At 59.5% G+C, this 114237-nt stretch carries 99 protein-coding genes and 5 pseudogenes (1 of these 104 running past the window's edge); 44 read left to right on the forward strand and 60 right to left on the reverse strand.

Features of this window, described 5'->3' with window-relative positions; all coding sequences use genetic code 11:
- The 4 genes from ATY77_RS18795 to ATY77_RS18810 form a co-directional block, all read right to left on the reverse strand.
- On the reverse strand, positions 1-121 hold the 5' end (the start) of the coding sequence (locus ATY77_RS18795; RefSeq protein WP_088688529.1) for a sugar ABC transporter permease. Its footprint begins 842 nt before the window's first position; only the first 121 of its 963 coding nucleotides appear in the window; the start codon lies at positions 119-121; the stop codon falls past the left edge of the window.
- Positions 122-159: 38 nt separating this feature from the next.
- Positions 160-1692, reverse strand: a complete 1533-nt coding sequence (locus tag ATY77_RS18800) for a sugar ABC transporter ATP-binding protein (protein WP_088688530.1) — start codon at positions 1690-1692, stop codon at positions 160-162.
- Positions 1693-1762: 70 nt separating this feature from the next.
- Complete coding sequence (locus tag ATY77_RS18805; protein WP_028753509.1) at positions 1763-2650, reverse strand: 3-keto-5-aminohexanoate cleavage protein; 888 nt, start codon at positions 2648-2650, stop codon at positions 1763-1765.
- Positions 2651-2660: 10 nt separating this feature from the next.
- Complete coding sequence (locus ATY77_RS18810; RefSeq protein WP_088688531.1) at positions 2661-4013, reverse strand: four-carbon acid sugar kinase family protein; 1353 nt, start codon at positions 4011-4013, stop codon at positions 2661-2663.
- A 151-nt stretch (positions 4014-4164) separates the two neighbouring features.
- Here ATY77_RS18810 and ATY77_RS18815 point away from each other — a divergent pair, with 151 nt between their 5' ends.
- Together ATY77_RS18815 and ATY77_RS18820 are read left to right on the forward strand one after the other, a co-directional pair.
- Positions 4165-4959 carry a 3-oxoacyl-ACP reductase family protein gene (locus ATY77_RS18815; RefSeq protein ID WP_004129782.1) on the forward strand — a complete coding sequence of 265 codons (795 nt, stop codon included), beginning with the start codon at positions 4165-4167 and terminating at the stop codon, positions 4957-4959.
- Positions 4960-5059: 100 nt separating this feature from the next.
- Positions 5060-5761 carry a GntR family transcriptional regulator gene (locus ATY77_RS18820; protein ID WP_004129783.1) on the forward strand — a complete coding sequence of 234 codons (702 nt, stop codon included), beginning with the start codon at positions 5060-5062 and terminating at the stop codon, positions 5759-5761.
- A 216-nt stretch (positions 5762-5977) separates the two neighbouring features.
- Here the strand turns inward: ATY77_RS18820 and ATY77_RS18825 are convergent, their stop codons facing one another.
- From ATY77_RS18825 to tkt, 5 genes are read right to left on the reverse strand one after another with little or no spacing between them, the layout of a single operon-like run.
- Positions 5978-6433, reverse strand: coding sequence for an RpiB/LacA/LacB family sugar-phosphate isomerase (locus tag ATY77_RS18825; protein ID WP_040140203.1), 456 nt, complete (start codon positions 6431-6433; stop codon positions 5978-5980).
- A 12-nt stretch (positions 6434-6445) separates the two neighbouring features.
- Entirely contained in the window at positions 6446-7216 is a 771-nt protein-coding gene (locus ATY77_RS18830; protein ID WP_088688532.1) for a triose-phosphate isomerase, read from the reverse strand.
- 42 nt (positions 7217-7258) lie between these two features.
- A complete protein-coding gene (gene fba / locus ATY77_RS18835; protein WP_088688533.1) occupies positions 7259-8308 on the reverse strand; it encodes a class II fructose-bisphosphate aldolase in 1050 nt (349 codons plus the stop codon).
- 6 nt (positions 8309-8314) lie between these two features.
- Positions 8315-9337, reverse strand: coding sequence for a class 1 fructose-bisphosphatase (locus tag ATY77_RS18840; protein ID WP_088688534.1), 1023 nt, complete (start codon positions 9335-9337; stop codon positions 8315-8317).
- Positions 9334-11343 carry a transketolase gene (gene tkt, locus ATY77_RS18845; protein WP_088688535.1) on the reverse strand — a complete coding sequence of 670 codons (2010 nt, stop codon included), beginning with the start codon at positions 11341-11343 and terminating at the stop codon, positions 9334-9336. The genes ATY77_RS18840 and tkt overlap by 4 nt, the downstream gene beginning before the upstream one ends.
- 456 nt (positions 11344-11799) lie before the next feature.
- Between tkt and ATY77_RS18850 the strand changes: the two genes are divergently transcribed.
- From ATY77_RS18850 to ATY77_RS18910, 13 genes and pseudogenes are all read left to right on the forward strand, one after another.
- Positions 11800-12900: a substrate-binding domain-containing protein gene (locus ATY77_RS18850; protein ID WP_245314369.1), complete on the forward strand. Its 1101-nt coding sequence runs from the start codon at positions 11800-11802 to the stop codon at positions 12898-12900.
- Positions 12901-12954: 54 nt separating this feature from the next.
- Entirely contained in the window at positions 12955-14538 is a 1584-nt protein-coding gene (locus ATY77_RS18855) for a sugar ABC transporter ATP-binding protein (RefSeq protein ID WP_013984663.1), read from the forward strand.
- The gene (locus ATY77_RS18860; RefSeq protein ID WP_088688536.1) at positions 14528-15505 is read left to right on the forward strand and encodes an ABC transporter permease; all 978 of its coding nucleotides are present in this window, start codon (positions 14528-14530) and stop codon (positions 15503-15505) included. Before ATY77_RS18855 ends, ATY77_RS18860 begins: the two co-directional genes overlap by 11 nt.
- A gap of 29 nt (positions 15506-15534) precedes the next feature.
- On the forward strand, positions 15535-16395 hold the full coding sequence (locus ATY77_RS18865) for an NAD(P)-dependent oxidoreductase (protein ID WP_088688537.1): 861 nt from the start codon (positions 15535-15537) through the stop codon (positions 16393-16395).
- A gap of 13 nt (positions 16396-16408) precedes the next feature.
- On the forward strand, positions 16409-17134 hold the full coding sequence (locus ATY77_RS18870) for a GntR family transcriptional regulator (RefSeq protein WP_245314370.1): 726 nt from the start codon (positions 16409-16411) through the stop codon (positions 17132-17134).
- A 12-nt stretch (positions 17135-17146) separates the two neighbouring features.
- Positions 17147-18262 carry an isocitrate/isopropylmalate dehydrogenase family protein gene (locus ATY77_RS18875; protein WP_088688538.1) on the forward strand — a complete coding sequence of 372 codons (1116 nt, stop codon included), beginning with the start codon at positions 17147-17149 and terminating at the stop codon, positions 18260-18262.
- Complete coding sequence (locus ATY77_RS18880; RefSeq protein WP_088688539.1) at positions 18259-18588, forward strand: antibiotic biosynthesis monooxygenase; 330 nt, start codon at positions 18259-18261, stop codon at positions 18586-18588. The genes ATY77_RS18875 and ATY77_RS18880 overlap by 4 nt, the downstream gene beginning before the upstream one ends.
- Complete coding sequence (locus ATY77_RS18885; protein WP_004129810.1) at positions 18585-19295, forward strand: haloacid dehalogenase type II; 711 nt, start codon at positions 18585-18587, stop codon at positions 19293-19295. Before ATY77_RS18880 ends, ATY77_RS18885 begins: the two co-directional genes overlap by 4 nt.
- 14 nt (positions 19296-19309) lie before the next feature.
- Entirely contained in the window at positions 19310-20788 is a 1479-nt protein-coding gene (locus tag ATY77_RS18890) for an aldehyde dehydrogenase (RefSeq protein ID WP_088688540.1), read from the forward strand.
- Between the two features lie 3 nt (positions 20789-20791).
- Positions 20792-22066, forward strand: coding sequence for a 3-oxo-tetronate kinase (gene otnK, locus ATY77_RS18895; protein ID WP_088688541.1), 1275 nt, complete (start codon positions 20792-20794; stop codon positions 22064-22066).
- Positions 22063-22710 (forward strand): 3-oxo-tetronate 4-phosphate decarboxylase, encoded by a 648-nt coding sequence (otnC, locus tag ATY77_RS18900; RefSeq protein ID WP_088688542.1) that lies wholly within the window; start codon positions 22063-22065, stop codon positions 22708-22710. Before otnK ends, otnC begins: the two co-directional genes overlap by 4 nt.
- 99 nt (positions 22711-22809) lie before the next feature.
- The gene (locus tag ATY77_RS18905; RefSeq protein ID WP_088688543.1) at positions 22810-23481 is read left to right on the forward strand and encodes an NAD(P)-dependent oxidoreductase; all 672 of its coding nucleotides are present in this window, start codon (positions 22810-22812) and stop codon (positions 23479-23481) included.
- A gap of 324 nt (positions 23482-23805) precedes the next feature.
- Positions 23806-25082 (forward strand): annotated as a pseudogene (locus ATY77_RS18910) (DUF3422 domain-containing protein).
- A gap of 31 nt (positions 25083-25113) precedes the next feature.
- Here ATY77_RS18910 and ATY77_RS18915 read toward each other — a convergent pair.
- From ATY77_RS18915 to ATY77_RS18955, 9 genes are all read right to left on the reverse strand, one after another.
- Positions 25114-26145 (reverse strand): XdhC family protein, encoded by a 1032-nt coding sequence (locus ATY77_RS18915; RefSeq protein ID WP_245314371.1) that lies wholly within the window; start codon positions 26143-26145, stop codon positions 25114-25116.
- A gap of 44 nt (positions 26146-26189) precedes the next feature.
- Positions 26190-26774 carry an adenylate kinase gene (locus ATY77_RS18920; RefSeq protein ID WP_088688544.1) on the reverse strand — a complete coding sequence of 195 codons (585 nt, stop codon included), beginning with the start codon at positions 26772-26774 and terminating at the stop codon, positions 26190-26192.
- Between the two features lie 3 nt (positions 26775-26777).
- Positions 26778-28235, reverse strand: a complete 1458-nt coding sequence (locus ATY77_RS18925) for an NAD-dependent succinate-semialdehyde dehydrogenase (RefSeq protein ID WP_088688545.1) — start codon at positions 28233-28235, stop codon at positions 26778-26780.
- A gap of 24 nt (positions 28236-28259) precedes the next feature.
- Positions 28260-28703 (reverse strand): thioesterase family protein, encoded by a 444-nt coding sequence (locus tag ATY77_RS18930; RefSeq protein ID WP_088688546.1) that lies wholly within the window; start codon positions 28701-28703, stop codon positions 28260-28262.
- Positions 28703-29863, reverse strand: a complete 1161-nt coding sequence (locus ATY77_RS18935; RefSeq protein WP_088688547.1) for an iron-containing alcohol dehydrogenase — start codon at positions 29861-29863, stop codon at positions 28703-28705. Before ATY77_RS18935 ends, ATY77_RS18930 begins: the two co-directional genes overlap by 1 nt.
- A 23-nt stretch (positions 29864-29886) precedes the next feature.
- Positions 29887-31416 (reverse strand): class I adenylate-forming enzyme family protein, encoded by a 1530-nt coding sequence (locus ATY77_RS18940; protein WP_088688548.1) that lies wholly within the window; start codon positions 31414-31416, stop codon positions 29887-29889.
- Between the two features lie 23 nt (positions 31417-31439).
- Positions 31440-32195: an SDR family oxidoreductase gene (locus ATY77_RS18945; protein WP_088688549.1), complete on the reverse strand. Its 756-nt coding sequence runs from the start codon at positions 32193-32195 to the stop codon at positions 31440-31442.
- 66 nt (positions 32196-32261) lie between these two features.
- On the reverse strand, positions 32262-33029 hold the full coding sequence (locus ATY77_RS18950; protein WP_088688550.1) for an enoyl-CoA hydratase-related protein: 768 nt from the start codon (positions 33027-33029) through the stop codon (positions 32262-32264).
- Between the two features lie 94 nt (positions 33030-33123).
- Positions 33124-34332: an ABC transporter substrate-binding protein gene (locus tag ATY77_RS18955; protein ID WP_088688607.1), complete on the reverse strand. Its 1209-nt coding sequence runs from the start codon at positions 34330-34332 to the stop codon at positions 33124-33126.
- 265 nt (positions 34333-34597) lie between these two features.
- On the opposite strand from ATY77_RS18955, the gene ATY77_RS18960 reads away from it, so the two are divergent.
- Genes ATY77_RS18960 through ATY77_RS18975 form a run of 4 tightly spaced genes read left to right on the forward strand, consistent with a single transcriptional unit; the run spans position 34598 to position 37951 of the window.
- Positions 34598-35356: an ABC transporter ATP-binding protein gene (locus tag ATY77_RS18960; protein ID WP_088688551.1), complete on the forward strand. Its 759-nt coding sequence runs from the start codon at positions 34598-34600 to the stop codon at positions 35354-35356.
- Positions 35349-36056 carry an ABC transporter ATP-binding protein gene (locus ATY77_RS18965; protein WP_190237662.1) on the forward strand — a complete coding sequence of 236 codons (708 nt, stop codon included), beginning with the start codon at positions 35349-35351 and terminating at the stop codon, positions 36054-36056. Before ATY77_RS18960 ends, ATY77_RS18965 begins: the two co-directional genes overlap by 8 nt.
- 33 nt (positions 36057-36089) lie before the next feature.
- Positions 36090-36977 carry a branched-chain amino acid ABC transporter permease gene (locus ATY77_RS18970; RefSeq protein WP_088688552.1) on the forward strand — a complete coding sequence of 296 codons (888 nt, stop codon included), beginning with the start codon at positions 36090-36092 and terminating at the stop codon, positions 36975-36977.
- A 17-nt stretch (positions 36978-36994) separates the two neighbouring features.
- Positions 36995-37951: a branched-chain amino acid ABC transporter permease gene (locus ATY77_RS18975; protein WP_088688609.1), complete on the forward strand. Its 957-nt coding sequence runs from the start codon at positions 36995-36997 to the stop codon at positions 37949-37951.
- A gap of 81 nt (positions 37952-38032) precedes the next feature.
- Here the strand turns inward: ATY77_RS18975 and ATY77_RS18980 are convergent, their stop codons facing one another.
- Positions 38033-38821, reverse strand: a complete 789-nt coding sequence (locus tag ATY77_RS18980; RefSeq protein ID WP_088688553.1) for a carbon monoxide dehydrogenase subunit G — start codon at positions 38819-38821, stop codon at positions 38033-38035.
- Positions 38822-39001: 180 nt separating this feature from the next.
- Between ATY77_RS18980 and ATY77_RS18985 the strand changes: the two genes are divergently transcribed.
- Genes ATY77_RS18985 through ATY77_RS19000 form a run of 4 tightly spaced genes read left to right on the forward strand, consistent with a single transcriptional unit; the run spans position 39002 to position 43507 of the window.
- Positions 39002-39886, forward strand: a complete 885-nt coding sequence (locus ATY77_RS18985) for an FAD binding domain-containing protein (protein WP_088688554.1) — start codon at positions 39002-39004, stop codon at positions 39884-39886.
- Positions 39883-40362 (forward strand): (2Fe-2S)-binding protein, encoded by a 480-nt coding sequence (locus tag ATY77_RS18990; protein ID WP_088688555.1) that lies wholly within the window; start codon positions 39883-39885, stop codon positions 40360-40362. Before ATY77_RS18985 ends, ATY77_RS18990 begins: the two co-directional genes overlap by 4 nt.
- Positions 40359-41120 carry an N-acyl homoserine lactonase family protein gene (locus ATY77_RS18995; RefSeq protein ID WP_088688556.1) on the forward strand — a complete coding sequence of 254 codons (762 nt, stop codon included), beginning with the start codon at positions 40359-40361 and terminating at the stop codon, positions 41118-41120. Before ATY77_RS18990 ends, ATY77_RS18995 begins: the two co-directional genes overlap by 4 nt.
- Positions 41117-43507, forward strand: coding sequence for a xanthine dehydrogenase family protein molybdopterin-binding subunit (locus ATY77_RS19000; protein WP_088688557.1), 2391 nt, complete (start codon positions 41117-41119; stop codon positions 43505-43507). Before ATY77_RS18995 ends, ATY77_RS19000 begins: the two co-directional genes overlap by 4 nt.
- Positions 43508-43544: 37 nt before the next feature.
- On the opposite strand, the gene ATY77_RS19005 is transcribed toward ATY77_RS19000, so the two are convergent.
- Positions 43545-44507 (reverse strand): helix-turn-helix domain-containing protein, encoded by a 963-nt coding sequence (locus tag ATY77_RS19005; RefSeq protein ID WP_245314372.1) that lies wholly within the window; start codon positions 44505-44507, stop codon positions 43545-43547.
- Positions 44508-44719: 212 nt separating this feature from the next.
- On the opposite strand from ATY77_RS19005, the gene ATY77_RS19010 reads away from it, so the two are divergent.
- The 4 genes from ATY77_RS19010 to ATY77_RS19025 all read left to right on the forward strand — a co-directional run bounded on the left by ATY77_RS19010 (position 44720) and on the right by ATY77_RS19025 (position 51016).
- Positions 44720-45343 (forward strand): nucleotidyltransferase family protein, encoded by a 624-nt coding sequence (locus ATY77_RS19010; RefSeq protein WP_088688558.1) that lies wholly within the window; start codon positions 44720-44722, stop codon positions 45341-45343.
- 271 nt (positions 45344-45614) lie between these two features.
- A complete protein-coding gene (locus tag ATY77_RS19015; RefSeq protein ID WP_245314373.1) occupies positions 45615-47501 on the forward strand; it encodes a methyl-accepting chemotaxis protein in 1887 nt (628 codons plus the stop codon).
- Positions 47502-48125: 624 nt separating this feature from the next.
- The gene (locus tag ATY77_RS19020) at positions 48126-49943 is read left to right on the forward strand and encodes a TRAP transporter large permease subunit (protein WP_210199546.1); all 1818 of its coding nucleotides are present in this window, start codon (positions 48126-48128) and stop codon (positions 49941-49943) included.
- An 80-nt stretch (positions 49944-50023) separates the two neighbouring features.
- Positions 50024-51016, forward strand: a complete 993-nt coding sequence (locus ATY77_RS19025) for a TRAP transporter substrate-binding protein (protein ID WP_190237670.1) — start codon at positions 50024-50026, stop codon at positions 51014-51016.
- Between the two features lie 271 nt (positions 51017-51287).
- Here the strand turns inward: ATY77_RS19025 and ATY77_RS19030 are convergent, their stop codons facing one another.
- Genes ATY77_RS19030 through ATY77_RS19040 form a run of 3 tightly spaced genes read right to left on the reverse strand, consistent with a single transcriptional unit; the run spans position 51288 to position 56741 of the window.
- Positions 51288-54551, reverse strand: coding sequence for an error-prone DNA polymerase (locus ATY77_RS19030; RefSeq protein ID WP_088688562.1), 3264 nt, complete (start codon positions 54549-54551; stop codon positions 51288-51290).
- The gene (locus tag ATY77_RS19035) at positions 54551-56065 is read right to left on the reverse strand and encodes a DNA polymerase Y family protein (protein WP_190237663.1); all 1515 of its coding nucleotides are present in this window, start codon (positions 56063-56065) and stop codon (positions 54551-54553) included. Before ATY77_RS19035 ends, ATY77_RS19030 begins: the two co-directional genes overlap by 1 nt.
- Complete coding sequence (locus ATY77_RS19040) at positions 55986-56741, reverse strand: ImuA family protein (protein WP_088688612.1); 756 nt, start codon at positions 56739-56741, stop codon at positions 55986-55988. The genes ATY77_RS19035 and ATY77_RS19040 overlap by 80 nt, the downstream gene beginning before the upstream one ends.
- A gap of 475 nt (positions 56742-57216) precedes the next feature.
- Here ATY77_RS19040 and ATY77_RS19050 point away from each other — a divergent pair, with 475 nt between their 5' ends.
- Together ATY77_RS19050 and ATY77_RS19055 are read left to right on the forward strand one after the other, a co-directional pair.
- Positions 57217-57552: a hypothetical protein gene (locus ATY77_RS19050; RefSeq protein WP_088688564.1), complete on the forward strand. Its 336-nt coding sequence runs from the start codon at positions 57217-57219 to the stop codon at positions 57550-57552.
- A gap of 153 nt (positions 57553-57705) precedes the next feature.
- Positions 57706-58890, forward strand: a complete 1185-nt coding sequence (locus tag ATY77_RS19055) for an MFS transporter (RefSeq protein ID WP_245314374.1) — start codon at positions 57706-57708, stop codon at positions 58888-58890.
- A 425-nt stretch (positions 58891-59315) separates the two neighbouring features.
- On the opposite strand, the gene ATY77_RS19060 is transcribed toward ATY77_RS19055, so the two are convergent.
- The 4 genes from ATY77_RS19060 to groES all read right to left on the reverse strand — a co-directional run bounded on the left by ATY77_RS19060 (position 59316) and on the right by groES (position 62079).
- Positions 59316-59615, reverse strand: coding sequence for a DUF982 domain-containing protein (locus ATY77_RS19060; protein WP_088688566.1), 300 nt, complete (start codon positions 59613-59615; stop codon positions 59316-59318).
- Entirely contained in the window at positions 59615-59992 is a 378-nt protein-coding gene (locus ATY77_RS19065) for a hypothetical protein (RefSeq protein ID WP_088688567.1), read from the reverse strand. Before ATY77_RS19065 ends, ATY77_RS19060 begins: the two co-directional genes overlap by 1 nt.
- Positions 59993-60084: 92 nt before the next feature.
- On the reverse strand, positions 60085-61713 hold the full coding sequence (gene groL, locus ATY77_RS19070) for a chaperonin GroEL (RefSeq protein ID WP_088688568.1): 1629 nt from the start codon (positions 61711-61713) through the stop codon (positions 60085-60087).
- 51 nt (positions 61714-61764) lie between these two features.
- Positions 61765-62079 (reverse strand): co-chaperone GroES, encoded by a 315-nt coding sequence (gene groES / locus ATY77_RS19075; RefSeq protein WP_088688569.1) that lies wholly within the window; start codon positions 62077-62079, stop codon positions 61765-61767.
- A gap of 279 nt (positions 62080-62358) precedes the next feature.
- On the opposite strand from groES, the gene ATY77_RS19080 reads away from it, so the two are divergent.
- Positions 62359-62631, forward strand: a complete 273-nt coding sequence (locus ATY77_RS19080; protein ID WP_088688570.1) for an usg protein — start codon at positions 62359-62361, stop codon at positions 62629-62631.
- 330 nt (positions 62632-62961) lie between these two features.
- Here ATY77_RS19080 and ATY77_RS19085 read toward each other — a convergent pair whose 3' ends face one another.
- From ATY77_RS19085 to ATY77_RS19095, 3 genes are all read right to left on the reverse strand, one after another.
- A complete protein-coding gene (locus ATY77_RS19085; protein WP_245314375.1) occupies positions 62962-65577 on the reverse strand; it encodes a GAF domain-containing protein in 2616 nt (871 codons plus the stop codon).
- Positions 65578-66123: 546 nt separating this feature from the next.
- Positions 66124-68760: a DNA ligase D gene (ligD, locus tag ATY77_RS19090; RefSeq protein WP_088688571.1), complete on the reverse strand. Its 2637-nt coding sequence runs from the start codon at positions 68758-68760 to the stop codon at positions 66124-66126.
- Positions 68761-68809: 49 nt separating this feature from the next.
- Positions 68810-69118, reverse strand: coding sequence for a hypothetical protein (locus tag ATY77_RS19095; protein WP_088688572.1), 309 nt, complete (start codon positions 69116-69118; stop codon positions 68810-68812).
- A gap of 172 nt (positions 69119-69290) precedes the next feature.
- Here ATY77_RS19095 and dinB point away from each other — a divergent pair, with 172 nt between their 5' ends.
- Positions 69291-70379 carry a DNA polymerase IV gene (gene dinB / locus ATY77_RS19100; RefSeq protein ID WP_088688614.1) on the forward strand — a complete coding sequence of 363 codons (1089 nt, stop codon included), beginning with the start codon at positions 69291-69293 and terminating at the stop codon, positions 70377-70379.
- 12 nt (positions 70380-70391) lie between these two features.
- Here the strand turns inward: dinB and ATY77_RS33245 are convergent.
- Positions 70392-70660, reverse strand: a pseudogene (locus ATY77_RS33245) (hypothetical protein); the annotation flags it as partial.
- 264 nt (positions 70661-70924) lie between these two features.
- Here ATY77_RS33245 and ATY77_RS19115 point away from each other — a divergent pair.
- Complete coding sequence (locus tag ATY77_RS19115; RefSeq protein WP_088688574.1) at positions 70925-71515, forward strand: SOS response-associated peptidase; 591 nt, start codon at positions 70925-70927, stop codon at positions 71513-71515.
- 352 nt (positions 71516-71867) lie between these two features.
- On the opposite strand, the gene ATY77_RS19120 is transcribed toward ATY77_RS19115, so the two are convergent.
- From ATY77_RS19120 to ATY77_RS19135, 3 genes are all read right to left on the reverse strand, one after another.
- Positions 71868-73757, reverse strand: a complete 1890-nt coding sequence (locus ATY77_RS19120; protein ID WP_245314376.1) for an APC family permease — start codon at positions 73755-73757, stop codon at positions 71868-71870.
- 241 nt (positions 73758-73998) lie between these two features.
- Positions 73999-74250, reverse strand: a complete 252-nt coding sequence (locus tag ATY77_RS19130; protein ID WP_141103954.1) for a hypothetical protein — start codon at positions 74248-74250, stop codon at positions 73999-74001.
- Positions 74251-74439: 189 nt separating this feature from the next.
- Positions 74440-75168: a Crp/Fnr family transcriptional regulator gene (locus ATY77_RS19135; protein ID WP_088688576.1), complete on the reverse strand. Its 729-nt coding sequence runs from the start codon at positions 75166-75168 to the stop codon at positions 74440-74442.
- A 1245-nt stretch (positions 75169-76413) separates the two neighbouring features.
- Between ATY77_RS19135 and ATY77_RS33250 the strand changes: the two are divergent.
- The 3 genes and pseudogenes from ATY77_RS33250 to ATY77_RS19150 all read left to right on the forward strand — a co-directional run.
- Positions 76414-76918 (forward strand): annotated as a pseudogene (locus ATY77_RS33250) (LysR substrate-binding domain-containing protein); the annotation flags it as partial.
- 213 nt (positions 76919-77131) lie between these two features.
- Complete coding sequence (locus tag ATY77_RS19145; RefSeq protein ID WP_088678318.1) at positions 77132-77326, forward strand: hypothetical protein; 195 nt, start codon at positions 77132-77134, stop codon at positions 77324-77326.
- Positions 77327-77570: 244 nt separating this feature from the next.
- Complete coding sequence (locus tag ATY77_RS19150; RefSeq protein WP_088688577.1) at positions 77571-77813, forward strand: hypothetical protein; 243 nt, start codon at positions 77571-77573, stop codon at positions 77811-77813.
- A 199-nt stretch (positions 77814-78012) separates the two neighbouring features.
- Here ATY77_RS19150 and ATY77_RS19155 read toward each other — a convergent pair whose 3' ends face one another.
- Genes ATY77_RS19155 through ATY77_RS19160 form a run of 3 tightly spaced genes read right to left on the reverse strand, consistent with a single transcriptional unit; the run spans position 78013 to position 79877 of the window.
- Positions 78013-78354 (reverse strand): hypothetical protein, encoded by a 342-nt coding sequence (locus ATY77_RS19155; protein ID WP_088688578.1) that lies wholly within the window; start codon positions 78352-78354, stop codon positions 78013-78015.
- Positions 78351-78506, reverse strand: a complete 156-nt coding sequence (locus ATY77_RS32930; protein WP_190237664.1) for a hypothetical protein — start codon at positions 78504-78506, stop codon at positions 78351-78353. The genes ATY77_RS19155 and ATY77_RS32930 overlap by 4 nt, the downstream gene beginning before the upstream one ends.
- Positions 78507-78533: 27 nt before the next feature.
- Positions 78534-79877 (reverse strand): NAD(P)/FAD-dependent oxidoreductase, encoded by a 1344-nt coding sequence (locus tag ATY77_RS19160; protein WP_088688579.1) that lies wholly within the window; start codon positions 79875-79877, stop codon positions 78534-78536.
- 850 nt (positions 79878-80727) lie between these two features.
- Between ATY77_RS19160 and ATY77_RS19165 the strand changes: the two genes are divergently transcribed.
- The gene (locus ATY77_RS19165; protein WP_088688580.1) at positions 80728-81996 is read left to right on the forward strand and encodes a DUF892 family protein; all 1269 of its coding nucleotides are present in this window, start codon (positions 80728-80730) and stop codon (positions 81994-81996) included.
- 342 nt (positions 81997-82338) lie between these two features.
- Here the strand turns inward: ATY77_RS19165 and ATY77_RS19170 are convergent, their stop codons facing one another.
- The 9 genes and pseudogenes from ATY77_RS19170 to ATY77_RS19215 all read right to left on the reverse strand — a co-directional run bounded on the left by ATY77_RS19170 (position 82339) and on the right by ATY77_RS19215 (position 91418).
- A complete protein-coding gene (locus tag ATY77_RS19170) occupies positions 82339-83247 on the reverse strand; it encodes an NAD(P)/FAD-dependent oxidoreductase (protein ID WP_348627672.1) in 909 nt (302 codons plus the stop codon).
- Positions 83248-83754: 507 nt separating this feature from the next.
- On the reverse strand, positions 83755-84015 hold the full coding sequence (locus ATY77_RS19180; RefSeq protein WP_088688616.1) for a DUF982 domain-containing protein: 261 nt from the start codon (positions 84013-84015) through the stop codon (positions 83755-83757).
- Between the two features lie 206 nt (positions 84016-84221).
- Positions 84222-84441, reverse strand: a pseudogene (locus tag ATY77_RS19185) (ATP-binding protein); the annotation flags it as partial.
- 156 nt (positions 84442-84597) lie between these two features.
- Positions 84598-85527: an electron transfer flavoprotein subunit alpha/FixB family protein gene (locus ATY77_RS19190; RefSeq protein WP_088688583.1), complete on the reverse strand. Its 930-nt coding sequence runs from the start codon at positions 85525-85527 to the stop codon at positions 84598-84600.
- Between the two features lie 25 nt (positions 85528-85552).
- A complete protein-coding gene (locus ATY77_RS19195; protein ID WP_088688584.1) occupies positions 85553-86302 on the reverse strand; it encodes an electron transfer flavoprotein subunit beta/FixA family protein in 750 nt (249 codons plus the stop codon).
- 98 nt (positions 86303-86400) lie between these two features.
- The gene (locus tag ATY77_RS19200) at positions 86401-87546 is read right to left on the reverse strand and encodes a CaiB/BaiF CoA-transferase family protein (RefSeq protein ID WP_088688585.1); all 1146 of its coding nucleotides are present in this window, start codon (positions 87544-87546) and stop codon (positions 86401-86403) included.
- Positions 87547-87581: 35 nt separating this feature from the next.
- Entirely contained in the window at positions 87582-89246 is a 1665-nt protein-coding gene (locus ATY77_RS19205; protein ID WP_088688586.1) for an electron transfer flavoprotein-ubiquinone oxidoreductase, read from the reverse strand.
- Positions 89247-89286: 40 nt separating this feature from the next.
- Positions 89287-90174 (reverse strand): 3-hydroxybutyryl-CoA dehydrogenase, encoded by an 888-nt coding sequence (locus tag ATY77_RS19210; protein ID WP_088688587.1) that lies wholly within the window; start codon positions 90172-90174, stop codon positions 89287-89289.
- 59 nt (positions 90175-90233) lie between these two features.
- The gene (locus ATY77_RS19215; RefSeq protein WP_190237671.1) at positions 90234-91418 is read right to left on the reverse strand and encodes an acyl-CoA dehydrogenase; all 1185 of its coding nucleotides are present in this window, start codon (positions 91416-91418) and stop codon (positions 90234-90236) included.
- Between the two features lie 107 nt (positions 91419-91525).
- On the opposite strand from ATY77_RS19215, the gene ATY77_RS19220 reads away from it, so the two are divergent.
- The 4 genes from ATY77_RS19220 (at position 91526) to ATY77_RS19235 (ending at position 97391) form a co-directional block, all read left to right on the forward strand.
- Positions 91526-92440, forward strand: coding sequence for a LysR family transcriptional regulator (locus tag ATY77_RS19220; RefSeq protein ID WP_088688589.1), 915 nt, complete (start codon positions 91526-91528; stop codon positions 92438-92440).
- A 131-nt stretch (positions 92441-92571) separates the two neighbouring features.
- Positions 92572-95325, forward strand: a complete 2754-nt coding sequence (gene ppc, locus ATY77_RS19225) for a phosphoenolpyruvate carboxylase (protein WP_088688590.1) — start codon at positions 92572-92574, stop codon at positions 95323-95325.
- 86 nt (positions 95326-95411) lie between these two features.
- Positions 95412-96374: a C-terminal binding protein gene (locus tag ATY77_RS19230; protein ID WP_064841902.1), complete on the forward strand. Its 963-nt coding sequence runs from the start codon at positions 95412-95414 to the stop codon at positions 96372-96374.
- A gap of 21 nt (positions 96375-96395) precedes the next feature.
- Positions 96396-97391 (forward strand): aminoglycoside phosphotransferase family protein, encoded by a 996-nt coding sequence (locus tag ATY77_RS19235; RefSeq protein ID WP_088688591.1) that lies wholly within the window; start codon positions 96396-96398, stop codon positions 97389-97391.
- Between the two features lie 105 nt (positions 97392-97496).
- Here ATY77_RS19235 and ATY77_RS19240 read toward each other — a convergent pair whose 3' ends face one another.
- From ATY77_RS19240 to ATY77_RS19280, 9 genes are all read right to left on the reverse strand, one after another.
- Positions 97497-98048 (reverse strand): NAD(P)H-dependent oxidoreductase, encoded by a 552-nt coding sequence (locus ATY77_RS19240; RefSeq protein ID WP_065092666.1) that lies wholly within the window; start codon positions 98046-98048, stop codon positions 97497-97499.
- Positions 98049-98101: 53 nt separating this feature from the next.
- Complete coding sequence (locus ATY77_RS19245) at positions 98102-99220, reverse strand: alcohol dehydrogenase catalytic domain-containing protein (RefSeq protein WP_171899859.1); 1119 nt, start codon at positions 99218-99220, stop codon at positions 98102-98104.
- Positions 99221-99324: 104 nt separating this feature from the next.
- Positions 99325-100542 carry an amino acid ABC transporter substrate-binding protein gene (locus ATY77_RS19250; protein WP_190237665.1) on the reverse strand — a complete coding sequence of 406 codons (1218 nt, stop codon included), beginning with the start codon at positions 100540-100542 and terminating at the stop codon, positions 99325-99327.
- 81 nt (positions 100543-100623) lie between these two features.
- Positions 100624-101625 carry a VOC family protein gene (locus tag ATY77_RS19255; RefSeq protein ID WP_088688592.1) on the reverse strand — a complete coding sequence of 334 codons (1002 nt, stop codon included), beginning with the start codon at positions 101623-101625 and terminating at the stop codon, positions 100624-100626.
- A 98-nt stretch (positions 101626-101723) separates the two neighbouring features.
- Positions 101724-103040, reverse strand: coding sequence for a phosphopyruvate hydratase (gene eno / locus ATY77_RS19260; protein ID WP_088688618.1), 1317 nt, complete (start codon positions 103038-103040; stop codon positions 101724-101726).
- Positions 103041-103101: 61 nt separating this feature from the next.
- On the reverse strand, positions 103102-103395 hold the full coding sequence (locus ATY77_RS33255; RefSeq protein ID WP_245314377.1) for a cupin domain-containing protein: 294 nt from the start codon (positions 103393-103395) through the stop codon (positions 103102-103104).
- A gap of 274 nt (positions 103396-103669) precedes the next feature.
- A complete protein-coding gene (locus ATY77_RS19270) occupies positions 103670-104377 on the reverse strand; it encodes an ABC transporter ATP-binding protein (protein WP_088688594.1) in 708 nt (235 codons plus the stop codon).
- Positions 104367-106175 carry a branched-chain amino acid ABC transporter ATP-binding protein/permease gene (locus ATY77_RS19275; protein WP_245314378.1) on the reverse strand — a complete coding sequence of 603 codons (1809 nt, stop codon included), beginning with the start codon at positions 106173-106175 and terminating at the stop codon, positions 104367-104369. Before ATY77_RS19275 ends, ATY77_RS19270 begins: the two co-directional genes overlap by 11 nt.
- Entirely contained in the window at positions 106112-106957 is an 846-nt protein-coding gene (locus ATY77_RS19280; protein ID WP_190237666.1) for a branched-chain amino acid ABC transporter permease, read from the reverse strand. Before ATY77_RS19280 ends, ATY77_RS19275 begins: the two co-directional genes overlap by 64 nt.
- Before the next feature lie 282 nt (positions 106958-107239).
- Between ATY77_RS19280 and ATY77_RS19285 the strand changes: the two genes are divergently transcribed.
- Positions 107240-108328, forward strand: a complete 1089-nt coding sequence (locus ATY77_RS19285; protein ID WP_245314379.1) for a LacI family DNA-binding transcriptional regulator — start codon at positions 107240-107242, stop codon at positions 108326-108328.
- 199 nt (positions 108329-108527) lie between these two features.
- On the opposite strand, the gene ATY77_RS19290 is transcribed toward ATY77_RS19285, so the two are convergent.
- From ATY77_RS19290 to ATY77_RS19300, 3 genes and pseudogenes are all read right to left on the reverse strand, one after another.
- Positions 108528-109061, reverse strand: a complete 534-nt coding sequence (locus ATY77_RS19290; protein WP_088688597.1) for a carboxymuconolactone decarboxylase family protein — start codon at positions 109059-109061, stop codon at positions 108528-108530.
- Between the two features lie 159 nt (positions 109062-109220).
- The gene (locus tag ATY77_RS19295) at positions 109221-110201 is read right to left on the reverse strand and encodes a fumarylacetoacetate hydrolase family protein (RefSeq protein ID WP_245314380.1); all 981 of its coding nucleotides are present in this window, start codon (positions 110199-110201) and stop codon (positions 109221-109223) included.
- Positions 110198-110692 (reverse strand): annotated as a pseudogene (locus ATY77_RS19300) (Fic family protein); the annotation flags it as partial. The gene ATY77_RS19295 and the pseudogene ATY77_RS19300, both read right to left, overlap by 4 nt.
- 17 nt (positions 110693-110709) lie before the next feature.
- Here ATY77_RS19300 and ATY77_RS19305 point away from each other — a divergent pair.
- Entirely contained in the window at positions 110710-111219 is a 510-nt protein-coding gene (locus ATY77_RS19305; protein WP_190237672.1) for a hypothetical protein, read from the forward strand.
- A gap of 39 nt (positions 111220-111258) precedes the next feature.
- Here ATY77_RS19305 and ATY77_RS19310 read toward each other — a convergent pair whose 3' ends face one another.
- Positions 111259-111927: a hypothetical protein gene (locus ATY77_RS19310; protein ID WP_088688422.1), complete on the reverse strand. Its 669-nt coding sequence runs from the start codon at positions 111925-111927 to the stop codon at positions 111259-111261.
- Between the two features lie 280 nt (positions 111928-112207).
- On the opposite strand from ATY77_RS19310, the gene ATY77_RS19315 reads away from it, so the two are divergent.
- A complete protein-coding gene (locus ATY77_RS19315; RefSeq protein ID WP_088688423.1) occupies positions 112208-112765 on the forward strand; it encodes a hypothetical protein in 558 nt (185 codons plus the stop codon).
- Between the two features lie 259 nt (positions 112766-113024).
- Here ATY77_RS19315 and ATY77_RS19320 read toward each other — a convergent pair whose 3' ends face one another.
- Positions 113025-113477, reverse strand: a complete 453-nt coding sequence (locus ATY77_RS19320) for a hypothetical protein (protein WP_141103947.1) — start codon at positions 113475-113477, stop codon at positions 113025-113027.
- A gap of 178 nt (positions 113478-113655) precedes the next feature.
- Between ATY77_RS19320 and ATY77_RS19325 the strand changes: the two genes are divergently transcribed.
- Positions 113656-114117, forward strand: a complete 462-nt coding sequence (locus ATY77_RS19325) for a hypothetical protein (protein WP_088688425.1) — start codon at positions 113656-113658, stop codon at positions 114115-114117.
- Positions 114118-114237 lie beyond the last annotated feature (120 nt).

The following is a 114237-nucleotide window of genomic DNA, read 5'->3' on the forward strand; positions in this document are numbered from 1 at the left end:
AGTACTGGTTCGCGAACGCGAAGAACGCGACGATCAGGAAAAACACGAGAACGATGCTGAACTGCCTGATCATTTCCCCGGCGCGGAAGTTTCCGGGCTTCGCCGCAGCGATGGTATTCATTACTCAAGTCCTCCCGTGAATGGGGCTATGACCGCTCATCAGCTCGCCATGTCCAGAAGCGTCTGTTGCGTTGCTTCGGCACCGTCGATGATGCTGAGGAGCTGCCCCTGTTTGAAAATCGCGATCCTGTCGCTGAGCTGCATGATCTCCGGTCCCTCCGAGGAGACCACGAGGACGCCGTTGCCCTTTGCCGCGAAGTCTCGCAGGAACGCGTAGATCTCCTGCTTGGAACCTTCGTCGATGCCACGCGTCGGTTCGTCGCAAATGAGAAGCTTTGGATTTGTCAGAAGGCACCGGGCCAGCACGACTTTTTGTTGGTTGCCCCCTGACAGAGTTTCGACGGCAACATCTGGCGACGCCGACTTGATCCTCTGTGAGACGATCATGTCTTGAACTGCGCTGCGCTCTTTGTCCCCGCGGATGAAACCGCTGATGGCCATCAAGGCCAGCGATGAAAGCGTGATGTTGTGGGCGATCGATGCCGAGAGCACGAGACCACTGTCCTTGCGATCCTCGGTCACCATCGCCATTCCACGTTGAATTGCGTCCTTAGGACTGCCTGGCTTGACCTTACCGCCGTTGAAGACAACTTCGCCTCCCGTTGGTGAGTGCAGCCCGAATATTGTCTCGAGGAACTCGGTTCGTCCGGACCCAAGCAGCCCGTAGATTCCGACCACTTCGCCGGACGCCACGTCTAGCGAGATGTCTCGGAAATGAGGCCCGCGCGCCAAGTTCGAGACCGAAAGCAGGATTGGCGCGTCTTCGAGAGGCTTGCCCTTCTCGACCAGCTTGACTTCACGGCCGACGATCTGTGTCACAAGATGACGGCGGTCGATGTCTTTGATGTTTCCAGTCTCGATGAAACGGCCGTCGCGGAAGACTGTGTACTCATCCGCGATCTCGAAGATTTCGGTGAGTTTGTGAGACACGTAGATAATTGCGGAACCGCGCGCGGTGATCTTGCGGAGCGCGTTGAACAAGACATGGACTTCGTGTTCGCCGATAGCAGATGTCGGCTCGTCCATGATGACGATATGTGCCCGATAGCTGAGAGCCTTCGCAATTTCAACGAGCTGAATCTGGGCGAGGCTCAGCTCCCCCATCTTCTTGGCAGCGTCGACTTCAAAGCCGAGTTCATCGAGGAATGCCTCGGCGTCCCTGCGCATCTGGCTAAAATCGACGAGCACGCCAAGTCGCTTCGGCTCGCGGCCAAGGTAAAGGTTCTCGGCGACGGTCATCTCGGGGACGGGGGAAAGCTCCTGCGTGATGATCGCGATGCCGTGACGCAAGGCGTCAGCGGCGCTTTTGAAGTCGACCTGCTCGCCATCGATCTCCACTATCCCTCCATCGCGGCGGAGCAGTCCCATCGTGATGTTTAGGAATGTCGACTTGCCGGCGCCATTACCGCCGCACAAGGCATGGACGGTCCCGGCCTTTAGAGTTAGTCGGCCATCAACGAGCGCTGGGACGCCGTTGAACGACTTTTCCACGCCCTCGGCCCGCAGAAGCACGCGTGCCGAAGACGACTGCGCAGTTCCCTGAACTGTTATCTTCTCAGTTGCGTTGACCATGATATGACGTCATACCTCATAAAAATCCAAATCTATGCCTCGTGTGTTCGGATCGCCTGCCTTATTGGATCTACGCGGCGTCCAGTTCGAGGATCGCGCGTGCCTCCTGGGGTGTAGCGGGCTCACGTCCGACCTTTTGGGCAATCTCAACAGCGCGCGATATGACTTCCGCGTTCGTGGGTGTGCCGAATTCGCGATAGGGATAGTCGCCTATTCCAATAGCCATGTGGCCGCCCAGACGGCAGATCGCAGGAGCAATGTTCAACAGATTGCCCCCAAGGCAATTGACCGTCCATTCGATCGGCCGGTCGTCGGGCAGAAATGCAAGATGCGCCATGAGACCCGCCTCGGTCGGCGGATGCCCGGTAATGTATCGCCCTCCCGTTAGGTGCAGGAGAAAGTAGGCGGGCCCCCTCACAAGGCCCGCGTCCATCAGAGCGATCGCGCGGCGCGTGAACCCGACAGACCAGGAAACCAGCTTCGGCTTTACGCCCTTTTCGGCCAAGGTACGCGCGTAGTGCGCGAGACTTTCGGTCGTGTTGAGATACAAACGTTCTGGATTTTCGAACCTGCGCGTCTCGGCATCCCAAAGCTCGAGATTGGCCGAACCGGTATCGATGGGCGCAATATCGGGCTTCGTAGCAGGGTCCAATGCCAGGGTTGCGACCGTGTCGATGCGCTTCATGGCGTCGGCATCATTCGAGATAAAGCCGAGCGTGGGAAGGATGAGTAGATCGGTCGCCTGCCTGACTTCGCGGATGATTTCGGCGTTTGCCTCAACGGTGTTTGTCGCACCGCCGTCGGCTGTCCTGGCATGATAGTGCAGAATCGCCGCTCCCGCCTTGCGGGCTGCAACGGCGGCCTCAACGATCTCGTCGGCGGTGTATGGGATATTAGGGTTGGATGTGCGCGGCGCGTACTCGTTGACCCTGGCTTCGAGGATGATTTTCTTTTGCATCTTTCGCTCCTTACGCCGCCAGATAACCAGAGGTGCCCGCCTTTGCCCGCAGGAAGAAGTCATCGGCACCAATCTGCCCGCCCTTCAGCATGACTTCGAGGCCATCGACTTCGGCGTCGCCCGGCGCATCCAGGCGGCAGACATGGCAATTTTGAACTTCGTCAAAAACGGCGATCTCGAGCGCTTCGGCGCCGATTGTCCGCATCGCATAGCTCGAACTGTCACCGCCCGAAAACACGATCCGCGGCAAGGAAACCGCGCGGCGCACGGCACGCGCAACGTCACAGTAGATGGCGCCCAAGCGTTCCGCGGGAACATCGCCGCCGGGCAGACGGCCGGTTTCCCCGCGAGCCGTGTAGATGATTGTAGGTCGACCGCGCACAAGGCTCTCGATCGCCTTCAAAGCAGCCTCCCGCGCAACTGCCTCAGCATCATCATCGGACCGGATTGTCGAGACATCCAAGTGGACAAGGTTCCACCCGGAAGCTTCGGCCACCGCAATCTGGCGCCCGGTTTGCAGGGCGCAACTGCCTGATAAGACGAGTAGATTTTCGACGCCGGCAATCTCCGTCTTGACGGGCTCCGCCGACGATAGCAGGCCCAAGCGGGCCCAAAGAGCGCCGAGTTGTTGTGCCAAGCCTTGAGCTGCTAGCGCGAACATCGGACGTGTCGGATACCGCGCCCAGAGCAGATCGGCGACAGCCACAAGATCCGCATTTTCGAGCCCATCGAAAATGACCCCTGCCCCCTCTTGGAAGGCCTTGAAGACACGCTCCTCCATTGCCGAGCGGTTCCGGATTGCGGGAAGCGTGACGTTGACGAATTCCTTATCTGTCTGCCCAGCCAGATGCATGCGCAGATCCGCCTCATGCATTGGCGTCCTGGGGTGGCGCGACATGCTCGGGTGCCGGTCGAGCCGCTCAATCCTGTCGGCAAAGCGCGCGAAATGATTTCCGAAACAGGTGTAGCGCCCGAAGTCCGGGGTCGCGGCGAGGACTGGAACGTCCCTCTTGCCGAAGTGAGCCGCAGCGCGCGCCAGAACAGCACCATAGCTTCCAACGGTGGGCGATGAGTCGAACGTAGAGCAGATCTTGTATTGGATAAGCGGACTGTTGAGGGTGCGCATGATCGAAAACGCACTGTCAAGCTCCTCGTCGAGCTCGACGCCGGACAACGCCCTTGCGGTACCGGCGAAGCCAAGCACATCATAAGACAGAGAATCTGTTGACGCCGTCTGTGCTGAAGGGCGTGCGAGATAGAGTTTTCCCTTCACACCACTGCGATGGAACTGCGCCAGGTTTTCGGAAGAACCCGTGAAGTCGTCGCCGTAAAACACGGCCTTGAGCTTGCCAGCTGATGTCATCGGATCCTCCCAATATCCCGGCCGAGGATATCTTCCTCCATACATCAGCCGGGCTTCACTCTTGACAATACTCATAGAAGCAGCTCATAACTCTGTCAAGGTCATACCTTATACCTTATACCTCATATCGAGAAAATTGGAGGACGACGAGATGAGACTTTCTGGACGCACTGCCGTGGTGACGGGCGCTGGCCGGGGCATCGGACTGGCAATCGCTGAAGCCTATGTTCGCGAAGGCGCGAATGTCGTTATCGTCGACCGCGATCTGGAAGTGGCGAACGAAGCCGCCGAGCGGCTTGGGGAGCGGGCTTTGGCCGTCCGCGCCGATATTTCCGTCAACGAAGACGTTGAGACGATCGTTAAGGAAACGATTGGCCGATTCGGCACGGTCGACATACTCGTGAACAACGCGGGCGTGGGCGCAACCACTCTGTTTCTCGAAAGCTCACGGGAGGAATTCGAACGCGTCGTCCGGATCAATCTGACCGGAACATTCCTCGTGGCGCAAGCCTTTGCTCGGATCATGGCCGCCAAAGGCTATGGGCGGATCATCAATATCGCTTCGCTGTCCGGTCAGAAGGGAGGTGTCGGGCGTTCGGCCTATGGAGCCTCAAAGGCCGGCGTCGAACTCCTCACGAAGGTTATGGCGGTCGAACTCGCGGAATCGGGAATCAATGTGAATAACATCGCACCGGGCCCGATATTGACCGAGGTCTCGAAAGTCATGCACACGGTCGAAACGCGTGACGCCTATCATCGGCTCGTTCCGCAACGCCGTTATGGCGAACCATCGGAAATCGCTGATGCCGCGGTGTTCCTGGCGAGCGACGATGCTGCCTATATTACGGGGCACACCCTGAACGTCGACGGCGGCTTCCTGGCCGCTGGCCTCATGTTCCCATTCGATCCAAAAGCCTCGAAGCGGCTGGGACAAATCAGCGAATAACCTGGAGAAGTGGCCAGTTCGACGTTCGGCATTTGTCGCAAGCGGGAAAACGCGGTATGACCTCGTACCTTTTCGATTTCTGATTGGAGCGTGACCAGGAATGCTGTCTGTTGACCCAAAGAAAATCCCAAGCCGGCTGGACATAGCGCTCGACTACATTACGGGCGAAATTGCCAAAGGCAACCTCGGGCCTGGTGACAAACTTCCCAATGAAAAAGAGCTGGCCCAGCTTCTCGGGATCAGTCGCACTCCAATCAGAGAGGCGATCAAAACGCTCGCGGTCTCGGGTCTTGTCGAGACGCGTCATGGCTTTGGAAATTACATCCGTAAGGACGAAGGCCTTCCGGCGATGCCGCTCGCGATGTTTCAGCTCTATCTTCAGAGTTCGACGCCTGAGATGCTGATGGAACTGCGATACATTTTCGACCGCAACTGTTCAGAACTCGCGTCGCTGCGGCGTACGGACGAAGACCTCGCCACGATGAGAGAGTGCATCGACCGACTAAAAAGGCTGTCGGAGGATGCGAACTCCGCGATCGAAGATCTCCTCAAGGCCGATCTCGATTTCCACCGAGCAATATACAAAGCCGCCGGAAACCCGTTGATCGTCGTGATCGCCGACTTCGTGCTGACGATGGTCGCGCCTTGGGTGCAAAAGTCGCTAGAGGTCAGTGGCAAATGGCGCGCAGTCGATCTCCACGAACACATGTTTCAGATGATCCGGGACAGAAAGACAGGTGACCTCAGCCGCGAGAGCGTCGAGGAAAACATGGAACACTTCCGCACATCCCTGCTGAAATGACAGCCAGGGCATCACGTCAAGGCGTGGTGCATCTTGCATTTCCCGCAGGTCGCACTGCGATCATCACCGGCGGCATCTGAAGGCAGACGCGAAGCCCGGATACCGTATGCCGCCCGGCCTATTCGCCGGGTTCTGAAAATTGCCAGAAAACGATAATGCGCCAGGCTGATTGCGCCTCGCGCGTCCACCGCGAGCAATGCTTGCCCAGCCTTCCAACTAGCGGGCGTGGTATTTCGTATCGACCTCGTCGATGGCGGCAACATTGCTGGCCGAGCGACCGTTCTCGTCGAACCTCTGGGCGAGGAATGAGTCGACGATCGTCTTCGCAAGTTCCGATCCAATGACGCGGGCGCCCATGGTAATGATCTGGGCGTTGTTCGACAACGCCGCCCGCTCGGCGGAATAAGTATCGTGTGTGAGGGCTGCCCTAATACCCGGCACCTTGTTTGCCGAAATGCAGACGCCGATCCCGGTGCCGCACACCAGGATGGCCTTGTCATAGGTGCCGTCGAGCACGCCGTTGGCGACCCTGTCGGAGAGGTTCGCATAGAAATCGTCGAGACCGGCGTCCGTCCGGGAGACCTCGAACACCTCGAAACGGTCCTTGAGATAATCGGCGAGGACCTTGGCGAGGCCCTCGCCCGCGCTGTCGCCTGCTACTGCAATTTTCATCTTCATCACTCCTCAGATTTTGGCCGCGCACTTTTCGAGGATGTCGAGGTAGCCCTCGATCTTCCAGGCCGAGCGGCCGATGAACAGCCCATCGACATGAGGGCAGGATATGAGCTCTTCGCAGTTGTCTGCGTTGACCGAACCGCCGTAGAGGCAGGGAATGCGCCGGCCGAGCACGGCTTCCGCGAACGCGACGATCTCGGCCTGGCGGGCGTCGGCGTAGTCCGCTGTCGCGGGGATCCCATCGACGCCAATGGCCCAAACAGGCTCGTAGGCAAGCAGTATCGGTTTGTGCTTCTGGTCGGTAGAAAGGCTTCCCAACGCGCCGCGAACCTGGCGCTCGAGGACGTCGCGGGCTCGCCCGGCCTCGCGTTCGGAAAGTGTCTCCCCTATGCAGATGAGCGGGATCAAGCCGTGGCGAACCGCCGCCTCTACTTTCAGTCCTACCGTCACGTCCGTCTCACCGAAATGTTCACGCCTCTCGGAGTGACCAAGCTCGACGATGTCGAGGTTGCAGTCCTTAAGCATCAAGGGCGAAATCTCGCCCGTCCAGGCGCCGTCCTCGTCCCAGTGCATGTTCTGCGCGCCGACCTTTACCGACGTGCCCGCCAATGTGGTCTTCACTTCCCGGACAACAGTGAAAGGAGGGATGACAAAGCGCTGGATGCGCGGATGGGACGTGATGTCTGCGGCCCTGAGACCGTGCGCAAACTGCGCGGCATCGGCAAGCGTCTTGTTCATCTTCCAGCTGGTGCCAATCCAGAGGGTTTTCTTCTCGGTCATGTCCCGCTTCACCACGTTTGCGTTCGAACTGCTGTGACCGACCTAGAGCGAGCCGGCTCGATACCGCTTCGCCATTTCCGCGAGTGGCACGACGTTGATAGAGCTTGCGCGCCCTGCCGTTCCGAAAGCTTCGAATCTTTCGCGACAAAGCTTCGAAAGCGCCGTCATTGCGGGCTTCAAATATTTGCGAGGGTCGAATTCTGTCGGATCTTCGGACAGCACTCGGCGCACCTGCCCGGTCATTGCCATGCGGCAATCAGTGTCGATGTTGACCTTTCGCACACCATGCCGAATGCCGCGCAGGATTTCCTCGAGCGGCACGCCCCAGGTGGGCTTCATCCGCCCGCCGAAGCAATTGAAGATTTCCTGCAACTCCTCCGGCACGCTCGACGAACCGTGCATGACGAGATGCGTGTTCGGAAGTTTCCGGTGGATCGCCTCGATAACATCCATTGCCAGCACGACTCCGTCCGGCCGGCGTGAGAACTTGTAGGCGCCATGGCTGGTGCCCATTGCGACGGCAAGCGCATCCACCTTGGTCTCCGCGACAAATTTCGCCGCCTCCTCCGGATCGGTCAAAAGCTGATGCGGATCGAGCTTGCCTTCGACGCCGTGACCGTCTTCCGCCTCGCCCGTACCGGTCTCAAGCGAGCCCAGAACGCCAAGCTCCCCTTCCACCGAAACCCCTGCCCAATGGGCCGTGTCGCTGACGCTTCTCGTGACCTTGACGTTGTAGTCCCAATCCGCCGCGGTTTTCCCGTCAGCAAGTATCGATCCGTCCATCATGACGGACGTAAAACCATGCTGGATCGCGGTGACGCAGGTGCTCGGTTCGTTTCCGTGGTCAAGATGGACGCAAACGGGGATATGCGGAAAGATTTCCGTCACAGCCTCCATCATGTGCTTGAGCATGATGTCGTTGACGTAGGCTCGGGCCCCACGGCTCGCCTGGAGAATCACAGGCGAATCCGTTCCGTCGGCCGCTTCCATGATGGCAAGCGCCTGTTCCATGTTGTTAATGTTGAACGCCGGGACGCCGTAGCCGTGTTCGGCGGCATCATCCAGCAGCTGGCGGAGAGTAATCCTGGCCATGACGTGTTACTCGCTGGTTGGATTGGAATTGAGATAGCTTGCGATCACGTCGACCTCCGTCGCCGAACCGAAAACCAGCGGCGTGCGGCAATGGTGAGAGGTCGGGATCTTGTCCAGGATGGCGGTCGTGCCGTCGGTGGCCCGCCCCCCGGCCTGCTCCATCAGGAACGCGATCGGATTCGCTTCATACACCAGGCGAAGGCGCCCATTTTCAAAGCCGGGCCGCTTGTCGCCGGCGTAGAAGAACACACCGCCCCTGATCAGGATCCGGTGGAGCTCTCCGACTGCCGATCCGAGCCAACGCATGTTGAAATCGCGGCCGCGCGTTCCCTCCTTGCCGGTCAGACAATCCTGAAGATACAGGCTCATGGCAGGGTGAAGGTGACGGTGGTTGGAAGCGTTATATGCAAGCTCGGACGTGTCGCGAGGTATCTGAACCTGCCTTTTGACGATCAGGAACTCGCCGGTTTGGGGATGCATCGTCGCCAGCAGCACACCCTCACCGACCGAAAATCCCAAATCGACCGTGTTGCCGAATGAGACATAACCGGCCGCGGCCTGGCGCTTTCCAGGGGTTAAAAAGGGATCTTCAGCTTCGCAGAAAGGCATGATCGAGAAGATCGTGCCGACGGGAGTGCCCAGCCCGACATTGCCTGAACCGTCGATCGGATCGATTGCGACCGCAAAATGCTGGCCATTGAGCATAAGTGGCGCGTCGGCCTCCTCGGACAGGACCCTGGCAGCGCCTGCGCGTGCGAGTATTTCGATGAACAACTCGTGCGACGCGATGTCGATTGCCTTTTGCGCATCACCGTCGGTATTTGATCCGACAAGGTGGGCCAGATCGCCCTCCAGGGAACCGGCTGCGATGCGTGCGGATAAAAGACAGGCGGCATCCAACACACCGTTTATTAGAGCCGCCACCCCCTGACGGGACAAATCTTCACCAGCCCAGGTCGAGAGGTACTCATCGACAGAACCATACTGGACGCCCGCTTCGTCATTTCCGGGTGTCGCCGGCGCGCTCATTGCTTGCCCCTTATCCTTGCTAGGGCGCGCGTGACGATTGCGTCACGCGTGATCCCAAATTGCTCGTACAGCGTCTCGGCCGGCGCAGACGCTCCGAAGCCGGACATCCCGATCACGTCGTCTTCGCTGTCGACATACCTAGTCCAGCCGAACTTCGAGAGCGCTTCCACGGCAATGCGCGGCGCGTTGCCGAGGACCGAGCTGCGGTAATCCTTGGGCTGCTGTTCGAAGAGATCCCAGCCCGGCATCGAGACGACAGCGGCGGGAACGTTTCTCGCCTCAAGCTCGTCGGCAGCCTGGATCGCAAGCGCGACTTCCGTTCCAGTGGCGATGATTGTGACGGCACGTTCGCTGCTCGCTTCCCGCAGCACATAGGCTCCCCGTGCGCAGCGATTGATGCCGTCACGCTGGGCGCGCAGTTGCGGGACATTCTGCCGCGAGAGCGCCAAAACCGACGGCGTGTTCTTGCTGGTTATTGCAAGATCCCAGCATTCCAGCGTCTCGATGGTGTCGGCGGGCCGGAATACATGCAAGTTCGGCATTGCCCTGAGGCTGGCAAGATGCTCGACCGGCTGGTGCGTCGGACCGTCTTCGCCAAGACCGATCGAGTCATGCGTCATCACGAAGATAGAGCGGACGCCCATCAGAGCCGCCACACGAATGGCATTGCGGCAATAATCCGAGAAGACGAGGAACGTGCCACCATAGGGTATGACGCCGCCGTGAGCCGCCATACCATTCATCGCGGCGGCCATGGCAAACTCTCTAACGCCATAGCTGACATACCGCCCGCTTGCAGCGGCGGTGAAATCGCTGTCGACGGCCGGAACCCGGGTCAAGTTTGAGTGGGTGAGGTCAGCGGACCCGCCGATCATTTCCGGAAGCAGTTCCGTCAGCGCTTCCAGTGCGATCTGGCTTGCCTTACGCGTTGCCACTGATTGCGGCTTGTCGAGCAGCTTTGCCTTGGCGGCGTTGACCGCTTCCTCATATCGCGCTGGCAATGAGCCGGCGGTGCGGCGTTCAAACTCACTTCTGACATCTGCGCCCGCTGCTTCGAGCCGCGCTTGCCAGTCCTTGCGCGCCTTGGCGCCCTTCGCGCCGACTTCGCGCCAAGTTTTGAGGATTGGAGCAGGAATCTCAAAAGTGTCCGCCGTCCAGCCATAGACTGCCTTCGTCGCGGCGGCTTCGCTGGCGCCGAGCGGTGCACCATGTACGGAGCTTGTTCCTGCCCTCGACGGAGAGCCGTATCCAATGATGGTTTTCAGGGCTATGAGGGATGGTCTGGATGCTTCCGCCTTTGCCTGCGAGATCGCCGCGTCGATCGTATCCGGATCATGACCGTCAACGCGCTGCGTGTGCCATCCGTACGCGTCGAACCTCGCGAGCACATCTTCCGAAAACGCGATTGCGGTCGAGCCGTCGATGGTGATGGAGTTGTCGTCGTAAAGGACGATCAACTTGCCGAGCTGCAGGTGGCCGGCCAGCGAAGCAGCTTCCTGACCAACACCTTCCATGAGACACCCATCTCCACAGAAAACGTAGGTCCGGTGATCGACAAGCGCTGCGCCAAATTCGGTTGATAGGCGCCGCTCCGCGATAGCCATTCCGACAGCCGACGCAATCCCCTGTCCGAGCGGCCCGGTGGTCGTCTCGACGCCAGCGGTGTGCCCGTATTCGGGATGACCTGGCGTTTTGGAGCCCCATTGGCGGAAGTTGCGAACCTGCTCAATCGTCATGTCTTCGTACCCGGTGAGGTGCAGAAGGCTGTAGAGCAGCATCGAGCCATGGCCGTTCGACAGGACGAAACGATCGCGGTCCGGCCATCCAGGTTCGCTTGAATCGAACTTGAGGTGCCGGCCGAACAGCACCGCCGCCGCATCAGCCATGCCCATGGGCATTCCGGGGTGCCCGGACTTTGCGGCCTCAACCGCGTCGATTGACAGGACACGGATAGCGTTCGCTAGATCGCGGATCGAAACTGCTGCTGTCAATTCTTCCTCCCTCATAAACCGCGACCAATGTGGCGCACTTTTCTAGATATCACAGTATCAAAACACAAAATAACGCATTATATACGACAAACATAACAATATCACATTCCGCTGCAAAAAGTCTGCCCATCGACATCATACCTCATACCTTATACCTCCCTATTTGCGCAATAGCTTTTATTTGGCTACCCCGTCGATCGGGAGCCGTAAGGATCGTCCCGGTCGCTTTCACGGGGCGGTCTGCCTCGATCCGTTTGGTGGCAAACGGACAAGACGACCACCGTGATGCCTACCGCGTTGGGCACTCACCCATATGCGGGATGCTCAATTCGGCTCGCCGATTTTTCCCGACATTTCTTCAATTGACAGCTTCTACAAATGCATTAACGTATACGTTATTGGATTCGAGGAACTCAATAGGCCTTAAAGGGAGGAACCGAAATGCCTATGACGATGCGCAAGTCCCTACAGATGATCGCCCTTGCCACTGCCCTCGGCGGCAGCGCTGCCTATGCGCCTAGCGCCTTCGCGGTGGATGTCGATAAACAGATCAAGGATATTGAAAGTCACCCGGCAAGCGGGCCCAACGGCGAAAAAGCGACCCTCGCGAGCGACCTGAAGCTATCCGCCGAAGAGATCGAAAAGATCAAGGCGAAGCATGCCAAAGCGGCCATTGTGATGCACTACACGGCGTCTGACTGGGCCAAGGCCCAGATGGCCGGGCAAAAGAAGGCCCTGGAAGAGCTCGGCGTCGAAATTGTTGCGACGACTGACGCTGGATATCGCGCGGAGCAGCAAGTTTCAGACATCGAAAGCGTCATGGCGCTCAAACCTGACGTCATGATCACCGTTCCCGCCGAGCAGTCGGCCACGGCCGCAGCATACAAGAAAGCTGCTGCCGCTGGCATTAAGATCATCTTCCTTGACCAGACCGGCGCCGGGATGAAGGCTGGCAAAGACTATGTGAGCCTCGTCTCTTCCGACAACCGCGGGATGGGAAAGGTCGCCGCACTGCTCATGGCCAAGGCGCTCGACGGCAAGGGCGAAATCGGTCTCATCCCGCATGCGTCCGACCTTTTTGCCACCAAAGAACGCGTGGTCGGCTTCAAGGAAGCGATCAAGGATTATCCGGATATCAAGGTCGTCCAGGAGACCGGTGTCGGAGGCCCTGATTTCTCAAGCGAATCCGAGCGCGTCGCCTCCGCAATGCTGACGGCCCACCCCAACCTCAATGGCATCTGGGCCGTGTGGGACGTTCCAACAGAAGGCGTCCTGTCAGCGGCGCGCGCAGCGGGCGCGTCCAAGAGCCTCGTCATCACCACTTGCGACCTTGGCGTCAACATCTCGATCGACATGGCTAAGAAGGGTTACGTCAAGGGAACCGGATCCCAGCGTCCGTACGGCGCCGGTTATGCCGAGGGCATCCTTGCCGGATACGCCCTACTCGGAAAGGACGCACCTCCCTACGTCGTGCTCCCGGCCCTTGCGGTGACCCGCGATAACCTGATCGAGGCGTGGCCGCAGTCGAACGGCGACCAGGCACCGAAGATTCTCACCGACGCAATGAACTAACGGTGCGCGGGAGCGGCTCCGGCCGCTCCCCGTCCCCAGCGGCGGACAACGACCATGAACACTCAAGCAGTCACCGAAACCCTCGCCGCCGTCAGGATGCGCGACGTGAGGAAATCGTTTGGCGGCGTGCACGCATTGCGCGGTGTCAGCCTGACGATCCAGCCCGGGACAATCCATGCGCTGGTCGGCGAAAATGGCGCCGGCAAGTCTACGCTGTTGAAGATCCTGCAGGGCGTGGTCACACCCACGGAGGGATCCATCGAGGTTTTTGGCGAACACATGTCGTCAAGCTCTCCGGAGAATTCCCGCAGGCTCGGCATTGAGATGATCTTCCAGGACCTCAGCCTGATCCCCACCCTCACGGTCGCCCAGAACATTTTCCTCAACCGGGAGCCCCGCCGCCTGTCGATCTTGGTCGACGAGCGCAGGGAAATCGCCCAGGCAGCCGAGATCATCGGCCAACTCAACCTCAGGGTTGATCCGAGGACGCCTGTTTTTGAACTCAGCCCCGGCCAGGCCCAGCTGACCGAGATCGCCAAGGCCATCCACCAGGACGCCAGGATCCTTATCCTTGATGAACCAACCTCGTCGCTGAGCGCACAGGAAGCCGACACTCTGTTCGGCATGTTGAAGAAGCTCACTGCGGCGGGAACAGCCGTGATCTACGTTTCCCATCGCATGACCGAGATCATGACGATCGCTGACGAGATTACAATTCTGCGTGACGGTCAGAACGTGACCTCCGGGAAGACATCCGAATTCACGCTCGACTCGATCGTGCAGCACATGGTCGGCAAGCGTGTCACCGGTTTCCAATACCAGGCGCGCGCCATTGATCGCAGCGGCAAACCCGCGCTGAGCGTACGTGGCCTTTCGGGCCCTTCGGGAAAACCCAGCGATGTCAGCTTCGACGTCCACAGGGGCGAGATTGTGGGAATAGCAGGCCTCATGGGCGCTGGCCGGAGCGAGCTTGCCCGCCTTCTTTTCGGCGTCGATAAGAAAACTGCGGGAACCGTAGAACTCGGCGACACTGCCGTTGAGTTCAAGTCACCTTCGGATGCGATCAAGGCTGGCATTGTGCTTGTTCCGGAGAGCCGCCACGAGGAAGGTCTGGTTGTCGAGCACAGCGTCGGCGACAATCTTGGACTGCCGCAGATCGGTCAGCTCGTCCGCGGTCCCTTCATCGACCGTCGACGCGAGGGAACACTGACCTCCGATCTCATCAAGCAACTGAGGATCAAGACGCCGTCCGCTGACAACAAGGTCAGGAACCTTTCTGGCGGCAACCAGCAGAAGATCGTTATTGCCAAATGGCTAGCGATTGATCCTTCGGTTGTCATTCTCGACGAACCGACGGCAGGCGTAGACATCGGTTCAAAGGCCGAGATCGTAGAGCTCATTCGGAGCGTCGCCTCCTCCGGAAAGTCCGTCATCGTCATCTCGTCGGAACCAGCCGAGCTTCTGGCAACGAGCGACCGCATCCTGGTCATGAACAACGGACGTCTCGCGCGCGAAATCGAGCGCGACGAAATCGAAAGCTGGGCCACGATTGCCGGCGACGAAACTCAATCTCCGCTGATCCGCACCGAACTCGGTCTGCAGGTCGCGATTCAGAAGGCAACCCAAAATGTCCACTGAAGCCAAGACATTGAACACAGAGACGGATGCAACCCACATGCGGCCGTGGCACAGCAACTGGCGCGACTACGTCGTCTACATCGGCTTCGTCGTCATCTTCATCGTCTTCGCGATCTTGCTGCAGGATCGCGGATTCCTATCTTCAAACAACCTGCTCAACATCCTGCGACAGACTGCGATCGTCGCCATCGTTTCCATGGCAATGTCGTTCGTACTCTCGGCGGGCGAGATCGACCTCTCGGTCGGAGCCATTGCCGGACTGTCGTCGGTGGTCGCTGGCCTGGTGCTGAGCAAGTACGGTCTATTCCCCGGCATTCTCGCGGGCTTGATCCTCGGGCTGCTGGTAGGCGCCATAAACGGCGGCCTGACTGCCTATCTCAACATCCCGTCGTTCTTGGTGACGCTCGGCATGATGGGGATCGCGCGAGGGGTCGGAATGTGGGTAAGCGGCACTTCGCCTGTTCCAATTATCAACGATACGTTCATTTTCGTCTTTGGTTCCGGTAACATCGGCCCTGTTCCTGTCCTCGTTGTCTGGGTCGCCGTTCTGGGCACGATCGCCCATATCGCGCTTCGAAAGACACCGTTCGGCCGCAAGGTCATGTCGTCAGGCGGAAACTCGGTCGCAGCTCGCTACAGCGGCGTCGATGTCCGGAAAATCAAGTTCCAGGTGCTGCTACTGACGGGGATGGCCGCTGCGATCGCTGGCATGCTCTATGCTGGACGCCTGCAGTCTGGACGCTTCCAGCTTGGCGAAGGCGATGAGCTGTCTGTCATTGCAGCCGTGGTTCTCGGCGGTACCAGCCTATTCGGCGGACGCGGCACCGTGATCGGTTCCATCGTCGGTGCCCTGCTCATCGGTGTCATCAACAACGGTCTTATTCTTGGCGGCCTCGACTACAGCCAGCAGCTCATCGCGCGCGGAATGCTCATCATCCTAGCTGTGGCGGTCGGCCGAAGCCGCTAACCTGGAAGGTTCTACGGAGGTATTACGATATGAGAGTTTTAGTAACAGGCGGCAGCGGCAAACTGGGTAGAGCCACGATCAAGCATCTGGTTGAGAGCGGCCACGACGTCATCAACGCGGATGCGATCGCTCCGCCAGAAAACCTCTGCCCCTTCGTCAAGGTCGATTTCGAGGATATGCGCGCCACGATCGAGGCGATCAGTGGCTTTGATTGGGACCACAATCGCAACACTGAAGCCGTCGTCCATCTGGCCGCTGTGCCTATGCCGGGGCGCGTTGCTCCTGCGGATGTTTTCCGGGTCAACACCATCTCGACGTTCAATGTTTTCGAGTCATGCCGCTTGCTTGGCATCAAGAACATCGTGTGGGCGTCCAGCGAGACCCTGCTCGGCATTCCTTACGAGATCAAGCCTGACTACCTGCCGGCGGACGAGAATTATCAGTCGCGCCCGGAAACCTCCTATTCCCTCTCGAAGCATCTCGGCGAGGAGATGGCAAAGCAGTATTGCCGCTGGGACAGCGAGCTCAAGATCGTTTGCCTACGCTTCTCCAACGTTATGGACGAGAGCGAGTATGCGGACTTCCCGGCCTTCGAGCAGAACCCGGGCAGCAGACGCTTCAACCTTTGGACCTATATCGACGCCCGCGACGGGGCACAGGCGATCCGTCGCTCGCTCGAGTGGAGCGGCAAAGGTGCCGAGGTGTTCATCATCGCAAACGACGATGGGGTCATGACCACCTCCAACGAGGAACTCGTCAGGAGGTGGTATCCGGGGGTCCCGTTCAAAAAGCAGATCGGGAAGAACGAAACCTTGCTGTCCATCGACAAAGCAAAGAGCGTTCTCGGATACCAGCCTGAACATAGCTGGCGAAAATATGTAGGCTCCTGAGAAGTCAGCCAGCTTGAAGGGAAAGAAAATGCCGACCAGGAAACAGACAGCACCGGTCTCAGAGATCAAAGAGGACGCCTTCGCGAAAACAATGACCGCGACAGCGCACCTTCGGTTGCGCCAGCTCATCCTGGATAACAAGTGGGCGCCCGGTTACCAGGCGACCGAACAGGAAGTCGCGTCCCAGTTGGGGATGAGCCGGACGCCCGTAAGGGAGGCGCTCATGCGCCTCCAGCAGGACGGACTTGTCTCGGTGATCCCGAGGCACGGAATGCGGGTGCTGCCGATTTCTATTTCTGACATGAAGGAAATTTACGAAATCCTGACGTCGCTGGAGAGTACGGCTGCAGAGCTTGCCGCCAGCCGCCAGCTTTCCGAGGATCAACTCCGGGGTCTCGAGAAGGCGACAGCCGATATGGACCATGCGCTTTCGCAAGATAATTTGGAGCGCTGGGCGCAGGCGGACGCGAGATTTCATGAGCAACTGCTCGAACTTGGCGGCAACCAGATGCTCAAGTCGGTCGTCCTCAATTTCATCGACCGCGCACATCGCGTCAGGATGGTGACGCTGAAGATGCGTCCCAAGCCGGTTAACTCAACCCGCGAACATGCGGAACTCGTGCAAGCAATCCGCGAAGGCGACCGCGAAAAAGCAAGAAACATTCACAAGGCGCACCGCGAGCGGGCAGGCAAGGAACTGCTCGACCTTCTCGAGCGCCTCGGCCTCAACCACCTCTAGGACAGGTTTCAAATGTTATCGTTGAACAACACTCTCAAGATCGCAGTCCTTCCCGGCGACGGGATCGGCAGGGAAGTCATGCCTGCCTGCCTGGAATTGATCGACGCCGCCGTCAGCCAGGCGGGCGCGCCACCGCTCGTGTTCGAGACGCATCAGGCCGGTGCCCAGCACTACGCGGAGACCGGCGAGGCCCTGCCCGCCGCCGCGCTCGAGGCCTGCCAGACATCCGACGCAATCCTCTTCGGCGCGATGGGCTGGCCCGACATCCGCTTCCCGGACGGGACGGAAATCATTCCGCAGCTCGACCTGCGCATGGAGTTCGGCCTGTTTGCAGGTGTCCGTCCGATCCGGTGGTTTCCCGGCCTTCCGAAAGTGCTGTCCGATCCTCGCGCCGAAGGAATCGACTTCGTGTTGGTCCGCGAGCAGACAGAAGGACTGTTTTATGCGCGTGGCCGTGGCGAAGTGCTAAACGACCAAGAGGCCTACGACACGATGCAGATCACGCGGGCCGGCACCGAGCGCGTTACCGAATTCGCTTTCCAGCTGGCCGCCCAGCGCAAACGTCGCGGCAAGGCCGGCACGGTGACCTGCGTCGACAAGGCGAATGTCTTCAGTTCGATGGCTTTCTTCCGGAAGGTTTTCGATGAGATCGCCGCCAAGCACCCCGAGTTGCAGAAGGACTATGCCTATGTCGACGCGCTGGCGCTCAACATGGTGAAGAAGCCTTGGACGCTTGACGTGCTGGTGACCGAGAACATGTTTGGCGACATCCTTTCCGACCTTGCGGCCGGTCTGATCGGCGGCATGGGTATGGCCCCTTCGGCGGACATCGGCGATACGCACGGCCTCTTCCAGCCGGCACACGGGACCGCTCCCGATATCGCGGGCAAGGGCGTCGCCAATCCGGGCGCAATGTTCCTGTCGGGAGCGATGATGCTCGACTGGCTGGCGGTGAAGCACGGGGATCAGCGGCTTGCTGACGCCGCCGGGCTGATCGAGGCCGCGGTCGAGCACACCTTGTCGACCAAGATCGCGGTTCCAATGGAGTATGGCGGAAGCGCCAATTGCGCGGAGATGACGCGCAGCGTGATCGGCGCTCTGGGTGCCGTCCGCAAGGAGGTCGCATGAGTTCGGCATCCACAGGCTTTGTCGTGGTCGTAGAGTTCGTCGTGCGAAACCAGTTCGCCGATAATTTCGATGCGGCGATAATTGAGAATGCGGCGACGTCGCTGCGCGACGAACCGAACTGCGAAGTGTTCGATGTCTGCCGCGATCCTGAGCGGCCCGAGCGAATCTACCTCTATGAAGTCTATGGCTCAAGAGCCGATTTCGACTTCCACCTGAAGACGCCGCACTTCACGAGCTTTGATGCGATGGTTCGAGATTGGGTGGCCGAAAAGCGAGTGGAAACGTTCGAGCGTATTTCGTCCCACAAGCAGGAGGGCGCGAGATGACCAGCAGCGTCAAGGCGATTGTCTTCGACACGTTCGGCACTGTCGTCGACTGGCGGGGTTCGATCATCCGCGATCTCACCGCCTGGGGCGCGGCGGAGGGCCTGCAGATCGACTGGACCGGTCTCGTCGACCGCTGGCGAGACCATTACAATCCCCAGAAAGCGCGGGTGCGCAGCGGCGAGTTGCCGTGGACGAACCTGGACGAACTTCACTTCGATGCCTTGAAGGCAGTGTTCGCAGAGATGGGGCTGGCCGAACTAGACCACGACCGGATGATGCACGTCAACAAGGTCTGGCATCGCCTGGACGGCTGGCCCGACACATCGCGCGGGCTACACCGGCTGAAGTCGAAGTTTATCATCGGCCCTCTGTCCAACGCCAATGTCGCGATTCTCGTCAATATGGCAAAGCATGCCGACTTGCCGTGGGACAACGTGTTCTCCTGCGAGCTTTTCCAGCACTACAAGCCCGATCCTGAGACCTACCTCGGGGTCTGCAAACTCCTTTATCTGGAGCCCGGGGCCGTCATGATGTGCGCTGCCCACAACTACGATCTTGCCGCCGCGCGCAGCCTTGGCCTTAAAACCGCATTCATCGCACGACCCACCGAATACGGCGAGGGCCAGACGACCGACCTCACAGCCGAGCAGCGCTGGGATTACGTCGCCGACGATCTCGAAGACCTCGCCCGACAACTCGGATGCTAGAAGAGAGAAAGACAATGCAGACATACATGATGTTCATCGACGGCAAGTGGGAAGACGCTGCCAACGGAGATACGTTCGAGACGAAGAACCCTTTCAACGGGCAGACCTGGGCTGCTATTCCGAAGGGCGGCAGGGAAGATGCGGAACGAGCAGTCGAGGCTGCGCACCGCGCCTTCACGAGCGGTCCGTGGCCGAAGCTCACCGCGAGCGCCCGCGGACACCTTCTTCGGCGTCTTGGTGACCTGATCGCCGAGAATGCGGAGCATCTCGCGACGATCGAGGTTACGGACAACGGCAAGCTCATCAACGAGATGCTGTTTCAGCTCAAATACATCCCGCAGTGGTACTACTACTTCGGCGGGCTGGCGGACAAGATCGAAGGAGCGGTCATCCCGATCGATAAGGCGGACACCTTCAACTTCACTCGTAATGAGCCGCTCGGCGTCTGCGTCGGGATTACGCCGTGGAACTCCCCTCTCCTGCTGCTCGCCTACAAGCTGGCACCGGCACTCGCCGCAGGGAACACATTCGTGGCAAAGCCCTCGGAGTTCACGTCTGCTTCGACCCTTGAGTTCGCAAAGCTCGTCGAGCAGGCTGGCTTTCCCGCGGGCGTCTTCAACGTCGTCACGGGGTTCGGCGCAGATGTCGGCGAGACGCTGACGACCCACAGGTACGTCGCCAAGATCGCTTTCACGGGAAGTGAAGGCACCGGGCGCAAGATCGGCGAGCTTGCAGCGCGCAACTTCAAGAAGGTTACGCTTGAACTCGGCGGCAAGAGCCCGCACATCGTCTTCGACGATGCGGAGATCGACAATGCCGTCAACGGGGTGATCTCCGGCATCTTCGCTGCCACCGGACAGACATGTATTGCGGGCTCACGATTGCTCGTGCAGCGAAAGATCCACGACCAGTTTCTCGAGAAGATCGTCAACCTCGCAAAAACGGCGAGAATGGGCGATCCGCTCTTGACGTCGACGCAGGTTGGCCCCGTGACGACGCCGCCGCAACTCGAGAAGATCCTCGGCTATATCAACATCGCAAAAGGCGAAGGCGCCGAATGCGTTCTCGGTGGGGGGCGGCCGGACAATGCCGAGCTCTCCAGGGGCTGGTTCGTCGAACCTACGATTTTCTCCGGGGTCCGAAACGACATGCGCATCGCGCAGGAGGAGGTCTTCGGCCCGGTTCTGGCGGTCATCCCCTTCGACAGCGATGAGGAAGCCGTGCATATTGCCAATGACACCAATTACGGGCTGGCCGCGGGCTTCTGGACCCAGGACATGCGTCGTATCCTGAAGGTTTCGGCCGCCATCCAGGCTGGCACCATCTGGGTCAATACCTACCGCGTCATCAGCTATATGTCGCCGCTTGGAGGCTACAAGCACTCCGGCATCGGTCGCGAGAATGGCATCGCCTCGATCCAGAACTACATGCAGACGAAGAGCGTGATGATCTCGACCGCTGAAGACGTCGCCAACCCCTTCATCATGAGGTGATCCATGGTGGCCGCCGGAAAGTTGCTGGTCGGCTGCGCGGCCGACGATTTCACGGGAGCGACTGACGTCGCGAACATCTTCGCGCGCGCCGGCCTCAAAACGACGGTGCTGATCGGCGTTCCTGAAGACGACAGAGACATTGACGCCGACGTAATCGTTGTCGCCCTCAAGACTCGAACGGCACCTCCGCAAATGGCGGTCGAGGAGTCCTTGGCCGCACTGCGATGGCTGCGTGGCCGTGGCGCGCAGAAGTACTACTTCAAGTACTGCTCGACGTTCGATTCCACGGCGAAGGGCAACATCGGCCCGGTCGCCGACGCGATGCTTGCGGAGCTCGGCCAATCCATAACGATCGCCTGCCCCGCCTTCCCTGCCAACGGCCGGACGGTTTACAAGGGCAACCTGTTCGTCGGCGACGTGCCGCTGGACGAGTCCGGCATGCGCAATCATCCGTTGACGCCGATGACAGACGCGAACCTGCTGCGGGTGCTCGGGGCGCAGTCGCGGGCCGAAATCACCGGATGCTATTACGAGACGGTGAAGCAAGGGGCGTCCGCCATCGCCGAATGGGCCGCCCCCATCCACGGCGACGGCACGCGTATTGTCGTCATCGACGCCCTGGCTGACGAGGACCTTGTCGAGATTGCCCAGGCATTCAAGGATTTCGTGCTGTTCACCGGTGCGTCGGGCCTGGCATATGGGCTGGCTCGTGTTCTTCTTGCCGGCGGGAACAGCCGCGACGCTGCCGTTACGACTGACTTGGACGAAGGCTACAGAGCCGTCGTCTCCGGTAGCTGCTCGGTCGCAACCAACGGACAGGTAGAGGCGATGCTCGCAGACCACGAGGGTTTCCGCGTCGACCTCTCGAAGCTGGCGGACGGCGGCGATGTCGTCGGCGAGGCCGTCGAGTGGGCCTCGTCCCGTCTGAGCCGCAAGCCTGTTCTCATCTATGCGACGGCTCTGCCCGACGAGGTGAAGGAAAACCAACGCAAGCTGGGCGCCGCGCAGTCCGGCGAGATGGTCGAGGCCGCCCTCTCCTCAATCGCGCGAAGGCTCGTCGAGAAGGGTGTGAGCGATCTCATCGTCGCTGGCGGCGAGACGTCGGGAGCGGTGGTGAAGTCGCTAGGCGTCGACCAGCTCTCGATTGGCAACGAAATCGCCCCCGGAGTGCCGTGGGTACACGCAACGAGCCAGGGGCGATCTCTGTCGCTCGCGTTGAAGTCCGGCAACTTCGGCGAACGAGACTTCTTCATGAACGCTTGGGACCGGCTCCGATGATATGCTCCATATCCGAAGAGACGAAGGTCCGCGACGAGATGGTCGAGGTCGGCCGCTCGCTCTTCGACCGCGGGCTGACCGCAGGATCGACCGGCAACATCAGCGTCCGTCTGTCGGACGGTCGCATTCTGATGACGCCCACCAACGCTTCGCTGGGCGTGCTCGATCCAGCACGGCTGTCCTGCTTTTCGGCGGAAGGCGTGCATGTCGGAGGTGACAAGCCCACCAAGGAGGCGTTCCTCCACAAGTGCATGTATTGCGGTAAGGACAATCGCCGAGCCGTCGTCCACCTGCATTCAACCTATTCGGTTGCCGTCAGCTTGCTGAAGCAGGTCAACGAGCGCGACGTTCTGCCGCCCCTGACCGCCTACTATGTCATGCGTATCGGTTTCCTGCCGCTCGTGCCGTATTTTCCTCCCGGAGACGAAGCGCTGGCGGCGGCGGTGGGAGCCGCCGCCGCGAACCATCATGCGGTGTTGATGGCAAACCATGGACCTGTCGTCGCGGGCAAGTCCCTAAAGGACGCCCAGTACGCGACAGAGGAGTTGGAGGAAACGGCGAAGCTCTTCTTGCTCTTGCAGAACCACGAGGTCCGGCCGCTCACCGCCGAGGAAAGGGCCACCTTGATCAATCTCTCGAGGTGACAAGAGCGCGTTACGAACCAGGAGGAACCCAGCGGGTCTGGGTGCCGTAACCTGCACTCTCGTTCGTGCCATTGAGCGGCCCGTCAAAGGAGAAATGCCATGAAACTTCTGGTCACTGGAAGCAGCGGACGAATCGAGCGCGCGGCGATTGAACGCCTTCTCGAAGAGGGGCACGAGGTCATCGGAATCGACGAGGTGCCGTCATCCGACATGAGGTGCCCGTTCGCGCGCGTCGATATGCGGGACTATGGCCAGGTCCTTGATGCGGTCGCCGATATCGAATCCGGGATTGATGGCATCGTCCATCTTGCTGCGATAGTAGGCGCGAAAGTCGCTGCGAGCACGCACATATTTCACACCAATACCGCCATCAGCTACAATGTTTTCCAAGCGGCAAAGATCGCGGGCATAAAGAACATTGTTTTTGCGAGCAGTGAGACCTTGCTGGGCGTCCCGTTTGACGATCCACCTGCCTATTTTCCGGCCGATGACAAGCTGACCTCGAAGCCTGAGAGTAGCTACGCGCTTTCCAAACTTGTAGACGAATCCGTCGCAGCCGAGTTCTGCCGCTGGGATCCTGCGCTCAAAATGATCGGCCTGCGGTTTTCTTGGGTAAAAGAGCCCCACCAATATGATGCAATGAAAGCTTGCGAAGATAATCCCGGCTTTCAAAAATGGAACCTGTGGTCCTATGTTGACAGCCGGACTGTGCCCAGGCCATTTCGCTTGCGCTCAACGCAAGCCTCAATGGTTTTCATCACCTCGCGATAGCAGCAGATGATACCGTGTTGGCGCGGCCCACACGTGCCCTTATGGCTGCTTATTATCCCAATGTACCGCTACAAGGACAACTTGCTGAACATGGCAGTCTTGTCTCAAGCCAAATGGCCCGAGACGTTCTAGGTTATCGCCCGAAGTACAGCTGGCGTGACATACCAGCGGGGGTCTCCTAGCTTCTTAAGCTGCTGTGACCTTTCAAAAGAAGGTCGAACGCGGATCAGCAAATTTATCATATCCGGGCGGGCTTCCAAGTTGCTTGCATTCGCTTCATAAGGTTCGCCGCGGTTTGCACTTCTGAAAATGGGGAACATAGACGTGATTTCGAAGGGTGCGGAAGAAGCAGCGTCGGCAACGGCGTCTCCTTGTGTACAGATCTCTCGTCCAACTGCTTTCAAACAGCAGACGGCAGACTTCAACTCCGAGCTTCACGCTCGACCGTCGATCTATTTCAACGGTCCGGCAATTGTTGAGCACGTTGCTTTCATGCCCAGAGACGGTGTGATCAAGGAGTTCCACGACAGTCTCAAAGCTGATGGCACGATTTCGGTTAGAGTCGAAAGGCACACTGAATTCGTGACGGTTACGCGCGTCCGGAAACTTGACAGCGAGCCAGGGGGCTGGCCGGAATCTGACCTCCTTGAAAGTGACTTTGCCGAGCTCGCAGATTGAACTCACCGCTGCTCGTTTGTCACGTCAGTATCCTTGTCCTCGGGAACCCTCCTGACAAGCTGGGACCGGTGCTGGAAACCTTCGACTTCGGTGATACCGCCGCCTCATTGATCGGTGGGGGCGCGGCGCAGGTTTGCTCCGATTTTCGTGTTCGAGGGGACAATTCAAGTAGAATTATCCTGTTCAACAAGGATCTAAACGCACACCGCCTGGGGCGCATGGTACGCCGCATCTTCGAGATCGAAACCTACAGATCCATGGCGCTTCTCGGATTGCCGGAAGCGCGTCGTCTCGCCCCGCTTCTCGGCGGATATGACACGGAGCTGGTTCAGCTGACCAATCGCAATCTTCGTACGCCCGCACATCAGCACAAGCAATTGCTCGAGGAGATTACCGCTCTCTCATCCCATGTCATCTCGGCCACCGCCGAGACCAGAAACAGGTTCGGCGCAACCGCAGCCTACGCCAAGATCGTTGAGGAGAGGATCGCGCTTTTACGGGAAACGCACGTCGTCGGCTTTCAACGCTTCGGTACCTTCGTGGAGCGGCGGTTCAAGCCAGCGGTGCGTACCTGCGAAGCGACCGCCTTGAGGCTTGAGCAACTATCGAGGGCTGCGATGCACTTGCTCGACTTGTTGCAAACCCGAATTCAGGTCGAGATCGAATTCCAGAACGCGACACAGATCCAGGCCATGGCTGATCGCGCCGCGACGCAGGTCAAGATCCAGCGCGCGGTCGAAGGCTTTTCGATCATTGCAATCAGCTACTATTTGTTGAGCTTGCTGAAGTTCGTGTATGAAACGGCAGACCACGCTGGGTTCCATTTCGATCCAATGATCATGCTCGTCGCTGTTCCGGTCGTTGTGGGATCTGTTGTGATCACCATTCTGCGCGTCAAGCATGCGCTGAAAGCAGAGAGCTAGCGGCGGCGCAACCTCGCCTCAACAAGCTCGATCAATCAAGCAGCTCTTGAGTATCTCCACGAGGCGGTTCAGCGGAGGCGGTCATCTCTTCTTCAGGTAATGGCTCGCTGGGGGACTGCGTTTTGAATCTAAGATTGGCAGACATTCTCGCCGCCACGACGTCTGCGACAATCGACAATGCCAGAGAAGACGCACTTTTAGCTTTGCCGAAAATTCCGATCGGAGCTTTGATCCGGTCGACATCGGCCTCGCTATAGCCGTCGTCGGCCAGAGCCTTGATCCGCCTACCGTGTGTGCGCAAACTTCCCAAAGCTCCGATATAAAAGGCCCGGCTGTCGAGCACGAGCCGCAAGTGCGGTATCTCCCGGTCAAGGTCGTGATAGAGCAATGCGACCGCGGTAAATGGATCGATCAACGACTCTAAAGAACTGGCCGTCATCTGTCCGTCGACGAGATGAATGTCGATGTGGGCGGCGCGCGCGACGTCTGCCGTTGCCGTCGCTTCGATCGAACGGCCAAAAACGAGCAATCTGGTGGTCGGTTGGTAGGCGATGACGAAATCTTCCCCATTCCACTGCGACACACCACGGAACCGACGGTCGACGGATAGTCTCTCGGAGGCGGGACTATATCTGAGAGCTATTCCACGCCTTAGCTCGAGTTCGCCGATCACCTCCTCCAATTCTTTGCCGCTCTGCAGCCGGTGGATAGCGAGATTGATCCCTCCTCCGCACGAAAGAACAATATCAAAAAACCGCGACCCTTCGCCGAGCCGCAGGAAGCGATCATGCCCGTTTTGCAAGGCCTCCAATGCTTCTGCTGCAACGGCGTTCTCTGTACAACCGCCAGAAACGAAGCCGCAATAGAGTCCATCTGCCCTGACGACCATTTGAGAGCCGAGCGGGCGTGCCGAGCCGCCGTGGATCTCGACCAAGGTTACCAGGGCGGTCGCTATGCCCGCGTCGACCGAGGCGCGAGCATAACGCAAAATTTCAAGAGGCTCGTCTGTCGAGAGGCCTATCGCGGGGACGACAGGGTCCGTCATCTGGTCCCGCGCCGCCATGGCTTCCTCCAGCGATAGGTCACATTTCTCTCCTAACGAGACGCTCACCCGCCTATGGTCGAAGCGATGGCGGCAGCGACCGTCTCGACGTCCTGCCTTGCGTCGATCCGGCGCAGAAGTCCGCGTTGCTCGTAAAATGGTGACAACTGCGCCGTTGCGCTGATAAACTCCTCTACCCTTCGCTTTAACACTTCCGGATTGTCATCCGAGCGGCTGCTTCCTCCAGCCTCCCGTGACTGCTCCGCCCGCGTCCTGATGCGAGCTTCAAGCAGCTCGAGAGGAATATCAAAGAGCATCACGTGATCCAGTGGCAGATTTTTCTCGGCAAGATGTGCCTCTAGTGCGCCTGCTTGTGCGACCGTGCGCGGAAAACCATCGAGGATGTAGCCAGCCCGGCCGGCGGCATTTTCAAGGCCTTCTTCCACGAGACTTATGACGACCTCGTCCGGCACCAGCCTGCCCGAATCGACGGCGGCTTTCGCCTGAACGCCGAGTGCGCTTTGTGCCTTGATCGCGTCGCGAAGCAGATCACCGGTCGAGATATGCAACAAGCCTCGCTCCCGTATAAGCCGTTCCGCCTGCGTCCCTTTCCCAGCGCCGGGCGGGCCAATGAAAACAAGTCTCGTCATTCCTCAGACTCCCATGCACAGATATTTGATCTCAAGATAGTCATCCATTCCGTACTTGGACCCCTCGCGACCATTTCCGCTTTCCTTCACGCCACCGAACGGCGCGACCTCGGTCGAGATCAGTCCTTCGTTGATGCCGATGATGCCGGCCTCAAGCGCCTCGGCGACTCGCCAAATCCTGGAAATGTCACGGCCGTAAAAATAGGCGGCAAGTCCGAATTGCGTTTTGTTGGCAAGCTCAATTGCTTCGCTTTCTGTTTCAAACCGGAAAATCGGCGCGACCGGCCCGAAAATCTCCTCGCCGAAGATCTGGGATTTCGACGAGACGTCGGCGATCACTGTCGGCTGATAGAAGCTGTGGCCGAGCGCATGCCGGCCGCCGCCCGCCACCACTCTGCCGCCGTGGCTGATGGCGTCCGAAACAAGCTCCTCGACCTTTGCGACCGCCTTCTCGTCGATCAGCGGGCCGATCTGTACACCGGACGCAAATCCATCCCCGACGCTCAATTGGGATACGGCGTCCGATAATCGGGCTACGAAAGTGTCGTATATGCCGCTCTGGACGAGAAAACGGTTGGCGCAGACACAAGTCTGGCCGGCATTGCGGTATTTCGAGGCGATCGCGCCTTTGACGGCGGCCCCCACGTCGGCGTCGTCGAAGACGATGAAGGGCGCGTTTCCACCAAGCTCCATCGAGGTCCTCTTCACGGTTGCCGCGCACTGGACCATCAGGACCTTGCCGATTTCCGTCGAACCGGTGAAGCTGAGCTTGCGAACGGCTGGATTGGACGTCAGTTCGGCGCCGATGTCACCGGCCGACCCCGTCACGCAGGAAAGCACGCCCTTCGGCACGCCTGCACGCTCCGCCAGAACGCAGAGAGCAAGCGCCGAAAGCGGCGTCTGGCTGGCCGGCTTGATGATCATGGTGCAGCCTGCAGCCAGACCTGGCCCGACTTTCCGGGTGATCATCGCTGCCGGGAAATTCCAGGGTGTGATCGCTGCGCAAACTCCGATCGGCTGCTTGATGACGACAATGCGCTTGTCGGGCGTCGGAGCCGGAATGGTGTCGCCGTAGACACGCTTGGCCTCTTCGCCGAACCATTCAATGTAGGACGCCGCATAGGCGATCTCGCCCCTGGCCTCAAAAAGCGGCTTGCCCTGCTCGGCCGTCATGATGGCGGCAAGGTCGTCCTGGTTCTCGATCAGAAGATCGAACCATTTCCGCAGGATGGCAGCACGTTGCTTTCCGGAAAGCTCCCTCCAACCGGACTGTGCTTGTTCGGCGCTCTCGATGGCCCGCCGCGTTTCACCGGCCCCCATTCGGGGAACGCTTGCAACGACGGAACCGTCAGCAGGATTGGTGACATCAATCACCCGGCCGTCGTCGGCGTCGCGCCATTCTCCGCCGATGAAGCACTGCCTGCGCAGCAGCAATGGATCCTTGAGGGTGGGAACTGCCATGGGGTTATCCTTGTTTGAACTTAATCATGCTTCGACCAGAAGCGGCTCAAGCAGCGCTCTGGCCTTGTCGCCGAACGGCACCGGTCGGCGCGACAGGCGATCAACGTTGACATGGATGAAAAAACCTTCGGCTGCGGCCCCGCCTTCATCGTTACGGAACAGGCCGATCTCGTAGCGAACCGACGAACTGCCTAGCCTCGCCACCCGAATGCCTGCCGTCACCTGATCGGGAAAGGTCATTTCGGCATGGTAGCGGCAGCCCGTCTCCACGACGAGAAACACCTCGGTGCCAGCCTTGATGTCGAGCACGCCGTTTTCGATGAGAAAGGCATTCACCGCGGTATCGAAGAGCGTGTAATGCACCACGTTGTTCATGTGCCCGTAGGTGTCGTTGTCCGACCAGCGTAGGCCGGTCGTGCGGAACACCTTGTAGGCAGAGCGTCGTGAGGGAGTTTCGCGCTTCGCCATTACCAGGCCGCCCTGTATATCGAGAGCGCATCCCTTTCGCTCACCTCGCGGGGGTTGTTGACGAGGAGGCGCGTCTGCTTCATGGCGTCGCGCGCCATGACCGCAAGATGCTCCTCGCCGATGCCGACGTCGCGAAGCCGTGACTGAAGCCCGAGCTTTTCCGACAGTCCGGCAAGCCGCTCGATGAAGGCGGCGCAGCGCCCCTCATCCTCCCGTTCTGACACAAGATCCGGAAATGCATCGGCGGCGATTTCCGCGTAAACCGATGCGGCATCAGGTGCGTTGAACCGCAGAACATGCGGAAGAACCAGCGCGTTGGATAGGCCATGGGGGATATGGAAGGTCCCACCGATCGGATAAGCCAGCGCATGTACGGCGGCGACGGGGGAGTTCGCGAAGGCCTGCCCGGCAAGCATCGAGCCAAGCAGCATCGCACCGCGCGCGGCGCGGTCTTGACCGTCGGACACGGCCTTCTCGATATTCGCGCCCAGCAGCTGAAGCGCCTGGCGCGCCAGCATCTTGGACAGCGGATTGTTGTTGGCGCTTTTCGAGGCATAGGATTCGATCGCATGCACCATGGCGTCGATGCCGGTAGCCGCCGTGATATCGGCGGGAAGGCCGATCGTCAGATCAGCATCGAGGATCGCGATATCGGGCAGGATGATCGGCGACGATACGCCGCGCTTCTCGTCCCCGCCGACGGTGATGATCGAAACCGACGTGACCTCGGATCCGGTCCCGGCAGTGGTCGGCACAAGCACCAGCGGCAGGCGAGGCCCCTTGGCGTTGCCGACACCCCAGGCCTCGTCGATATCCTCGCCCGATCCGCAGAGAAGAGCCACGATCTTGGCAACGTCGAGCGAAGACCCGCCGCCGAAACCGATGATGCCGGTAACACCCGCTGGCCTCGCCATGTCCGATGCCGCCATCACGGTCGCAAGAGACGGATCGGCTTCGACGCTGTCGAACACGGTCACCTCGATACCCGACCCTGAAAGCGAGGCCAGAGCCGGATCGCAAAGCCCTAGCCTGCGCAGACCAGCGTCGGTCACGAACAGGATGCGCTCGCCCAGCTTCTTCTTGACGATGTCGCCGATCCCGGCGGCCGCACCCGGCCGGAAAACGATCTGCGGGGTCGTGGTGAATATGAAAGGGTTCATGCAATTCTCCTCTGTCACTTCCCTCACGCGGCAGGCAGGCTGTCGCGCAGCTTCACGCGCAGGATCTTGCCGGATCCTGTTCGCGGTATTTCGTCGACGATGTAGATGCGATCAGGAACCTTGTAGGCAGACAGGCGCTTCTTGCAGTGGGTAAGGAGGGCTGCCTGATCGAAAGCCTCGGCATCCTTAAGAACGACACAGGCCACCGGAACCTCGCCCAGCATCGTATGCGGCATGCCGATGACGGCGCAGTCTATGACGGCTTGATCAAGCAGGATCGTCTCCTCGACCTCGGTTGGCGCGATGTTCTGCCCGCCGCGAATGATTAACTCCTTCAGGCGGCCGGTGATCGTCAGGAAACCGTTCGCATCGGCCTTGGCGAGATCGCCTGTGCGATACCAGCCATCGACGACGGCTTTCTGGGTCTCCTGTGGTTTGTTGTGATAGCCCTGCATCAGGTTCGGCCCCTTGCAGATCAGCTCGCCTTCGCTGCCGACCGGAACGTCGAGGCCGGTTTTAGGATCTACCAGCCGGACTGTGACGCCGGGAAGCGGCAGGCCGCAGGAACCTGACACGCGCCAGCGGCCGGGCCAGTTCATTGTCACCATCGTGGAAGTCTCGGTAATGCCGTAACCGTCGAGCAGCGCGACCCCGAAGAATTCCTCGAAGTCGTTGTTCAGCGTGCCGGGAAGGATGGCACCCGCCGACACGCAAAGCCTCACCGACGACAGCAGTTTCTCGCCGTTTGTTTGGCATGCGGAGAGGAAATAGTGAAAGACGGTCGGCACGCCGGGCATGAACGTGAAGCGTCCCGACCGTAGCAGTTCGGTTGCCTGCGTAGTCGAGAATTTCTCCATGATGTATTCGCTGGCGCCAAGCGCGATGATGGAGAGGACCGCGATGTTGAGCGCATAGGAATGATAGAGCGGGAGCGTGTTGAGGACGACGTCGTTCTCGTCCATCCCCGCGATCGGCGCCCAGCAGGCGGCCGTCACCCACAACATGGATCGTGTCGAGAGAAGCACGCCCTTGGGCTGCCCGGTCGTTCCCGACGTGTAGACGATATAGGCCGGCCGATCGACATCGCGGTCGTCCTCGAAACCGGACGACTGCGGCCGCTCCACCCCTAAAAATCCGGAGGCCGGGTCCGCATCGATCACGAGGACAGGCCTGTCTAGCCGCGACAAGACCGCGTCTGCCATCGTCCGTTTCTCCGGCAGGGCAACCAGCACCGCGCATCCGGCGTCGGTGATACGGTATGCGAGCTCGGCTTCGGTGGAATCAATGCTTATCGGGACGCAGATGCCGCCTGCGCGCACGACGGCGAGGCAGGCGACCACCCAGTTGACGGAATTCGGCAGGAATATTGCGACGGCCTGCCCCTGCCGAAGTCCACGAGCGACGAGGTGGGAAGCCAGGGCTTCAGTCTCCGCATCGAGCTGCGGATAGGAAACCGAACGCATCCTGTCCTCGAACGCCATTTTTTCAGGATAAAGGCGCGCATTTCGCCGAAGGATTTCGCCGACGGGCGCGATCAAATCGTAACGTATCATCTTGGCTCCTCCCAATCCTCCCGTTAGACCATGCAAAAGCCGCCGTTGACACTGATCACCTGGCCCGTCACCCAGGACGATGTCTCCGAAGCGAGGAAGGTGACCATTGGGGCGATATCGTCGGGCCTGCCGATACGGCGCAACGGGTAGGCCTTGACGATCTTCTCCCGGTTCTTCTCGAGGAATTCCGGGTCCGAATGGGAGGTCTCGATCAGGCCGAGCGAGACCGTGTTGACGGTGACGTTGTTGCGGCCAAATTCCCGGGCAAGCGACTTGCCGAGCGCGATTGTACCGCCGCGCGCCGCGGCGGCAAGTGCAAGGTTGGCTTCGCCGATGCGTGAGCTGTCGCCTACGAGATTGATGATGCGGCCGGAGTTCTGCGCGATCATCAGCGGCGCCACCTCATGGCAACAATTGATCGCGCCGTAGAGACACACGTCGATCTGCTGCTTCCAGTCTTGCGGGGTCGAGTCAACGAACCGCTGGTACTTCACGTAACCGGCATTGTTGACGAGAATGTCGACCGTGCCAAAGTCCGCCGTGACGGCGGCGATCATCGCCTTGACCTGGGCATTGTCGCTGACGTCAGCCTGGTAGGCTTTCGCCTTTCCGCCGCCCGCCTCGATGGATGTGACAACGGCCTCAGCTTCATCCCTGGAACGGCTGTAGTTCACCGCGACGACGGCGCCTTCGGCAGCGAGAGCGCGTGCGATATCGCCTCCGACATCCCGGCCACCGCCCGTGACCAACGCCACCTTGCCCTTGAGATTGGTCTCCATTGCATTGTCTCCTTGATACTTGAATTGCTGCCTTCGCAGCGAATTGGTGAATGAGGCCGAAAACCGTTATCGGCCCAGAAACCGCGGCGAGCGCTTCTCGCCGAACGCCTTGCGTCCTTCGGCGTAGTCGTGACTTGAACTCGCCTTGTCGATCAGTGTTTCCGCCTCGACAAGGTCGAGATCCCCCCGGGCACAGCCGTTGAGGATGAACTTGGCACCCCTGATCGTCAGGGGAGCGTTGGATGCCATGGCATTGGCGCGTTCCAGAGCAGCCGCGTGCGCATCCGATGCAAGCTCGTCGATGAAACCGGTGGCAAGCGCGTCGCGCGCAGTGAATCGACTTGCCGAGTAAAGAATTCGTTTTGCCTCGCTGACGCCGACGAGCGAAAACAGTTTGCGGGTCGCGGAGACGCCATAGACGATCGACAGGCGGGCGGCGGGAATGCCGAAGGTGGCACTCTCTTCCGCGATCCGAAAATCGCAGGACATGGCAAGATGAGCAGCACCACCCAGGCAATAACCGCGCACAACCGCAACCGTGGGCTTGGAGACCTCGTAGATGGCGTCACCCGCCGCATCGACGGCGACCTCGTAGCGTGTGCTTTCCTCCACTCCCCCCCGGACCGTCTCGAATTCGCTGATATCAGCGCCGGCAGAAAAATCGCTTCCCGCACCCATCAACAGAATAGCGCGAATATCCGTATCACCGTCGAACTGACGAAATAGCTCCGCAAGCTCGCACCACATCGAATAGGTCACAGCGTTGCGCTGCATGGGCCGATTCAGTGTGACGGTGGCTATACCGTCGGATTTCTCCACCAGAATATCACTCATTTCTGCTCTTCTCTTCCCTGCTGACCCCGGACTAGTGGCCCATGCGATCGCGGTGGGAGTGCCCGGCGCAAGAAAGCCGGGTACTCCATTTCGTTCACTTCTTGACCAGAGGGCATTGGCTCTCGGAAAGCGGGCGGAACGCCTTGTCGCCGGGAATGGTCGTGACAAGCTTCAACAGGTCCCATTCGCTCTTGGATTCGGCCGGCGTCTTTACCTGGTAAACGTACATGTCATGCACCATCCGGCCGTCCTCGCGGATCTTGCCGCCCTTTGCGAAGAAGTCGTTGATCGGCGTCTCCTTCATACTAGCCATAACCTTCTTGGTGTCCGTCGTGCCGGCGGCCTTGACGGCCTGCAGGTAGTGCATGGTCGAGGAGTAGTCTCCTGCGTCGCCCATATGCGGCGGACGACCGACGCGCGCCTCGAACTTCTTGGCGAAAGCCCGGGTCTCGTCGTCGCGATCCCAGTAGAAGGCATTCGTCAGGATCATGCCCTGCGCCGTTTCGAGCCCGAGGGAATGGACGTCCGTATCCCAGACAAGCAGGCCGGCAACCGTCTTGCCCGACGAGGCAAGCCCGAATTCGGCGGCGGATTTGACCGCATTCACGAAGGTCGTACCGGAACCGGCCATAGCGACGACATCGGCAGGCGATGCCTGCGCCTGCAGCATGAAGGCACTGTGGTCGGCAGTCTCGATCGGATAGCGGACGGCGCCGGAAACGGTTCCCCCGTTTGCCTTGACGATCTGGGTTGCATCCGCCTCGAGCGCATGGCCGAAGGCGTAGTCGGCAGTCAGGAAGTACCAGTTCTTCTTGCCTTCCCGGATCAGTTCGTTGGCGGTGCCGTTGGCGAGCGCATAAGTATCATATGAGTAGTGGATGCTGTTCGGCGTGCAGCCGTCGTTCGTCAGGCGTGACGAACCGGAGCCGTTGACGATGGCGATCTTGTCCTCGTCCTTGGCAACCTGCGTGACAGCCAGAGCTATGCCCGAATTGATCAGGTTGTTGATCATCGTCACGCCCTGCGAGCCATACCATTCGCGGGCCGTGGCCACCGCCACCTCCGGCTTATTCTGATGGTCCGCGACGACGACTTCCAGCGGACGGTCGAGGACCTTGCCACCAAAATCCTCGACCGCCATCTTGACGGCGGCAATCGCCCCCTCGCCGGCCTCGTGCGAGAACTGGCCGCTAACGTCGGTCAGGACGCCGATCCGGATCGGCCCTGAATCCTGGGCCTGGACCTGTACGCACATAGCGCCGATAGCCCCGGCGCAAGACAGCAAAATTCGTAGACGTTTCAACATTCCATCCTCCCAGATCCGGCGCTGCAGCTCCTCCGCGAGCGCCAACAATAAACTTGCTCTATCATACTTACTGTAAGCCAGACGCCGATATATGATGCGCCATTGTGGGCTTCGAGGAGTAAGATAGACAGAATTTTCACAGTTGTGCAAGCTTGCATTATTAGACTTTGTGTGTTTTTCTAAAACTGCCTTTCGCGAGGAGAGGTGCGTGGCAGTCATCGTCTGACGCCACTGGAGGAAATCGAGCAGATAGGGAGGATCCGTGCCGGAGAACGCACCCATAATCGAGGCGCGCAATTTGACGCGCTCGTTCGGCGGCTTCGTCGCCGTGAACAACGTCGATATCCGGATCTGGCCGGGACAGATCCACGCGCTGATCGGCCCCAACGGCGCCGGGAAGAGCACGCTGTTCAACTTGTTGACCAAGTTTCTTTCCCCGAGTTCGGGGCAAATTTTCTTCAAGGGCCGCGACATTACTGACATGGCGCCTGCCGACATCGCGCGGCTTGGCCTCGTTCGCTCGTTCCAGATCTCGTCGGTGTTTCCGCACCTGAGCGCGCACGAAAATGTGCGGGTGGCGCTTCAGGCCCGCGAGCGTGAGACTTTCTCATTCTGGAAGTCCAACCGGTGTCTGAAGCGCTTCGACGAGGAGGCGCTCTCCCTTCTCGAAAGCGTCGGTCTTGCCGAGAAGGCGCGAACGAAGGCGAGCGAATTGTCCTACGGACGCAAGCGCGCCCTTGAACTGGCAACCACACTCGCGCTGGAACCGGAAGTTTTGCTGCTCGACGAACCGATGGCCGGCATGGGCACGGAAGACATTGGCAAAACGGCATCGCTGATCCGACGCGTCGGCAAAAGCCGTACCGTACTGATGGTCGAGCACAACCTCGGCGTCGTCGCGGATCTATCCGACACGATCACGGTGCTCCGCCGTGGTGAGGTGATTGCGGAGGGAACCTATTCAGAGGTTTCGACCAACGCCGAAGTTCGCAAAGCCTATATGGGAGGCGCCCATGGCTGATCCTGCACTCTTGAACGTCAGCAATCTCGAAGCCTGGTATGGCGAGAGTCATGTTCTGCACGGCGTTAACTTCAATGTCAGAAGAGGCGAAGTCGTCACTCTGATCGGCCGCAATGGTGCCGGCAAGACGACTACGCTGCGAAGCCTGATCGGCGTTGTCGGCAAACGGACCGGCGCGAGCACCTATAAGGGCACCGACCTCCTGAAGGTAGCGGCCCACAAAGTCGCTCGTCTTGGCATCGGCTACGTGCCGGAGGAACGCGGAATCTTCTCGAGATTAAACGTCATCGAAAACCTCATGTTTCCGCCCGCCTGGCAATCGGGCGGTATGAGCGTGGAGGAGATCTACACCCTCTTTCCGAATCTGAAGGGGCGCGACAACACGCCCGGAACGCGTCTTTCAGGCGGCGAGCAGCAGATGCTGGCGATCGGCCGAATTTTGCGCACCGGAGCCGATTTCATCCTTCTCGACGAACCGACGGAAGGCATTGCCCCCGTGATCATCGAGGAGATCGGCGCCGCGTTGCGCATTCTCAAGGACCGCGGCATGACGATCATTCTGGTCGAACAGAATCTGCGCTTCGCAGCATCGGTTGCCGATCGCCACTTCGTGCTCGATCAGGGCAAGGTCGTCGACGAAATCTCCAATAGCGCGCTTGACGCCAACATGGACCGGCTCAACCGGTATCTCGGGGTTTGACGGTGACACGCTTCATTCAACAGGTAAAATCCGATGACTGATTTTCTCGGGGTGCCGCTGCCCGTCCTTCTCGGCCAATTGCTGCTTGGCTTGATCAACGGCTCGTTCTACGCGCTATTGAGCCTCGGTCTCGCGATCATTTTCGGCATGCTCAACGTGATCAACTTTGCACACGGTGCGTTCTATATGCTTGGCGGCTTCGCTGCCTGGTATCTTTTTTCCCGCCTGGGGCTTGGATATTGGGGGACTCTGATTGCCGCTCCGATCGTGGTCGGGATTTTCGGCGTCGGCGTCGAACGACTGTTGCTGAAGCGGCTCTATCGGATGGATCACCTCTACAGCCTTCTCCTCACCTTCGGCATCGCGCTGATGCTGGAAGGGCTGTTCCGCCATGTTTTCGGCGCGGCGGGCAAGCCCTATCCCGTCCCTGCGGCGTTGACCGGCGGCATCAATCTCGGCTTCATGTTTCTCCCGATGTATCGCGCATGGGTCATCGTGGTTTCGCTTGTCATCTGCATCCTGACATGGCTTGCCATCGAGCGCACGAAGCTCGGCGCCTACCTGCGGGCTGCCACCGAGAACCCGGCCCTGGTTCAAGCTTTCGGGATCAACGTGCCCCTGATGCTCACCCTGACCTACGCCTTCTGCGTCGGCCTTGCCGGCTTTGCGGGCGCCCTTGCAGCGCCGCTTTATCAGGTAAGCCCCGGTATGGGTTCAAGCATCATCATCGTTGTCTTCGCCGTGGTCGTCATAGGTGGCATGGGATCGATCGGTGGCGCTATCGTGACGGCCCTCGGCCTCGGCATCATCGAGGGCCTCACCAAGACCTTCTATCCCGCAGCATCCTCGATCGCGGTCTTCGTGGTCATGGTGCTGGTAATTCTCATCCGGCCGGCAGGCCTGTTTAGTCGCGAGGCGTGACGATGAACGGCACCACTATGTCCAGTCCCGCTGCCGCACGCGGATTTGCTAGACCAACATGTTTTCTCGTCTTGGTCGCGGTCGCTGCGATCCTGCTTATCGCCCCGCTGGTGACGTATCCGCTATTCCTGATCAAGATTCTGTGCTTCGTGCTTTTCGCAGCGGCATTCAATCTGGCGCTCGGCTACGCAGGTTTACTCTCCTTTGGCCACGCGGCATTTTTCGGCGGCGGCGCCTATATCGCGGCTCACGCCGCAAAAGTCTGGCACTTGCCCTTCGAACTGGCCGTGCTTTCCGGAACCGCATTTGCGGCCGTGCTTGGCCTCGTGTTCGGCGCGCTGTCCATCCGGCGGCACGGGATCTATTTTGCAATGATTACGCTGGCCCTTGCACAACTCGTCTATTTCATGGCCGTGCAGATGCCGTTTACCGGCGGAGAGGACGGCATTCAGGCTGTGCCACGCGGCAACCTGCTCGGCATGATCGACTTGCGAAACATCACGGCCATGTACTACACCGTGCTCGGCGGTACGGTCATCGGCCTCGTGATCATCTGGCGGGCGGTCAATTCGCCCTTCGGCCACACCCTTTCAGCAATCCGCGAAAACGAAACCCGCGTGACTTCGCTCGGCCTCAAGCCAGATCGTTACAAGCTCATCGCGTTTACCTTGTCTGCTGCGCTGTCGGGCCTTGCCGGGTCGATGAAGGCGATCGCTTTCCAGCTTGCCTCTTTGGTTGATGTCACCTGGCACATGTCTGGCGAAGTCATTCTGATGACGCTGCTTGGGGGCATGGGAACGCTGATCGGTCCGATCGTGGGTTCGACCCTGGTCGTGGGCCTGGAGCACTTCTTGTCGACCAGCGGCCTGCCTATCACCTTCATCATCGGCCTGTTTTTCGTGATCTGCGTAATGATGTTCAGGCGTGGCGTTTTTGGCGAGCTCAAGCTCTTCCTCGAGCGCCGGAGCCAGTGATACATGAAGTCTTCTTGTGCAAGTTAAATGAAAAAGCCGGAACGATAGTTCCGGCTTTTTGTGCCAGACGTCCGGTTCTTGTTATCGAGCTCGGACGCCAAAGAGGTAGCCAATCGCCGCAGCCATTATCAACTGCACGGCGCTTGCCAGATCGGGAGACATTCGACCGCGGTCATCACCTGCCGGCAGAAGGCTGGGAAGCAGGCCGCCATAGACCGCCCACAACGCAGCCAACACGGACACGAACACCACAAACGCTAGGATTGGCATCGAAGGACCCGCGCGCGCGACTGCAACCGCAGGCGACGGCCCGGGACTAAATGCTGCCTCTATCCGCGCGCGATCTCTGGTAATGGACCTTTCGTCCTTCTGGGAGACACCTTCGGATTTCGGCGGGGTCAACCTGCCTGGGTCAACAGCCGCGTCCTGCCGCGCCTGGATCTCTTCCGCGAACCGTTTGAAGAATTGGCCCGCCATTTGTTTTGCAGTAACATCAATCAGCCTGCCACCAAGCTGCGACAGCTTGCCACCGATCTGTGCATCAACGGTGTAGATGAGCACGGTTCCGCTGTCAGCCGGTTCCAGTTTCACGGTCGCGACGCCCTTCGCAAAACCCGCAACGCCGCCCTGCCCCTCACCCGTAATCTTATACCCGTTAGGCGGATCAAGGTCCGAGAGCGTTACCGCCCCTTGGAAGCGCGCTTTTACCGGACCGACTTTCATAACCGCAATGGCGGTCATTTCCGTGTCCGAAGACTTTGTCAGTTCCTGACATCCTGGAATGCAACCTCTGAGCACCTCCGCATCGTTGAGCGCGGCCCATACGTCTTCCCTCGTCGCCGGAATTAACTGCTGGCCTGACATTTCCATGCGTACATCTCCTCACCTGATAATTGGATGTAGCCGCCTTGGACGGCGAAATCACATTGCTTGACATTCCTACCTTAAGTCTAATAATGCAAGTGATAATTCGAGCTTCGCATTGAACCGCCATGCGGGAGGACAATACGTGTCGAGGAAGTTAGTTTCGCAGGTGAGGTCGCAGCCGAGATGAAGCCCGCGCCGTTTGACTACATCGCGCCCACCACGATCGATGAGGTCGCCGCGGCACTTGCGGCGGCCGAGGGAGACGGTAAGATCATCGCGGGGGGCCAGAGCCTCATGCCGATGATTAATTTTCGGCTGGTAAAACCGACCATCCTCATCGACATCAACCGGGTGGCGGGCCTCGATCGGATCGAACTGCACGGAGATCGGGTGAGGATCGGCGCGACAGTACGCCATCACACGACCGCGACAGACGCGATCATCCGCCAACACTTGCCAATCGTGCATGAGGCGATGCATCACGTCGCGCATATGACAGTGCGCAACCGCGGTACCTTCTGCGGCAGCGTCGCGCATGCGGATCCAGCGACCGAGATGCCGATGATGACACGGTTTCTCGATGGGACGGTTATCGCCTACTCTCAGCGCGGTAGACGCGAAATACCTGCAGCCGAATTTTTTGTCGGATCGCTGGTCAACTCGCTGGAACCGGACGAGTTTGTAATTCGCGTCGAGCTCGACGCGATGAGACCGGATGCCGGATGGGGATTTGAGGAGTTTGCAAAACGCCACGGGGACTTCGCACTCGCCTGCTTTGCGACGACGCTGCATCGTGTAGATGGCATGGCGTCTGACGTTCGCGTTGGCATGATGGGCGTTGGTGAAACCCCGCTGCGGCTTGAAGAGATCGAGGGCATCATCGAGGGGACGGATGTTTCCGAGCCGGTTCTCGATATGGTGGCGGATCGCCTGGCTGGGATCCTCACGCCCAACACGGATATCCATGCCTCTGCGGATTTCCGTAGACATCTCTCCGGTGTCCTCGCCAAACGAGCCCTTCGCGCCGCCTGGAGCCGCGCGAACCACGAAAGGCTTCAAGCAAGATGAGTGAGAAGACGATCACCGTCGGCGTCAACGGCGTGTGTATGACGCGCACGATCGAAGCACGAATGCTGCTGAGCGACTTCCTGCGCCAGGACCTTTGCCTGACCGGAACCCATGTCGGGTGCGAACATGGCGTTTGCGGTGCCTGCACCGTCATTCTCGATGGAAGGAGCGCACGCTCCTGTCTGACGCTTGCAGTGCAGGCGGACGGGAGCGAAATCGAAACCATCGAAGGCCAGGGAAGCGTCGATAAACTCGGGCGAATCCAAGAAGCGTTCCGCCAGCATCATGGCCTGCAATGCGGATTCTGTACGCCCGGCTTCATCATGGCGATCACCGACCTTCTTCGCCACCATCCGCTGGAAACCGATGAGGAGATCAGGGAAGCGCTGTCGGGGAACATCTGTCGCTGTACGGGCTATGAAAACATCGTCAACGCCGTCCGCGAACTGGCTAAGGAGAGAGGACCTCTGAGATGAAGATGCATTTTCTTGACGGCGGCCGGCTTCGTATGCGCCGGTCCATCTACGTCCCCGGGGCGCTGAAGGAAGAAGCGATCGAGTTGCCGGTTCACGCCACCCTGTTGCGCCATCCTCAAGGCAACGTGCTGTTCGATAGCGGATGCAATCCGGAGGCCGCCATCGATCCGGGCGCGCGATGGGGCGGTTTGAGCAAGGTTATGACCCCGATCTTTTCACCTGAGCAGACGGTCGTTCATCAGTTGAAGACTCTTGCTCTCGATCCGGAGGACATAGATGTTGTGATCTGTTCACATCTGCATCCCGATCATTGCGGCTGCAACGCGTACTTTCGGCGCGCAACGATCCTCTGCCACGAGGCGGAGACGCAGGCTGCAACGGCAAGCGGTGCAGAGAATCTAGGCTATCTTCGAGGAGAATGGGACCAGCCCCAGGGTTTCCAGACTTTCAATGCGGAGCATGACGTCTTTGGCGACGGGCGCATCATCTTACTGCCCATGCCGGGTCATACCCCAGGAATGACCGTCGCCCGTGTCGAGCTAGAAAAAGACGGTTCATTTATACTCGCTTCAGATGCTGCGCCGCTCCAGTCGAATATCGATACCGGTATCGCTCCGAAAAATACGTGGAACATTGAGCTGGCCGCAGAGGCACTCGCTCGCCTGAAAGCTCTTCGGGAGCGGGGAGCTAAAATCATTTCCGGCCACGACGACGCGCAATGGCAAGAGTTGCGAAAGGGTGTGGAGTTCTACGAATGAGCCATCGGGACCATTCCGTCGAGCTGAGGCCCAAACTTGTCGGCAAGCGGGTCAAGCGCACCGAAGATCCACGTCTGCTGACGGGTGTTGGTCAGTATGTCGATGACCTGGCGCCAGCTGGTATGTTGCATGTCGCATTGCGACGCTCCGACCAGCCATATGCCCGAATCCTGAACATCGATGTCGGCGATGCGTTCTCGGTTCCCGGCGTCGTCGCGATCTATGACGCGAGCGACCTGGAAGGAGAGATCAAACCGGCCATCCCGACCTCGCGCATGCCTGGTTATTACGCCACCCCCATATGGCCGCTCGCACGCGGAAAAGTTCGATATGTAGGCGAGCCGGTCGTCGCGATTGTGGCCGAAAGCCGGTACGCGGCGGAAGACGCGCTTGAACACATCACTATCGAGTACGAGCCACTGCCCTTCGCTATCAGACAGGTCGATGCGGTGAAGGACGATGCCCCCCTCCTGCATGAGGAGGCCGGCACCAACACGATCATTCGCCGCGAGTTCAAACGTGGCGACGTCGACGCGGCATTCCAGGATGCAGCGGTCACCGTGAAAGGCAAGTTTCGGATGACGCGGAAGACAGCCGCTGCCATGGAGAACCGGTCCTATCTCGCCGAATGGGACAGCCGGAAACAATCGCTCACGCTTTACACATCCTCCAATATTCCAGGCGTGATCCGCGATGTGCTTTCGGGCTGCCTCGACCTCCCAGGAACACGCATGCGCGTAGTTGCCCCCGATGTGGGAGGCAGCTTCGGCGGCAAGGGGTCGCTCTACGGCGAAGAAATTCTTGTTTGCGCGCTGGCAAGGAAGCTGAAGCGGCCAATCAAGTTCATCAGCGATCGGCTGGAAGATCTTTCCGCGACCAGTCAGGCCTTCGACGAACTGATCGAGGCCGAGCTGGCGGTAACCAAAGACGGCATGCTGATCGGCCTGCGCGCAGACGTGATCGGCGATGTCGGAGCCTACTCGATCTACCCGTGGACCGCCGCACTTGAGACGGTGCAGGTCGTCAGCTTCCTGCCCGGGCCTTATCGGATGGAGCATTACCGGGGCCGGATCCAGGGTGTCCTCACACCAAAACCCCCAACCGGTCCTTATCGTGGTGTTGGCCGCCCTTCCTCGACCTTCGCGATGGAAAGGCTTATCGAGATGGCGAGCCGCAAGCTCGGCATGGACCCGGTCGAGTTCCGCCGCAAGAACCTCGTTCGGCCCGAAGAATTCCCCTATCGCACTGCTTCCGGCATTATCTGGGACAAGTCAGCCTTCCATGAATGCCTCCAAGGAGCGTGCGATCATGTGGATTACCCCGCTCTCAAGCGCGAAAGAGACAAAGCCAGAAAGGAGGGCCGATGGATCGGAATCGGTCTGGCGAGCTATGCCGAGTTGACCGGCATTGGCTCGCGTATCTCGGTGGCGCCGGGGATGCCGATCAACACCGGAACGGAAACCTCGAAGATCGAAATCGACGCCACCGGCGCGATTACCGCGGCATTCGGGATCTCCTCGCACGGTCAGGGGCTCGAGACGACACTGGCGCAAGTCATTGTTGACGAGCTCGGCTGCAAGCTCGAGGATATCGAGATCAAGCATGGAGATAGTTCGCTGGTTCCCATGTCCAGTGGGACCTATGCCAGCCGTTCGGCGGTTCTGGGCGGCGGCGCAGCCACGCTTGCAGCTCGCAATGTGAAAGCTAAGGTCTTGCGCGCTGCCGCCTACCTGATGGAGCAAAGTGCCGAGGATCTCGACATACATGATGGCATTGTTACCAGCAGAAACTCGAACCTGACCACGACACTTAAGGAAATCGCTTCTGCGGTCTATACGCAGATGGGGCGCATTCCAAGAGACCAGCGTGAGGATCTTACGGCTTCTGAAACCTACGATCCCTATCTCGGAACCGCCTGCTCCTCGACGCATCTTGCGATGGTCGAGGTCGATCCTGAAACCTACAGCGTGAAAATCCTGCGTTATGTCGTGGCGGAGGATTGCGGCAGGATCATCAATCCGATGATCGTGGACGGGCAGATCCACGGCGCAGTGGCCCAAGGTATCGGTGCTGCGTTGCTTGAGGAAATCGTCCATGACGACCAGGGACAGGCAGTTGCCGCAAGCTTTGCCGACTATCTCGTCCCGGTCGCCAGTAGCGTTCCCGATATCGGTATCGTCCATATCGAAGCAGATCTGCCGAATAATATCGGCGGCTTTCGCGGCATGGGCGAAGGTGGCACGATCGGCGCGCCGGCGGCGATCGCAAACGCCGTCTCGGACGCGCTTTCTCACCTCGGCGTGTCCGTGGACACGCTGCCAGTTACTCCAGAGCGCATTTTCCAGATGCTTCGCCACACCAGACTGTCCCCCGATGCGCCGGATTGACACTTTCGCGTTTTTGCCTTGTGGGATAAAAGACCCTTCAAAGGTCGAAAGGGTACCTCAGGACATAGTCGGTGTCCTTGGAGGAGATGGGTTTCTTGCACTCGGAGCAGACCACGATGGCGGAAAAATCCTGTCCGCAGGCCTTATGCCGAAGCCGCATTGGTGGCTTGCCGTCTGCGAGCCACCTGTCTCCCCAAGCCATCATGACGAGCATGGGCCTGTACAGATCGAGACCCATTTCCGTAAAGCGATACTCGAAGCGTTCGCCCGCATTATAGGGAACTTTACGCAATACCCCTGCCTGTACGAGCCGGGCGAGACGGTCCGCAAGAATGTTGGTGGCAATTCCGAGATTCTCCCGCATTTCCTCGAAGCGGCGAACACCGAACCAGCCTTCTCTCAGAATGAGGAAGCTCCAACGATCGCCGATGATCGCCAGCGTCCGCGCGACGGAGCACGGCCGCACTCTTTCCAAAAGTGTCGAATCTGAGCTTCTGCGAGATGTTGGGCGCGTCTCGACCGGAGCATATCCCGCGCCCGGTCCGTCGCGCGGCGCAACTTCTTTAGCCGTAAAAGGTTCGAGACACTCGCAGCAGACAGTAATCGGATGGCATTCACACCCACAACTTTTATGAATCAGCTGTAGCGGGGCTTCGTTGCCCCCCGTCAACCACTTGTCGCCGAACTCCATGAGCGAAAGCATCGTCGGAAAAAGATCTTTACCTCGGAGCGTCAGAAAATACTGTTGCCCCGGCTCGTTGGGCCGCTTTCCGGTGCTGAGGATCTCATTTGCCACAAGGCTCGAGAGTCGGGATGAAAGCGTTTGCCGTGGAATTCCCAGACGCTGCTGAAATTTGTCAAACCGGCGCACGCCGAAATAAGCTTCTCGAAGTATCAGGAAGTTCCAGGTCTCGAATACAATCTCCATCGTTCGCCGAACTGATGACTGTCGCTGCATCAGCAAGGGTTTTTCAACATCGGGCGGGGAGGCAATATTCATGGGCATCTTTATAATCTTGTTCATCGGATAGCGACTGACCACGAGCGCGAATGAGTTGACTGTTCACACCATACATATAGGGTATCAGGTCTAATAATGAAAGCTTTCTGCGTCATAAGGAGGTTGCATGTTCAATCGGAAACGGACCCATTGCTAGTCTCAAGTGATATAGTTGGGGGCGAGGTAAATGCGCCGTGACCCTAGGAGGCAATATGGAAAGGATTGCTGACCCTTCAGAGGTGGCTGTTGTACTGCTCGCCGCAGGACAGGCACGTCGCTATGGGGCCGCCACAGACAGCAAGCTCCTGGCATTGTTCGATGGTATTCCACTTGTCAGGCGAAGTGCCGTGCGCGCCTGTGAAAGCAGGGCTCGTTCCGTTACCGCGGTCGTCGGTTTTCGAGCTCCGGAGTTGATTTCAGCTCTCTCCGGCCTTCCAATCAGCATTGCGCACAACCCCGATTTCGCCAGCGGGATGTCGAGTTCTTTGATAACCGGGATCATGACGCCCCAAGTTCGATCGGCGCAGGGAACACTGGTCATGCTGGCCGACATGCCGTCGGTTTCAACGGCTGATTTAAACTCGCTTATTGAGGCTTTCGTTGCTCATGGTGGTCGATCAATTATCGGAGCGACCTGCGGGAACATTCGCGGTAATCCCGTGATCTTTCCCAGATCCCTCCTGGGCGAGGTCGCGAGGCTTAAGGGCGATCTGGGCGCAAGAAATATTATCCGAGCTTCCGATGTGCCCGTCGTCGATTTCGATATCGGCACTTCAGCGTTGCACGATGTCGACACGGTGGAAGCATTGATCGCAGCTGGCGGTATAATATCTTGATCTTCAGAGTAAGCGAACTATTGCTCGTCGTCGCCCCTGAGTGGCAGCCTGAGGCCATTCAGCCGCCCGAGCTTACGGAAGGCGCCAGATCCGCCAGCCTTTTGTGAGGTTTCTTTCGATCATATCCTGCATTCTAGAGCGGATCGTTCTCCGCGGCCTTTGCGCCCTTCAATTTCGATTAAGGTATTACGTATAAGGTTATACCTCAATTGCAGTGCAAAAGGTTTGCTCAGGCGGAGGGGAAATAATGTGGAGGATACGGAAATTTGGCGTGGCGATACGTTTGTCTATCGCATTCGGGTTGCTGTTGTGCGCAACGGGAGTTCTCTCTCTTTCGTCAATCAGCCAGGTCGACGAGATCAATGGTAAGCTCAGCCTCATAAATGGCAGTAACAGCCAAAAATACCGGAATGGCATCGAAATGCTGGGATCGGTCCGCGATCGAGCAGTGGCATTGCGCGACATCGTTTTGACCGACTCGAATACGGATCAAGCGACGACAATCGTGATGATGAAAAAGCTGCAGGCCTCCTATGCTTCCAACTTCGCGGAGTTGCAAAAGGCCGTTAGTTCTGATGTCGCCAGCACTGCCGCTGAGCGTCGGCTCGCCGAGGGTCTGACGGCTTTTCAGAATGAAGCGGAGCCGCTCATTGCCGAACTCACCAAGCTTACGCTCGAGGGAAAAAAAGACGAGGCAAAGCCCCTGCTCTTAAATGAACTTCGACCCAAGTTGACGGCATGGATTGGTGCTCTGAATAAGTTGATCGATTATGAGCAAGCGTTAAACCAAGGCGTGGGGGGCAAAGTCAAAGCGGCTTCTGATGAATTTAAATCTCTGACCCTCACTGCGCTCGGCATAGCTGCCTTGTTCGGAGTAACCGCCGCATCGCTGACTACCCGCTCAATCATCGCACCCCTGGCGAAGCTACAGCAGTCAGTCCGTCAAATGATAGCCGGCGACATGGAGATTGACCGAAGGCTCGAGCGACGGAAGGATGAAATCGGTCAGCTCGCGAGACAGATATCCGACCTTAAGACCCATCTGTCAGAAACGGCTGAGCGCGACGCGATTGCCGAACATAATCGACAGGATGCCGAGCGGCAGCGTTTGGAGCACGAAGCGGAAGAGCGCCAGCGGACTGCCGAACAGACCAGTTCTGCCGTCGAACAAGTTGCCGATGCTTTGAAACAATTGTCGAAGGGTAACCTGCACGTTGAGCTCAATCGGCCTTTCACGGGGGCTCTTGAGCCGCTCAGATTGGACTTCAATTCAGCGATCAGCCAGCTTCGCGATGCGATGTCCGAAGTGAACGATAATGCGCAGGCGATTGCTGCGGGGGCCGAAGAAATCCGTACGTCCTCGAACGAACTCGCGATGAGAACGGAGCAGCAAGCTATAGTCGTCGAGGAAACGGCGTCTGTCCTCGCAGACATGACAAGGCAGGTGGTGGACGCAAGCCATAAAGCACACGAAGCAGGGATCCTCGTCGGCGCGACGAAGGAGAATGCCGAGAGGTCCGGCACCATAATGCGCGAGGCTGTTGAGGCTATGACGAACATTCGGTCCTCTTCGGTTGAAATAGGCAATATCATCGGCGTCATCGATGAAATCGCGTCTCAGACAAACCTCTTGGCCTTGAACGCGGGCATTGAGGCGGCTCGCGCTGGGGAGACCGGCCGTGGGTTCGCGGTAGTAGCGCAGGAGGTCAGAGACCTGGCGCAAAGGGCTGCGGCAGCTGCGAAGGAAATCAAGTCCTTGGTCGAAATATCCAACGTGCACATAAATGATGGGGTCCAGCGCGTACACCAGGCCGGCAACGCTTTGGGCGAAATCGTCGTCCAGGTGCAGAGTGTTAATCAAAACGTCGATGCCATTGCGCAAGTTTCCCGCGTTCAGGCGGACGGGCTCAAGGACATCAATTCCTCAGTAGGAAAAATTGAATCAGCGACACAACAAAACGCAGCGATGGTGGAAGAATCGACCGCTGCCGTTAACAGTCTCGCCAAGGAGGCAGCCTCGCTTTTCGAGATGTTATCCAGGTTCCAGATGGACGCCGGGCCGGCAGATACCAAAGGCGTGGAGGAGCCAGTCTTCTCTGTGGCCACTGCATCACCGGCGTGGGTCCCGCAACGAGAGATTTCCAAGCTTTCGGCGTGAGCCGCTGCCGAGCATCCCTCAGATCGACTGGATCCGGCCCTGGGGCGGATACATGGAGAAGCGGCGGCGGTATCCATCGGCAAGCGGATTTAATGACGGCGCGAGGTCGGGAAACAGGTTCGGCCTCGCGATAGGGTCATTAAACGGGACCTTGTCGGCACCAGGCATTCCCCCTGACGTAAAGGCGGGTTGTACCACCTACCGGGAAAATATTAGGCGATCGGTCGAAGTCTACTCTCTACCCACAGACATTCAATCCCGAGCAGTGCCGACGTGCTCGAGATGGCCGGTTGAGGCTGCGCCGTGGGGCCGTCAGTCAGGTCTGAACCTCAGCCGGTAAAAAAGAACTTGCTATGTTGGGTATGACATCATACCTTATACCTACGCGCAGAGGAGCACAGTGCGCGGAATTCGTGGGAACGCACTTTAGAGAACACTCCGGAACCTTGACCGGCTTTCCCGGCAGGAGCAGTGCGCCCGCGCGAGCGTGGGAGGACAGGTTTTGAGAAATACCCGACAGCGTTGCACCCGCACGCAAACGATCAGGCCTTACCGAGTGGGGAGGCCACTATGACTATTCACGGAGTCATCGAAGATGTTGCAAGGACCTCGAGCCTGGCAGCAATGGCACGCAAGATTGAACATGCCTTGGTAAGGTGCCTGGAGATACCGGTAGCACTTCTGGTGCTTTGCGAAATTCTTCTGCTGTTTTCGGCCGTCGTCGCTCGGTACGTATTCCACATCCCGCTGGTTTGGTCGGACGAACTGGCGTCAATCTTGTTCCTCTGGCTTGCTATGCTTGGCTCGGCCGTCGCTTTTCAGCGGCAGGAACACATGCGCATGACGGCGGTGGTCACCGCATTGAAGGGCGATACACGCCGCTTCGTTGAACTGGTTTCAGTCGCCGCGGCACTTGCCTTTCTCGTACTGATCCTGCCCGCATCTCTGGAATATGCCACCGAAGAGTCCTACGTCTGGACGCCCGCGATGAATATTCAGAACTCATGGCGCGCCTCGGCGTTGCCGACGAGCTTCGCTTTGATGCTTGTTTTCGCGGTGTTGCGGCTTCTGCAGAGCTCGAATCTCCGTCTCGCGCTCGGTGCGATTGCTGCCGTGGCAGCGGTCTTCTGCTTGTTTTGGGCGCTGAAGCCGGTCTTCGTTGGTCTCGGAAACCTCAATCTTCTCGTCTTCTTCGTCGGCGGCGTTGCGGCGTGTGTTTTTGGCGGCGTGCCGATCGCCTTTTCATTCGCGATCGCTACATTCGGCTACCTTATATTGACCACCAGAACGCCGCCTCTGATCATTGTCGGCAGGATCGACGAAGGTGTCAGCCATCTGATCCTTCTTGCGATCCCTCTGTTTGTGTTTCTCGGCCAACTTATCCAGATGACGGGTATGGCGCGGGCGATGGTTGCGTTCCTCGCTAGCCTTCTTGGCCATGTGCGCGGCGGGCTTCACTACGTGCTGGTGGCTGCGATGTATCTTGTATCTGGGATATCCGGATCGAAGGCCGCCGACATGGCCGCCGTCGCGCCCGTGTTGTTTCCGGAGATGAAGGAGCGCGGCGCAGACGAAGGCGATCTTGTTGCACTTCTCTCGGCGACGGGCGCCCAGACTGAGACAATCCCGCCTAGCATCGTCTTGATTACAGTGGGATCCGCAACCGGGGTATCGATCGCCGCGCTGTTCACCGGCGGCCTTCTCCCCGGCCTTATTCTTGCGGTAACCCTTTGCTTCTTGGTCCGCTGGCGCTGCCGCAACGATGACCCGAGCCACGTCAAGAGGGCAAGTCGAAGGCAGATCGGCAAGCTGCTTCTCGCTGCACTGCCTGCCCTTGCACTTCCGTTCGTTATCCGCTCAGCCGTAATCGAAGGTGTCGCCACGGCGACAGAAGTTTCGACGATCGGCATTGCTTACTCGGTTGTCGCGGGTCTGGTGTTCTATCGCCAGTTTGACTGGCGCCGGCTCAAGCCGATGCTTGTCGAGACGGCGAGCCTGTCCGGGTCTATCCTTCTGATTATCGGCGCGGCCACAGCGATGGCTTGGGGCCTGACGCAATCGGGCTTCTCGACGGCCCTGGCTCAAAATCTCTCAACGCTTCCGGGCGGTGCGGTCACCTTCATGATCGTCTCGATCATCATATTCATCATCCTCGGCAGTGTGCTCGAGGGGATACCCGCAATCGTGCTGTTCGCACCGCTGCTGTTCCCGGTTGCTCAGCAGTTGGGCATCCATCAGGTGCACTACGCCATGGTTGTCGTGTTGGCGATGGGTATCGGCCTCTTCGCCCCACCCTTCGGTGTCGGCTACTACGCTGCCTGTGCAATCAGCCGGGTCAGCCCCGACGCCGGCATGAAACCGATCGTCGGCTACATCGTCGCCATGGCCATAGGCCTTGCTGTGGTAGCCGCGGTTCCGTGGCTCTCGATTGGCTTCCTGTAGTCCGACCTCGACCAACCAAAATCCACAGAGCTTATTTGGAGGAGAACGAAATGGTAAATCTGACAAGACGCGCATTCACGATGACGACGACGCTCGGTCTCAGTGCCACGGCGCTCGGATTTTCGATGAAGCGAGCGGCCGCAGCCGAGTATTCCCTGAAGTTCGCGTTCAATCTGGCCGAAACTCATCCGATCACCACGCGCGCAAGGGAGGCGGCAGCCCGCATCCAACACGAGACAAACGGGCGGGTGGAACTGCAGGTCTACCCGAACAACCAGCTTGGTAGCGACACTGATATGCTGTCGCAGGTGAGAGCAGGCGGCATCGATCTGTTCCTGAACTCTGGTATCAATGTACTGTCCACGATGGTTCCGGCGGCCTCGATATATGGTCTCGGTTTCATTTTCCCGGACTATGACACGATTTGGAAAACGATGGACGGCGAGCTCGGTGTCGCTCTGCACAAGCTCATCGAAAAGGTGAATCTTCTGCCTATGGAAAAGATGTGGGACAACGGGTTCCGACACATCACCACCAGCACGCATCCAGTCAACTCGCCCGCCGATCTTGCCGGCATGAAGATCCGCGTCCCAGTCGGAGCGTTATGGACCTCCATGTTCCAGACGTTCGGGGCAGCTCCGGCGTCGATTAATTTCAACGAACTCTATTCGGCGCTTCAGACTAAGGTCGTCGATGGACAGGAAAATTCGCTGGCCAACATCAAGACTGCAAATATCGTCGAGGTTCAAAAATACTGCGCATTGACCCGGCACATGTGGGACGCCTTCTTCTGCGTTGCCAACAAGCGCAACTGGGAAAGCCTGCCAGCGGATGTCCAGGAGGTCGTGAGCCGCAACATCAACCAAGCCGCGCTCGATGAGCGTCAAGATATGGCCAAGTTGTCGGAGTCCCTGAAAGATGTCCTGGCCAAACAGGGTCTGGTATTCAATCAACCCGATACCGAGCCGTTCAGGCAGAAGCTTCGCGACGGTGGCTTCTACACAAGCTGGCGCGAAAAATATGGTGAGGAATTGTGGGCGATCCTCGAAAAGACGGTCGGCAAGCTCACCTAACGCCTAAAGCATACCTCCCAGCGGCCGGTTGTCCGGCTGACTCCCGGGTCTCGTGAGGAACATCACGGGGCCCGGCCTTTTTGTGACTGGGTGCCAGCGAGTCCGCCGCGTTCATGGTGCAGCGCCGCTACACTGGGAGCGCTCGGCCCGTCTTTCGTCATCAAGCGAACCCACCAGCACCCGTCGATCGGCGCGCGCGAGGTCTCGACAAATGAAAGACACTCCGCCTTGAACCAATACGGACCTACGACCCGTTGTTCCCTCCCATGTATCAATGAAAATTCCGGCTCTTAATCTTCAGCGTATCGATATGAAGATCCGGCGTGAACATGTCCCTCGCCCGAACCGCCGGAGGCGCCTTTTCGCGTGAATCGGGACTGCCGGGAGAGCCATGGGCGAATTCGTCACCGCGCCCGGTTGGTGGATGAAACGTGCCGTCGCGCCCCGCAAGCCCTGATAGATCACCCGACAGGTCGAAGAGCTGCTGGGCGACTAGGTGAACCACCTCGCCTTCGCGCTGGATCCTGCCGTTGATCGCCATCATGCTGGCGCCGAGCACCACCCGGCGCGCCCGTTCGAACAGCTTCGGCCAGACGACGACATTGGCAATGCCGGTCTCGTCCTCGATGGTGATGAACATCACGCCCTTTGCCGAACCCGGCCGCTGCCGCACCAGCACCAGGCCGGCCGCCATCAGCCACTGGCCGTCGCGCGCCCTCATCGCCTCTGCACAGGTGACGACCCGTCGCCGGGTGAGATCGGCGCGCAGGAATCGCAAGGGGTGGTCCCGCAGTGTCAACCCGACGTGGCTGTAGTCTTCGACGACGTTGTGGCCGTCGGTCATCTGCCTGAGCTCGACGTCCGGCTCCTGCTGCTCGGCGATCGCCCGCGCCTCGCGTTCGGCTGCAGCCGTGAACAGAGGAAGGGGCTCGTCGCGAAGCGCCTTGATCGCCCAGAGCGCATCGCGCCGTTCGAGCCGCAATGATGGCAGGAACGCGTCGGCTTGCGCCAGCTCGACAAGCGACGCAACCGGCACGCCCGACCGTCGCCACATGTCATCCACCGATGCGAAAGGCTCGTCGGCCCGCGCGGCGACAATGCGCGCGGCGTCCGCCGTCGCCAAGCCGCGCACCAGCCGCATGCCGAGCCGCACCGCATGCCGGTCAGTGCCCTCCATCTCCTCGAGCGTGCAGTCCCAACGCGACCGGTTGATGCAGACCGGTCGCACCTCGACGCCGTGTTTCCTCGCATCGCTTACGATCTGGGCGGGAGCATAAAACCCCATCGGCTGCGAGTTCAGGAGAGCCGCGCAGAAGACATCGGGGAAATGGCATTTGATGTAGCTGCTGGCATAGGCGATCAGCGCGAAACTGGCAGCATGACTTTCGGGGAAACCATAGGAACCGAAGCCTTCCAATTGGCCGAAGGTGCGTTTGGCAAACTCCGGTGAATAGCCGTTGCGGATCATGCCGGAAACGAGCTTGTCCTCGAACCTGCTGACGCCGCCGGTGAACTTAAACGTCGCCATGGATTTCCGGAGTTGGTCGGCTTCGCCGCCCGTGAAACCGGCACAGACCATCGCGATCTTCATCGCCGACTCCTGAAACAGAGGAACGCCCAGTGTCCTGTGCAAGACCGCCTCCAGTTCGGGCGTCGGATACTCGACCTTTTCCTTGCCCTCGCGGCGGCGCAGATACGGATGGACCATGTCACCCTGGATCGGTCCGGGCCGGACGATCGCCACCTGGATGACGAGGTCATAGAAGGTCTCCGGCTTCATCCGTGGGAGCATAGACATCTGTGCCCGGCTCTCGATCTGGAAAGTGCCGAGCGTGTCGGCCTTGCAGATCATCGCATAGGTCGCCGCGTCTTCCTGCGGGATGGTGGCGAGGTCGAGATCCTGATGCTTGTGCGCGCCAATGAGGGCAAAGGCTTTGGCCATGCAGGTCAGCATGCCCAATGCTAAGACATCGACCTTCATCATTTTCAGCGCCTCGACGTCATCCTTGTCCCATTCAATCACCTGGCGATCGGCCATCGCCGCCGGTTCGATCGGCACAAGATGATCCAGCCTGTCATGGGTGAGGACAAAGCCACCCGGGTGCTGGCCGAGATGCCGCGGTGCTCCCATCAACTGCGAGGCAAGCCGCAGCGTCAAGGCGAGACGCCGATCCTCCGGATTTAGGCCAAGAGCACGCACTTGGCTCTCGCCGACAGTTTCCGACCAGGACCAGATGCCGGAGGAAAGCGCCTTGATGAGATCCTCGGGCAGGCCGAGCGCTTTGCCGACATCGCGAATGGCGCCCTTGGCACGATAGCGGGTCACTGTCGAGCAGAGTGCGGCCTTGTCATGGCCGTAGGTCCTGTAGATCCATTGGATCACCTCCTCTCGCCTCTCATGTTCGAAGTCGACATCGATGTCGGGCGGCTCGTCGCGCTCCTGGCTGACGAAGCGCTCAAAGAGGAGATCATTGGTATCAGGATCGATCGAGGTGATGCCGAGCACATAGCAGACGGCGGAATTCGCGGCCGATCCCCTGCCCTGGCAGAGAATGCCCTGCGATCGGGCATAGCGGACGATCGAGAAGACCGTCAAAAAATAGGGGGCATATTTCATCGTCTCGATCAGAGCGAGTTCATGGCGGATCGTCTTCTCGACATGCGCTGGCAGCCCTTCCGGATAACGCGTCTTCACGCCTTCCCAGGTATAGTGCTCCAGCGACTGCTGCGCCGTCGTGCCCGGGATCAAAGCCTCCTCGGGATATTGGTAGACGAGCTCTTCCAGACTGAACCTGCAGCGCTCGACGATCTCCACCGTGCGTGCCAGCGCTTCCGGGTAGCGTGGAAACAGACGCGCCATCTCTTCCGGCGGCTTCAGGTAGCGATCGGCATGTCGCTCTCGCTCGAAGCCGACATCGTCGATAGTCGTGCCGGTGCGAATGCAGGTGACGACGTCCTGCAGCTGCCGCCGGCCGGGTTCATGAAACAGCACGTCATTGGTGACGACCGTCTTCACCCGGTGCTGCGCCGCCAGGTTCGATATTTCGTGCAGCCGCAGCTGATCGTTCGGCCGCCGGCGCAGACAGAGCGAGACGTAGGCGCGGTCGCCGAAAATCTCGGCCATCTTCCTCAGCTGCACGGCGCAGCCATCGTCCGGCATATCCGGGACAAGGACGCCAATCAGGCCTTCGCAGTAGTGCGCCACATCCTCGAGATGCAGGATGCAGTTGGCTTTGCCGCCGCGGCCCTTGCCCAGCGTCAAGAGCCGCGTCAGCCGCGAATAGGCAGTGCGGTCGGTGGGATAGACGAGGATCGACATGCCGTCAGCCAGATCGAGCCGGCAACCGACGACGAGCCGCAGGCCGGTGGCGCGCGAGGCTTCGAGCGCCCGGACGATGCCGGCCAGGCTGTTGCGGTCGACGATGCCGAGCGCCTCGATGCCCATGAGCTTGGCGGTCGCAAAGAGTTCTTCGGCCGAACTTGCGCCGCGAAGGAACGAGAAATGCGTGGTGACCTGCAGTTCGGCATAGCGCATCAGGCAAACACCCCATGCACGAACCATTGGTGCGATCCGGTGTCGGCGTCGACGCCATCGCCGGAGCGGAAAATCCAAAAACGCTCGCCGGCATCATCCTCGAGGACGAAATAGTCTCGAACCGCGACCCATTCGGAGCTGCGCTGCCACCATTCCCCGAAAATCCGCTCCGGGCCGTCGGCGCGCTGCACCCGGCGCCGCTTGCCACGCCAGGTAAAGGAAACCGGCGGATGATCGGGCAACAGCGCAATCACCTCGATCGCTTCCGGGTGTGGCAAGAGCCGCGACGGCCGCGGCCAATGGAGTGGCCAGGTGGCGCCGACCTCGTCCGCCGTCGGTGCGATCCGCCGGACACTGCGCTCCGGCACGTCGCTTGCCACCGGCGCGACACGGAAAATCCGCTGACCGCCGCGGTTTCCCAGCACGTCGATCAGCGGCGTTACATCGGTGATCTGCTCTTCGATCAGCGAGGAGGCCGACTGCGCCTCAACGAGCGGTTCGGCGGCGATTGCGGCGAGGCTCAGCTTCTCGATCCCGAAGCCCGGCTCGATCTTCTCGATCCGGTCGCGGAAGAGTTTCGTCAGCCAGGCGATATCTCGGACAGGCTTGGCCGTGCCGGCCCGGAGCGACTGAATTGTGTTGTCGACGCGGTGGACGATCAGATCGGCGCGCCGCACGCCAAGTCCTTTCTTCTCGAGCTCCAGACAGAGCTGCCGCACCAGGCGGCTCACATATTTCTCGATGGTCTCCGGGGCGCCGATCGGTTCGGCAAAGGATTTTTGCACCTCGACGAGATCAGCTGGCCGGATCGGGTCGATGGGCTCGGCGAGCCGGCCGAACATCTGATCGAGGCGGCGTCCGACTTCCGGGCCGAAACGCAGCGTCAGCGGCGCCCGCGGCGTCACTGCCAGATCACCGACGGTAGCGAAGCCGAGGGTTCGGAGGCTCCCGACGATCTCGGCCGGCAGCCGCAGTGAGGATAGTGGCAGACGGTTGACCGCCTTGGAGGTGTCGCCGCGCGGGATGATGACTGTCTCGCGATCCGTAAACCGGGCGAGCGCATGCGCCGCACCCCAGGTGTCTGCGATCGCTGCGCGCGCCGCGAGACCCCGGACACGGAAGCGGTTGACGAGACCGGAGAGCATCAGGTCCTCGCCGCCCTGCAGGTGATCGGCACCTTCGGTATCCATGACAATGCCATCAGGGGGATCCATGCCGACAACGGGAGAATATTGCGACAAGGCCCACAGCGTCAGCCGTTCCAGTGTCGTCAGATCCGCCGCCGGATCGGCATCCACCATCGTCAATCCCTGAACCAGCGCCTGTGCCTTAGCGGCCGGCATGCCGACGCGAAGCCCGAGTTTCGCAGCTGCCCGGTCGGCCGCCGCCACCCATCGCTTCGACCCGCTCCTGGCAATCACCACCAGCGGCGTGTCAGGATTGAGCGAAGGATCGGCGCGCCTGATCCGGTCGGTCGGCAGTGTCGGAAGAAAGACAGATACGACCCTGGCCATCACATGCTCCGATAATGAATTGTCCTCCCTCGCCTGCCCTGACCCGCATCAGCTCCGCCAGCCACCGCGCGCGGCCGACGCCCGGCACGGGCAGCGGCTCGGACGGCAGCACCGAGATCCGCCAGCGGGTCACAGCTGCCGTCGGCATGCCGAAATCGGAGGCTTCCGTCTGGCGCCGCCATCGGCGGATCACCAGCCCCAATGTGCCGGACTTTTCCGCCGCCAGCTGCAGCCGGCGCGATGCCGTCATCGGCAGGCGCACCAGCTCGGCGACGACGGCGCCGAGGCCGCCATAGCGCAACGCCTCTTCGAAGCTTGCGAGCACCGTCTCTTCCTTGTCGCATTCGACGAAAATGACACGATCGGGGTGAAGGCCGACCTGGGCGAGTGCGGGAAAGAACAGATCGAAGCGGGTGAGGCACCAGACCACCTTGCCGGTGGCCCGCGCCGCGATACCGCCGATGAAGAGCGCCGCGGCCGCGCCGTCGATCGCACCGTTGCCGCCGCCGGCGACTTCATGCAGCGCGCCGTAGGCCAGGCCACCTCCCGGCAGCTGCGCATCGATCTCGGCCAGCCCGAACGGAAGGACGGATGTTCGTCGCGCTGCAGCCCCTTCGAGATGCTGAATGCGATCTCGAAGTTCGGAGATGATCGGGTTCGCGCTGATCTGCGCCATTCGGAAGCCTTCGTCAAAATAGGTTTTCATCTCGCTCGAAAGCGAGTATGTTCCCTATTTGTTCCGACGCGGCATGTGAGTCAATGTGCATATACAGGCGAGTGGTCGCCAGGCTACAACCCGCCCATTTCCTGCGCCACCGGAAGAACCAGTGAATTCAATCGCCTACCGGAGGTCGGGCGACAGGCTCTGAAATGTCATCGATAAGAAAAAATACCTATGAAGATCCGACAACGCTCCGCGACTTCCGTGGATCGGTCGTCTCAGTCGAGTGCATTGCCTGTGATCGGAACACGGAGCTCGACCGAAAGACTCTGGTCAAGCAGTACGGCGCGAGTTTCACGTTCCAGCAGCTTCGCCGGCGGCTGAGCCTCGGCTGCCCTCGCCTGATTTCGGAAGATGGCGTCGACCGCTGCCAGACCCGCTTCCCCTGTCTCACCGAAAATGGCCTTTCATTCAGCAAGGAGGATACCCCATGACGGAAAACGTCGTATCGTTCGAGGAAAAGCGCCTTGAGGCGCTGTCTGGGACGATCTTCGGAACGACGGCCGAAGAACGGAATCTGGCAGCAATCCGCTCGAACATCGAGTTTGCCAGAAATGAACTGGCGCTTGTTCAAAGCTATATCGATCTCGCCTATGGCGGAGAAATCGTCTACACGCCGAATGACGGCACGAAACCGCAGGCGGAGGCCCTTGCGCATCTTGGCAGCGTTCTTTCCAATTACGAACAGGCGCTGTTCGATAAGATCGGCAGCCTCGAATACGAGCTGGAAATGCTGGAATTTCCGCCCGATCAGGATGAAGAATGAGACCAACGACCCACCGCCTCGAAAAAGTGGATACCGATCCGCACAAGCCAGTCGCGATGCCTGCGATCAAACAGCCAGAATCGCCTTTGCCCTGAGATCGGTAGTTGATAATCGCGGCAAATGCGCGGATGTTTATCGAGGGGACCGATCATCGTGACAAGCCTACGCCTGAGAGGTGAGATTCTTGTCGCCCTCATGATCGCCTGCGTTGCCACGTGCTATGGTTTTGGCCTTAGCCTCTTCCCGCAGATCATCCCCGACATGCGTCGTGACCTTGGCTTCGACTATGGATTCGTGGGCGTCGTCACCGGCATGGTCCAACTTTCGACTGTCGCTTTCGCGTTGCTCGGCACCTGGCTCGTCCATCGGATCGGGGCCGCGCGGACAGTCGTGGCCTCCGTGTCTCTTTGCGGGCTTTGCCTCGTGTGCATTGCCGCCACCGGCAATATCTATATCACCGCCTGCCTTCTCATGATCGCCGGCGGGACCGGCGCATCGACGTTCGTTCCGATGATCGATCTTGCCTCGCGCGTCGTGACCACCGAGCAACGCGGTCTTGCCATGAGTCTGATCTCCAGTGCACCAGCCTATGGAGTTCTGATCAACAGCGGGCTTGCATCAGCGTTCGCCGGCAGCGGTCACTGGCGGATAGCCTGGTACGTCACGGCCGGACTCACCATCACGCTGGCTATCGCCATTGCCATCCTCTTTGGTCGAGCGGGCCTCCTTCAGGAGACAACAGGACAAACAACAACCGCAGTTGGAGATGGGTCGCCAAGCCTGCGTCCGATCATGCCGTGGGGGGCGCTGATTTTCGTGCTCGGCTTTATCAACGGCATGATGCCCTATCCCTATCTCACCTATCTCTCTCCGTTCTTGCGGGAGGAGCTGGGCTATTCGGTCGGTTTCGCCTCCTGGCTCTGGGCAACCGTCGGAGCAGTGGGGATCGGCGCGGGTTTCATCGTGGGGGCGATCTCGTCACGCCTCGGATCACGCCATGCCATGCTGGCCTGCTACTCGAGCTTCCTCATTGCCGGCGCTCTTATCGCCATCGACCCCTCGATGGAACTGGCTTTGGCGTCGGCGATCTTCTTTTCGCTTGGCTTCTACCCGATTTATGGCCTGCTGCCGGTCTATGTCTCGCATCGCGCCGGGCCCGGCCTTGCAGTGACCGTCCTGGGTATCTGCACGGTGCTGCAGGGCATCGGCGGTACCACGGGCAACTTCTTCGGCGGGATGATCAAGACATCGACCCAAAGCTTCGACGGCATCTATCTCGCCGTGGCGGTCATGGCTTTGATTGCGGCGTGCATAACGATGGCGTTGCCGAAGGATTGACAAGTTCAGCCATAAGCCTTTGAGGGCGTTGGGCTGCGTTATCGGTCTATAGCCGGACCGATCGTCAGGTGAGCGACGTCAATGGAGAGCCGCAAGAGCTTTCAGTGCTTGAGGTCGCCCTTTTCGCCTCGGCCGAGCTTAGCCCGTGCTTCGCGTCGCGGCGGCTATCGGGTGAAAGCGACCGGCTGAAACGACAGGCGGAGCCGCCCGGTTTGCGCGCAATCATCAGCCAGACAATTCGCAGGACCGCAGCAAACGCTGGCAAGCCGAGATAAAGTCAGGTTCAAAACAGCCGATGGTATCGCATCGGCAGCGGCTCATTTCTCGCCGCTGCCTGCGTCGCAAGCTTGCGCATTTGCGAGCGACCAGCAGCAAAATGCGCTCGTGACCAGGCGGCTCGAGGTGCTGTCATAACCGGCTGTATCTCAGTATGGCCGAGGATCCCTGTCCCGCGACATCTGAGAGACAGCAATGACTTGGTCTTCGGGTGCCAGCAGATCGTGTTTTTCGGCGAAGGCAACATACAGACCGCGCGCCGTCTCCGGCTCGATCTCGCCGCGGAGCGCGGCACCGCACGCCTTGAGCGCGATGGAATGCGCGCTATCCCGCAACGACGTCGGCCACTCGGTGAGATGCCGATAGGCGTCCATCACGCTGCGGACCTCAAATGGAAACCCAAGACCAACAAGAACGGAGACAGGCTGTCTGAACATATCGGGCTTCATCATATTCTCCTTCCCAACCCCAAGTCTTGACCGGCGGAGCCGCGACGGGGCCTCCTGCCATGTGAGAGGGCCGATGGGCCTGGCCCGCCGGATTGCCGATCCCCTTTGTCCAACACCTTGAGGGCCTCAAGGATCTCATCATAGGAAACGGCTCTTTCCGCCCCGGGATAGAGTCGCAGTGCAGGTACCGATTCGATCGCAAAGCAATCGGATGCCCAGGCGGCGAGAATGGCCCGCTTTTCCTCAACGCTGATGTCGGTGGCGGTCAGCACATCACGGGGATGACTGAAATGTTTTGCCGGATGCAGCAGGTGCGCCGCGCTGATCGCCGCGGCGGCTTGCGGCTGGGAGAAGTTGCTTGTGTTTTCCTTTCTCATGGCTTGGCTCCATTGTGTCGACTGATGGAACTGGTTCATATGAGGGTATGTGGGGTGGCCCGCCCCGAAGGCGGGGCGGGCCGAGCAATCGTTTAGAAGTCCATGCCGGCGCCGGCCGGCATTGCCGGAGCGGCTTCCTTCTTCGGCTTCTCGGCGATCATCGCTTCCGTCGTCACCAGCAGGCCCGCAACGGAGGCGGCATCCTGCAGCGCGGTGCGGACGACCTTGGCCGGATCGATCACGCCCTGCGTATAGAGGTCGCCATATTCACCCGTTTGGGCGTTCCAGCCGTAGGAGAACTCGCTCTTTTCGCGCAGCTTGCCGACGATGATGGAGCCTTCGGCTCCGGCATTTTCGGCGATCTGGCGAACCGGTGCCTCGATGGCGCGGCGAACGATGTCGACGCCGACGCGCTGGTCGTCATTGGCGGTCTTGATCGCGTCGAGCGCCTTGACCGCGCGCAGCAGCGCCACGCCGCCGCCCGGCAGAATGCCTTCCTCGACCGCCGCCCGCGTCGCATGCAGCGCGTCGTCGACGCGATCCTTCTTCTCCTTCACTTCGACCTCGGTCGAGCCGCCGACGCGAATGACGGCAACGCCGCCGGCGAGCTTGGCAAGGCGTTCCTGCAGCTTCTCCCGGTCGTAGTCGGAGGTGGTTTCCTCGATCTGGGCGCGGATCTGAGCGGTGCGACCGTCGAGTTCCGCCTTCGAACCGGCGCCGTCGATGATGGTGGTGTTTTCCTTTTCGATCGCCACCTTCTTGGCGCGACCGAGCATGTTGAGCGTCACGTTCTCGAGCTTGATGCCGAGATCTTCCGAGATGACGGTGCCGCCCGTCAGGATGGCGATGTCTTCGAGCATGGCTTTGCGGCGGTCGCCGAAGCCAGGAGCCTTGACGGCAGCGATCTTCAGGCCGCCGCGCAGCTTGTTGACGACGAGCGTTGCAAGGGCTTCGCCTTCGACGTCTTCAGCAATGATCAGGAGCGGCTTGCCGGACTGGACGACGGCTTCGAGCACCGGCAGTATCGACTGCAGGTTCGAGAGCTTCTTCTCGTGAATGAGGATATAAGGATCCTCGAGCTCGACCCGCATCTTGTCCTGGTTGGTGACGAAGTAGGGGCTCAAATAACCGCGGTCGAACTGCATGCCTTCGACGACTTCGAGCTCGGTTTCGGCGGTCTTGGCTTCTTCAACCGTGATGACGCCTTCGTTGCCGACTTTCTCCATCGCTTCGGCCAGGTAGCGGCCGATTTCGGAATCGCCATTGGCCGAGATCGTGCCGACCTGGGCGATTTCCGAATTGTTGGAGATCTTGCGGGCATTGGTCTTCAGCTCGGCGACGATGGCTTCAACGGCCAGATCGATGCCCCGCTTCAGGTCCATCGGGTTCATGCCGGATGCAACCGCCTTGGCGCCTTCCTTGACGATCGCCTGGGCGAGCACCGTCGCAGTGGTGGTACCGTCACCAGCGAGGTCGTTGGTCTTGGATGCCACTTCGCGCAGCATCTGGGCGCCCATGTTCTCGAACTTGTCTTCGAGCTCGATTTCTTTGGCGACCGAGACACCGTCCTTGGTGATGCGCGGGGCGCCGAAGGACTTGTCGATCACCACGTTGCGGCCCTTCGGACCCAGCGTCACCTTCACCGCATTGGCCAGCACATCGACCCCACGCAGCATGCGTTCACGGGCATCGCTATGAAACTTGACTTCTTTCGCAGCCATTCTGTCACTCCTTCAATAGGCAGCTTTTTTGACTAATGCGCGGAAATCGCCTCAGGCGGCGATCTTTTCGGCGGCCCGGGCCTCGATGATGCCCATGACATCGCTTTCCTTCATGATCAGCAGATCTTCGCCATTGACCTTGATCTCGGTGCCCGACCACTTGCCGAACAGGATGCGATCGCCGACCTTGACGTCGAGCGCCTGGATCTGGCCGGCTTCGCTGCGCGCGCCGGGGCCGACGGCGATGACCTCGCCTTCCTGCGGCTTCTCCTTGGCAGTATCGGGAATGATGATGCCGCCCTTGGTCTTTTCCTCCGAATCGACCCGGCGGACGAGAATGCGATCATGAAGCGGTCGGAACGACATGTTTTCCTCCAATGGACAAACAATAACGATGTTGTTCCCCTGGCCGGACCGGATGACCAGTCCGGGCGGGTGCAAAACCTCTCGTCGAGCGTTCTGCGCGCAAAGATCTGGTTCTGCGCTTTTTCGATTTCAAGAGGGCCACGTAAAAAAATCAGCACTCGGCCGATATGGCTGCTAACACCCTGTAAAGGAACATTAAAATGGTGGACGCGTTCGGGATTATGTTGATCGTCGCAGAATTTTGCGCGACCTTCGATCGACATGAAACGGAGATGAAACATGCAATTTTTATCAGATCTCGACCGGCAGCTGAACGGCTACGGGCTGACGACAGCGCATATCCTCTATCGCATTCCTGATTTTGAATCCGTCCTGCAAAGCTATGTCTGGCAGGATTACGATCTGGCTCCGGACTTTCCGGAGATGCATAAGTTTCTGGATTTCTGGCAGTCCACGCTTGACGGGCCGCTTCATTCCGTCCGCTACACGCACCAACGGCTGATCGGGCCAAACGAATGGCGCCGCGTCGCGGGCGAGTTCAAGTTGCAGTGAGACTTGACACCGAAATTCCCTAATGGCCGCTTCGAGCTAAAGTCGGCCTCAGGACGAGGCCCGTATCGCCTTTGGCGGATGCAAACCTATACCGCCTCCTTGGGGAGTGTCAGAGGTCGCGTGAGCATACCGGTCCAACGTATTTGAATGTGAACAATGGGGCCGAGGCGCAAGCTGCCACTGCGCTGGCCAAACCCTCCATCCAGCCTCAGATTGGCACCCGTGACGTGACCGCCTGAGAACGGACAAGATAAGCAATGGCGCCGCCTTTAGTTTTCGCTTTGATACGGCCAGGAATCTTTTTGAGTGAAAAGCGCGCCTGGAGATCATCTATTGACCCTCAATGGAAGCCTTCACCCTTCTTGCCAGCGCCTCCATATCGAACGGCTTGGTCAATACCTGCATGCCCGGAGATAAATGTCCGTGATTTAAAAGCGCATTCTCCGCGTAGCCTGTGACAAACAGGACTGGCAGATTTGCGTGCCATTCGCGGGCACGATCGGCGAGCTGCCGACCATTCATGCCATTGGGCAGCCCCACATCGGTCAACAGCAGATCGATCCGCCGGCCTGTTTCCAGCACCTCGGTTGCTTCACGAGCGTCGCCGGCCTGAATCACCAGATAACCCAATTCCTCGAGTTGTTCAGCGGAGACCATGCGGATCAGGGGCTCGTCGTCGACGAGCAGGATTGTTTTACCTCGCTCTGCTGCAGTCAGCCTGCCAGCGGGAAGCGTCTCTTCCGAGCCGACGTCCCCCGTAAACCTTGGCAGATAGATGGACACGGTAGTACCTTCACCCAACTCAGAATAGATCTTTGCGCTGCCGCCAGATTGGCCCGCGAAACCCCATACCATCGAAAGACCGAGGCCGGTCCCCTCGCCGATCGGCTTGGTTGTAAAGAACGGATCGAAAGCGCGAGCAACTGTTTCTGCCGACATGCCCGTACCAGTATCCGAGACAGACACCGATAAATACTGCCCGGCCTTGAGCCCCAGAAGAGACGCCATGCGATCGTCAATCCAATGATTTGCTGTCTCGATCGTCAACCTGCCGCCAGATGGCATCGCATCGCGTCCGTTGATACACAGGTTCAGCAGCGCACTCTCCAACTGACCCGGATCGACAAGCGTTGGCCAGGCCCCGGATGTCTGAACGACCTCGACGGCCACGGCAGGACCGACGCTGCGGCGAAGCAGCTCTTCCATCGAGGTGATGAGCTTGGTGACATTGGTCGGCTTCGGAGCAAGTGTTTGTCTCCGGGAGAAAGCGAGCATACGCTGCGTCAGCGACGCGCCGCGCGTGGCCGCACCGGCTGCCGCAGTCAGAAAGCGATCGATATCGTTCAATCGGCCCTGTGCCAAGCGGGTCCTCATCACCTCCAGACTGCCAAGGATCCCGGCGAGAAGATTGTTGAAGTCGTGGGCAAGCCCGCCCGCAAGCTGCCCCACGGCTTCCATCTTCTGCGCGTGGCGCAGAGATTCTTCCGCTGCCATGAGTTCGCCCGTACGTTCCGCGACCGTTGCCTCCAAGACCTCGTTGGCCCGACGCAGGTCGGCCTGACTCGCCAGCAACTCCGCCTCCGATCTGACCCGTTCGATATGAGCCCACGAGCGGTCAGTGACCTCCTGGACAAGGGCGATTTCATGAGCGGTCCAATGATGCGGCAGCTTATGATGGACGGCCATGAGCGCTGTGAGTTTGCCGCCTTTAACCAGAGGCAGGCAGATGGTCGCCGCAATGCCTATTTTCTGGAACGTGGCTGCCTCTTCCGGCGCGATCTCCTTCAAATTGTCATTGATGACAAGGGGGCGGCCGGCGGAAAGCTCATCAACAGCGAGCCGGCCAAAATCTCTGAGATGGTATCGGCCAGTAATGTGGCCCGAACCGGGGGCTGCCCAGTCTCCTCGAATGGTGAAGCCGTCCTCGTCTGCGTCCATATCGGCGTAGGCGCAAACGGACACACCTAATTGTTGGCCGAGCATGCGCGTGCTGGTTTCCAATATGGAATCCGCGTTGTGAAGCGCGGATGTCGCCTTGCCAAGCGCGTCCAGAAAATCCAGCCGCGCCGTATAACGTGTCTTCTCCGCCTCTGATTTTGCGCGCTCGACAGCTGACCACGTCCGTTCGGCAACCTCCGTCGCGAGAGCAATATCGTTATCCGTCCACTTGTGTGGAATCGGGTGGTGAAGAAACAACATAGCTCTGAACCGGCCATGTTTGATCAGGGGCACTGCCAAGACTGTTCTCGATCCGATTGCATGGAACGCCGCAGCCATGCTTCCGACCCGATGGTCCCGGTCCACGTCGTCCACGCACATGACCCGCCCGGCCTTGAGCTCGTCGATGATCGGCGGACCGAAGTCATTCATGCGGTATTTGCCCGCTACACTTGCGATGCGCCCATCCGTCCAGTCGCGCTCCACGGTGACATGCTCTTCTTTTTCATCGATTTCACCGTAACCAACCCGTGCTATGCCGAGAGCTCTGCCCAACGCTTCGGAAGCCGCGGCCATCACTGCAACCGGATCGGCGATATCCCTGAGGGTCTCCTCCAACGCGAGATGGAAGGACTGTCTTTTTTCCAGCATGACGCGCCGGGTGGTTTCGGTGACGGCACAGAACATCCCCCGCACTACACCCTGATGATCGCGAACCGGCGAATACGAGAAGGTAAACCAACTTTGCTCGTCATAGCCCGCCCGGTTCATAACAAGCGGAAGGTCCTCGCTGAAAGTTGCGATGCCTTTCATCGCCCTGTCGATAAGCGGAAAGATGTCCTCCCAGATCTCCTGCCAGATATCCTTGAACCGCGCCCCAAAGGCGGCCGGATGCTTGCTTCCGAGTATCTGCGCATAGGCATCGTTGTAAAGGAAGGTCAGTTCGTCGCCCCATGCCACGAACATCGGGAACTGGCTATCGACCATGAGCGCCGTCACCGACTTCAAAGACTGATCCCAATGTTCCGGCGAACCAAGGGGCGTAAGTGCAAAGTCAACCGTTCTCAGGAGCCCCACGACTGGGTTTGACGTGAGCTCGGTCTCCAAACCCTCGGACCGGGCAGCCATCAGTCCCTCATCAGTGCAGATCCCAGTATCCGTCATTGCGCCCCCGCGTGTTAAGGCGACAGTCAACGTTTTCGACCTCGACAGAGTTCCGCACCCGCTAAGCTAACGCCTCGCGGTGCTGGAGAGGGTCGTATTCGCGGGGGGACTTGCGGCCGACGAGGGATGCGACAAGCGGACATCGTTTTTCACATACGACCTTGCCCCGTCCCGGTGGACGAGGCTTTTCCGTACGATTGAACGGTAACCTAGACGCAGCTGGGTTGGTTCACGATCGTAGGAATGGCTATGCGCTTCACGTAGATGCCCTCGCAGCGTTTGATCTGATCCCGAAGTGGTTCGTGCGGAGCTTTGGTGCGCTGCCATCGAGTAATGCTCCGCGCGGTCCGGAGATTTTATATTTATCGGACACGACGTGATCCTATCAGTCTACGCTGCCCGTCGCGATCTTCCGAAGCGCTTGATTGCTTGCTCAAGCGGCCGCTCGCCGTCGCAATAGTCCTGCCAGGCGGAGCTTTTGGCAAGCAGCGCCGGCACAGTTCGAAGCGTAAACCGCTTCGGGTCGAGATCGGACTTCACCTGCGCCCAGGTGAGTGGCATCGACACGGTAGCGCCGGCACGGGCGCGCGGTGAAAGCGGTGCGACGGCCGTCGCCATCCGATCGTTGCGGAGATAGTCGAGGAAAATCCTGCCGCCGCGAAGGCTCTTGGTCATCTTGATCAGATAGAGGTCGGGATTGTCACGCGCCATCTGCTGGCAAACATTATGCGCGAAACCCTTGGCCTCCGCCCATGAGAGAGGCTTGCGTTTGTTCACGGCAAGCGGGGTGACGACATGCAGGCCCTTGCCGCCCGTCGTCTTGCAGAAGCTGACAAGGCCGAGCTCGTCGAGCCGGTCGCGCATCTCGCGGGCGGCCGCCACCACGGTCGCAAACGGCACGTCCGGACCAGGATCAAGGTCGAACACCAAACGGCCGGGCACCTCCGGTTTGCCCGGCTCACAATTCCACGGATGCAGCTCGACACCGCCGATCTGGGCGATCGCCGCCAGCCCCTCAATCCGATCGATCTGCAGGTAAGGCTTCTTGTCGCCGAAGACCTTCACAAGCTCGAGGAGGTTAGAGGTGCCGGGCATCGCATGGCGCTGAAAGAACTGCTCGCCGCCAATGCCGTCGGGCGCTCGGATGATCGAGCAGGGCCGGCCCTTGATGTGATCGATCAACCAGGCGCCGACGGCTTCATGGTAGCGCGCAAGGTCCTCCTTTGTGACTGGCTCGCCGTCGCCGGCGTCCGGCCAAAGCGGCTTGTCGGGATTGGAAATCAGCACCCCCATGACCTCGGCCTTCGCCCCTTTGCGGCGGACAGGCCTATGTTTGGCGCCTGCGGCAGGTTCAGCGGTTTCAGTCTTGGCAGGCGGCGCCGGCTTTTCGGCCTCGACCTCTTTGGCCGGCTTGTCCTCGCGCAGCCCCTTGAAGGCAGCCTGGCGGACGAGGCCGTCCGCGGTCCAACCTTCAAATTCGATCTCGGCGACAAGCTCGGGCTTCACCCAGACAACTTCGGCTTCCTTCTTCGGAGCACCGATACCGGTAAATGGCGACCTCGCCGTTTCGAGAGCCTTCAGTTTCGGCAGCAGCATCTCGACTTTTTTCACGCCATAGCCGGTTCCGACACGCCCGACATAGACAAAGTGATCGCCGCGGTGCACCCCGGCCAGCAGGGATCGGAATCTGCCGTTGGTCTTGGCATAACCTCCGATCACCACCTCGTGCCCGGCCCGACATTTCGACTTCGCCCAGCTGTCGGTGCGCCCGGACTGATAGGGTGCATCCATCTGCTTGGAGATGACGCCCTCGAGGTGCAGCTTGCAGGCGGAGCGGAGCACGGCGTCGCCACCGGATTCGAAATGTTCGACATAGCGGATGCGGGGATCGTCGCCGGCAGCGGTCAGAAGGTTTTGTAGCCGCTGCTTCCGCTCGACCAGGCGCATCGACCGCAGGTCCTCGCCGCCGTCGAACAGCAGGTCGAACGCGAAATAGACGAGCTCACCGGTCTTGCCTTCCGAAAGAGCCGCCTGAAGTGCGGCAAAATCGGGAGCGCCATTCTGGTCGAGCGCGCATATCTCGCCATCGATGATACAATCGGTCAGTTCGGATGCCACATCGGCGATCGCAGGATACTTCCCAGTCCAGTCGAGACCCTTGCGTGTCTTCAGCGTCGCCGTCCCATCGGCGACCCGCATCTGGATGCGATAACCGTCGAACTTGATTTCGTGAAGCCAGTCGTCGCCGGCCGGCGGGCGATCGAGCCTGTCGCAAAGCTGCGGCTCGATGAAATCCGGCAGGTCGACCAAGGTGGATGTCGCGAGATCCTTGCTGGACCTCTTCTTGCGTTCGGCGGCGGCCAGGCCATGCTTGCTGTCCCAGACGGCATCCGCCTCCACGTCCGCGTTCGCCATCATGAACGGTCGCGGCTTGCGCCCCTTGCCTTCGGCGATTTCATCCATGCTGCGGCCGGAAGCGACCGAGGTCGCGTTCTCCTCCAGGACGGCCGCACCGTTTTCGTCGACCGAATGATCGTCATGATGTTTGATCAGCAGCCAGTTCGTCCGCTTGCCGCCATCGCGGTCATTGCGCATTCGCACCAGCACGAAGCTGCCGTGCAGCCGCTTGCCCTCGAGCGTGAACTTGAAATCGCCCTTCCTCAAGGCTTCTTCCGGAGACTTGCTGCCCTCCGGCTCCCAATAGCCGCGGTCCCACAACATCACCGTGCCGCCGCCATACTGGCCTTTCGGGATCGTGCCTTCAAAGTCACCGTAGTCGAGCGGATGATCCTCGACCTCGACAGCCAGCCGCTTGTCATGCGGATCGAGCGATGGCCCCTTGGTCACCGCCCAGGATTTGAACACACCGTCGAGCTCGAGCCTGAGATCATAGTGCAGCCGTGTGGCATCGTGCTTCTGGATCACGAATCGGCGCCGGTTCGACGGTTTGACGCGCGTCTCACCGCTGGGTTCGCTGGTTTTCTTGAAATCGCGCTTGGCCCGGTATTTCGAGAGATTGTCGGCCATGAAACTCGAACTCCTATCAACGCGCACCGGCGCAAGCGTCCTTCACCGCTTATCGCTGTGAGACCCTCAGCGCGCCGGCGTCCCCGAGACTGCGCTGGACGGCGGCGACTTGGCTGGAAGCGATATCCGCCGAAACGACGATCTCGCCTTCCAGCGGTGCGTCCTGACGCGCGCCTCCGCCATGCGAGGCATCGCCGCCCGAGGGCGCCGCGCCGGCGCTATTCCGGTTGCTCGCCGACTGGATGAAAATGTCTGGTCTGGATATGCCGTGCTGCTGAACAAGATGTTCGACGGCGAGATCAGCTGCTTCTCGGGTTTCGAACGTGGCTGTGATCGTCGTGGTGCTGTCATCGGCCATTAAGATCTCCTGATGTTGCTTTCCTCAAATGAGAACGCGGCCGGCGGCTGGTAGTTTCGACAGCAGGCCCGGACGCCCCCTCAAATGTTGATATCGCGCCAAAGCCTGCTATGTTCTGTTTTTGTTTCCGCGCACATCATCTGCCGACGCCATCGCGATCGCTGAATCCGCCATGAACGACATGAGTTCGACCCCCGTCCGAAAAATCATCCACGTCGACATGGACGCGTTTTATGCGTCGGTCGAGCAGCGCGATAATCCGGAACTGCGCGGTAGGCCGGTTGCGGTGGGCGGATCGGCCGCCCGCGGCGTCGTGGCCGCAGCGAGCTACGAGGCCCGCAAATTCGGCGTCCACTCGGCGATGCCGTCGGTGACGGCGAAGCGAAAGTGCCCAGACCTGATCTTCGTGCCGCCGCGCTTCGATGTTTATAAGGCGGTGTCGCAGCAGATCCGCGAGATCTTTGCCGAATATACGCCGATGATCGAGCCGCTGTCGCTCGACGAGGCCTATCTCGATGTCACCGACAATCTCAGAGGCATCGCGATTGCCACGGAGATCGCGTCGGAGATCCGCGCGAGGATCAAGCAAGTCACCGGCCTCAATGCGTCGGCCGGGATTTCCTACAACAAGTTCCTAGCCAAGATGGCGAGCGATCTGAACAAGCCGAACGGCCAAGCCGTTATCACCCCGAGGAACGGACCAGCCTTCGTCGAGTCCCTTCCCGTCAAGAAATTTCACGGCGTCGGCCCTGCCACGGCGGAAAAGATGCACCGGCTCGGAATCGACAACGGCGCCGATCTCAAAGGGAAGACGCTCGACTTCCTGGTGGAGCATTTCGGGAAGTCCGGACCCTACTTCTATGGCATTGCCCGCGGTACCGACGAGCGCCAGGTCAAGCCGAACCGGGTGCGCAAATCCGTCGGCGCCGAAGACACGTTTTCGCAGGACCTCCATGCCTTTGAGCCGGCCCGTGAAGGGCTGCAGCCGTTGATTGGAAAGGTGTGGGGCTATTGCGAGGCCAACGGAATCGGCGCCAAGACGGTGACGCTCAAGGTCAAATATGCCGACTTCAATCAGATCACCCGTAGCAAGACTGTTCCCAGTCCTCTGGCCGCGATCGCCGACCTGGAGGAGATCGTCGGCCTGCTGCTGGCGCCGATTTTTCCGCCGCGCAAAGGCATCCGCCTGCTCGGCGTCTCGCTGTCGTCGCTCGAAAGGCGCGCCGCCGGAACGGAGCCGCAGCTGAGATTGGCGCTTTAGATCGCCAGCGTCGGGCTGGGCAGGCGCGCGTGCATCGCGCTTAACCCGGAAGGTCCCGGCCGGCGATGGCTGCAGGATTTCCTCTTTGGGGACAAGTCCGTTGAGCCAACCCATGCGCTGGTCGCGTGTCAGGACCACATCTGCCGGCCTTCCGAACGGATGCGGTTCACCGCGCGGACTGCCGTCGCGTGGGCGCAATCCCCAAGGCAGTTCCACTATCTCTACATCGCGGTCATGCGCCTAACGATGACGCGACGCTCGTTGAGCGGCTGATGGATAATCGTGTGCGGTTAGCCGAAAACTGCTAATCTCCCCGAATGCGCGCCGGTGAGACTGAACTTCAAATGGTCATGCGACACGTTCGAGATGGTGCCGCCATCGTCGCGCGGCAAACTGGGCTTCTCAAAAAAATCGTCACGCTCCGCCTTCCAACAAGGGATGCCGAGGAACTGCTCGTCCTGCTGGAGCGCATACAAACCGAGCATATATTGCACCTGCAGCGGCTTGGTCGCGAGTCTATGAGACCACCCTCGAAGGGAAGAGCAATGTGCAATGATTACCGGTTGATGGTGGATATCGCCTCGGTTGTCGAGGACTTCGCCGATCTAAAGATCAAGATCCGTTTCGGTGAAGGCGCGCCGAACCTCGAAGCGCGAGAGGACATCAAGATCACAGATATCGGCCCGATCGTCAGGACGATCGACGGAGCCCGCGATGAAGCCGAGCTCGTGCAGCGGCGTTGGAGCTGGCCCGGACCGAACAAACGGCCGGTTTATAATTTCCGGTCGGAAGGTCGGGAGTTCACTTCCAATCGCTGCCTGATCGTTGCCGATGGCTTTTACGAGTTCACCGATCCGAAGGATCCGAAAAAGAAGCGCAAGGACAAGTGGCTGTTCACGAAGAAGGACGAGCCGATCTTCTGCATCGCCGGCATCTGGCGCGAAACGCCGGAGGTCGGCCAAGCCTTCACTATGCTGACGATGGAGCCGGGGCCGGACATTGCGCCGTATCACGACCGGCAGATCGTCATCCTCGAACGCGGCTCCTGGGCAGATTGGCTTGACCCGGCGGTTTCCGCGAAGTCCTTGATCAAGCCGCTCGCGGTGGGCACCCTTTCTGTGCAGCAGGTCGGCTGAACCGGAATAGCCCCGCGCCACGTTCAAAAATAGCTGCCGCGAGTTGCCGAACTCTTGCGCAAATCAGCTTCGCGAGAGCTGCCTCTTCTGCTGTTCCTTCGTATTCGGTGCCCTTGAGCGTACATTGACAAGCTGCTCGATGATCGGGGCGAACAACGTGGTGGCCGCGCCGCCGAGCGCGGCCTTGACGGCTTCTTCCCAGCAGCCGGTGATTTAACTGGCGCCCAATCTTCGATGTCAGGCGAACACACCGAGCATGTAAAGTCCGACGATCAGAAGATTGACTGCGAGCACGATATAGATCGGTAAAAGTGTCCGTCGCTTATTGCGGTCAGCGTCACGTGACATGTCCTCATCCCTCTTGCCGCGACAAGCGCCATGGCACCGTCACGACCGTTAGCCTGGGACCGCCGAACTTCAAAAGCTGCTTTCTGAGATGACCGGCACGGTTCATGTGAAGTATCTTTTGCCACCATCGCTCCTTGACCGTCTCGGGAATGAGAACCGCCACCTGACGCTCAGGCGCATCCGCATCAAGCTTCTCGATCAATCGAAGAAGGGGTTCATGCAGTTCTCGATAAGGTGCCGGAATAAGCATCAGGCGCGGAGGCTGGAGACCCTTCGCAGCGACCGGTTCTTCGACATCGGCATGCCATTGCTGACGCAAAACTCTCTCTCCATCCTCATTCTCCGGGCCGCCGAGCTTCACAAGGTGGACAGCGACGACATCAGGGGACAACGTCAGTGCAAACTTGATGGCCCTTTCACTCAGGCGGTTCCAGCTTTCCGTCACAACGAGCACCGTTGGCGGGTCGACATCTTCCACAGCAATCGGACCGGGTTGACGCAATTCCCGATCCAACCCCTCGTAATAGCTTTTGATCGCACGTAGCAGGATGATGGTGAGAGGAACGGCGATCAATGTGATCCAAGCGCCGTCTAAGAACTTTGCCAACATGATCACAACCAGGGCAGTGCCGGTTGCCACCGCCCCGACGGCGTTCATCGCGAGCTTCGCTGGCTTTTTTACTTTCTGACGCCTCCAGTGAACGACCATTCCTGTTTGAGAGACGGTGAAGGTCAAGAAGGCACCAATGGCGAAGAGAGGTATCAACCTTTCTGTGATGCCGCCGAAGGCGATCAAAAGAAGCGAGGCGAAGCCTGAGAGAAAAAGGATGCCTGCCGTGAAGACCAGGCGGCGACCCGGCTGAGCAAAAGCCTTTGGCAAGTATCCATCGGCGGCTACCATGCGGCAGATACGAGGAAAGCCGACGAAGCTCGTATTGGCCGACAGGCACAGGATGCAAAGCAGGCTGCACATGGCGACGTAGTAGAAGGCGTTGAAACCTGCCACTGCACCGATCAACTGCGAAAGCACACTCTGGTACCCGTTACCAGTTTGGCTCATCGCGCCGATTTCGAAGGTAGCCGCTATCGTCGCGATACCGCCAAGCAGGAGCGCCAGAACCACGACAATGATCGTGAGCGTAATGTAGGCGTTCCTGATGACGGGCGCCTTGAATGAACCCACACCGTTAGAGACGGCTTCAACTCCCGTCATCGCGGTGCAGCCGCTGGCGAAGGCATGCATCAGCAGCCAAAGGCCTGCCGCCCCTGTGGTTGCCGCAAGCGCAGGTGGCGCGACAACAGGGGCAGGATCGCTTTCAGTCACAATCCTGAAGAGGCCGTAAGCGATCACACCTAGGAAGCAGACCATAAAGAGATAGGTTGGAAGCGCAAACAGCCAGCCAGCCTCGCCAGTCCCTCTGAGATTGGCCAGGGTGACAAACGCCACGATGAGCAGGCAGAGGGGCAGGATATACGGATGGAGGCTTGGGACGGCGGATACGAGTGCACCGACGCCGGCAGAGACGCCGACCGCGACATTCAATACGTAGTCGATCATCAAGGCTGAGGCCGCCAGCAGGCTGGGGTATTCCCCTAGATTCTCCTTGGCGACCGCATAGGCTCCGCCGCTTGTCGGATAGGCGGCGAGGGTCTGACGATATGAAAAATACAAGATCGCGAGGAGAGCGATGATGCAGCCCATAACCGGTCCGAGATAGGTGAGACCTAGCGCCCCGAGCGGCATCAGGATCGTTAGAGCAGCTTCCGGCCCGTAGGAGGATGATCCAAGCCCGTCCAGCCCCATGGCGGGTACAGCCTCCATCCAGCCAAGTTTCTTGTCTTCGTGCTCGCGGTTAGCGAGTTTGCGGCCAAACAGGAGTGTGCTGAGGTTCAAGCTGCTGGTTCTCCGACGTTGAACGCACCGAACCTGCCAGCGAGGATGTTAGTTCCGCCCTCCAGCGGAGGAACTTGAGCGACCAACGTTGGTTGGATGAGAACGACAGCGAAGCCATGTTAGCCGGCCAGTCAGCGGACGGTGACTGTTTTGAGATCACGTCGAAAAATGGCAGCCTACTGGCTGCAATTCCCTTCGCATCAGTCATACCAAGGGGCTGATGGATAGCATTGACCATCGATCAGCGCAGCCGAGGGACTATCTCAGGTATCGCGGTGGCGATATCAATTTCTTCCGCCCATGCCCCGCGCTCATCGTGGATAACTATACCCATCGGAATCTCTTGCCCTCTCTTCATAAGCGCATGCCGAACCAGTTCGCGGAGGGTCTCGATAGCTTCTTGTCTTGCCGCGGTCAGATCAGGGAAGGCCGAACCCTCGAAGTCGACGACGACATGATCCGCGTGCCGGATGTGAAAATAATACGTCGCCACGGTCACCTCTTTTCGAAGGATTAGCATTCGCAAAACCCGTCGCAAGGCTCTGTCAGCGAGCGTACCAGCGTAGAATTAAAAAAGAGCCCCGCGCGGGCGGGGCTCAAGTTGGGGACTTGCGATAGACCGCGCGGAGGCATCATGAAGAGTTGGCTGCCATCCAAGCTCCGCGCGGCTGACGAAATACGATTAGTGCTGCCGGTTTGTTCCCGCCGAAAACGCGTTTTCTGTTGGCACTCTCATGATGGCCGGACGAGCCGCCGCGAGGCGATTGTAACTCCCGCCTGCCATGCTGATCAGTTTGGTACGATCACGGACGATGACTTTGCCGCGCGCGGACCTGATCATGCCTTCGCCTTCGAGCAACGCCAAGGCTTCGGAAACGCCGGCCCGCCGAACTCCTAGCATCATAGCCAGAAACTCGTGCGTCATAAGAAGTTCCTCGCTTCCGGCACGGTCGTGGCTCATCAGGATGAGGCGGGCCAAGCGCTGGTTCAAAGAGTAGTGGCCCAGAGCCAGGGCCGTCTCCGCCATTTGCACCATGACGGAATGAGCGTATCGGAGAAGCGTTTCGCGGAGTGAAGGGCTACGCTCGGCCGCCTCCCGAATAGCCCATGTAGGAATGCGGAAGGCGGAACCGGCTCCTTGAACGAAGCTCCGCCATGACGTTCTATCGGCCCCGAGGAGAACAGAGACACCGGTCATGCCTTCCCGGCCCACGCTGAATACTTCGAGGCTTCGGCCATCCGGTGTTGTCGTAACCGCGGCAACGACCCCGCTCTCGATGAAGTGGACATGCTGAATGGGAGCGTCAGGCTCAACAAGGATATCTCCAACGTCGAGCTTAACCGGCTGAAGATCGGCCTCCAACCATTGCAGTTCTTCAGAGAATGAGTTCAACAGTTCATTGCGAAACATCGACGGGACGAGCCTTTCCGTTGCAATGGAAAACAACCTCTTATGATACCAATCGATGGCTTGATCTGCATTACCAGCGGTTATGTTTGGTGCGGAACCGAACAAACCCCCACGAGCTTTAAAGGGTGAAGGCCGAAACAGATCTAGAGCTTAGTGATCGTCGTCCTCCGCTCGCACTGCCAGTTCTTCCCGGTCCGGCCGCGGTCCGATCTGCCGCACCGAGCTGACGTGGTCAAAGACCCTTTGACAAGGGCAACTTCGGCATCATTCAGCATACTGGTTTGGAATATCGTAGCCAGGATCATACGCCGTCACTCCCCGATGATAGCCGTAGGGCGCGGAGGCGATGCTTCAGCGCGACGGAGCGTCGCTTTGGGAGCAGACCAGGAACTACCTCCGCCCGACCCAACATCCGGGGTGGTGGATCGCTAGGAGGAAGCCTTTGCGAACAACAAGATACTTGCTTTCTCCCGCGATCCAGTGAGCTAACCTGATCGTCAGTTTACGGTTCCCGTACGATGCCGGACGAAAATGGTCACTTCGGGGGCAGGCTGGGGCGATGTCTCACCTTTATGGCGATCATTTACCCCAAGCATGTGTCTCCTGTGAACTGGGCGACCCCCGCGTCGATCACACCAGTCGGGAACCTCTCCCGTAGCAGAGTCTTCCCAGTCTCTTCCATTCGTTCGAGAGATGCTGACGCAGGTGTTTTGCCAACCGCGCCAACAAGTTCAAGCCCTTTCAGCGAGAAGCTCTTTCAATCTGCCCTTGGCGATCAGCGCCAGCATATAATCAATCGCGCGATCACTTCTTTATTGCCTTCATCGTCAAACGTAACCGCTGACAATGTTGGCGCCATGATGTCCGATCGCTTCAAGGCGGGAGCGCCGCACCAGTCGCGATAGCTGGATCTTGCTTACCTGTGAGACCGGTGAAGTTGACCTTTCATGATCAGACCCTACATCCCTGCTATCGTTGGCAACCGAATATGTAGGCGCTGACGGCTGAGGGTTACCAAGTGCTCCCGCCTGCAAATCAGCGGTGTGCACTCATGGGCGACCCTATAATTGAGGCGCAGTTGAATTCTTCCCGAGCTCTGATTGAACGAACGAAAGAGTTGTTAGCGTCAACAAGACGGCTTGTTTCGAAGGAGCGGCGAGTCACTGAAGCGGCTGAAAACGGTCCTCTTGATGTTGAGGAGACGAGGAGCTGTCAACCGGGAAATAAACGGTTTCCCGACGGTGTGGAGCGTTCGACGTTGCCATAAGGACCGGTCGCGGCGGATGGCAAGGACTGCCGAATATCCGCTTACTCCCGTTGAGGTGACGCCAATGCTGGCGCCTTCTCTCTTGACAACCCGGACCATCATCATGCCGGATGCACTTGCAGATTTCGAGCTCTTGCCGCATCCGGATTGCTATGCGTGGTTCAGGGGCGCCCGGTGCGAGCTATCGCGGGCTCTGCGATTTGCAGGGTCGATTACCCTACGCATACACTGAAGGCCAATGCGGCACTGGCCAGCGTCGGCGTTGCGTTGCTATCGCCAGTGTTGTTTCGACCGCTCCTGGAAAAGGGACTGCTGATCGCGCCGTTCTCACACGTGCTGAGCGGGCCCGCCTGGCACTTTGCGCTCATGCGCGCGGACGATCCGCGTCTCGCGCCCAGACAGCGGCCGCGAATGGCTTCACGAGCAGACTTAGGAGCGCGCCTGGTGCCGATCATTTTCTTCGTTTCGCACTATTGCCAGTAGCAGCCGCATCGAACGAGATAAGTTGCACAGACAGCCGTTCACAAACAAACCGGTTGTCTGCTTCCTGCCTCGATCGCCCGCCTTGCCAGGCAGCAAAGGCGCAATTGCTTGGCGCGTTTGCGGCCACCGACCGCACCAGGAATTCCTCGACAGCCCTGCAACTAACGGCGCCGCATCTGGTTCGGCCCGAGATGCGCTCGAGAGGAGACCAAGATGAAACTGGTGCCATTCCAATACGCGGGCCATAACCCCGCCATGGTATACATCAATCCGGAACAGGTTGTTGCTGTGCGAGAATTCGCCAACAGCACCCACATCCATGTTGCTGCACCGCAGAAGGATGGCGCACCAAGTTACTATCCCGTCAGGGAGACGGTCGATGAGGTCGTTAAGAAACTGACTGCCTAGACCAGGAACTTCTATACTTAACCGATGTTGTAGTTGGTATGCGCAGTACAGAGCAAAAAGCCGCGAGAGACATGATCAGATACGTGCTGACTGTTTTCGTTGTCGCAATAATCATAGCGGTGGCGTACTTGGCCTTCTTCACTCCCGGGCAAGTGTGAGCTGACTGCCCTAATCGACAGCGGTACTTCAGCAAATTGCCCTAGCACCGGAGCCAGTGGCTTTGCTGCCGCATGGAGCAGGTTACATGAGCGAGAACTTCAGCGCCAAAGAAACGTTCGCGATATACGGCGAGAGGGCAACCACGATCACTTGCGTTCGAGATGCTTACTCCACCGAGGAAAAGACATTCCCGACGATGCGCGATGCAATCGACTATCTGAAGGCATTTGACCCTGTTCCGGTTGCGATAGTTCTCCATATCAGCGCTCACGGTCGCGACATACCGTTCGACCGCGACAATATAGCGAAGCTGATGCGGGAACCATAATCATGACAACAATCGAGAACCTGCTGCCGAAATAAATCACCTGCCGGCTAACTCAGGTGGCGAAGCGATAGGCTGAATAGCTCGGAGGTAAAAGGTGATTCCTTCGCAAGGCAGGACGGACGTCACGAGACCACCGGTCTGCCGGGCGTTAGAAGAAATACTTCTTGGTCATGCAACAAAAATCCATTCACCTATTTAGTCAGCTATAAATCCAGCTCGCGACCGCCACCGCGATCGCAACAACGACCATAGTGCCAATGAAGATGCGCAACGCAGGCGAGCGAGTGGTCTGTGGAACCGTCGCCCCGCTTCCTGGCTCACGCATCGCGACGTCGTAATTCCGCTGACGATCGGCGGCTCCGATGTTCTGCGCATGCAGTGCCATCTCGACCTGATCGGGAGTTATCGGCTGGCCGGCGGCCTCTGCATCCGTTTCGAGCGGCGCAGCCGCCGGGTCAAAGCCGGGCCTGATGTCCCCGGTCTCTCCCGACTGGATCCCGCCCCTAATCTGCGCGGCAGCTTTATCCCTTTTCTTTGTCATTCGAACTCTCCTCGTTCGATCGCGGATGCAGGGTTCACGTCACGGCCGCCCAACTGCCACAAGGAAATCGAGCCGATGGTGATGATGAACCCGATGATGATGACAATGGCTGCGTAGAGCCAAGCAAGTCGGCGCGGTGATTGCTGATCCACTGATCCTCCTCCTGCTCCCGTACGGCTTCAAATCTTCCCCGCTTGCATTGCGGGGCTGACTTCCGGAGCACGGGCAGCGGTCTGGCCGGCGCTCTCGTCGATGATCCGCGCGCCGCGTTGGCGAGTGAGGTAGCGCCAGATCCATTGGATGCTGACGAGAAGCCGCTTTTCGAAGTTGATAAGCAGATAGACGTGTACGATTGCCCACAGCAGCCATGCCAGCCTTCCTTTCAGGGTCCACCGGCCGAAGTCGAAAACGGCGGCGTTGCGCCCGATGACGGCTGTATTGCCTCTGTTGCGGAAGACGAAGCCCGGCCCCCTAATCACAGGTTCCTTGCGAAGTTGTCGTCCAAGGTAGATGCCTTGCTGTTTGGCAACCTGCGCAAGCGCCGGGAGGGGCTTTCCGTCCGTCCCGATCAAAGCGGCTGTGTCTCCGAGCGCATAGACATCCTCGAAGCCTTGAACGCGAAGATGATCATCGACTGGAATGCGGTTCCCGGCAGTACCCGAGAGGCCGAGCCAGCGATGTGCTGGCGACGCTTTCACGCCGGCTCCCCAGACGATCGATCCGGCCGAGATGAAGGCGCCGCCGATGTTCGCGCCATCCTTTGTAATGTCGACGACCCGGCTTCCCGTGCGCACTTCCACGCCGACCTTTTCAAGGTACCTCGCCGCATAGGCAGAGAGATGCTCAGGAAAGGCCGCTAGAATGCGAGGCCCTGCTTCCACCAGCAGAACGCGGAGATGGTCGGGCTGAAGGTTGCGAAAGTCCCTACTGATCATGAAGCGTCCGAGCTCCGAAATGGCGCCGGCCATTTCGACGCCCGTAGGGCCGCCGCCAATAATGATGCTCGTCAACAGGGCCTGTTTCTCGGCGGGGCTGCCGGCTCGTTCGGCTTTCTCAAACGCCAGAAGAAGGCGATGCCTGATCTCCCGCGCCTCGTGGATCGTCTTGAGACCCGGCGCCAGAGCCTGCCACTCGTCATGTCCGAAGTAATTGTATTCGGAACCTGTCGCAATCACGAGCTGGTCGTAGCGTACATCGGCCCCGTCCGCGAGCAGGACGCGCCGCTTTGCGGTGTCGATGCCGACTACTTCCGCCATGATCATTTCGATGTTCTTGTAGCCTGCAAGCGTCTTTCTGATGGGCTCTGCTATGTCTGCCGGCGACAAGGCGGCGGTGGCCACCTGGTAGAGAAGCGGTTGGAAGAGATTGTGGTTGCGGCGGTCAATGACGACGCATTCCACCTCAGCATTCCCGAGCTTGCCGGCACAGGCAAGGCCTGCGAAACCGCCGCCTATGACGACAACCCGGCGGCGTCGTCTCGCCGAACCTTCTGCTTCTGCTGTCGTCTTTCGATCATGCGGCATGAAATCTTCCCAAGACCATGTTTCGCCAACGCCTAACGCTACACAGCCTAAGCGCCGACTTTCAAAGCGCGCTCAGGCGGCTTCGGATCTGGTCAGCATCGACACTGCTCACTCACACGTCTGCACGATAGTTGCCGCTAACAACCGGGGACTTGGAAGGTTCCAGCGCATCCGCAACGGTGGTGGGCTCGGACTGATGCTGCGAGCCCCTCCCCTCACGCATTCACTCACTCACACTTCGGTTGAGATGGAATGCCTATGTCGCCAGCCGAAGGGGAGCCTGAAGCTCACGTAGCAGACCACGGGCCGGATTACCTCTTGCAGCGACGGGTCGGCAGATCGCGACAGTTAGGACGCGGCGAGAGAGTGCGGTCCCCTTCAGTGCCGGAACCACCGGGGCGCCTTGCGATTGTCGTGAACCAAATCGACCCCAGACCGCATTCAACCCTGGAGAAACGGTATGAAACCCCTCAACGCCGTCAAGAGCGAGCAAGGCTCTCCCGTGTAAAACCTGGCCCATAGTGATTTCCTTCATGCGCGGCCCGTTGTCCCTAAGGAATTCTCGGCTGCTCATCCCAACATTCCAATGGCGATGACCTACTCCATCTGGCCCGGGCCGGATCGGCAGAACACGGTTGCCCAAAGTGCTCGCCTTATCGCTCATTCCAAGAGCGGACGACGAATGAGGTGTTCAGACGCGACCTGCAGCAGCCACGTTCGCATCAGACACTTCCGATCCCGAATGAAAGGCGCTTCGGAGTTGCGCCGCCGAGCGCCAGTCCTAAAGCCACAGGCGCGGAACATTCCTTGGACGAGCCGGTTAGATGTTACTCAACCCGGAGGACATGCGATGTATCACCACGTCAAGAAGCTCATGTATACCGTTCGGGTTGATGAGCCCGATCCGAAATTTGGCAATATGCTGCTTGAGCAGTTCGGTGGCGCAAACGGTGAACTTGCGGCTGCAATGCAATACTCCATTCAAGGCCTGAATTGCGAGGATCCCGGACGCAAGGACCTGCTGATGGACATCGGCACGGAAGAACTCAGTCATCTCGAGATCGTTGGGACTCTGGCGAGGATGCATCTCAAGCCGTTGAAGTCGGTCAGAGAGGAGGCGGAAGCCGACCCACTGATCGCGATTGCTGGCGGCGGTGGTGTGAACCTTTTCAATTCGATGGGAAACCCTTGGACCGCCGATTATCTCAAAATTACAGGTGAGTTGGATGTCGATCTGCGAAGCAACATCGCCGCGGAAGCACGCGCCAAAATCGTCTACGAACGCTTGATCGATTTCTGCCGCGATCCGGGCACCAAGGATGCCCTGCAGTTCCTCATGACCAGGGAGATCACCCACATGCGCGCTTTCTCCCTGGCCCTCGAAAGCATGGGCAAGCCGCCGCTGAGCGTCGGCAGGATTGCGCCGACCGCAGGGCTCGTCGATCAATTCTTCAACGATTCGACGGGTGAAGGGGATCTCGGTGAAGTTGACACCCGCGGTCCCTGGAATGAAGGCGAGCCTTGGGAATTCGTGGAGGCGCCGGCGTTCCAGGATCTTAAGGGAACGGAGAATGCAGGCACGGCAATCCGCGCTCTAAGCGCGCCCCCGGAAGGATCGGAAGCAATCCAGGAAATCCTCGTTGATGAGCTCCGCGACCTGCTGCATGCGGAAAAGCAGCTATTGAAGGCGCTTCCAAAAATGCAGAAAGCCGCGCGTACCCAGCAGCTCCAGACTTTGTTGCGCAACCATCTTGCCGAAACGGAAGGCCAGGTCGATCGCTTGAACGAATGTCTGCGCATTCTCGGCACGACCGCTCGCGCCAAACCGTGCAAGGGCATGGCCGGCCTGGTAGAGGAAGGCGAGGAAGTGATGGCGGAAGGCAACAAGAAGGACGATGCTCCCGCTGATCTGGCTTTGATCGGAGCGGCGTTGCGGGTCGAACATTACGAAATTGCCGCCTACACAACGGCTCGCAACCTAGCGCTCCAGCTTGCGCAGCCGGCGGTCGCTCAATTGCTGACACTGTCGCTGGGTGAAGAACAGAATGCGGGCCAGTTGCTGGATCAGGTTGCCCAGCCGTTGATGTCCGCTGCAAGAATGCCACGGAGCGTCGTCTGACAGAGGGAGGCTCAGCGATGTTTTCGGCAAATGACGCGGAATCGAGCCATCTGTTGGATCAGCTGGCGCAACCGCTTGCGTCGGCGGCAAGAGTGCCTCCCGGCGTCCGTTGACGTGGCTGATAATCGTAGTACCCGCGGAGGCGTCAAAGGCACCGACCGCGGGTGCCGCTTTAGGACGGAATTGGGCTAACGCTCTATCGCACGCCTCCCTTTGGAGCGGGCAGCGGCTCAACTTTGATTTTCGAGATCCTGGGCGCCGACGTAAAGCAAGGCTCAGGCTCATCCGATCCGTCCACAAGTTTTTCCGGAAATGCGGGGTGGGGCGCAGCTACGGCATTCCTTAGCGCGCTAGAGGTCTAGCCTCGTTTAAATCATTTCGGATCGCAGTGGCCGCTATACCCGCCTGCCCCATCGCGGTCCCGATCTGATCCAAGCCAATGACCACATCTCCAGCTGCGTATAGGCCAGGTAGGGTTGACCTTTGGTGACTGTCGACGACGATGCAGCCGTTCTCAGACAATTCTGCACCGGCCATCGCTGCCAGTTTCGACCGAACGTCCGATCCAAGCGCAGGGTATATAGAGGAAAACTCCCCGATACCGGAAGCTGTCGCGACTGTGATTGCATCGCGCTCGGGGTCGATGGATCTTATCGGACCTTTTTGGAGGCCGATCTGCAAGTCCCGCAGCCGATCGACCTCAATCTCCGAGAGCTCGTGTTCCTCCTGCGGTGTGATGATGGTCACGTGTGTCGTATAACTCCGCAGGAACAGTGCCTCCGCAAACGCTCTCGATCCGCAGCCGATAACAGCCACACGCTTGTCGGTGACCTCGAACCCGTCACAGACAGGGCAGTAGCGGATAAGGCCGCGTGCAACAGCCTCGTCATGACGTTCGGCCAACATCGGTGGCTTGCGGTTTGTCACACCGGTGGCCAAAAGGACCGTTCGCGCCCGCATGCTGCCGCTGGCGGAGACGACACGATAGCCGTCATGCTCCTTCTGAAGCTGTCTGGCGCTCTCAATGCGGATCTGAACTTTGTACCCTTGAAGCTGTGTGCGCATTCTGGCGAGAAGCTCCCTTCCGCTAATGCCCTTCGGGAACCCTGCGAGGTTATGGGAGACCGGAATGGTGGCGGCACGACTGCTATAGTCGTCGAATACGGTTGTTGAGAGGTGGTAGCGCGCAAGATAAATGGCCGCAGTCAAGCCAGCAGGTCCACCTCCGATGATAATGCAGTCGCGCATCATGTCTCCAGACCGTCACCACTCAAGATATCGTAAGGGGCCAATGAGAGGAGCATTCTCTGATTTCCCTGGGCACGTCCGACAGCTCCTTGCGGGCGTTTAAGTTGGTTCCTCGAACGGTCTCATAGAAAAGCTGCGCCGATGCCCGATCCAGCCGTCTTCTTTAGAGACGAAGCGCTCCGGAACTAGGGTTTGGTCCGCAGCCGCTTCGGCGATGTTGGAACAACTGGCATCGCCCGCATCGACGAGGAAGACCGTTCCGAGGAAGCTTAGGGCTCCGGGCATCCGTTGCCCGTCACGCGGATGCCAAGATAGTGATCATCGCTAGTGCGGAGCCAACGCCGGCCCCAGCGAGGCCCGTTGTCATATAGCCGGTAAATCTCCCTGCTTGGCCGTGCCTGATCTCCTCAGCGGTCCCGAGAACAGCCGCCAGGCCGGCAGCAATCCAGCATGAAAGCGTCAACGTTCCCAAATGTATCGCCCAGTGCGGTGCGTCGATCGAAAGCACTGTCATGCGAAGACCCTCGCGGCGAGCGCCGCCTCAATGAACGCCCTGCGAGCTCCCTCGACACTTCCACGGCGTGCGATGGCGTCGACGCATCTGCGCTTGGCGACGCCGAACTCACGAGAATGGGTCAACGGCCAGCGATGGAGAAGCGCCGCAAGCGCCGCGTCCGGACCCTCAATGCGCTCACGCATGCCGTCGCCGATCCGGACGTATACCGGTGGCTTCCAATTCACATGGAAGCCGATATCGATTACCTTTTCCATTGCAGACCTCATTGCAAGGTTTCCCGCCCAACCGCCTTCAGGTGTCCGAGTTCCCAAGCCATACTGGTTGGTCCGCTATCGAACAGCTTCGAAGAGAAGATAGGAAGAGATCGTGATCGTTAATGATGTTAAACGACCGTCCAATAAGCCAGCCAACTTTCCCGCACGCGTCAAGTTCGCCATCAATCTGCTTGGCCGCAAGGTAGGCTGATCAGATGGAACAGGAGCTGACCGCCGGCCTGGGCAAATGGCAGATAGCCGAGTTCGTTGAGGATGATGAAGTCGAGACCGTTGGGGTAGTCGGCCGTCCGCCCTTTTGCCGCTGCGCGTTTCCGTTTCCAACCGATTGACCAGATCGACGACGTTGAAGAACCGTCCCCGCGCACCGTTGCGGATCAGGGCGCGGGCAAGTGCAATGGACAGGTGGCCCAACGATGAGAGTTTGGCGAAGGCCAAATGGTTCGGCTTGAAGGGATATGAACCGCCGACACACTTGGGTTAGATTGTCTATCTGGTTAAGGAGAAGATCGGCACCAGGCCTGCTTGGACGTCCCGCCATGCGCGCCACGTTCGGCCTCCCCGTTAAAGCGCCTTTTGCAGTTCCGGCAGTGCGTCGAAGAGATCGGCGACGAGGCCGTAGTCGGCGACCTGGAAGATCGGTGCCTCCTCGTCCTTGTTGATGGCGACGATCACTTTCGAATCCTTCATGCCCGCCAGATGCTGGATGGCGCCTGAGATGCCGGCGGCGATGTAGAGATCGGGGGCCACCACCTTGCCGGTCTGGCCGACCTGCCAGTCGTTCGGGGCATAACCGGCATCGACGGCCGCACGGCTGGCGCCGACGGCGGCACCGAGCTTGTCGGCAACCGGCAGGATGACCTCCTTGAACTTCTCCGCCGAGCCCAAGGCGCGGCCGCCTGATATGATGATCTTCGCCGAGGTCAGTTCCGGACGTTCCGAGGCCGACAAAGCATCGGAGACGAACCGCGACAGACCCGGATCGGAGATGGCCGGGATCGCCTCGACAGAGGCAGAGCCGCCTTCCGCCGCCGAAGCAAACGAGGCGGTGCGCACGGTGATCACCTTCTTCGCATCGCTTGCCTGCACCGTCTGGATGGCGTTGCCGGCATAGATCGGCCGCTTGAAGGTATCGGCCGAGACGACTTCGATGATCTCGGAGACCTGGGCGACGTCGAGCAGGGCGGCCACCCGCGGCAGCACGGTCTTGCCGACCGAGGTGGCGGCAGAGACGATCGTGTCGTAGCTGCCAGCGAGCGAGAAGATCAGATCGGCCAGCGGCTCTGCCAGATTGTTGGCAAGCGCATCGCTTTCGGCGAGCAGCACCTTGGCAACGCCGGAGAGTTTCGCCGCCTGATCGGCCGCCGCCTTGGCGGCCTTGCCGGCGACCAGCACGTGCACGTCGCCGCCGATCTGGGTTGCTGCCGTCAGCGCCTTGGCGGTCTGGTCGGAGAGGTGATTGCCGTCATGGTCGGCCAGAAGAAGAATGGTCATGATAGTTGCTCCTGTTCCTGCCCGATTACAGCACGCCGGCTTCGTTCTTCAGCTTGTCGACCAGTTCGGCGACGCTCTTGACCTTGACGCCCGCCTTGCGGCCACTCGGCTCCTCGGTCTTCAGCACCTTCAGCCGCGGCGTCGTGGAGACGCCGAAATCAGCCGGGCTCTTCTTGTCGAGCGGCTTCTTCTTCGCCTTCATGATGTTCGGCAGCGAGGCATAACGCGGTTCGTTCAGGCGCAGGTCGGTGGTGACGACCGCCGGCAGTTTGATCTCGATCGTCTGCAGGCCGCCATCGACCTCGCGGGTGACCGTCGCCTTGCCGTCAGCGATCTCGATCTTCGAGGCGAAGGTCGCCTGGGCAGAGCCGAGCAGGGCCGCCAGCATCTGGCCGGTCTGGTTGGAATCGTCGTCGATCGCCTGCTTGCCGGTGATGATCAGCCCCGGCTGTTCGGCATCGGCGACCGCCTTGAGGATCTTGGCCACCGCCAGCGGCTCGACCTGATCGTCGGTCTCGACCAGGATCGCCCGGTCGGCGCCCATGGCAAGCGCCGTCCTCAGTGTCTCCTCGGCCTTGGCCGGGCCGATCGACACGACCACCACTTCCTCAGCCTTGCCGGCTTCCTTCAGCCGCAGCGCCTCTTCCACCGAGATCTCGTCGAACGGGTTCATCGACATCTTCACATTGGCAAGCTCGACACCCGTGCCATCCGGCTTCACCCGGATCTTCACGTTGTAGTCGACAACCCGTTTGACTGGGACGAGAATCTTCATGGGCGATCTCCATCTGTGCCGATTTATTAACCGTGTCTCGACAGAGTCATCTGCAGCGCTGCGGCGGACGTAAGTCGAATTCACATGCATTCGCCGAGCTAGGTCGTCGATGACCAATCACACGATACCTTGCCGTTGTGCTCACCCAACTGGGGCGATCGCCTTTGGGAGATAAGCGCAGTTCCGGAGAAGATGATTGGTGTCCTGATGCCTGCAATTCCGTCATTTACTATCGACATTCCTCGGTGCGCGACTTGCGGATCAGCGAAGACGTCTTCCACAGTGTTGATCGGTCCGGCGGGAACGCCCACGCGTGCAAGATCGGCCAGCAAATCCGTTCGTTTGAAAAGCTTCGTCTGCGCCTCCATGACCGATGTCAGCTCCTCTCGATGACGCACCCTGTCCGCGTTCGTCTTGAAACGGGCGTCGGCGGCCACAGACGACAGCCGGAGGACATCGCAGATGCGTGCGAACTGGCTGTCGTTTCCGCAGGCGATAATGATATTGCCGTCGGATACCGGGAATACCTGATATGGCGCGATGTTAGGATGGGCATTGCCGAGCCGCGTCGGCGCCTTTCCCGAGGCCAGGAAATTCATCGCCTGGTTAGCCAATACGGCGACCGTGCTGTCCAGCAGCGCCATATCGATATGCTGCCCCTCCCCCGTGCTGTTGCGTAGGATCAAAGCGGCCTGGATGGCGATGACCGAATAGAGGCCGGTGAAGATATCGCCGAACGCCACGCCGATTTTCTGCGGCTCCCGGCCCGGCTCACCGGTCAAATCCATGATGCCCGCCATGCCCTGGACGATGAAATCATATCCTGCACGCCCGGCATATGGGCCGGTTTGGCCAAAGCCGGTAATCGAGCAATAAATCAGCTTCGGATTAATCGCCTTCAGGCTCTCGTAATCGAGGCCGAACTTCTTCAGCCCGCCTACCTTGAAGTTCTCGATGACAACGTCAGCGTTCGCGATCAGTGCACGAAGTCTGTCGACGTCTTCCGCCGAGTTGAAATCCGCCGTTATGCTCAATTTTCCGCGATTGCAGCTATGGAAGTAGGCTGCAGCGACATCATCGCCATCGCTGATGAAGGGTGGTCCCCAGCGGCGCGTATCGTCGCCCTCCGGGCTTTCCACCTTGATGACGGTTGCTCCGAGGTCGGCAAGTGTCTGTCCAGCCCACGGACCGGCCAGGATACGCGCCAGTTCCACGACCCGAACACCTTCAAGCGGAAATTGCATCGCTAACTCCCTGATCATTGCTAAACTCGCCGGCCTCACATATTCGGATAAACCGGCCCCTCACCGCCCTGCGGCGGCACCCAGTTGATGTTCTGGTTGGGGTCCTTGATGTCGCAGGTCTTGCAGTGGACGCAGTTCTGGGCGTTGATGACGAAGGTGTCCTGCCCGTCCTTCTCCACCCATTCATAGACGCCGGCCGGACAGTAACGGGTCGACGGGCCGGCATAAATATCGTGCTCGGAACGCTTCTGCAGGCCCATGTCCTTGACCTTGAGATGCACCGGCTGATCCTCCTCGTGATTGGTGTTCGACAGGAACACCGAGGACAGGCGGTCGAAGGTCAAAACCCCATCCGGCTTCGGATAGGCAATCGGCTTGTGGTTGGCAGCCGGCTCCAGCGACTGCGCATCGGTCTTGCCGTGGCCAAGCGTGCCGAAGAAAGAAGAGCCGAACAGGGTGTTGGTCCACATGTCGAGACCGCCGAGCGCCACGCCGATCGCGGTGCCGAACTTCGACCACAGCGGCTTGACGTTGCGGACACGCTTGAGATCGCGGCCGATGTCACCCTTGCGCCATTCGGTTTCGATCTCGGCCACCTCGTCATGGCAGCGGCCGGATACAATCGCCGCCGCCAGCTTCTCCGCCGCCAGCATGCCGGACAGCACCGCATTGTGGCTGCCCTTGATGCGCGGCACGTTGACCAGACCGGCCGAACAGCCGATCAGCGCCCCGCCGGGGAAGGATAGCTTCGGCACCGACTGGTAGCCGCCCTCGGTGATGGCCCGCGCCCCATAAGAGAGCCGCTTGCCGCCCTCGAAGGTGCCGCGGATCGCCGGATGCGTCTTGAAGCGCTGGAACTCCTCGAACGGGTAGAGATAGGGGTTCTTGTAATTCAGGTGGACGACGAAGCCGACCGCCACCAGATTGTCTTCGAGGTGATAGAGGAAGGAGCCGCCGCCGGTCTTCATGCCGAGCGGCCAGCCGAAGGAATGCTGCACCAGTCCCTGCCTGTGGTTCTCCGGCTTGACCTGCCAGAGCTCCTTGATGCCGATGCCGAACTTTTGGGGTTCGCGGTCCTTCTGCAGATCGAACTTGGCGATCAGCTGCTTGGCGAGCGAACCGCGCACGCCTTCGCCGATCAGCACATATTTGCCGAGCAATTCCATGCCGCGGGTATAGTTCGGGCCGGGTTCGCCGTTCTTCTCGATGCCCATGTCGCCGGTGGCCACCCCGATCACCGCGCCCTTATCATTGTAGAGCACTTCGGTTGCGGCAAAGCCCGGATAGATCTCGACGCCGAGTTCTTCCGCCTTGCCCGCCAGCCAGCGACAGACGAGCCCAAGCGAGACGATGTAATTGCCGTGATTGTTCATCAACGGCGGCATCACGACATTCGGCAGGCGGATCGAACCAGCGGGACCGAGCACCAGGAAGTGGTCGTCCTTGACCTCGGTCTTGAACGGATGATCGCCATCCTCGCGCCAACCGGGCAGCAGCCGATCGATGCCGATCGGATCGACGACGGCGCCGGAGAGGATATGCGCGCCCACTTCCGAGCCCTTCTCCAGCACGACGACCGACAGTTCCGGATTGACCTGCTTCAGCCGGATCGCCGCCGAAAGACCGGCCGGACCGGCGCCGACGATCACCACGTCGAATTCCATGCTCTCTCGACCCTCGCCTACGTGTTCTTCGCTCATGATCGATGCCTTACAATCTCGAGGTTGAAATGCGATGGGATCAGCGGGTTGGCCGCGCCGGAACGTAGCTGTAGTCGTAGAACCCGCGTTGCGCCTTGCGCCCGAGCCAGCCGGCCTCGACATATTTGACCAGCAGCGGGCATGGGCGGTATTTGCTATCAGCCAGTCCTTCGTGAAGGACCTGCATGATGGAAAGGCATGTGTCCAAACCGATGAAATCGGCCAGTTCGAGCGGCCCCATCGGATGATTGGCACCGAGCTTCATGCCGGTGTCTATGGCTTCAACGTTTCCGACACCCTCATAGAGCGTGTAGATCGCTTCGTTGATCATGGGGATGAGGACGCGGTTTACGATGAAAGCCGGAAAATCCTCGGAGACGGTGACGGTTTTGCCGATGGATTCGGCGAAATCCCTCGCTATAGCAAACGTCTCCTGATCCGTACCGATGCCGCGAACCAGCTCGACCAGCTTCATAACCGGTACCGGATTCATGAAGTGTATCCCTATGAAACGATGGGGCCTGTCGGTCGACGCGGCGAGCCGCGTTATGGAGAGCGACGATGTGTTCGTCGCCACGATCGCCTCGGGCTTCAGGACGGGGCAGACGCCCGTGAAGACCTTTCTCTTGACGTCTTCATTCTCGCTGACCGCTTCGACGACCAAATCGGCGCTCGCCAGATCCGAGAGCGAGAACGCTCCCTTTATTCGGGAGATCGCTTGCGCAGCCGCCTCGCCCGGCATTTTGCCGGATTCGACCTGCCGTTCGAAATATCCGGCACTTGCTTCGATGCTCGCTCGCACTCGATTGCCATCGAGGTCGTAGACCATTGCCTCGTACCCGTGTTTCGCCACGACTTCCGCGATGCCAGTCCCCATCTGGCCGGCGCCGATGACGGCGACGGTAGATATCTTATTCGCTATAGGCATGCTGCCTCTCGTTGATCCGGAGATTGAAGGACGATCTCTGCCAAACAGTTTATGGGGAATTAGAAGAACGCCTGGAGGCCCGTCTGGGCCCGGCCAAGGATCAGGGCGTGGACGTCGTGGGTGCCTTCATATGTGTTGACCGTTTCCAAGTTCTGGGCGTGGCGCATGACATGGTATTCGATCTGAATGCCGTTGCCGCCATGCATATCCCGGGCCTGCCGCGCGATATCCAGCGCCCTCCCGCAATTGTTGCGCTTGACGAGCGAGACCATCTCCGGGGCCATCTTGTGCTCATCCATCAGGCGGCCAACGCGAAGCGAACCTTGCAGTCCGAGCGTGATGTCGGTCATCATATCAGCGAGCTTCTTTTGATAAAGCTGCATCCCTGCAAGCGGTTTGCCGAACTGCTTACGGTCCAGACCATATTGACGAGCGCGGAACCAGCAGTCCTCGGCCGCTCCCATGACGCCCCAGGAGATGCCGTAGCGGGCCCGATTGAGACAGCCAAACGGCCCCTTGAGACCGGAAACGCCGGGCAAGAGCGCATCCTCAGTGATTTCGACGCCGTCCATCACGATTTCGCCCGTGATCGAGGCACGCAGCGAAAGCTTGCCGCCGATCTTCGGAGCCGAAAGGCCCTTCATGCCCTTTTCTAGAACGAAGCCGCGTATGTCGTTGTTGTGAGCCTCAGATTTTGCCCAGACGACGAAAACATCCGCAATCGGCGAGTTCGAGATCCACATCTTCGAGCCGCGCAGCCGGTAGCCGCCCTCGATCTTCTCGGCGCGGGTTTTCATACTGCTGGGGTCGGAGCCGGCATCAGGCTCGGTCAGGCCGAAACAGCCGATCAGCTCACCCGAGACGAGGCCAGGCAGATACTTCTTCTTCTGCTCGTCAGAGCCGTAGGCGAAGATCGGGTAGATGACCAGTGAGGATTGCACGCTCATCATTGAGCGATATCCGGAGTCGATGCGTTCGACCTCGCGAGCTACAAGGCCGTAAGCGACGTAGGATGCGTTCGCGGCCCCGTACTCTTCCGGCAGCGTCACACCGAGAAGGCCGGTCTGCCCCATCAACCTGAACAGCTCCGGATCGGTCGTTTCCTCGAGATAGGCGTCGTGGACGCGCGGCAAGAGTTCGGATTCAGCGAAAGCCGCGGCGGACTCGCGGATCATCCGTTCATCCTCGGTCAGCTGGTCATCGAGCAGAAAAGGGTCATTCCAAGAAAAGGCCAAGATCGTTATCCTCCCGTTGAGGTTTTTGGCAGTTCGATTTGATGAAATGAAAGCCGGTTTTCCGTCATCGGGAAAGCGAGGTTTACTCATCGGCCTATGAGCTGTAGTAATAGCCTATGGCAAACCTCTCGCGACGGCTCCTTCCCTCGACCTCCGCTCTCGCCGCTTTCGATTCCGTCGCGCGGCTCAGCACCTTCTCTGCCGCGGCCGAGGAGCTTTCCCTGACGCAGGGTGCCATCAGCCGGCAGATCGCCGCCCTGGAAGAACAGCTGGGCGTTTTACTCTTCGAGCGCACCAGCCGTGGGGTAATTCTCACGGAGGCCGGCGCCGATTATGCGCGGGCTATTGCCAGCGCTCTCGCGGAAATCCGTTCCGCCTCACTGCACGCCATGACAAAACAGCATAACGATCAGCTCAACCTGGCGATCTTGCCAACATTCGGCACACGCTGGCTGATGCCGCGCATTCCACAGTTTGTCGCAAGACATCCGGAGATCACATTGAACTTCGCGACCCGCATAGGAGTGTTCGATTTCGACCGCGACGACATCGATATCGCGATCCATATCGGCCAGCCCGACTGGCCGGGTGCGGAAAGCACATTTCTCATGGAGGAGATGGTGGCGCCGGTCGCCTCCCCGTCTTTTCTGAACTCGCATCCCGTCCTGAAAGCTGAAGATCTACTTCGCCTTCCGCTTCTGCAGATGGCATCGCGGCCTGGAGCCTGGAGCCATTTTTTCGAAAGCCTCCAGGTCAGCGGCGCCCCGTCGCAGGCGATGCGGTTCGAACAGTTCAGCAGCGTGGCCCAAGCCTGCATTGCCGGGCTGGGGCTCGCTTTGATGCCGCTTTTCCTCATCGATTCCGAGCTTGCGAATGGCCAGCTCGTTCAAGCCTTTCCGCATCAGGTCAAAAGCCCCAGCGCCTATTATGCGGTCGCGCCGCTCAGCAGGAAGGACTTCCGCCCTGTCGTCGCATTCCGAGCATGGCTCTTGGAAGAGATCGCGCGTTACCAGCAAGGCGCTGCCGGCTAATCCGGAGCTATTCGACCCTTCGCTCCTGCTCGATTGCAAGCATTCTTGACTCTTCGGCCAAATCCTGCCAGTTTAATGCTAACGTTAGCATAAGGAGTGCGCATGTGGATCTTCAGTTGAGAAACGCAGGCATGCCGGGAAAGCGCCTCACGGCCAGGGCCCTGGTGAAGGATGTTCGGCTGCTCGGCCGCCTTTTGTGCGAAGCCATTGAAGCCAGCGACGGCAGGGAGACCCGGGAGACCGTAGAACGCGTCCGCGCCCTCTCGGTAACCGGCCGCAGAAAGACCAGCCCACGCCTGAACGGCGAACTCGCCCCCTTCTGCGCAGACATGCCTCCCCGCACCCTCAAGCGCGTGATCCGCGCGTTCAGCCAGTTCTCTCAGCTCGTAAACATCGCCGAAGACGCTCATCAGGCCAGAGTGCAGCGCTTCGGCATCGCCGATGGCGAACCTGCCATGCCGGGAACGATTGCCAGATCGCTTTCGGTTCTCGCTGCCGCCGGCGTAGAGGTGGAGGATATCCGTAAGCTGCTGTCGGAAGCGATCGTCTCGCCCGTTTTTACCGCGCACCCCACCGAGGTTCGGCGAAAGAGCGTTATCGACATCGAGCAGGAGCTTGCACGATGCTTGAGCCGGCTCGACCATGCCGGCCTGACGGCGCAGGAGGCGGATCGATATCGGGAGGATTTGGAAAGAGCGACGACGACGCTTTGGCAAACGAACAGCCTGCGAGGGCGGCGGCTGCAGGTCGTGGACGAAATCCTCAATGGCCTGTCCTATTACGACAGTACCATTTTCCGCGTCATCCCGGAAGTTTATGGGGCTCTCGAAAATCAGCTTCGAGCCTCGCCCTGGAGCTTCGGTCATGACGCGCTGCCGCCATTCCTGCGCATGGGTTCGTGGATCGGCGGCGACAGGGATGGCAATCCCTATGTCAACGGCGAGACCCTGAGGGAGGCGCTCCGGCTGCAGAGTGAGAGAGTTTTCTCGTTCTATCTCGGCGAGCTGCACAGCCTTGGCGCCGAACTTTCCTTGGATGATCGGTATGTGAAGGTCTCGCGGGACCTTCAGTGCCTCGCGACCGTCTCTCCCGATAGATCGGAGCAGCGCCGGCACGAGCCATATCGCCTGGCGATCTCGGGTATCTATGCTCGCCTGGCGGCCACGGCCCGTAAATTCGGCAGTACAGAGCTTGTTCGCGAACCTGTAGCGGCCGCCCCCCGCTACCGGCGCCCCGGAGAATTCGCCGCAGACCTGGCGACGATCAGCAAATCTCTGATAGCCAATGGCGCAGAAAAGATCGCCGCTGGAAAACTGCGCAGCCTCCAACGCGCCGTAGACGTCTTCGGCTTTCATCTCGTCAGCCTCGATCTGCGACAGAATTCCGAGGTTCATCAGCGGGTTATTCATGAGCTTTTCGAGAATGTGCGCCCCGGCACAGGCTATGAAGCGCTCGCCGAGAGCGACAGGATCCGCTTGCTCACTGAGGAACTCCGCTCTTCCCAGCTGCTGGTTACACCGCTCAAGACCTATTCGGCCGAGACGATGTCGGAGCTTTCCGTCCTCCGTGAAGCCGCCGAAGCCCATAAGCATTATGGTCGCGCCAGCATCCCGAATTACATCATCTCGAAGGCGGCAAGCCCTTCCGACCTTCTGGAGGTCATGATCCTGTTCCGCGAAGTGGGACTGTTCAGGCCCGACGAGCCTGAAGCGGCCTCGGTCAACATCATACCGCTTTTCGAGACGATCTCGGATCTTCGAAACTCGCATGACGTGATGCAGACCGTTTTGGCCATAGAAGCCTATCGGACATACTTGAAGGCACTCGGCGGCAAACAGGAAATCATGCTCGGCTATTCCGACAGCAACAAGGACGGCGGTTATCTGACGTCGGGATGGGAGCTCTATAAGGCGGAGATGGCCTTCATTCGGCTTTTCGAGCGTGAGGGCATTCGCCTCAGCCTGTTTCACGGCCGCGGCGGCTCCGTGGGGCGCGGCGGCGGTCCGAGCTATGAGGCCATCACCGCCCTGCCACCCGGCGCGGTTGCCGGATCGATCCGGCTGACGGAACAAGGTGAAGTCATTGCGGCGAAATATTCCAATCCGGCACTCGGCCGCCGAAATCTGGAACTGCTGATCGCCGCGACGCTGGAAGCGTCCTTGCTGCCTTCCGACGCACAAGAGCCGGATCCCGAATATCTCGGCGCCATGGAGGAGCTGTCCGAGCTCGCTTTTGGCGCCTATCGATCTTTGGTTTACGAGACCGAAGGATTCGAGCGGTTCTTCTGGGAAGCCACGATCATTGGCGAAATCGCAAAACTGAATATTGGCAGCCGGCCGGCCTCACGCAGCTCGTCCCGCCGCATCGAAGATCTTCGCGCAATACCGTGGGTGTTCGGCTGGTCGCAAAGCCGGATCATGCTGCCGGGCTGGTTTGGATTTGGCTCGGCCATCGGACAGTGGCTGACCAGACATCCCGACGGATTGCAAACCCTTCAAAGGATGCATCGGGACTGGCCTTTCTTCCAGACGCTGATCGCGAACATGGAGATGGTGCTGGCCAAAACCAACATGGCGATCGCGGCGCGGTATGTCGACCTCGCCCCCGACGCATCCGCCCATGAGAAAATCTTCACACGCATAAAACACGAATGGGAAGCGACGACGGCCGCACTGTTCGGCATAACGGATCAGGCCTCGCTCCTGGAGAATAATCCGGCGCTGAAGCAATCGATCCATCATCGCTTTCCATGCCTCGATCCGCTCAACCACATGCAGATCGACCTTCTTCGCCGCCACCGCGCCGGAGAACGAGATCAGGACACGGAGGAGGCGCTGCATCTCACCATCAATGGAATTGCCGCCGGGCTACGAAACAGCGGGTAACGAGCCGCCAATGCGGATGGCGAACCTATTTTTCTTGACCTTGGCGAAAATATTGCGCTAACGTTTGCACAAACTGGGAGGAAATCATGACACGGACCGTGCTGTTGACGGACTACGCCTGGCCGGATGACAAGGTGGAGCGGGAGGTGATCGAGGGAGCCGGGTTTACCCTCGTCAGCGGCCCTGCCGAGCCGTCGCCCTCTTCCGATATCGACGCTTTGGCCGCAGAGCATAAGCCGGACGCCATCCTGACCTGCTGGGCTCAGGTCAGCGAGACGGCGATCGCTGCATCTCCCAATCTCAAGATCGTCGCGCGTCTCGGAGTCGGCCTGGACAATATTGCCGTCGATGCGGCCACCGAGCGGGGAATATGGGTCACGAACGTGCCCGACTACTGCGTCACGGAAGTGTCCGATCATGCCATCGGCTTTGCAATTGCCTGGGCCCGCGGCCTGATCCACTTCGATCGCGAGGTTCGCGATGGCCGCTGGGACCCGGCTTCGGCAAATCTCCGCCGGCTTTCGGAACTGACCTGCGGCATCGTCGGCTTCGGTCGCATCGGCCGTGCGACGGCGGCAAAGATGCAGGCGCTGGGATGCCGCGTGACGGCGCACGATCCCCATGCCTCGAACGTGCCTGATAATGTGGAGCTTGCCGACTTCGATACGCTTCTGGCCAAGAGCGATATCGTCATTGTCCATGCGCCGCTTTCGCCTGCGACGCGTCATCTGATCAACAGGGACGCCATCTCGAAGATGCGGCGTGGAAGCCTGCTGATCAACGTCAGCCGAGGCGGCGTCGTGGATACCGCCGCCGTGATCGAGGGCTTGGCCGCCGGCATTCTGAGCGGTGTCGGCCTCGATGTGCTCGAGGATGAGCCACGCGTTCCCCCGGAGTTGATTGCTCACCCGGGCGCGATGATCACGCCGCATGTCGCCTTCTCCTCGGATGCCTCGCTGATCGAGCTGCGCCGCCGGGCAGCAGAAGAGGTCGTCAGGGTTCTCTCTGGAGAGATGCCCGAACAAGCCCGCAACAGCCCCCGCCGCTAATGCCGCAAGGACACTGAATTCATGTCTGCAGCCGAGACCACAATTTTCGACGATTTCCTGCTGAAGAGCGGCCTGAAGAGCGCTTCCGAGGAAGCGATCTATAAGCCCCTGACGGGTGGCGTTTCTTCAGATATCTACCGCGTGGAGCTTCCCGGCCGGCTTATCTGCGTGAAACGCGCACTTGCCAAGCTTAAAGTATCCGCCGATTGGCAGGCGCCGGTGTCGAGAAATCTATACGAATGGAACTGGATCTCCTTCGTGGCCGAGCATTTCCCTTCCGCCGTTCCGAAGCCTCTCGCGCACGACGGGCCGTCTGGTGTTTTCGCAATGGAGTTTCTTCCGAGCGACGACTACCCGCTCTGGAAGACCAACCTGCTTCATGGGAGCGTCGACCGAAAGGCGGCAGAGGTCATTGGCCAGCGGATTGGACAGATCCATTCCGTCAGTGCCCGCACTCCGGGGTTGCCGGAAAAATTTGACTCCGGATCGAACTTCTTTGCGCTTCGGCTGGAGCCCTACCTGGTGGCGACTGCCGCCAAACATCCTTTCGTCAGTGATCGCCTGGCCGAGTTGGTTCAGCGCACGGCCGAAACAAAGCTGGCGCTGGTCCATGGCGACGTCAGCCCGAAGAACATCCTGCTGGGCAGGAACGGCCCTGTGTTCCTCGATGCCGAATGCGCCTGGTTCGGCGATCCGGCTTTCGACCTGGCCTTCTGCCTGAACCATCTGCTGCTGAAGAAGATCGTTGCCGCAAAGGCGGCATCCGAGCTCGCATCGTCATTCACGGCCTTGACGGCAGCCTACATGGATCAGGTCGATTGGGAAGATCGGGACGCTCTCGAGGCCCGGGCCGCAAGCCTGCTGCCCGCCCTCTTCCTCGCCCGGGTCGATGGCAAATCGCCCGTCGAATACATAAGCGACGAATGCCAGCGCGAGGCGGTCCGCAAGGCTGCTATTCCATTGATCGCGTCGCCTCCGCAAAAGCTCGCTGACGTGGCGCAGGCCTGGTTTCCGTAAGGAGCCCAGGCTTTTCCGGAGCAGTACGCTTTTCACTGCAGATGAAAAAGAAAAAGCCACCGCGCTGTGTTCGCGATGGCGGATGAAGTGTTGCTCTGCTGCGGCTCAGAACCGGGCGACCCAGCTTTCGAACGCAACCAGGAAGCTCTCGATGAACTTCTGGGTTCCTTCGTTGAGGAATATCCCATGGTCGCCCACCAATTTGTCGGCCGTGCTGAGGTAAACTTCAGGCTGGGGCATAGTCGGCACGTTGATGTTGGTCAGGATAACTCGGAGCTGAAGTGCTGCCGCTGCGCCGCCGATGAGACCGGGAGAAGCGCCGGTCACCGCGCCGGGCTTGTGATCCCACACGCTATTCCCATACGGCCGGGAGCCGACTTCGATCGCATTCTTCAATGCCGCAGGCACGGATCTATTATATTCCGGCGTCACGAAGATTGCGCCATCGCAAGCCTTGATGCGCTCGCGGAAGGACGTCCATTCCACCGGCGGCGTTTCGGTCTCAAGGTCCTGGTTATAGAGCGGAAGGTCGCCGATCGGCACGATTTCCAGGTTCAATCCGTCAGGCGCCACTTTCTGCATGGCACGGGCGAATTTCAGGTTGATCGAAGCCTGACGAAGGCTCCCGACCAGGACCGCGATATCTTTCTTGGACATGTTCTCTCTTCTCGCGTGAGGGAGGCGCCGGCCGCAGCCGGCGCCGGTGATTGTTATTGCCAGACGGCGGGAACCGGCGGAACGACCACGTAGTTGCTGAAGCCGCCATCGCGTTCGCCGATGCCGGAGATGGCTTCGTTCACCCGCTCGAGCGGATAGACCTTGTGCTCGAGATAGGAGAGGTCGAGCGCACCGGTGCGGACCATGTCGGCCATTTCCTGCCCCTGGGCAGCGCTGAACCAGTTAGAGCCGATGAGCTGAACCTGCTCGTCCATCAGCCACTTCACATCAACAGGAACATCTTCCGCGACGCCGCCAACCACAACCACACGGCCGCCTCGACGAACGCCGCGCATGGAATCGACCACGGTCGCGGCGGGGGCTCTGGCACCCAGCGCGCTGATGACGAAATCCACCCCCTCGCCGCCGGTTTGGGCCTTTGCCCATTCTCCGGTCGAGCCCTCGCCGAGCATGATCGTGTCGATGCGATCGGGAGCGATGGCCTTTATGCGGTCCATCAATTCCTTGTTTCTGCCGGTGCCCAGAATTTTGGAGAGGCCCATGGCGAGAGCGAGCTTGGTAGCCGCGACGCCAAGCGTGCCGGTAATCCCGTCGATGAGGCAAACTTGGCCGGGTCCGGCCTGTGCATTCTTCAGGGCGCCGTAGGATGTGCCGAGATAGCCGAAGCGGCCGGCCTGTTCGAAGCTGAGATTATCCGGCAGGCACACGAGTGAATATTCCGGGGCAGTCATGTACTGGCTGAAGCCGCCATAGGGATAAAGATCGAAGATTCTTTGACCATCGCGGCTGGTGCTGAAGTAGCCGTTCAAGGTGTAGTAGCGGCATTGGCTGCGGTTGCCTGACCGGCACGCCTTGCAGGAACCACAGGATCTGAGAGGGCTGACATAAACACGATCGCCAATTTTGACATTGGTGACCGCCTCGCCCACTTCGGCGACGACCCCGGCCGGATCCAGGCCGAACACTGCCGGAAACTTCGGCAGCGGCTGGTGGGGAAACCAGGTTGGCCAGTTATTGATGACGTTGGCCATGTTGGGCACGATACCGCAAGCCCTGACCTGCACCAGGACGTCGTTGGGCCGGGGCGTGGGAACCGGAATCTCATCCAACGACATCGGCTGATGCAGAGCATGCAGCCGGGCGGCGATCATAGTTTTAACCATTTACTCCTCCATAGGGACATCGGTCGAACCGTGCCCGACCGAATGCATTTTTTCAGTTTCAGACAGGTGCGCGGCAGCGCCGAGCGGTTTCGTCAGAGGGCGGCCAGGAACTCCTTGCCGGCCGGTCGGAAGTCCGCAGGCCAGACAGTCACCCAATCCTTTCCTTGAACTTGCTTGAGCTTCGTCGATGGCTTTCCGGCATTGAACTTGCCGTCGAAAGTCCTTGTCCCGACGACCGTCTCGACGGGATTTGCGCGCAGCCACGCAGTCATCGCGGCATCGTCCAGCTTCCCCGCCCCTTCAGCTGCCGCCGCAAGGATCTGCCACGCAGCATATTCGACGGCGGCCTGATATTCGGCGCGCGGATAGGGGAAGCCTGCCGCCTTCGCCTTTCCGTCATAGGCGCTTACGAACTCCTGGGCGCCGTGATTTTTGAGGAATGGTTCGTGCTCTTCGAACCAGGTCAGCGAGGTCAGGCCATTCGCTTTGGGGTGCGCCGCAGTCGGGCCGGGCGCCGGGAACAGATAGAACTGGTTTCTTGGCTGGTAATCGATCCGGCTCATCGCATCGAGAAGCTGCACGGCCTCCATGCCGATCGCACCGGACCACAACAGATCCGGATCTGCCGCCTTGATGCGGTTGGCGATGGCGCCGAAGTCCTTGGTGCCGAATTCGTATTCAAGCTCCAGCACGTTCTTGATGCCACGCTTCTCGGCGACTTGCTGGCCGCCCTTGGCGATTGTCAGTGCCGACGGGAATTTGCTGGTGACGAAGGCGATCGTCTTGGGAGGGGTCGGCAGGCTCGCATAGGCATCGAGAACGACCTCGGTGTCGGTCAACTGCGGCTCGGCCCCGATCGGAAGCGACGGGAACTGCAGCGGATAGGGCGCGAGGCTCGGGTCGCCGAGGCTGCTCTGAACGAGCATCTTCTTGAACCGCGCGGCAACGCCCATCGCCGCGATAATCGAGGAGGTGCCATAAGGCCCCATCAGCAGATCGACCTTATCGGCCGTCACCAGACGCTCGTAAAGGGTTCGCGCATTGGCGGGAAGCGATTGGTCGTCGAGAAGGACGAACTCCACCTTCCGTCCGAGAATACCGCCTTTGGCGTTGATCTGTTCGACGAACACCTCTGCCGCAAGCTTATGGATTGCGCCGACGCCTGCAAGCGGACCTGTCAACGGCAGCGTTCCGCCGACGCGGATGGGCCCACCTTGCGCGAAAACCTTCGGCATCGCGCCGAAAGCCGCCGCGGCGGCGGCAGAGCCGAGAAATGCACGTCTGTTCAGTTTAATGGAATTCGCACTCATCTCATCCTCCCAAGTGCTTCCGGCATGTCATCGCGCTCACGGGTCCGCGGCGCCTCGGTCTCCTGCCGCCGGCGGCAGGTCTCAGCTCTTCGCGAGCCCTTCCGCGTAGCGTTCCAGCGTCATCGGGTTCGGCATTCTCTCGGGGTGCTCCAGCGGTACTCCCGTAAATTCGCTGGCCTCGAAGAACCACTTCGAGACGGCCGGCATGCCCCAATGGACATTGGTGCTCAGAGATGCCGCGTCCCAGCGAATGGGCTCCAATTCCGCATCTATCGTGGTGTAGTGATTGTTGAAGAACTCCACCCGGTGGCCATCCGGATCGCGCAGATAGACGAACAGGACTCCCGAAGGGCCATGACGGCCAGGCCCTCGCTCGACGCTGTCTCCATATCCGTAACGGCTGGCAAAGTCGCAGACGGCGAAGATGTCGCTGCTTTCGGGAACCGTATAAGCAAAATGATGCAGCTGCGGGCCGATGCCGGGCACCAGGGCCAGGTCGAGGCAGACACCTTTGCGATACATGAAGTTCGCAATGAGATCGTCGCCCGCCGCGATATATTCCGACGTCCGGAAACCGAGTTCGCCATAGAAGGCGCTCAGACCCAGCGGATCGGCGACGATGACCTGGCAATGGTCGAGCCCCTGGGCCCGGGCGCCGCGATGTTCATGCACTTCGAGAAACTTGCGGGGATGAACGCTCATGCTGGAGCAAAGCTCGATGCGAGCCCCCGAGGGATCGCTGACAAGCAGGGTCCGCCCCTGGTTTCGAACGCCGATCCATTCCGCCGGAAGCCCCTTCTCCTCGAAGAAGACCTTGGCCTTGTCCAGATCCTCCTCCAGGAACACCCTGTAACCGATCCGCCTGCACGCCGGCTTGCCGCCGGCGGGTGCGAGCACCAGGCTGTGGTGACAGGCCTCTGACAGTCCGCGAAGGTAGGAGACACCATCTTCGAATTCCGTTTCGACGAGGCCGCCGACATTGACATAGAAATCCCGGCTGCGTCCCACATCATTGACCTCAAGCACGACATGGCTGAAGCGCGTGATGTTGAAGGGAGGTTTCAAATTAACAGCCGGAAGCATGTCATCCTCATCGAGTTTTGCTAACGTTAGCATAAAACGGCCGAGTGTTTTGTCAACGCCTGTTTTTACGCGAGACCCGCACCCGGCCCATCCAAATTCTAACCGACGGCGGCAACGACGGCTGGCTTTTCAGCCAAGTCCAGCGCCGACCACCCGGCGAACGAAGCCTCTTTTCCAAGCGCCTCCTCGATCCGAAGAACCTCGTTCCACTTGGCCATCCGCTCGGAGCGTGAGAACGATCCGACCTTGAGCTGCCTGGCATTCCAGCCGACCGAGAGATGGGCGATCGTCACGTCTTCCGTCTCGCCTGATCTCGCCGAAACGATTGTCCGGAAACCCGCTTTCTTGGCGACGGAGAGCGCCTCGAAGGTCTCGGTGATCGTGCCCGCCTGGTTCGGCTTGATCAGAACGGCATTGGCGCTTTTATCCCTGATCGCTTCGGTTACCCGCGCCGCGTTCGTCACGAAGAAGTCGTCGCCGATGATCTGGCATCTGGAGCCGTAGCGGGCGGTAAATTCCTTGAAGCCGTCAGGATCGTCCTCGGCGAGCGGATCCTCGATCGAGACGATCGGATAGGCCTTCAACCAGCCGCCAAGCATATCGATCATCTTCGCCGTATCGAGCTGCCGATCTTCCAGTGCCAGCGAATATCTGCCCTCACGGCCGAATTCGGAAGCCGCGATGTCGAGCGATATCGCCACTTCGCCGCCTGGCTTCAGACCGGCAGCTTCGATCGAACGCACCAAGGCATCGAGAGCTTCTTCATTGCTGGTAAAGGCCGGCCAGTAGCCTCCCTCGTCCGCCACGCCCTGGAGCTTGCCGGCCCGCTTCATGATGTCGCCCGCGGCGCGGTAGACCTCGGCGGTCCACTCCAAGGCCTCCGAGAAGCTCGAGGCGGCAGGGCACATGATCATGAAATCCTGAACGTCGACCCGGCGCGCTGCGTGCGCTCCGCCGCCGAAAATCTGAATTTCAGGCAGCGGCATGGTAATTCCCTTCTCGGAGCCCGCGAGATACCGCCAGATCGGTTGATCGGCCGCGGCCGCGGCGGAGTGAAGCAGGGCCATCGACGTTGCGACCGATGCATTCCCGCCCAGCCTGCTCCGGTTCTGGGTGCCATCCAGCTCGATGATGGCTCGGTCCAGCTCGGCTTGAAGCCTGGCGTCCCGGCCAACCAGCAACCTGGCGATTTCGCCGTTGACCGCGGCCAGGGCCTTGTTGATGCCCAAGCCGGCAAGGGCGCTGCCGCCGTCACGCAGATCGAGAGCTTCGCCGGTGCCGGTCGATGCGCCGGCGGGCGCAATGGCGCGGCCGATGGCGCCGGACGCCAGCTCGATCTCTACCTCGACGGTCGGCCTGCCACGGGAATCCCAGACGCGGCGGCCCTGAACTTTTCGGATTTCGGTGTTGGTCATGTTCAATTGGTCCATAAGTCAGATTGAGATTTTGGATCATCGAGGCTCGCAGGCCGTCATCTTAATCCGTCGTATCGGCGGTCCGTGCGCCAACCAGCACCACGGCGATGGTTGCCGGTCTGTCGCTTTTGTTTCGCCATGCGTGACGCGTTCCGTTCTGGACGAAAGCGTCGAACTGGCCGAGGCAGGCCTCATTGCCATCGTCGAGCTCCATCCAGATCTCGCCGTCGAGAACGATGCCGTAATCGACGGTGGGAGTCTGATGTTTGCCATCCGGTTCGAAACGTTCGGCCAAGCCGGGGCTGACCGCCAGATTCTCCGCCATCGCCGCCGGACCATCGAAATCCGGAGACATGAAAACCGAATCCGGTGGGAACGTTAGCACTAGAAAGCGCGTTTCGCCCGGCTCGGGAACGAAGCTCGTCACCTGGGACGTTGGATCGGCTCCGTCGAATGGAATCGTCGTGGAAGCCGAAGTCGACCAGACCATCCGCGAGACCAGTCCGGGGATCGTTCTGAATATATCAGTGCGCGGAACGGCGCCATCCTCAGCGAACCCGGCGAAACCCTGACTGCCGTGCTTCGTGACGACGCGCCTGATATGCGCGGGAACTCTCCCGCTCGAATTTTCAGATACCAAGATACGCCTCCCTGATGCTTGGATCATTGATGAGAACCTCGGGCGCTCCGGAGGCCGTCACGCGGCCTTGCTCGATCACGTAGGCCTGATGGGCAATTTCAAGCGCCTTGTTCACGTTCTGCTCGACCAGCAGCACGGCTACGCCCCGCTCATTGATCATCTGAATGATTTTGAACATTTCCCCGACGATCAAAGGCGACAGCCCGAGTGACGGCTCGTCCATGAGCAGCACGCGCGGCTTGGCCATCAGGCCGCGGCCGATCGCAACCATTTGTTGCTGCCCCCCCGACAAGGAACCCGCCAGCGAATCCTGGCGCTCTTTCAAAACGGGGAAAAGCTGAAACACCTCAGCGAGTGTGGCATCGCGCTCCGCACGAGCGAGCGAGCGGTACGCACCGAGCAACAGGTTGTCCAGGACCGTCATCGCCGTGAAGAGACGACGCCCTTCCGGGACCACCGCTATGCCGTAGTCGCAGACCCGGTGGCTCGGCACTTTGGAAACGTCGTTGCCCTCGATAACGATCTTTCCCCGGTGCGGGCGAAGAATGCCGGCGATGGCGTTTACCAGCGTACTCTTCCCTGCCCCGTTCGGGCCGACGACCGAAACGATCTCGCCTGACCTTACACTGATGGACAGGTCCCACAGAGCGATCGCGTCTCCGTAGCCGACCTCGATCTTATCGACCTCAAGCAGCATGACTGCCTCCCAGATATACGCTGACCACAGCCGGATCCCGCATCGTTTCGCCTGGATGCCCAAGCGCCAGAACTTTGCCTTGATCCAGCACCGCGACACGGTCCGCCAGCGCGACGACCGCACGCATGAGGTGTTCGACGAAGATGATCGTCGTGCCGCCGGCCTTGATCCGCTTGATCATTTCGACCGCGTGGTCGACCTCGGCCGGATTCAAGCCGCAAAGCACCTCATCAAGCAGGAGCAGCCGCGGCTTTGCGGCCAGCGCTCGGGCGAATTCGACGAACTTTCGGTCATGCAGGTTCAAGGCTTCGGGAAGCACGTCGGCCTTTTCGGCCAGGCCGGTGAAGGCGAGCGCCTCCCGGGTGACTGCCTCGACCGTGGCCCCCGCCATGCCATCCGCGCTGCCGAACTTCGCACAGAGCCGCACGTTTTCGAGGACCGTCAGGTTATCGAACAGGCGTGGGATCTGGTAGGTGCGCGCCACGCCCTGCTGCGCGATCAGATGCGGTGACCGACCGGAAATCTCCTCGCCTTCCAGCATGATCTTGCCGGAGGTCATGGCATAGTGGCCGCTGATCATATTGATCAGCGTGGACTTGCCGGAGCCGTTCGGCCCAACCAGGGCCAGGATTTCTCCCCGCCAGACATCCAGGGTCACGCCGGTCAAGGCGCGGATACCGCCAAAGGACTTGGTGACATCCTCGCATTTGAGAAGCACAGGACCGGAGCCCGCAGCAGCAGAAGGCGCAAACTGCATAACGGCCTCGGCAGTCCCCGCCGCCGCGCCAACTCCGTTACGCCCGCCGGCAAACCTGCGAACAAGGCTGGGAACGATGCCGGACGGCAGCACCAGGATGACGACGATCAGCGCAAGAGCCACGCCCGCGCGGCCGAATTCCGCATGAGCGCCGCTGACGATGGCGCTCTGCAGCACGGTGATGATGACCGCGCCGATCGCAGGCCCAGCCCAATGGCGGGCTCCGCCAAGAATGCTCATGAGCACGACATAGAGAGGAACGGTCACCGCAAACGTCTCGCCGACCGTGACGTAACCGACATAGACGGCGTGGATCGCACCCATTGCGCCGGCAAGCGCCGATGAGACCGCAAACGAGATCAGCTTATAGCGGAACGTCGGAACGCCTTTCACCTCCGCAACGTCTTCATCGTCGTGGATTGCGAGCAGGCCCTGACCGAATTTGCTGTGAAAGATGAAATAGGACGTCGCCAGCGCAGCGAGAGCCGCAATAAGCCCGAACATATAGAGGGAGCCGGACGCCGTTGCACCGATCATCGGGATCTCGATTCCCGAGAGGAATACGCCGGTGCCCGAGTCCAGCGCGGTGTTCGACACAATGGCCGCGATGACGAACGTCACGGACAGCGTCAGCAGCGCGAAGAATTCGCCGCGTAGCCCCCCCGAGCGAAAGACAACGAAGCCGATCAGAACGGCGACCGCAGCCGCGAGCAGTGCCGCAGCAGGTATCGTCGCGACGAAAGGCCATGACAGCTGCGTCGCCAGCGTGGCCGTCGTGTAGACGCCAATCCCGAAAAATGCGGCGTGACCGAAACTCCAGTAGCCAGTGTAACCGCTCAGGATGCCCCAGCTCGTTGCCAGCACGACCCAGAAGAAGATGATGTACAGGTAGGACAGGTAGTAGTCCGCCATTCCCAGGTAAGGCAGCGAGGCCAGGACCGCCACGACAGGGGCTGCGATAAGGAGCTTTTTCATGGTCAAATCACCGGTTTGCGCAGGAGGATGACGATGAGCACGCTGAATGCCACGAGCGGCGCCCAAGCGGGGTTCACGACGGACATGGTAAGGCTCTCGGCCACGCCGATCAGCATTCCGGCACCCAGCGCGCCGATGGGACTGCCCAATCCTCCAATGATGGCGACGGCAAATACCACTCCGATCCAGGCCTCGATTTGAGATGGCGCCAAAGTTCCGATCAGGGCGATGAAGACGCCCGCGATGCCTGCCGTCGCCGAGCAAAGGCCGGCCAGAATGTATGACACGCGGGTGGAATTGATTCCGAAAGCCGACGCCACGGGAGCGTCATGGGCAGCGGCACGCAGCGCCTTGCCGAGCATGGTCTTGTTCAACGCGTACCAGGCCGCTCCAGCAAGCACGCCGGCGCAGGCAAAGGCGGAAAGATCCAATACGGGCACGAAGATCGGACCCAGCCGGATGGTGGTCTGCGCATACGGCGTTTCGTAGCGAAGAAAGTCGGCCGACCAGATCCATTGAATCAGCGACTCGATCAGGATCGTGACGCCGAAGGTCACCAGGAGCGAGGCGAATTCTTTCACCTTGAAGCGCACGAACACGCTGTGCAGGGCAATGCCGAGCACGAAGAACAGCGGAGCGATCAGAAGAGCGCTCCAATATGCCGGAACGCCATAGACGGTGCCGAGCTGATAGGTCAGGTAAGCGCCAAGGAACGCCAGCGCGAAGTGGCTAAGGTTCACCAGCTTCAACAGGCCCCAGCTCAGACTGAGACCCATCGCCAGCAAGCCATAGATCCCGCCCAACAGGACGCCGCCGACAGCGGATTGCAGGAAAAGAGCGACGGTCATCAGAATCTACGTCCCTCTGCGGACGTGATGATCGATGCCAGGAACACCAGGATATCCATACGTTATGCCTCCTCCCGTTTGCGCTAACGTTTGCACAAACATTCGTCCCACAAGGCGACCCTTCTGTCAACGGCTTTGAAGAAGTTAATTAGTCCACAAGCGCCTGGGCGAACGCACCACCATCGGCGCAGCAACGTCAATTCATAGATTTAAGTGTCTGAAAATTTTTTGATTCTTATGGCAGTCGGCGACCGCACCCAAGTGCTAGACGCGAAAAATCAAATGATGCCACTTAAACGGTACGGAAGGTTTGACAACCGCGACGCCAATGCTATCGTTGGCCAAAGCGACAATTCCGAGCCGGACACGATGGTAACAATTAAAGACATCGCCGCGATACTTCAAGTTTCCCCCTCGACCGTGGGCCGCGCCCTGGCCGACGATCGCCGCATCAGCGCGGAGATGAAGCGAAAGGTGAACGAAGCCGCCGCTCAAGCGGGCTACGTTGCCAATCGTGCTGCACGCATGATGCGTGGGGTGCAGAGCAATCTCGTCGGGCTGATCGTTCCAGATATCCGGAACAGCTTTTATTCGACGATTGCCCACGCCCTCTCGCAGTGCCTTCTGTCGGCGAATTACCAGCTGACCTTGTGCGAAACCGATGACGACAGAATGCACGAGCTTCGCCACATCAGGGAACTCACGAGCGTCAACGTCGCCGGGATCATTCTGGTCCCGAGTGCAAAACCTCATCCCGATTCCGCGCGAATCCTGAAGATGACGCCGCATATCCAATTGCTGCGAAAGGCGCCGCTGCTCGGCGACCAATGGTTTGGGATCGATGACAGACGGGCGCTTTACGAGAGCACCGAACACATCATCAACGCAGGTCACAAACGCATCGCCTATATCGGAGGCACGGAAGAACTGCCCACCGGCGCGGCGCGCGTGCAGGGTTTCCGGGACGCCGTCAAAAGCGCCGGCCGAGCCATAACCGTTCACGAGGAGCTTGGCGCGCCCTCCTTGCCCGAATTTGGACGGGAGGCCGTGCGCCGCCTCCTTTCCCTAAAGGATCGACCGACGGCGCTTGTGATCGGCGCGGTGCAAAATACCTCCGGCGTCATTGACGAAATCCAGGACCAGGCCTTGAGCGTCCCTCGAGATATTTCGGTCGTCGGATTTGGTGATGAGCTTGGCTATCGGTGGTGGGGTCCGGGACTGACGACGGTCCAGTTGCCCGTTTCGGAGTTGGCAACCGCCTGCGGGCTTTGGTTCCTGCACCACCTTCAGAACAAGGGTGATCTCAGCAAGCCTTACAGCTTCATCTCCCCGCCCCACCTGGTCATCCGCGGCAGCACGGGCACTCCGTGAAAGGCCGACAGGCTGAAGATCTCCCGCAGCAAGCGGGATCAGAGAGAGGCGCCCGTCCTACGACACGCACCTCTCTTCGATCGGCTGCGATTCATCCCGTATCCAGGGCCGGACGCTGAAAGCTCTGGAATATCTTGATGATCGCCGCCAAGACCATGCGGCAAGTCGAGGCGGCGCAGTTTGCGCGCCGCCTTACTGTTCAGCGGTATCCCTCTTCAAGGTCGATCTTCAGCGCGCCCATGAGGCGAACGCCGGAATTGTACCAGGCGACATTGATCGAGAGCTCGACAAGCTGCTTCTCCGACAGGAACTTCGCGATCCCGTTCCAAACCTCATCGGAAACATCGACATTCAGCGTGGACTCCTTGGCAAAAGCCATCACAGCCTTCTCCTGCTCGTCAAAGAGATCCGAAGTCTCGAAATGCGGAATTGCATGGAACTGCTCCTCCGTTAGGCCGGCCTTGAGCCCATGAGAGTGGTGATGCTTCACCTCGTATTCAGAGTTCGTGCAGTACCCGACCGTCAGGATTGCCATCTCCCGCAGCTTCGGACTGAGATCGGCGGCCCGTACCGCATTGGCGTAAGTGAGAAAATCGTCGAGGATCGCCGGAGCGTTGGCGAGCGCCAGGAAGATATTTCCTGTCGGAACCTTCCTCTCCTTCAGCAAGCGCTCATTGAGCGCTGGCTGCGTCGCGGCCAGCTCGGTATTCGAGACATATTTTACGCGTGCCATTTCTCCACCCTCAGAGTTGTCTTCGCAAATCTCCCTGTCCAAGGCAGCCCGACGTGGAACCAGTCTGCTCAGCAGGTGCTAACGTTAGCATTAATAGCGCCAGAGATTCTGAGGTCAACCGGAATTTTCACCCCGTAGCGGAAACTTGCAGGATCCCGGCTAGCGCGACGCCGCAACCACCGGATTCGTCAAAATACCGATACCCGGAATCTCCACCTCGAGTTCGTCGCCGGGAATGATCGGCCCGACGCCCGCGGGCGTACCGGTCATGATCACATCGCCGGGCAGCAGCGTGATGAAGCGGCTCAAGTAAGCAACGATGTCGGCAACCGGATAGACGAGGTCTCGCGTATTGCCCGACTGTTTCACGGTGCCGTTCTGGCGAAGGATGACGTCAAGGTTCGCCGGATCGAGATCCGTGACGATGGCCGGCCCCATCGGCGCAAACGTATCGTAACCCTTGCCGGCCAGCAGGCAGCCGAACTTGCTTTCCTGCCGCTGGATGATGCGGTCGCTGATATCATTGCCGCATGTGTAGCCGAGAATGTGCTGCAGGGCCTGCTCCTTGCCGATATGGCGCCCGCCTTTGCCGATGATGGCCACCAGCTCGGCCTCGTAATGAACAATTTCGCCATCGCTCGGATATTCAATGGCATCTCCATCGCCGCTCGCTGCCGTGCTCGGCTTCATGAACAGCACCGGAAGCGTTGGCTGCTCTTTTCCGGCCTCATCGGTGTGCTGCCGGTAATTGTAAGCGACGCCGAATATCCGGGGCCGTTCCACAGGGCACAGCAGACTGATGTCGGCAGGGCGATCCACCTTTCCCGTCCGCTCGACAGCCTCGAACGGATCGCCGGCGATCCGCTCAATCCTATCCTCAGTTTCGATCCCATAGTGAATTCCGTCGACGGCCCGGTAGCGCACAATCTTCATTTCGATCTCCATTGTTGCTAACGTTAGCGCAATGAAGCCGGCGTCGTCAACAGATGACGGTCCCCGGTCGGACCACCGTTGCGCGACGACTATTGTCGAGGGCGCAAACGGAGCATCAAAGAAGATGTTGATCGAGGACGACCCTGGGCTTTTCAAAGTGCCGGGCGCCTCGATGAAGATCGAACCTTCGACCCACCTGTCTGTCATGAACTGAGAGGAAGAGGATCGGTGCCTTCGCTGAGAATTGCAAGATATCTTCGGTAGCTGAACACGCGGCCACGTTTGCGGCCCGTCACCTCGTCGACGATGTCCAACCGCTGCAGATCCGCGAGTGCTGCATTGACCGTCGGTGCGGACAGACCTGTAATTTGGACGACCTGGTTCGCCGTGAGAAAAGGATTCTGCTGGAAAAGCCCGTGAGTACGAAGTGCCGATCCCGCTCTATCACTCTCCGTCGTGATGCGCTCTCGATCTTCCTTGAAGAGATCCACAATCTGGGTCGCAGCCTCAAACGCCTGATTGGCGGTGTCGGCCACCCCAGTCAGGAAAAAGTCCAACCAAGCCTCCCAGTTGCCATGTTCGCGAACCTCTTGCAGTAGCCGATAATATTCCCTCCGATGGGATTTCAGGTAAAGACTGAGGTAGAGCAATGGCTTGCGTAGAACGCCGTTCATGCAGAGGTATAGGGTCACTAGCAAGAGTAAGGGGCTGCGGCGTGCCAGTCAGCCAATTGAGCTTCGGCCTTCTCATCTTCCCCGGCGTTTGGGACTGGTATCTGCAGTGGCGCGAACAGCGCCGTGGCTTCTACACCAAGTGGGAAGAGGACATGCTCACTGCCAGTCTCGTTCGAGCACTACAATCGCTCTCACCCTCACAAAGCCCTCGGCTACCGCTCGCCAAAAGAATTCCTGGCCGACAAGACGCGCCAGCCCTCGTTCATGGGATCAATTTGATGACAGTAACTGTGATATTGGGTCCGGAATACGACAAGACTCTACGAACAACGGTCATGGATGTTATGGGGCAGCTTGGTGCTTCAGTCGAAAGCCGGATTTGGTCCGTTGCGGGTTCGCAGGAAATTGAGACCGTTCAGGCGCGATTGGCCGGACAACAAATCATTATAGAGGCAGAAAGCTATATTGGCCTTTCCATTACTGGCGATGAGGACATGATCAATGAAATCTCCGAGCGAGTGAGGCAGGCCAATCAAACTACCCCAACCTGATCCTGTCCGGTATTTTGGGGGCAACGACAGACCTCGGCGTCAGCCATCGATCGATAACACCCCGGTTTCCCCGGTCGGATCCCCGTGCACTTGCCGCGGATCTTCACGCCGCTCACAACCTTGCGCATTGCACAGATACTGACTGATGCACAGCGACGGTGACGCGCCGGTCGCAGCCGGCTCGACGAGCGGCAACACGACTTGATGGGGTTTTTCTCCCACCTGGAGAGAGTCGCACCCGGTCCAATAGCCCACAAAGCGGTGCGCTGCATCTACAGGTTTGCCACCATGAAACGGCACCAGCACGACACTTGACCACCGCTGATGCACACCACTTTTGCCGATACCGCTGTGCGCGAATTCCAGGCATGTGCCCCATCGCTGCCCGCCTGTATCGATCTTGTAAGCGGCGATTGGTGTCCAATCCATCTCGGGCAGCACCCATCGAACTGTCGGCTTGTGCTCGATCAGCAGAAGCGGCTTGCCGTCGTGCTCGAAGAAACCCTTATCACGTTGGATCCGCAGTTGCTCGACCTCGATCATGCAACCTGCCGGCCCACAGCCGCTCTCGATGTGGATTTCGGTCGACGTAGCGGCGGTCGCGGAACTACTCAAAATATTCCGCAGCTCCGTGGCATTTGTCGCGGCAGTCGGCGGATGGGTGGTGGAACCGACCAAAAGTACTGTCGCAAACAGCAGATGGCGCATGTGTGATTATTGCTCGTCGTTGTTCCGCAGTGGATCGGGAGAAGTCGGGCCGCTATCCGCAATTCATATCCATAGGCAGGGAAGTTTCAATCGCTAAGCGAAAATCCTTGACTGGGTCTGCGACAGTCACAGTCACGGGACGGTGGCGACCATTGTGTTGACTCGTTTCGCCTGAACGCTACAAACCCTGCGATTGATGTGGACGAGTCTCGGGCAGTTCTGCCCTTTTGGATGGCCGTCTTTTTGCCCGCAGTGATACCTTCCAAGAGGACAAACAGGCATGCAATCGAACAGGATCTACTTCGAAGGTAATCCTTGGCCAGAGGGACATTCAATCGTAGAGTTTTTGTGGTCAGCAAAAGAGATCGACGGAGATGTATGGTTCGACATTCATCTCGAGTCAGCAAATTACAATTCAGAGCGCGATATAAAGGATAAGGAAAGCTCGAACTACACCAGCGACTGGGACGCGCCATACTCTTGGGAAAACTATCAATCCTGCATACTATCGTCGGACGACTGGCACATTGGCGGCTTTAGGATCTGCTCCAAGCATGAATATACACCGGAGTTTCTGGATGGCCTCGAATTGCTGATAGACCCCCACCCGGAAACGATAACAGACCGGAATGATTTCGCGTTTCAGATATACCTGCTCGGCCATGATACGGTTGCCAAACACAAAATCAGGTTCGACCGGATCAGCAATTCCAGCCGCTTCAAGATCACCTGGTCCGGCAAGATTGCGCGAACCTACGTTGGAGACCACGAATTCAAGCACAATTTTTCGGTCATGGTGATGTCGGCGGATTTTCCTCAGCTGCCCGAAACTCCATGATATCCGCCCACAAAACGAATTTGGGTGTTCTCGCGTTGCTCGTCGGCAGTTTTGGATCAACTTCGGCAAAATCCGGAAGGCCCGCCTGGGCGTGATATCGATCGAACTCAAACTATCCGCTTGTTGGAGGCCACGCCTGCTCCGTGCGCCGAGGTTTCGTTCGGTCCAATTTCAGTGGCGCCGTCGCACGCGGACCTTGAGACTCTCGCCAATTCGTCCCGGGGCCAATCACAGACTCCATTCATTAAAAATCGGGCTTTCAATCTTTCATTGGGAACGACACGAGAACGGTTTTTACAGTCAACTCGTCGTTGTAATCGACCTTCACCTGCCGACTATCCTTCATCCAAATATCCCAATACACATCGCCATCCTCCTCCTCGGTTTCCTGAGGTTCACCGAAGGCGGCGAGCGCCTCCTCCCGACTGCCAACGGGACCGGAAGAGAGTGGAATGGATCCCAGATACGCGGATACCGTCGCCGAGCCGTTAGGATAGTAGAAGACGCCACTCATTGCATAAGGGCCGGATCCAAGCGGGTCTCGATAGTTGCGGGAGAAGAACTCCTTCGGCGTGAATGCGAGCGCGACACCGAGGTCAATGAGCTGAACGAAATCCGTCGTCAACTCCTTGAGCTTCTTCGGAGAGAGGGTATCGATCGATCCACCATTGGCCTTGATCGCCTCGATCACGTCGTTGTCGGTATTGGTCATTCCGACCAGCGTAAACAGTCGATCTGCATTCATGCTTTCACTTGCCCTCTGAATTGTTCCGGATCATCTTCTTGAGCCACTTGTCCCAATCGTCGTTGCTCATTATGGACAGCGTCTTCGCGGCGTCCCTGTACCGATTCTCATAGGAATCGTCGCAAGTAAGCATTGGAGCTGCTGCATGGCAATCTACAAGGGCGCGCTGGCATTGCTGGGAAAGTCGGAAACCGACGCAGCGCTCGTGGACTACTTGAAGTCGCTGGGTGCGACGCTCCCGCTCAAGCGGCCGCCACGCGGCGAGAAGGAAACGAACGTTGAGGTCCCCGGTCAACAGATTGAACTGCTCTTTACTCTCGGAAGCGAATTGCCGAACGGGAAGCGCTTTGCGGAAGGGGAGTTGGTTCTGCGTACATTCTTCGTTCTTCCGGAGGAAGCAGGAAGACCGATCGATGGAACGCCTTTCGATCTCGATATGACCATGACCCGGGAGCAGGCGCGAGCAAAGTTCGGGGAGCCGGAATGGAGCAGCGGTGGTAGTTTGAAAAACGATCGCTGGGTGCTTGGAGACAAGCGGATGCTTCTGAGCTTCACCTCGGACGAACGGCGCATCCGGCAAGTGTCGGTGTCGCAATTGTTCGAGTGAGCGGGTGTCTTTGCTCCGTATCGAGAGAAAAGCCCGACTATCTCGTCCCGTATTCGGCCAAGGCCGGGTGAATGGCTGGAATTAAAGCGCGAAGCTGCCATAGGCATGCACGTATTCGCC

Origin of the sequence: Rhizobium sp. R634, assembly GCF_002211305.1 — a bacterium.
Lineage (GTDB): Bacteria > Pseudomonadota > Alphaproteobacteria > Rhizobiales > Rhizobiaceae > Rhizobium.

What these genes read in the sequence shown, in the direction of transcription:
- ATY77_RS19210 (WP_088688587.1), bottom strand. Translation starts at nt 90,174, where the DNA reads ATGCCTATAGCGAATAAGATATCTACCGTCGCCGTCATCGGCGCCGGC.
- ATY77_RS18940 (WP_088688548.1), bottom strand. Translation starts at nt 31,416, where the DNA reads ATGATACGTTACGATTTGATCGCGCCCGTCGGCGAAATCCTTCGGCGA.
- ATY77_RS18815 (WP_004129782.1), top strand. Translation starts at nt 4,165, where the DNA reads ATGAGACTTTCTGGACGCACTGCCGTGGTGACGGGCGCTGGCCGGGGC.
- ATY77_RS19035 (WP_190237663.1), bottom strand. Translation starts at nt 56,065, where the DNA reads ATGGCCAGGGTCGTATCTGTCTTTCTTCCGACACTGCCGACCGACCGG.
- ATY77_RS18880 (WP_088688539.1), top strand. Translation starts at nt 18,259, where the DNA reads ATGAGTTCGGCATCCACAGGCTTTGTCGTGGTCGTAGAGTTCGTCGTG.
- ATY77_RS19325 (WP_088688425.1), top strand. Translation starts at nt 113,656, where the DNA reads ATGGCAATCTACAAGGGCGCGCTGGCATTGCTGGGAAAGTCGGAAACC.
- ATY77_RS19270 (WP_088688594.1), bottom strand. Translation starts at nt 104,377, where the DNA reads ATGCTGCTTGAGGTCGATAAGATCGAGGTCGGCTACGGAGACGCGATC.
- ATY77_RS19060 (WP_088688566.1), bottom strand. Translation starts at nt 59,615, where the DNA reads ATGAAGCCCGATATGTTCAGACAGCCTGTCTCCGTTCTTGTTGGTCTT.
- ATY77_RS18935 (WP_088688547.1), bottom strand. Translation starts at nt 29,863, where the DNA reads ATGAACCCTTTCATATTCACCACGACCCCGCAGATCGTTTTCCGGCCG.
- ATY77_RS18855 (WP_013984663.1), top strand. Translation starts at nt 12,955, where the DNA reads ATGAACACTCAAGCAGTCACCGAAACCCTCGCCGCCGTCAGGATGCGC.
- ATY77_RS18865 (WP_088688537.1), top strand. Translation starts at nt 15,535, where the DNA reads ATGAGAGTTTTAGTAACAGGCGGCAGCGGCAAACTGGGTAGAGCCACG.
- ATY77_RS18990 (WP_088688555.1), top strand. Translation starts at nt 39,883, where the DNA reads ATGAGTGAGAAGACGATCACCGTCGGCGTCAACGGCGTGTGTATGACG.
- ligD (WP_088688571.1), bottom strand. Translation starts at nt 68,760, where the DNA reads ATGGCCGACAATCTCTCGAAATACCGGGCCAAGCGCGATTTCAAGAAA.
- ATY77_RS18830 (WP_088688532.1), bottom strand. Translation starts at nt 7,216, where the DNA reads ATGACCGAGAAGAAAACCCTCTGGATTGGCACCAGCTGGAAGATGAAC.
- ATY77_RS19310 (WP_088688422.1), bottom strand. Translation starts at nt 111,927, where the DNA reads ATGCGCCATCTGCTGTTTGCGACAGTACTTTTGGTCGGTTCCACCACC.
- ATY77_RS18805 (WP_028753509.1), bottom strand. Translation starts at nt 2,650, where the DNA reads ATGCAAAAGAAAATCATCCTCGAAGCCAGGGTCAACGAGTACGCGCCG.
- ATY77_RS19080 (WP_088688570.1), top strand. Translation starts at nt 62,359, where the DNA reads ATGCAATTTTTATCAGATCTCGACCGGCAGCTGAACGGCTACGGGCTG.
- ATY77_RS18885 (WP_004129810.1), top strand. Translation starts at nt 18,585, where the DNA reads ATGACCAGCAGCGTCAAGGCGATTGTCTTCGACACGTTCGGCACTGTC.
- ATY77_RS18965 (WP_190237662.1), top strand. Translation starts at nt 35,349, where the DNA reads ATGGCTGATCCTGCACTCTTGAACGTCAGCAATCTCGAAGCCTGGTAT.
- ATY77_RS19250 (WP_190237665.1), bottom strand. Translation starts at nt 100,542, where the DNA reads ATGAGTGCGAATTCCATTAAACTGAACAGACGTGCATTTCTCGGCTCT.
- ATY77_RS18925 (WP_088688545.1), bottom strand. Translation starts at nt 28,235, where the DNA reads ATGGCAGTTCCCACCCTCAAGGATCCATTGCTGCTGCGCAGGCAGTGC.
- ATY77_RS19195 (WP_088688584.1), bottom strand. Translation starts at nt 86,302, where the DNA reads ATGAAGATTCTCGTCCCAGTCAAACGGGTTGTCGACTACAACGTGAAG.
- ATY77_RS18890 (WP_088688540.1), top strand. Translation starts at nt 19,310, where the DNA reads ATGCAGACATACATGATGTTCATCGACGGCAAGTGGGAAGACGCTGCC.
- ATY77_RS19160 (WP_088688579.1), bottom strand. Translation starts at nt 79,877, where the DNA reads ATGCCGCATGATCGAAAGACGACAGCAGAAGCAGAAGGTTCGGCGAGA.
- ATY77_RS18860 (WP_088688536.1), top strand. Translation starts at nt 14,528, where the DNA reads ATGTCCACTGAAGCCAAGACATTGAACACAGAGACGGATGCAACCCAC.
- otnK (WP_088688541.1), top strand. Translation starts at nt 20,792, where the DNA reads ATGGTGGCCGCCGGAAAGTTGCTGGTCGGCTGCGCGGCCGACGATTTC.
- ATY77_RS19020 (WP_210199546.1), top strand. Translation starts at nt 48,126, where the DNA reads ATGGCACGCAAGATTGAACATGCCTTGGTAAGGTGCCTGGAGATACCG.
- ATY77_RS19135 (WP_088688576.1), bottom strand. Translation starts at nt 75,168, where the DNA reads ATGTTTCGCAATGAACTGTTGAACTCATTCTCTGAAGAACTGCAATGG.
- ATY77_RS18995 (WP_088688556.1), top strand. Translation starts at nt 40,359, where the DNA reads ATGAAGATGCATTTTCTTGACGGCGGCCGGCTTCGTATGCGCCGGTCC.
- ATY77_RS18800 (WP_088688530.1), bottom strand. Translation starts at nt 1,692, where the DNA reads ATGGTCAACGCAACTGAGAAGATAACAGTTCAGGGAACTGCGCAGTCG.
- ATY77_RS19245 (WP_171899859.1), bottom strand. Translation starts at nt 99,220, where the DNA reads ATGATCGCCGCCCGGCTGCATGCTCTGCATCAGCCGATGTCGTTGGAT.
- ATY77_RS19230 (WP_064841902.1), top strand. Translation starts at nt 95,412, where the DNA reads ATGACACGGACCGTGCTGTTGACGGACTACGCCTGGCCGGATGACAAG.
- ATY77_RS19005 (WP_245314372.1), bottom strand. Translation starts at nt 44,507, where the DNA reads ATGAATATTGCCTCCCCGCCCGATGTTGAAAAACCCTTGCTGATGCAG.
- ATY77_RS19180 (WP_088688616.1), bottom strand. Translation starts at nt 84,015, where the DNA reads ATGGAAAAGGTAATCGATATCGGCTTCCATGTGAATTGGAAGCCACCG.
- eno (WP_088688618.1), bottom strand. Translation starts at nt 103,040, where the DNA reads ATGACCAACACCGAAATCCGAAAAGTTCAGGGCCGCCGCGTCTGGGAT.
- ATY77_RS18840 (WP_088688534.1), bottom strand. Translation starts at nt 9,337, where the DNA reads ATGAGCGCGCCGGCGACACCCGGAAATGACGAAGCGGGCGTCCAGTAT.
- ATY77_RS19095 (WP_088688572.1), bottom strand. Translation starts at nt 69,118, where the DNA reads ATGGCCGATGACAGCACCACGACGATCACAGCCACGTTCGAAACCCGA.
- dinB (WP_088688614.1), top strand. Translation starts at nt 69,291, where the DNA reads ATGAACGACATGAGTTCGACCCCCGTCCGAAAAATCATCCACGTCGAC.
- ATY77_RS18980 (WP_088688553.1), bottom strand. Translation starts at nt 38,821, where the DNA reads ATGGAAATGTCAGGCCAGCAGTTAATTCCGGCGACGAGGGAAGACGTA.
- ATY77_RS19280 (WP_190237666.1), bottom strand. Translation starts at nt 106,957, where the DNA reads ATGACCGTCGCTCTTTTCCTGCAATCCGCTGTCGGCGGCGTCCTGTTG.
- ATY77_RS18930 (WP_088688546.1), bottom strand. Translation starts at nt 28,703, where the DNA reads ATGGCGAAGCGCGAAACTCCCTCACGACGCTCTGCCTACAAGGTGTTC.
- ATY77_RS19065 (WP_088688567.1), bottom strand. Translation starts at nt 59,992, where the DNA reads ATGAGAAAGGAAAACACAAGCAACTTCTCCCAGCCGCAAGCCGCCGCG.
- ATY77_RS18970 (WP_088688552.1), top strand. Translation starts at nt 36,090, where the DNA reads ATGACTGATTTTCTCGGGGTGCCGCTGCCCGTCCTTCTCGGCCAATTG.
- ATY77_RS18950 (WP_088688550.1), bottom strand. Translation starts at nt 33,029, where the DNA reads ATGAGTGATATTCTGGTGGAGAAATCCGACGGTATAGCCACCGTCACA.
- ATY77_RS19285 (WP_245314379.1), top strand. Translation starts at nt 107,240, where the DNA reads ATGATGCCACTTAAACGGTACGGAAGGTTTGACAACCGCGACGCCAAT.
- ATY77_RS19150 (WP_088688577.1), top strand. Translation starts at nt 77,571, where the DNA reads ATGAGCGAGAACTTCAGCGCCAAAGAAACGTTCGCGATATACGGCGAG.
- ATY77_RS19000 (WP_088688557.1), top strand. Translation starts at nt 41,117, where the DNA reads ATGAGCCATCGGGACCATTCCGTCGAGCTGAGGCCCAAACTTGTCGGC.
- ATY77_RS19235 (WP_088688591.1), top strand. Translation starts at nt 96,396, where the DNA reads ATGTCTGCAGCCGAGACCACAATTTTCGACGATTTCCTGCTGAAGAGC.
- ATY77_RS19170 (WP_348627672.1), bottom strand. Translation starts at nt 83,247, where the DNA reads ATGATGCGCGACTGCATTATCATCGGAGGTGGACCTGCTGGCTTGACT.
- ATY77_RS19205 (WP_088688586.1), bottom strand. Translation starts at nt 89,246, where the DNA reads ATGAGCGAAGAACACGTAGGCGAGGGTCGAGAGAGCATGGAATTCGAC.
- ATY77_RS19295 (WP_245314380.1), bottom strand. Translation starts at nt 110,201, where the DNA reads ATGACAGACAGGTGGGTCGAAGGTTCGATCTTCATCGAGGCGCCCGGC.
- ATY77_RS19320 (WP_141103947.1), bottom strand. Translation starts at nt 113,477, where the DNA reads ATGACCAATACCGACAACGACGTGATCGAGGCGATCAAGGCCAATGGT.
- ATY77_RS19220 (WP_088688589.1), top strand. Translation starts at nt 91,526, where the DNA reads ATGGCAAACCTCTCGCGACGGCTCCTTCCCTCGACCTCCGCTCTCGCC.
- ATY77_RS19025 (WP_190237670.1), top strand. Translation starts at nt 50,024, where the DNA reads ATGACGACGACGCTCGGTCTCAGTGCCACGGCGCTCGGATTTTCGATG.
- ATY77_RS18810 (WP_088688531.1), bottom strand. Translation starts at nt 4,013, where the DNA reads ATGACATCAGCTGGCAAGCTCAAGGCCGTGTTTTACGGCGACGACTTC.
- ATY77_RS18850 (WP_245314369.1), top strand. Translation starts at nt 11,800, where the DNA reads ATGATCGCCCTTGCCACTGCCCTCGGCGGCAGCGCTGCCTATGCGCCT.
- ATY77_RS18975 (WP_088688609.1), top strand. Translation starts at nt 36,995, where the DNA reads ATGTCCAGTCCCGCTGCCGCACGCGGATTTGCTAGACCAACATGTTTT.
- ATY77_RS18825 (WP_040140203.1), bottom strand. Translation starts at nt 6,433, where the DNA reads ATGAAAATTGCAGTAGCAGGCGACAGCGCGGGCGAGGGCCTCGCCAAG.
- ppc (WP_088688590.1), top strand. Translation starts at nt 92,572, where the DNA reads ATGCCGGGAAAGCGCCTCACGGCCAGGGCCCTGGTGAAGGATGTTCGG.
- ATY77_RS33255 (WP_245314377.1), bottom strand. Translation starts at nt 103,395, where the DNA reads ATGTCTCCGGATTTCGATGGTCCGGCGGCGATGGCGGAGAATCTGGCG.
- ATY77_RS18915 (WP_245314371.1), bottom strand. Translation starts at nt 26,145, where the DNA reads ATGGCGGCGCGGGACCAGATGACGGACCCTGTCGTCCCCGCGATAGGC.
- ATY77_RS19315 (WP_088688423.1), top strand. Translation starts at nt 112,208, where the DNA reads ATGCAATCGAACAGGATCTACTTCGAAGGTAATCCTTGGCCAGAGGGA.
- otnC (WP_088688542.1), top strand. Translation starts at nt 22,063, where the DNA reads ATGATATGCTCCATATCCGAAGAGACGAAGGTCCGCGACGAGATGGTC.
- ATY77_RS19165 (WP_088688580.1), top strand. Translation starts at nt 80,728, where the DNA reads ATGTATCACCACGTCAAGAAGCTCATGTATACCGTTCGGGTTGATGAG.
- ATY77_RS19050 (WP_088688564.1), top strand. Translation starts at nt 57,217, where the DNA reads ATGACGGAAAACGTCGTATCGTTCGAGGAAAAGCGCCTTGAGGCGCTG.
- ATY77_RS19200 (WP_088688585.1), bottom strand. Translation starts at nt 87,546, where the DNA reads ATGCAATTTCCGCTTGAAGGTGTTCGGGTCGTGGAACTGGCGCGTATC.
- ATY77_RS19145 (WP_088678318.1), top strand. Translation starts at nt 77,132, where the DNA reads ATGAAACTGGTGCCATTCCAATACGCGGGCCATAACCCCGCCATGGTA.
- ATY77_RS18875 (WP_088688538.1), top strand. Translation starts at nt 17,147, where the DNA reads ATGTTATCGTTGAACAACACTCTCAAGATCGCAGTCCTTCCCGGCGAC.
- ATY77_RS18905 (WP_088688543.1), top strand. Translation starts at nt 22,810, where the DNA reads ATGAAACTTCTGGTCACTGGAAGCAGCGGACGAATCGAGCGCGCGGCG.
- groES (WP_088688569.1), bottom strand. Translation starts at nt 62,079, where the DNA reads ATGTCGTTCCGACCGCTTCATGATCGCATTCTCGTCCGCCGGGTCGAT.
- fba (WP_088688533.1), bottom strand. Translation starts at nt 8,308, where the DNA reads ATGGCCAGGATTACTCTCCGCCAGCTGCTGGATGATGCCGCCGAACAC.
- ATY77_RS18820 (WP_004129783.1), top strand. Translation starts at nt 5,060, where the DNA reads ATGCTGTCTGTTGACCCAAAGAAAATCCCAAGCCGGCTGGACATAGCG.
- ATY77_RS19010 (WP_088688558.1), top strand. Translation starts at nt 44,720, where the DNA reads ATGGAAAGGATTGCTGACCCTTCAGAGGTGGCTGTTGTACTGCTCGCC.
- ATY77_RS19290 (WP_088688597.1), bottom strand. Translation starts at nt 109,061, where the DNA reads ATGGCACGCGTAAAATATGTCTCGAATACCGAGCTGGCCGCGACGCAG.
- ATY77_RS18945 (WP_088688549.1), bottom strand. Translation starts at nt 32,195, where the DNA reads ATGGAGACCAATCTCAAGGGCAAGGTGGCGTTGGTCACGGGCGGTGGC.
- ATY77_RS18985 (WP_088688554.1), top strand. Translation starts at nt 39,002, where the DNA reads ATGAAGCCCGCGCCGTTTGACTACATCGCGCCCACCACGATCGATGAG.
- ATY77_RS19255 (WP_088688592.1), bottom strand. Translation starts at nt 101,625, where the DNA reads ATGCTTCCGGCTGTTAATTTGAAACCTCCCTTCAACATCACGCGCTTC.
- ATY77_RS19030 (WP_088688562.1), bottom strand. Translation starts at nt 54,551, where the DNA reads ATGCGCTATGCCGAACTGCAGGTCACCACGCATTTCTCGTTCCTTCGC.
- tkt (WP_088688535.1), bottom strand. Translation starts at nt 11,343, where the DNA reads ATGAGGGAGGAAGAATTGACAGCAGCAGTTTCGATCCGCGATCTAGCG.
- groL (WP_088688568.1), bottom strand. Translation starts at nt 61,713, where the DNA reads ATGGCTGCGAAAGAAGTCAAGTTTCATAGCGATGCCCGTGAACGCATG.
- ATY77_RS19190 (WP_088688583.1), bottom strand. Translation starts at nt 85,527, where the DNA reads ATGACCATTCTTCTTCTGGCCGACCATGACGGCAATCACCTCTCCGAC.
- ATY77_RS19240 (WP_065092666.1), bottom strand. Translation starts at nt 98,048, where the DNA reads ATGTCCAAGAAAGATATCGCGGTCCTGGTCGGGAGCCTTCGTCAGGCT.
- ATY77_RS19040 (WP_088688612.1), bottom strand. Translation starts at nt 56,741, where the DNA reads ATGGCGCAGATCAGCGCGAACCCGATCATCTCCGAACTTCGAGATCGC.
- ATY77_RS19155 (WP_088688578.1), bottom strand. Translation starts at nt 78,354, where the DNA reads ATGACAAAGAAAAGGGATAAAGCTGCCGCGCAGATTAGGGGCGGGATC.
- ATY77_RS19115 (WP_088688574.1), top strand. Translation starts at nt 70,925, where the DNA reads ATGTGCAATGATTACCGGTTGATGGTGGATATCGCCTCGGTTGTCGAG.
- ATY77_RS18920 (WP_088688544.1), bottom strand. Translation starts at nt 26,774, where the DNA reads ATGACGAGACTTGTTTTCATTGGCCCGCCCGGCGCTGGGAAAGGGACG.